The organism is Hoyosella altamirensis (assembly GCF_014191505.1).
Lineage (GTDB): Bacteria > Actinomycetota > Actinomycetes > Mycobacteriales > Mycobacteriaceae > Hoyosella > Hoyosella altamirensis.
Map to the genome: position 1 here is coordinate 1368098 of NZ_JACHWS010000001.1, position 114520 is coordinate 1482617.

Here is a 114520-nt window from a genome sequence, read left to right on the forward strand (position 1 = left end):
ACTTGTACCGAGCCGCCTGCACCATCGGAAAGTGGTTACGCGGGCCGCGAACACGAACGGTGGCTCCCTCATGCAGTTTGTCGTGGACGAACTGTGAACCGCCGCGGCTGGCCGGATCGAGCAGCACGCCGACTTTCCACTCGGCGCTGTTGGAGGTATCCCCACAGAGCGAATACTGGCGTATGAGCGTCGGTGTCATCATCAGGTCGATGTGTGCGCCAGGTGTCCATTCAGGCAAGTCAGCGCCCGCAGGGTCCGCGAGAGTAAGTACCACAACTCCCTCCGCAACGAGCTCACGTTTTCGTACCTGAAGGTCAAGTTCAACTTCCCGATAGGTGCCCCTGTTCCGCTGGGGCGATTCGGCGAGGAGTTCCGGGGCGGTCATGATGTCCGCCGCACTGGGATCGAGTTGTACTGGTTGAGGAACAAGGCCCGGACACGGGTCGGTTCGCCGTCGAGCTCGAGATTGGGGAAGCGCTGCAATGTCTGCTCGATCCACAGCCGCAGTTCCAGGCGAGCGAGGTTAGCGCCGAGGCAGAAGTGGCGTCCACGCCCGCCGAAAGCCTGATGCTTGTCGGCGAGGCCGGGACGCGTGATGTCGAACTTATCTGGATTCTCGAACGCGGTTTCGTCGCGGTTCGACGCCAGATACCAGAGCAAGACGCGGTCGCCTTCCTTGATCGTTTTGCCGTGCATTTCGATGTCGCGGGTCGCTGCGCGGGCCATGAAGGCGAAAGCTGGATAGCAGCGAAGCCCCTCTTCGACTGCCGCCTCGATCAGTTCGGGCTGTTCACGGAGTTGAGCGAGCATTTCCGGGTTCCGCAGCAGTTCAAGCATCGTTGCACTGTAAGTAGCCCGGGTGGAGTCGTTACCGGCTGACATCAGCAGAATGAAGAACGTTGCAAGCTCGAGTTCGTTGAGCTTTTCGCCATCGACTTCAGCGTCCATAAGCGCTGACAGCAAGTCGTTCTGAGGGTGTTCGCGGCGCTGTGCGATGAGTCCATTGACGTATTCGATGATCTCGGTGACCACGCCCGCGGTGTCGGACCATTGATCGCGGATCGCGGGGTCCTCGAACGCGGTGAACACATTGGTCCAATGCACCAGCGTCGCATCGTCTTCGGGCGGAGTACCGAGGAAAGAGCCGATGACGCGGGCCGGGATTGGTCGCGCCACATCAGCCACGAGGTCGAATCTCTCCTGGTCAGCTACGCTGTCGAGAACCCGTCCGATGATCTGGCGGATGTGATCTTCGTGTTCGGCCACTCGCTGCGGCGTAAACGCTTTGATGACAAGTGCTTTCAGACGGTCGTGGCGCGGGGGATCCATCGAGATCATCTGCAGTCGCTGAATATCGAGTGGGACGCCAATATCGTCGAAATGGAATATTCCGCGTTTTTCCGACGAGAACGTCTTATGGTCGCGGCTTACCGCCCGCACGTCATCGTACCGAGTGATCGACCAGAAGCCACCTTCGCCGGGTGCTGAGCGCTGCGCGCTGAAATGAACCGGGTCTTCGCGCTGGAGTCGCTTGAACAACTCATAGGGAGGCCCGCCATCCCACACGGTGGAGTCTGCGAGGTCGATGCTGTGGAGGTCATTCGGCGCTGTTGAGGTCATAGTCTCTCGCTTTGTCGGTTGGGTGCAAATCACGCTACGGAGCGAGAATCGATGTGCCGATGGCACGGCGATACCAACTTTCGTGCAGCCTTTGTAGGCTCGATACAAGCTGGAATTCCCGAATGACTCCCGGCACAAGCTCCGCTTAATTACGCTCCGCACATGACGCGCGACGACCGGGAAGACGGTGACTACCGTGCCGTCGTCGCTGACTCCGCGGCGGCAATCATCACGCGGCTCGATGACCAGTTGGGTGCGATAACCCGCTCCACGCAGGACACTCTGATGCGGGAAATCTCGGAGTTGCGGGATGATGCTCAGCTACAACAGCTGCTGCATGACACCGTTGCAGCGAATATCGATACCGTTTTCGCGGCAATCCGCAATGACATTTCCCTCGACCACATTGAGCCGCCAACAACCGCGCTTGAATATGCACGCAGACTTGCGCAACGTGACGTGTCTGCTGACGCACTGATCAGGGCCTACCGCATCGGTCATCAAACGGTGCTGAACGTGGTGATGGAGGAGATCCGCGGCTGTGATTTCGACTCCCAGCTAATTCTTGACGTCATCGAACGAATCACCGCGCTCACGTTCAGATACATCGATTGGATCTCGCAGCAAGTGATTCGGGTGTATCAGGATGAGCGTGATCGCTGGCAGGCGAGCCGCAACAGCCTGCGCTCGTCGCGCGTGCGTGAACTGCTCGCGGGTGGTGACACTGATACCGATGCTGATCTTGATGTTCTGACATCGGCAATCAGCTATCCCTTGAGAAGGGTTCACCTGGCAATCATTGTGTGGTGTCACGATCAGCAGGGAGGGGGCGAACTCACGGCCATCGAAAGGTTCGTGCACAAACTTCACGAAAGTGGGGTGGCCGGACCTGAGTCTCCGCTCTTTGTCGCTGCCGACCGGCTCACGGGGTGGGTGTGGGTCCCGGTGAGTGCGGCAGCAAGAGCAACTGTGCAGCAAGCGGTCCGCGATGCGGTTGATGCGACGCCGCAAGCCCCTTTCGTTGCAATTGGGCAGCCGCTCCACGGACTGGACGGTTTCCGTCGTTCGCATCAGCAGGCGCAGTTGGCCCGCACGGTCGCGCACGCAACGGGACAGCAGGAAAAGCGGGTGACCGATGCCAGCGAATGTGGCGTGCTGTTGTCGGGCCTGCTTGTCGAGAACGCTGATGCGACGCGCTCTTGGGTGGGTGAAGTTCTCGGTCCCCTTGCGTCACCTACGGAAAGCGACGAGAGATTGCGGGAGACGCTGCGTGCTTTCCTGCGGGCCGACTCGGGTTACAAGAGCGCGGCGGAGGAGCTGCACATGCACCCCAACACCGTCAGATATCGGGTTCGGCGCGCGTTGGAGCGCCGTGGCCGCGAGATCAGCGGCGATCGGCTCGATGTCGAGGTTGCCCTGCTGCTGTGCCATTGGCTCAGAGACAGGGTTGTGGATTGAACATGCGCCTAACGGGAAATTGATCCCGCGCTCACCCGCGCCCGGTACTCGCGCGGCCCAAGTCCTTTCCACCGCCGGAATGCCTGCGAGAAACTGGATACTTCCGTGTAGCCGAGCCGGTGTGCGACGTCGGCGACAGGCATGCGCCCGGTGATCAGGAGTTCCTCGGCAAGTCCTTCTCGAATCTCATTCGTCAACGCGCGCAACGAGGTTCCTTCTGCCGCGAGTAGTCGGCGCACTGTTCGACTGCTCATGTGCAGTTCGCGGGCAGCTTCTTCGAGTGTGAGCGGCTGGGTTGGGTCCGCAAGCAACAGGTCCCGTACCTGACCGGACAAGCCTGCGCGCGCTTCGCGCTGGTTGAGCAAGTCACGGCATTGAGACTGTGCGAGTGCTCTCGCGTATTCGTTCGCTTGCGTCAGTGGCTCGTCGAGGTAGAGGGGATCGATCACGAGTGTGTTCTCGTCCGCGCCGAACACGGGTGCAGTGCCGAGCATTTCGGTGTAGCGCTCGATACCATCGGCGGGTGGTGGGAAGGTGTAGGTGACCCGCCGGAGCGGGACGGATTGTCCGACCAGTTCCTGCTGGAGGTTCTTTATCGCAGCGCTGTCGCGCTCGGTGACGAATCTGCGCACCGCGACTGGAACCTCATCTGGGTCGAGAACTAGCCATACTTCGTCGTCATGCAGACGCGCGGTGATTCGGCAGAACGCAAATGTCAGTCCGACGAAACGTAAGCCGACGTCGATCGCGTTGCGCAGCGTTGGGCTGCTGATCAGTGCGAAACCCCAGATTCCATAGGTTGTCAGGTGGTACTGGTGGCCTACCTCGATTCCCAGACCGGGCTCGTAGTCGAGGGCCTCAACGGTGTTTGCAATGAGCCGCAGTTCCTGCTGGGCGGTCACCTCAGTGGCGGGGTTTCTCAGGGCACTCATCGTGAGTCGTGTGCCTTTAAGGCACGTCGCGAGTGCGACGCCGCGGGCCTGCGCGAACTCGATGAGCAACGCCGCGCTCGCCGGCGACCGCGGTATCGCTTGCCGGATCACTGCAGGTACCTCCCGATCGCGTGGCCCCTTCGGAGTGGCCATATCTAGTAACTCTTGGGCCAATTATCACCTGTTTTCTGCGATCTGACCTTCATATTCTTGATTTCAGTCCCAATACCGACGAGTTAAATGCGAGGACATGACAATGGGAGCAGCCCGCCTTACACACGCACCTTCAGTTGCCATTATCGGCACCGGCTTCGGTGGCCTGGGGATGGCGATCCAGCTCAAGAAGGCTGGCTTCGACAACCTCACACTGTTCGAAAAAACCGATGATGTCGGCGGAGTGTGGCGCGACAACGACTACCCAGGGGCCGCGTGCGATGTGCCCTCGCACCTCTACTCGTTCTCCTTCGAGCCGAAAGCCGACTGGTCACGCCGGTTCGCTCCGCAAGCCGAAATCCACGAATATCTCCGCGACTGCGCCCGAAAGTACGGCCTGCTGCCGCACATCAAATTCAACACGGAAGTACGCGGCGCAAAGTTTGATGAGCATGAAGGGGCATGGGCGGTGGAGCTCGCTGACGGACGCACGCACCGTGCAGATGTCGTTATTACGGCAACTGGTCAGCTCAGCCGCCCCGCTTACCCCCGGATCCCGGGCCTCGACACGTTCAAGGGCGAGATCTTTCACTCCGCCACGTGGAACCACGACTATCAACTGGAAGGCAAGAAGGTCGGCGTGATTGGCACGGGCGCTTCGTCCATCCAGTTCGTGCCAAGAATCGCTGCCAGCGGCGCCCAGGTCGAGCTGTTTCAGCGCGATGCCGCACACGTGATCCCGAAGCCCGATTATGCCTACTCTAGGGCTGCGGTGGAGTTGTTCCGCCGCGTCCCAGGTCTGGTTCGGCTTTCGCGGTGGGCCACGTACGCCACGCTGGAGCCACGGGCGCTCGCGTTCACGAAGTTCCCCAAGGCGATGAACGTCATCGAGTGGCGTTTTAAGCGGCACCTGAAGCAGACCATCAAAGACCCGGTACTCCGTGACAAGCTCACCCCGAAGGACCCGATCGGCTGCAAGCGCATCCTGATCTCCAACGAGTACTACCAGGCGCTCGCCCAGCCGAACGTTGACGTTGTGAACTCGGGAATTACCGAAATCACACCTGATGGGCTGGTCACCGCTGATGGAGTTCTGCACGAGGTGGACGCGATCGTTCTGGGGACAGGCTTCCAGGCCACCGATTTTCTCTCGCCGATGGAATTCACCGGGATTGAGGGGAAGACCCTGAACGAGGAGTGGCGAGAGGGAGCCGAGGCGTATCTCGGCATCACGGTTGCTGGGTTCCCGAACCTGTTCATGCTGTACGGGCCGAATACAAATCTGTCGCACAGCTCCATCGTCTTCATGCTGGAGTCCCAGATCCGCTACATCCTGCAGGGCATTACACGCCTGGCTAAGGGTGACATCAAGTGGCTCGACGTACTGCCTCACGTCCAGGGCGTATTCAACGCTCAGGTGCAGAAAAAGATTGGCGCCACAGTCTGGGCAGGGGAGTGCTCGAGCTGGTATAAGACTGCATCCGGCAAAGTGACCAACAACTGGCCAGGCTTCACGTTCGCTTACCGCCGTTCAACGCGCACGTTTGACGAGAACGACTACCACGCCGCACCTGCTCAGGCCCCGGCGTTTTCAGGAACGGTTCAGTCATGACGCTGGCGCGGCAGATGATGAGGCTCGTAGTGCGGGGCGTCGTCCGGCCCACACTCTCTCCCTCGATACCGGTAGGGGTGCAGCGCGCAGTACTCGATATTGCAGGGCGGGTCGCGAAAATGCCGCAGGGCACTCAGGTCAACCGCATCTCGCTGTACGGGTGCCCAGCAGAAAGAGTGAAGACTCCAGCTGCAGATGCGCACCGGGCTGTGCTTTACCTGCACGGTGGTGGCTACACGGTTGGGTCGCCCAGAACGCACCGGGCGTTGGCCGCGCACCTGTCCGCCGCAGCCAGGATGCCGGTCTATCTGGCTGATTACCGGCTCGCTCCAGAGCACCCGTACCCTGCGGCGCTCGAGGACGCGATCAATGCGTATAAAGCGCTTTTGCAGCGCGGCATTGTGCCCGGACGAATTGCGATCGCGGGTGATTCCGCAGGGGCTGGGCTCGCACTCGCGCTGTGCACCACATTGCGCGATGGGGGAATCCCTGCACCGGCGGGGATTGCATTGATGTCGCCCTGGGTTGACCTGACCCTGACCGGCGTGCGCGACGATAATCGTGACCCGATGCTCCGCACGGCCTGGCTGCGTTCCTGCGCTGCTCGCTATGGAGGGGTCACAGAAAGCCTGACGAATCCGGCGCTATCACCCATGTACGCGGACTTGTCCGGGCTGCCGCCGATGCTTGTGCACGCCGGAAGCGACGAGATTCTCGGTCCCGACATCGACAGATTCGTCGAGCATGTGCGGAACGCGGGCGGCGCGATCCGCCAGCGCATATTTCCCGGGCTATGGCATGTGGCGCACCTGCACGCGGGCCTGGTGGCCGAATGTACCGATGCCACAGAAGAAGTCGGCCATTTCATCGGTTCTGCAACTACCCGCAGCACAAGTGACGTGTACCACTTTTAGTTACACACATAGCGCCAGTTGTGTACTTATTTCACACTCGACGCTATTCTGTATACAGAGCTAGCGCCTAAGCAGGAGATTCCATGCAGAACAGTCCGCACAATCTGAGGAGGCCGCGAGCAATCCACCCGTCTACTACTCTTGAGCGCATGGCCGAGGCCGAATGGTCGCCAAACCGCTACCAGAGAACTGCGCTGACACTCATGCGCCGCGCTGTTCTCGACGCCCTCAGTGAACAGCTGAAGGTCAAGAAATGGTCTGCGGTCACGATGGCGGACATCGCCTCAGCAGCCGGAGTTAGCCGCAAGACGCTCTATAACGAGTTTCAGTCGCGCAGCGGCCTCGCCCGCGCCTACGCTTCCCGACTTACGAGCGACATCGCGGACGCGATCGTGCGGGAAATCTATGCCAATCCCGGCGCGGCATATCACGCCGTTCATGCCGCTTACCTCGACTTCTTCCGCCGCATAGAAGCGGACCCCCTCGTCGAATCACTGCGGGCTACCGATTCACCCATTGACCTGCTGCGCATGATCACCGTGGAAAGCCAATTCCTTGTCGACCACGCGTCCCCCGTCATCGCAGAAGCGTTCCAGCGCAGCTGGGTGAACGCGAGCCCGCATGACGCCCGTGTCCTTGGCGAAGCGATAACCCGCACTGCCCTGAGTTTCGTTGCCCTCGCGCCTCGAGACCGCGACGAAGCGGTCTCGGGTGTGGCCCGCATTTACGCGCCCTACATCGAGGCAATCTCGGCAGCCTGACGGCCGGAACTCCACAAGTCACACCACCACGTCCACGTTCACCGTGCGTACGGCGAACGCCGAATCGTCATACCCTGAGGAAGATTTGCCATGCAAACACAAACCCCCGCAGCAGCCACCACACCCTCCAATCCGCAGACCAAGGCACGCGCTTCGAATGCGCCTCGCGATCCACTCAGCCGTTTCATCACCAGACGGGTATCCAAAGCCCAAACCTCGGACGGGCCGAATCCAGCCTTCATGCGCATATTTCAGCGCCCAGTTTGGGACTTTCTGTGCGACAGATACTTTCGTCTCGAAATTAGCGGATGGGATCGTTTGCCGAAAGAACCGTCCCTACTTGTGGGCGTTCACTCTGGAGGCTCGCTCACTATGGATGCGTGGACGCTCGTCCACGCATGGCACCGTCGTTTCGAGGGAAAACGAATCCTGCACGGCACCGCTCACGACGTGCTCATGGCCGCACCGGTACTCGGCGACTACTTCAAAGCTGTGGGTGTCATCCCCGCATCGCGACATGGGGTTTCAGCCGCACTCCAGGAAGGACGCGATGTGGTGGTCTGGCCGGGCGGTGAGCAGGACGCGATGCGCAGCTGGAGTAAACGCGACAAGGCCGTACTCGCCGGGCGGAAAGGGTTTGTAAGGCAGGCGATCCGGTCTGGAGTCCCAATCGTTCCCGTTGCGACCACAGGTGGCCACGACACGGTATTCGTCCTCTCCGAGGGACGTTCACTCGCGCGGTGGAGCGGGCTGAACAAGCGCCTGCGGGGAGCGACAATGCCAATAATCTCAGGCTTTCCATTTCCGCTGGCAGTCGAGATTCTCCCGATGCACATCCCGCTGCCTGCCAAAATCCGCACCGAGATCCTAGAACCAATCATGGTGGACAGCGATCCCGACCGGGTCAATGACGCAGCGTACGTCGACGCGATCTACGAGCAGGTCGAATCTGCCATCCAGGCGGGGATGGACCGTCTCGCGCAACGTCGGCGCTTCCCGATCTTCGGCTGAACGAATCGCCACCAACATCCCGAAAGCGAAACGATGAGCATCGAGCTTCCAGATTTGACGATGAATGATGAAATCCGCGCTCGCCAACCGTTCTCGGCCCTTGCCGCGGCTAGAGCCCCGCAGCTAGCGATGCGGATCAGCGCAGCACCCGATGCTGAACGGGTTATCACGACCGCGCCCCACGATGGTTCCATCGTGGGAGACCTGCCAGTATCGACCCGCGAAGACGTCGATGAGGCGTTTGCTGTGGCGCGACAGGCGCAGCGCGCTTGGGCGGCGACTCCGGTCCGGAAGCGGGCACGCGTTATTGCGCGCTTTCATGACCTTGTCTTGCAGCGGAAAAACGAGATTCTTGACCTGATTCAGGTGGAGAACGGAAAGACCCGCAGAGATGCTTTTCTCGAGGTCGCGGACATCGCTCTGACCGCCCGCTACTACGCACGCACAGCGCCGTCGCTGTTGAAGACCAGGCGCCGTCGCGGCGCATTTCCAGTGATCACCCATACGACTGAACTACGTCACCCTAAAGGCGTCGTCACGGTGATCTCACCGTGGAACTACCCGTTCAGCCTCGCGGCCGGGGACACTATCCCCGCACTGCTCGCCGGAAACGCGGTTGTTCAGAAACCAGATACGCAGACCGCGCTCAGTGCGCTGTGGGCCGTTGACCTTATGTATGAGGCGGGATTGCCACAAGGCCTGTGGCAGATAGTCGTTGGGCCCGGCCGAGTACTTGGTGACGCGCTGATGCAGGGATCCGACTACATGATGTTCACCGGTTCCACCAATTCAGGCAAGGGGATCGCTGGTGACGCGGGCGAGAAACTGATCGGTGCGTCGCTCGAGCTGGGCGGCAAGAACGCAATGGTCGTTCTCGACGATGCTGACCTGGACAAGGCCGCAGAGGGAGCGGTGCGTGCCTGTTTCTCGTCAACCGGGCAGCTGTGCATCTCTATCGAGCGTCTCTATGTACATCGGTCGGTGTTCGACGAGTTTGTGAAGCGGTTTCTCCGCCGGGTCGAAGACATGCAGCTCGGTGCGGTGTTTGATTTCAGCTGCGATATGGGGTCGCTGACCTCGCGTTCGCAGCTCGCCGCTGTTGCCGGCCACGTGGACGATGCCGTAGCTAAGGGCGCAACTGTACTCGCAGGTGGGCGGGCGAGACCCGACCTCGGGCCGCTGTTCTACGAGCCGACCGTCCTCGCGGGCGTCACCTCTGAGATGGAGTGTTATCGCGAGGAAACCTTCGGTCCGCTGGTTTCGGTGTACCCATTCGACAGCATTGATGAAGCTGTACGCCGCGCGAACGACACCACCTATGGGCTCAACGCGAGTGTCTGGACGCGCAACGGTAAACGTGGTCGCGCACTCGCTGCGCGGCTATACGCGGGAACAGTCAACGTCAACGAAGCATTCGCCGCGGCGTGGGGCAGCGTTGATGCCCCCATGGGCGGCATGGGGGAATCCGGGCTGGGACGGCGCCACGGCGCGGAAGGCCTGCTCAAGTACACCGAAGCACAAACCATCGCGCACCAGCGGGTCATCGGATTCCGGCCCCCTGCGCGGATGAGCTATCCGCTCTGGGCGGGCGCACTCACCGCAGCGTTTGTGGTGATGAAGAAGGCAGGCATGAAATGACCTTTGACTATGACGTTCTCGTCATCGGCTCTGGATTCGGCGGCTCGGTCGCCGCGTTACGGCTCACCGAGAAAGGCTACCGAGTTGGCGTGCTCGAGGCCGGACGCCGATTCGACCGCAACAATCTCCCGAAAACTTCATGGGATCTGCGGAACTTCCTGTGGGCCCCCAAGCTGCGGTGCTTCGGTATGCAGCGCATCCACATGGTGAAGGACGCGGTAATCCTCGCTGCTTCCGGTGTCGGCGGCGGGTCGCTGGTGTACGCCAACACGCTCTACGAACCGCTCGATCCTTTCTTCCAGGACAAGCAGTGGTCCCATATCACCGACTGGCGCTCGGAACTCGGCCCGTACTACCGGCAGGCCAAGGCCATGCTCGGCGTACAGACCAACCCGGACGTCACTGCGGCTGACGAAGTGATGAAGCAGGTTGCTGAGGAGATGGGAGTGGGGGACACGTACCACTCCACCCCAGTCGGAGTGTGTTTCGGTGGTCCGGCAACGAGGCCCGGCGAATCGGTGGGTGACCCGTACTTTGGTGGCGCGGGTCCAGAGCGCCACGCGTGTATCAGGTGCGGTGAGTGCATGACGGGATGCAAGTACAACGCGAAGAACACACTGGACAAGAACTACCTGCACCTTGCGGAACGCAACGGGGCAGAGGTCCGGCCGCTCACCACGGTCACAACCGTACGGCCATTATCTGAAGGTGGGTACGCTGTCGACACTGTGCGAACCGGGCGCAGCACCCACCGCCGAAAGAACCTCGCTACCTTCACTGCCGGACAGGTCATTTTCGCGGCCGGGACCTACAACACCCAGAAACTCCTCCACCGCCTGCGTGACGAGGGTGCGCTGCCGGAAGTGTCACCGCGCCTCGGTGAACTGACGCGCACCAACTCGGAATCAATTCTTGGCGCCAAAAGCCGTTCTGCCGCTAACGATTACACCCGCGGTGTCGCGATCACCTCGTCATTCCATCCGGACGAGCACACCCACATCGAACCAGTCCGCTACGGCAAGGGCAGCAACTCCATGGGAATGCTGCAGACCGCGCTGACCGATGGTGGCAAGAAGATCCCGCGATGGCTGACCTGGGTGCTGGCCATGATCCTGAGCCCCCGGAACCTCACCTGGTTCTCAGTGCGCCGCTGGTCCGAGAAAACGATCATCCTCCTGGTCATGCAAACCCTCGACAACTCGATCAATATCCGCGGGAAGAAGGGTCTATTCGGAACCTACCGGCTCACTTCCAGTCAGGGGCACGGCGCACCGAACCCCACCTGGATCCCGAAGGGTAATGAAACCGCACGTCGAGTCTCGAAAAAGATCGATGGGGTCCCCGGCGGCACCATCGGTGAGATCGCGAACATCCCGATGACAGCACACTTCATCGGTGGCTGCCCGATCGGTGATAGCCGCGACACAGGCGTGATCGATCCTTGGCACCGCATCTACGGCCACCCAGGGCTCCATGTCACCGACGGGTCAGCGATCACCGCGAACCTCGGTGTCAACCCGTCACTGACCATCACCGCCCAGGCTGAACGTGCGCTCGCGTTCTGGCCCAACAAGGGTCAGGCCGACCACCGTCCACCCGTCGGATCGGGTTACACCAGGCTGCCCGCCATCGCGCCGCAACACCCCGCAGTCCCCGAACACGCACCCGCAGCCCTCCGCCTGCCCATTGCGGATGTAACACACGGCCGCGCCCTGACCGCTACGCCCGGCCTCAACGCTGAAAAGGAAATCTCATGAGCATCACCCAGAACCCTCACCCCACCGCTGTAGCGCGTGAGTTCAGTAGTCCCGCGACGTACACGATCCCGGAAGACGCGTCATGCGCGGATGTCGTTGCACGCCACGCCGCCGAAACCCCGAACTATCCGCTCTTCCAGCGCCACACCCAAGGGAGCTGGACAGAGGTAACCGCATCGGAATTCAAGAATGACGTCTACAGCGCCGCGAAAGGCCTCATCGCCCTTGGAGTGGCTCCGGGTGACCGCGTGGCACTCCTCGCGAACACGCGTTACGAATGGGTCGTCCTCGATTACGCCATCTGGTCGTCCGGGGCAGTGACGGTGCCGATCTACGCGTCGTCTTCACCGGATCAGGTGGCCTGGATTCTAGAAGACTCCGCAGCGGTCGGCCTGATTGTGGAGACGCTGGAGAACAAGAGGAACGTCGACACCGTCGCTGCCGCTGCGCCTGCCCTCAATACGGTCCTGGTGATCGACGGTGGTAGCACTTCAGCAATCAGTGAGCTAGCAACCGCTGGGAAAGATCTCGCTGATTCAGCAGTTGATGACAGGGTGGCGGCGCTCACGGCCGCCGACCCAGCCACCCTGATTTACACATCAGGCACAACGGGACGTCCGAAGGGTGTCCAGTTGGCGCACCGCAATTTGCTGTCCGAGTCAGCGTCAATCCTCGCATCGAGCTTCTCCTCATTGCTGCGGGAAGGCAACAAGACCCTGATGTTCCTGCCGCTCGCGCATGTTTTCGCCCGTGCGATCTCGGTCGCTTGCGTGGAAGCGAAAGTCACCGTGGGCCACACGTCCGATGTCCCGAATCTCGTCGAGCATTTCGGGAGCTTCCAGCCAAACCTCATCCTGTCAGTGCCGCGAGTGTTCGAGAAGGTCTATAACTCTGCCCGGCAGAAAGCCCATGATGCCGGCAAAGGCAAGATCTTCGACAGGGCCGCGGAGACTGCAATCGCCTGGAGCCAGGCACAGGATTCTGGCAATATTCCGCTCCCGCTTAGAGTCCAGCACGCGTTGTTCAACAAGCTCGTCTACAGCAAACTTCAGGGCGCGCTCGGTGGACAGTGCGAACTCGCCATCTCCGGCGGCGCCCCGCTCGGCGCACGCCTCGGCCATTTCTTCCGGGGCATCGGTGTCACGATCTACGAGGGGTATGGGCTCACGGAAACCTCCGCGGCAATCACCGTCAACACGATCGGCAGGCAGAAGATCGGCAGCGTGGGACGACCATTGCCAGGTAACAAAGTACGCATCAACGATGACGGTGAAGTCTTGCTAGCCGGTCCCGTGGTGTTCTCCGGTTATTGGCAGAACGAGAAGGCGACCGCTGAGTCGATCGTGGACGGCTGGTTCCACACCGGTGACCTCGGCAGCCTGGACAGCGACGGTTACTTGTCGATCACCGGCCGGAAGAAGGAACTAATCATCACCGCCGGGGGTAAGAACGTCGCTCCGTCCGGACTCGAGGACGTGCTGCGCGCGCATCCGCTGATCAGTCAGGCGGTAGTCGTCGGTGATCAGAAGCCGTTCATCGGTGTGCTGATCACCATCGATTCCGAGGCGTTCCCAGGCTGGAAGGACCGCAATGGCAAGCCCGCGGGCGCAACCATTGCTGACCTGCGCACCGACGTGGACCTGATCATCGAAGTCGAAGAGGCCGTCGCCGCGGCGAACAAAACCGTATCGAAGGCCGAGGCCATCAAGAAGTACACGATCCTTGATGTCGACTTCACAGAGGCCACGGGCGAACTCACTCCATCGATGAAGCTCAAGCGCAACGTCGTGGCGGACAAGTTCGCTGCCGAGATCGACGCGCTCTACAACCAGTGAAAACCCTCGCGACACTCCAGCGAAAGCCTCACCATGCGGTTCATCAATCCTGTTGACTATTTCTTTCTTGCACTCGAAGGGCGAGAGCGTCCGCTGCACGTGGGCGGGCTGCAGCTCTTCACACCGCCCGAAGGCGCTGGCCCCGACTTCACCCGGGAGCTGTACACAAAACTGCTCAATGCTGACGCCGTATCGACGCGATTTCGCCAGACGATCGGCTCAGTGTCGGCAACACCAAAGGCATTGAGCTGGCGAGATGAGGGGAACATCGACCTCGATTACCACGTGCGGCTGTCCGCCCTGCCGCGTCCGGGACGGATCAGGGATTTACTGGAGGTGACGTCACTCTGGCACAGTGCGCTCCTCGACCGGCACCGTCCGCTGTGGGAAATCCATCTGGTTGAGGGCCTCCATGATGGACGGTTTGCGGTCTACACGAAGATGCACCATGCGCTGGCGGACGGTGTCACCGCCCTGAAGTTGATGCAGTCCTCGCTCAGCGAGGACGCCGGCGCCGCATCCGTGCCACCGCTGTTCGCCCCGCACAAGCGGCAATCTATCAAGGCTGGCGGCGGAGGCGCGTTCGGTGCGATCAAGGCGGTTGCCGGTATAGGCCGGGAAGCTACCGGTCTGGCACGCGCAACCGCGGCAATCGGCTGGCACATCGCACGTGAACGCGATATGCCACTGCCGTTGCGTGCACCGCGCACAATGTTCAACGTTCCTATCGGTGGAGCGCGCCGCTTCGCCGCACAATCGTGGCAGCTCGACCGCATCAAAGCGGTAGCCAGGGAGGTGAACTGCACGCTCAACGACGTTGTGCTCAGTATGTGCGGGGGTGCGCTGCGCGAATACCTCCTCGAACAACACGCACTTCCTGACGCACCGTTAATTGCCTTCGTCCCAATATCACTGCACGGCAACGGGAACGGCGGTGCAGGCAATGCTGTCGCGGCAGTCCTCGCTAACCTGGGCACCGATACTGCTGATCCGCTCGTGCGCATCGAGACTGTCACACGCTCGATGCGTCAGGCGAAGAAGATGATGGCAGGCCTGACACCGGTGCAGGCGATGGCCGTGTCAGCCGCGATGCTCTCGCCGTTTGTTACGTCGAGCATGACGCGTAGCTGCGGTACGGTGCCGCCGACGTTCAACGTCGTCGTCTCAAATGTCCCTGGTCCTAAACGCACCATGTACTGGGACGGAGCAAAGCTTGACGGTGTTTATCCCGCCTCCATCATCATGGACGGCGCCGCGTTGAACATCACCCTGACGAGCAACGCCGACACACTGGACTTCGGGATCATTGGCTGCCGCACCGCAATTCCACATCTGCAGCGCCTGCTCGTGCATCTCGAAACTGCCCTCGCTCGCCTCGAAGAGGCAGTGCTCACCCGTTGACGGTTGGGCGCGCCAACACTGGGGAACCGAAGCCGGAGAGGCGCTCTCGCAGGTCGCGACGGCGATCGCCGAGGACGTCGAAACCTTTCAGGAGATCATGAGTCGTCTGGGCATACGGAGAAACCCCGTCAAAGCTCGGCTGGCCGCGGCCTCTGAACATGTGGGCCGACTCAAGCTGAACCGACGGCTAGTGCGCTATTCGCCGCTGAACCGGTTCGATGAGCTTGAATTCCTTACGATGGGGAAACAAGCGAAGAAGCAGCTCTGGGACACGCTCGCGAACCTCGCTGACCTTAAAACGCGGTTGCCCGACGTTGACTTTCAGCACTTTGCCGACAGGGCGGAACACCAGCGAAGCCTGCTCGAGCCGCACGTATCAAGGCCGGTATCGCGGCGTTCGGAGGCGCCAACCGTGAAGAGTGAGCGCTCAACGACGGCGCCGTCAACACCAGCGTCTGCGGGTTGTTCTCTGCGGCGGCCCTCGCGCGCGCGGCCTGATCAGAAGCTCTATGGCCCTACCCGGCGACACGCAGGTCAAACACCGAGACGTTCATCCTTAGCGCGTCGTACGTGACCATGGGGCGAATGTCCTTGGCCGTAGCGGCGCACTTGGTGTCCCCGACCCTTTTCGCAACGCCGAAAAGAATTGTGGCAAGAGGTCATCAGCACTGACAGCCGGGCGCCAATCCAGTTCCGTGTGCGCGCGGCTGCAATCAAGGAGCGGGAGTTGCATCGCCATGTCGATCCACCCGGGACTCGTGGGCTGCAGCCGGGATTTCCACGTCAAACCCGCTGCGCCCCGAAGGGCCGCAACCGGCGCGGGAGGACCTGTCCCGCCGAAGATTTCGGCCCAGGATTCCCGGTTGATGACAGGACCCGCGGCGAGATTGAACGCACCCCCAGCACGGCGGTTTATCATTCGTGTGACGGCGTGCGCGACGTCGTCGGCATGAATGAACTGCACGTGGAGGTCCTTGGGCAGCGGCGCGAAGCGGAAAAGCACATCTCGCAGCAAGCGTGTTGGCACAAGTGGGCCGAGGAAGTAGCGCGATATCTCGGCAGCTGCATCGTTCTGCAGGATGAGCGTGGGCCGAACGCGTGAGATCGTCGTGTCTCCGGACGCAGTTCGTTCCAGGAGGTGCTCACAGAATGCCTTGTCCGCACTGTAGTAGGAGCCAGGAATCCCGTCGTGCGGCCATGCCTCAGTCGCAAACGCGCCCGGCGCGGCAGGTGAGTAGGTGCCGATAGAGGACATGTACACCAAGTGCGGCACACCCTCGTCGATCGCGGCCCTCACTACCCGGCGCGTTCCCTCCCGGTTGACGGCCTTAATTTTCCCCTGGTCGTGGGATGGCTGAATCAGCCAGGCGAGGTGGACAACCGCGTCAGCGTTACGGAAGGCCTTGCGCAAGGTCTCGTCGGATGCGTCCGTTCCGATATCCATGGTGATCCACTGTGCGGCGTTGTAGGGGGCGGCTTGCGGCGGCGGACGCCGTCGCGCGATGCCAGTAATTCGGTGGGGCCCGCCCGTGTCCCCTGACAGCACGCGCAGCAGCGCGGTGCCGACGTTTCCAGAAGCTCCAGTGATCACGATGTCCACGGCGCGTGTCCTCTCCGTTCGCCAAGCCCGCCCGCCATCTAAGGGTTTCCACGGGTGGATGCCCACGAAGGCGCCGATTAATCACGTCGACGTGTCGTCGTCTGTCACCACCGTCCCGTCGTCGTAGGTGATTGTTAGTGACGTGCGGTATGCGCCTGGAGGGTGCGCCTTCTTGGGTCGGCGAAACGGTTCATCGCCGACGTACCACGCGTCAGTGGCTACGTAGTGATAGCCGTCCTGGATACCGGTTCCTGGCAGTCGCTCCCATTCGAAGTAGACGCTTCTGCCTGCGTCCAGACCACGATGTTGCACGGTCGACGGGGTAGAAATGTGAATCCAGCATCCTCCGGGGGTATCCGCGGAGTCGATGACACCCCAGCCAGCTTCCACATTCCAAGTGCGAACGATTCCAACCGACGGCATACGCTCATTTCACCACCAATTGAGTCTTGCTGGCACCTGTGTGTCTGCCAGCCTGAAGGACCCGCTGTGTCGTGATTCAATGTGCTCATGATGGACACGACAGGCGGTTCTCGAATTGTGAGCGCGCACCGTCAGATTGCGGCTTCACCCGATCAGATCTTCGCGCTCATAGCTGATCCGTCACAGCAGCCCCGATGGGACGGCAACGACAATCTTGCCGAGGCGCAGCCCGGCCAGCGCGTGCGATGCTCAGGTCAGGTGTTCTCAATGACCCTGACCAACGGCAACGTACGGGAGAACCACGTCGTTGAGTTTATCGAAGGGAGGCGCATCGCGTGGCTGCCGTCAGAAGTTGGTCACGCGCCACCCGGACATCTGTGGCGGTGGGAGCTTGAGCCAGTCGGTGACACCGCTACCACCGTCACGCACACCTATGACTGGTCCCGGCTTACCGACGAGAAGCGCCTAATACGTGCGCGCGGCACGACACCTGAAATGCTGCAGGCATCAATAGCGAGGCTCGCCGCGATCGCTGAAGCACAGTAGGGCGTCAGTTTGTGTCCGCGCTGTAGATATCGCGCAGGAAGGTGACGAGCGCGTCGTTAACCTCATTCGGCCGTTCCTGCTGGATCCAGTGCCCCGCGTCTTCGAGAATGATGGAAGCCCGCAGATCGGTGAGGATGGCGGGGAGTCTGTCGGTCCGTGTGAACTGAATGACCGGGTCACGCGCGCCGGCGATGAAAAGCGACGGCTGGTCGATTGCTTTGCCGTCCAGATGCGCGCTGAGTTCCCAGTCCCGGTCCAAGTTACGGTAGTAGTTCAGCCCGCCCGTGAATCCGGTCTTGCTGAAAGTGTCGATGTAGTAGTTGAGTTCAGCGTCGCTCAGCCAGGGGGGAGTCGGCATGTCCGCGCCGGACTGACTCACCATCCGTCGCGCACTGATCACGTCGTCCTGGAGGAGTGTCCGCCGGACATCTGCAGCAAGGACCGCGTCTGCCACGCCTGGCTCCTGAAACCAGCACATATAGAAATCGTCGGTCAGCCGGGACCGCAGGATCCGCAAAGGCGGCGCCGGCGGACGCGGAGTCGCCGGTACGCTCAGGCCCGCAACAGCACGTACCCGCTCTGGGTATTCCAGTGCAAGGCGCCAGACGACAGATGCGCCCCAGTCGTGCCCCACGAAGATCGCATCGTCCGCGTCAACATCGTCGAGTAGGCCGATGAGATCGCCGCAGACGGCCATTATTCCGTAGTCCTCGATTCTGTCTGGACGAAAACTGCCGCCATAGCCACGCATGTCCGGCGTGAGCGTGCGGAATCCCGCTTCAGCGAGCGCGAAGACCTGGTGCCGCCATGCGAATCCCAGCTCGGGGAACCCGTGGCAAAAGACAACAAGCGGCCCCTCACCGTGCTCAGTCACTTGGAGTTCGACACCGTTTACAGCGACCTGACGACTGCCTAGGTTCTGCCAGTCCTCAAAGAGATTCTGCCTATTCACTATCCACTCACCTCGCGTGCTTCCGGGTCTGGTCGTGGGCTGAAGCCTGGAGCGTCCACGGCATCGGACTTGCGTCCGGCGACCATGAGACCACCAACTACGACGAGGGCGCAGAGGGCCATCGCAGCCCACCATGGCAGGCCCAAGCCAACTGGCACAAGCCCGAAAACAATCACGACAGCGCCGACGAAGAGAGCGTAGGGGAGTTGGGTTCGGACGTGGTCAATGACGTCGCATTGCGATGCCAGCGACGAAATGACGGTGGTATCTGAGATGGGTGAGCAGTGATCTCCAAGTACTGCGCCAGCCAGGATTGTCGAAACCGACGCGAACAGAATTGGATGTCCCGCCGCGTCCGCCAGACCACGCGCATCGAGTACCGCCCACGCGACAGGAACAGCGAGCGGGGTCAGAATGCCCATCGTCCCCCAACTGGTGCCAGTCGAAAACGCGACTGCGCCCGCCACGACAAAAAGCACTGCGGGCAGAAGGAACAAAGGCAGGGCAGTCCCGAGAGCGCCAGCGAGGAACTCGGCGGTTCCGAGGATCCCGGTCAGCGCCGCCAGAGCCCAGGCGAGGACGAGGATGATCACGACGTACAGCACCGATTTAACGCCGGCAAACCATGCCGCAACCACATCGGCGATCGTCAAGATCCCCTGGCTCATGCTCAATGCTGCAGCGACGAGGATCGCGAGCAGCGCACCCCATAGCAGCGAACTGAATGGGTCACCGTCCCCGACGATCTCAATGATCGAGGCACCCTCGCCAGTAGCGAAGAGGCCCGCCACGGTGGTGCCAACTAGCACCAGAATCGGCAACAGTGCATTCACGAGTCGACGCGGTGCCTCCTCGTGCGGGGTCAACTCGTCTTCGACGCCGCCGAGTCCGATATCCGCGCCCTCGCGTGACACTGCACCAGTGGTTCGTGCCCGCCGCTCAGCCTGGAGCATCGGGCCAAAATCGCGGCCGCTCAACGCGATCGCGAACACCAGAGCGAGGGCCAGGATGGGGTAAAAAGCATATTTCAGCGATTCAACGAACACCGCAAAGCCGTTCGCGGTCAGGTCCGTCCCAGCGATAGCATCGTCGATCAAGACGACCTGAAATCCGATCCAGGTTGACAGCAGAGCCAGTGTCGCGATCGGCGCGGCCGTAGAGTCGACAATGTAGGCGAGCTTCTCCCGGGACACACGCAGTCGATCCATGACCGGACGCATCGTGTTGCCGACAACCAAGGTATTCGCGTAGTCATCGAAAAAAATTGCGACGCCCAAACCGCCCGTAGCCACCTGACCGCGCCGGGGCGTCGATGCACACCGCGTCACGATGCGCACGATTCCGTCCGTGCCACCATTCTTTCTCAGAATGCCGACGAGGCCCCCGATCATGAGCGTGAAGGCAATGATCATGACGTGGTCGGGCTCAGCGATCGCATCCACGACGTAGACGCCAGCGGAATCCAGGAGTGACGTCACTAAACCCCACGCCGAAAGTCCTTCCGCTAGCCACGCGCCGAGCCAGACTCCCGCAAAGAGTGCAGGGAGGATCTGCCTTGTGAGTAGAGCGAGGCTGATGGCGACGACCGGCGGAAGCAACGACCACCACCTGCCGGTGGCCGCAGTAGACGAACCGTCAACCGCGCTCCCCATATCCATTGTCTGGTATAGGAGCACTCCCAGGATCGCTACGACAATTGCAGTCGCCAGTACCAGCGTGCGGCGCCGGGTTCGTGACGAACCGGACTTCTGCGTGCCGAACGGAGGCGTGCTGCTCGCGGGATACTTGGTCTCGGACATGCAGTGTTCCTTTGGGTTCGCCTGCTGCGCGGCTGCGCCCAGCCCGCACGGGACGTCCATACTTCGAGGCAGCGGAAGCTGCCCGCAGGATCAGCATGACAGTACGGGCGAAGCCCTGGGAACGATTTGGAACCTGCCCGGTTCAATATTGCAGCCGTCAGGAAACGCATCTACGCGGTTACGCGTTGTCGCTTGACGAAATCGGCGTGTATACATTCAGCAGCACGGCAGCAGGTTAGATCATGACTTCTGGCACGTTACGTGAGCGAACCCGCGACCTACACTTCCTCACATGCTCAGTGCGAAACGTCCAATACTGGCTGTGCGGATCTCTATCGTGCTAACTGGTGCTCTCCTAATCTGGCTTGGAGTCATTTCCGTAACCCAGAGACTTTTCGGCGAAGAGATGTCCTTCCATGCCCACGCCACCAACGCTGTGGGCGTATTCGTCTTGGCCGTTCCTCTTGTCGTCGCTGCGCGACGCTATCTGGACCGGCGGACCTGGTCTGGGCTCGGAGTCACCAGCTTGAGGCAAGGCTGGCTATCTTTTTGGGGAGGGGTGGTGACGTGGCTGCTTCCTGCATCCATCGGTCTCGCGGTATGTGTGGCCTCCGGGTGGGTAGAAATCAGCTTGCACTCACCGGCCATGCAACTCCTCGGGGCGGTACTTTTGCTCACTGTTCTTGTCCTCGTCTACGAGGCGTTTCCTGAAGAAGCGATTTTTCGCGGCTACGTATACCGCAATCTGAGCGCGGTAACAGCTCCGTGGATCGCTATCATCGGTCAGGCGATTCTGTTCGCGATCTGGGGAACGACGCTGTGGGTCGTTCTCAACGGTTGGGGCGTGCTGGCGGAACGCTTGATTCTCTTCTTCGCCATGGCAGTTGTCATTGGATGTATCCGTGCCATCTCCGAAAATATTTGGGCTTGCGTTGGTTTCCACGTCGCGTTCCAGGTTTTCATGCAGCTGATGCTTGGTGACTTCTACGTGCAGCTGGAGATCTCCAATCAGCAGGCTCTAATTCTCGCTACCGCTGGTGTTGCTTTCACCTTCGCGACCACAGTTGCGGGCTTTATCTGGCGGGGCCCAACGAATTGGAAGCACGCAGAACCTGACCCGCCACAGCTCGAGAATGCCGCCGGGATGCAATCGGAAAGGTGATCTTCGGTACTGACCCGGTGCGCTTCAGCGGTTGTGTCCGATCAGCAGAACCTCTTCCCGGGGCTCGGTGCTTACCTTCTGGGTCATACGATTGCCTCGATCCGCGCGGGCACATGCTTATGCCACGGTGTTCCGGCGATTGGGTCACGCCACTTCAGATCCGTGAGTTCGTTGGGAGCGACTCCGACGCGCTCAGTTGCACCGTTCGGTGTGGGCAGGTCAAGGCCCAAACCATTGGGAAGTGACGCGTGGCCTGGTTGCATCCGGTCATTCAATTCGACTGTTGCGGTTGCAGTTCCGCGCGAAGTGACGATCCGGGCGTCCGCGCCGTCAGCTAATCCGATGGTGGCAGCGTCGCCGGGATGCAGGCGAAGTGCTCCCTTTGTATCTCTGCGGCGCCATGACGCATCCCGGAATATCGTGTTTGCGGTGAACGCGCGACGTTCACCAACTGAAAGGACGATCGGGAATTCATCCGTAGTGTGCCGCGCGGGTGTGCTGCGCAAATCTTCCAGCAGGTCCACGAGCTCCGGGATAACCAGCGGGAATCGTTTGTCTTTGTGTGGGATGTAGTTCCACGCGTCCTCATGGTCGTCGAGGGTGAAGGTGACCCCTGATCGGCTGGCGAGAATGGCGTCGAAGAGCGCGTTGGCGTTGCGATGACCTGCACGTCGCATGGAATCGCCGTGCATCTTTTCGATGCGGAGCGCCAGCGCCCACAGCACGGCCGCTGAACGTGCATTTTCGGGAAGCGTCGGTCCGAGCGTCTGGTACAGCAGGTAGGGCGCTATCCCCATCACCTTCTTGTCAGCGGCTATGAGGCCCGCGAACGCGACTTTGTAGGCCGTCCGGCCAAGACGTGCGGCTGCACGCAGAATGGTGACGTAAGTGGACGGCACCCCGCCGATCTCGCGGATCAGCCGAGAGTAGATTTCTGGCTCGGCGAGCGTGCCCGGCAGTGGATCGAGAAGCGGCGCGCGAAGGTGAAAGGTGTTGCGGGGGAACTCAAGGGTGAAGAAGGTCGCTTCCCACTTCTCGAACTGGCTAGCCGCGGGCAGAACGTAGTCGGCGTTGCGCCCAGTTTCGGTGAGCGCGATGTCGATGACGACAGACAGTTCGAGTGCACGCATGGCTTCTCGGAACCGCTGCGAATCGGCAAGGGAGTGGGCGGGGTTCGAGGATTCGATGATCATCGCGCGGAAGCGATCAGGGTGTTCAGTGAGGATCTCCTCGGCGATAACGTTGCAGGGCACCATCCCCCCGAGGATGCGGGCACCCGTCACTGGCGTTGCATACTCGGTCAGGCTGTAGCTGGCTAGCGGTGCCATCCACGAGTGTGGCTGCATGGCACCAGGTTTCCCGAAGTTTCCGGTGAGCAGCCAGATCAGCTTGTTCAGGTACGAGATGAGCGTGCTGTTGGGGCCTTGTTGCACGCCAAGGTCTTCATAGGTCGATACACTCGCCGCGGTTGCGATCCGCCGCGCTACCGCTCGGACGGTGTCCTCGTCGATACCGGAGATCTGGGCGTATTCGTGTATATCGACATCACGGAGAACGTTGAGGATGGTATCTGCCCCGACGGTGTGGTCAGCGATGAACCTCTGATCGACGAGGTTTTCCTGGACCAGTACTCCCAGTATCGCGGTGAGGCACCACGCGTCAGTTCCTGGGCGAACCTGCAAATGATAATCGGCCATGTCTGCAGTTTCTGTCCGCACAGGATCGAGCACGATCATCGTGCGAAGCGGGTCCTTCGCGATCTGCTGGAGGACGGTCCGCGCGCGGGGCACTCCGTGCGATTGCCAGGGATTCTTGCCGATGAACAGTGAGACTTCAGCGTGCTCGAACTCGCCTGTGGTGTGCCCGCCCGTGAAGTGCGCGTCGACAAATCCTTCGCCAGTTTTTTCCTGGGCGAGTGCGGTCGACCGATATCGCGCCCCGAGCAGACGCATGAGTGCGCCGCTATATGCGCCGCCGAGATGGTTGCCCTGGCCGCCGCCGCCATAATAGAAAATCGATTTCCCGCCGTGTTCCTCCCGGATAGCGGATAGTTTTTCCGCGATCTCACGGATCGCGCCCTCCCATGTGATTTCGGTGAACGTACCGTCTGCTTCACGGCGCAGGGGCGCAGTCAGGCGCGCACCGCCATTTTGGTAGTGGTCGAGTCGCAGCGCTTTGTTGCAGGTGTAACCTTCCGACGCGACATGATCTTTGTCGCCGCGAATCTTCGCGAACTTCCGGCCGTCGAGAGCGACGGTGATGCCGCAGTTGTTCTCACACAGGATGCACGCGGTCTTGTGCCACTTCTCGCTGGCTGTCATGACTTCTCCGTACTGACGACACCGGAAGGATTTACTATGACAGAATACATATTGGCGGACGTGTGACCACTCCTTAGCAACGAACCCGCGTTGTGGGCTATCAAAACCAGATCGCCATCGGCCGACCGTCGCTGCTCAGTTCCGGTTGCTCAGGCAACGCCGTGGCAGCTCCCACGGCGATCCGATGAGCTGACCATGCGGCAGCCGCAGCGTCCAGCACGTCGTCAACGGGAACAGTGCCCGCAGCACCCAGGTCATCAGGTACGGCGATTCCACAGGCCGCGAGGAGTGCCCGCCGCGCCATGACGCCATTCCACGTCTTCTTGGAGTAGGGCAGCGGTGAACCGTTCATCCCCGCGAAGCTCAGCTCGGGGTGGACCTCGCGCAACGGCTGTTCTATCGTGCCGGAGAGGGCATTTGCCTCGAGCACTTTAATGCGCAGCGCGTAAGCCTGTTTGGTGAGTCCCTGACCGGTCAGTTGCCGCGTCCGCTTGTTCGCGGCAATCCAGTTATCCTCCTCCCAGACGGAAATGGGCGGTGCTAGGAAGATACTGTTGCGGCGCACACCCAGAGCCCGGCGAGCTGCCAAATCAGCTGCTCGCCAGCCCTTTTCAGGAAAACCCAGCGGAATATCAACGCCGATCACGGCACACCCCGGGTCACACAGCGCGGCGAGTGTCGGCGCTGATTCCACGCGGACTAGAGCGCCGTCATCCAGTTCAACGCCAATCCAGCCTCTCGCATACCCGTCGATACCCCGGACCCTCGTCACCGAAAAATACTGTCATGTTGAGGTCTCACTTCTACGCGACTTCGCACACCACACTGTCCCCGTAGTAGTCAAAAGTCGCCTCACCTTGGTGCTCCCAGAACGAGACACCGTCCCTGCCGTACCGGGCGCCACTACCGGACATCTCGATAAATAAAATCACCTCATTGCCCTCCCACGTGAAGACGCCAGCTTGAGGATCACCGTCGTTGTAATACCGGGCAGTGAGTTCCTCGCCGTCCGGACAGTTGTATCGGGCCTCCGTAGGGGCTGCCGTCGCCGGATCAGCAATATGCAGTTCGACCAGTCTGGTCAAGTAAGCCTGCTGCACGCATCCTTTGGGGTCCGCTTCCTGCGTGCATTCCTCACGCTGACTGTGCCAATCGATTTGCGAGGCTTCGAGGGCTTCCTTGTCCGCTCCGGGAGTGTTGAGCACCTGCTCATACTCCGAGTTGAGGCGTGAATCGAGATCTGCCATGTCCGTGTCAGTGCACACGAGCGACTCGATTTCCGAACTCGGGGCAGAGCAGTCGAACGTGGGTGCTGCTGCCGCGGATGTTTCCGCCGCGGCGGGAGGGGACGTGGGAGCGGTGTCATCGGGATCAGAAGCCGGTGGCGTTGTAGCACATCCAGTAGCCAAAAGGCCGACCATGAGGACTATGAGACGCTTCATCAGCGGATTTTACCGCCGCCACGTCCCAGAGTGGCCGATATGCACTAAAGACGAAGACGCCCCGAAAGCTCAGTGAGCTTGCGGGGCGTCTGACGAAACGCGGTGATCAGTTCAGGTCGAACCGATCGAGGTTCATCACCTTGTCCCATGCGTTGACGAAGTCGTTGACGAACTTCTCCTTGGCATCGTCGCAAGCGTAGACCTCTGCGAGGGCACGCAGTTCGGAGTTCGAGCCGAAGACGAGGTCAACTGCAGTCGCCGTCCATTTGACGTCACCCGTCGCGCGGTCACGGCCTTCGTACACATTCTCTGTTGACTCGGATGCTTTCCACGTGGTCCCCATGTCGAGCAGGTTGACGAAGAAGTCGTTGTTCAGCGAGTCGGTCTGGTCCGTGAAGACACCGTGCTTCGTCTTCCCGAAGTTCGCTCCCAGAGAGCGCATTCCGCCTACCAGCGCGGTCATCTCCGGCGGGGTCAGGTTCAGGAAGTACGCGCGGTCAACCAGCAGCTTCTCCGGCTGCAGCTTCTCGCCCTGGCGGAGGTAGTTCCGGAAACCATCAGCGCGCGGTTCGAGAACGTCGAATGAGTCGGTGTCGGTCTGCTCCTGCGACGCGTCCGTGCGGCCAGGTGCGAATGGGACGGTGACTTCAACGCCTGCATTCTTCGCGGCCTGCTCCACGGCGGCGCAGCCACCGAGCACGATCAGGTCAGCGAGTGACACCTTCTTGCCACCGGTTTGCGCCGAGTTGAACTCCTGCTGAATGCCTTCGAGGGTCTGCAGCACCGAAGCGAGTTCAGCTGGCTCGTTCACCTCCCAGTCCTTCTGCGGGGCCAGGCGGATCCGGGCGCCGTTGGCACCACCGCGGTTGTCGGTGCCGCGGAAGCTCGCCGCGGAAGCCCATGCTGTCGAGGTGAGTTGGGAGATCGACAGACCAGAGTCAAGGAGCTTGCCCTTGAGCGACGCGATGTCCTGGTCGTCGATGAGGTCGTGGTCAGCAGCAGGGACGGGGTCTTGCCACAACTGCGGCTCTGCCACCCAGGGGCCGAGGTAGCGGGTCACCGGGCCCATGTCGCGGTGGAGCAGCTTGTACCACGCCTTCGCGAACGCGAGAGCGAACTCGTCAGGGTTCTCCAGGAAGTGCCGCGAGATCTTCTCGTAAGTGGGGTCGAAACGAAGCGACAGATCTGTGGTCAGCATCGTCGGAAGGTGCTTCTTCGACGAATCCTGCGCATCGGGAATGATCGGCTCAGCGTCCTTGGCAACCCACTGGTTCGCTCCGGCCGGGCTCTTCGACAGTTCCCACTCGTAACCGAAGAGGATCTCGAAGAACCGGTTGCTCCACTGGGTGGGCTTGTCGGTCCAGGTTACTTCGAGTCCGCTGGTGATGGAGTCGTTGCCCTTGCCAGTGCCGTACGTGCTCTTCCAGCCCAGGCCCTGCTCCTCGAGGGGTGCGCCTTCAGGCTCAGGGCCGACATGTTCGTCAGCATCCGCGGCGCCGTGGGTCTTACCGAACGTGTGGCCACCAGCGATGAGAGCGACTGTTTCCTCGTCGTTCATCGCCATGCGGGCGAACGTCTCGCGGATGTCACGGGCCGCTGCGAGCGGGTCGGGATTGCCGTTGGGGCCCTCTGGGTTGACGTAGATGAGACCCATCTGTACTGCGCCCAGCGGGTTCGCGAGCTCCCGGTCACCGCTGTAGCGCTCGTCGCCGAGCCACGTCTCTTCGGGGCCCCAGAAGATCTCCTCTGGCTCCCAGACATCCTCGCGTCCGAAGCCGAAGCCGAAGGTCTTGAAGCCCATCGACTCGAGGGCGACGTTCCCTGCGAAGACGAGGAGGTCAGCCCATGAGACGGACTTTCCGTACTTCTTCTTCACAGGCCAGAGCAGGCGCCGGGCTTTGTCGAGGTTCGCGTTATCGGGCCAGCTGTTCAGCGGTGCGAAGCGCTGGTTGCCGTCGCCCCCGCCCCCGCGGCCGTCGAAGATGCGGTAGGTGCCGGCCTGGTGCCAGCTCATCCGGATCATGAGACCGCCGTAGTGACCGAAATCCGCAGGCCACCAGTCCTGAGAGTCCGTGAGAACTTCCGCGACATCGCGCTTTAGTGCCTCGACGTCGACCTTCTTGAACTCCTCGGTGTAATTAAAGCCGCCGCCCATGGGATCGGACTTGGGGGAGTTGTGGCGCAGGACCGAGAGGTCCAGCATATTCGGCCACCAGTCCTTGTTCGTCCGGGGACGGTCAGTTACGGGAGTTGGCGCATCGATCGCCGGGTTCTCGCTCTCGCTGCCGTGGCCCGTGACGCCGTGCGCAACGGGACAACCACCCGAGCGCCTTTCCTCGTTCATATCTCCTACTACGGCGTCGTGATTCTCGGCCATTGGATTCCTTCCGGTGATGGGGGGCTGGTACGGGATTAATCAGGAACTTCGGGCTGTGGAGCAGGCAGGGCAAACGCCCCAGTAAATGACCTCCGCCTCGTGGATTGAGAAACCCTTGGCGTCGGACGCCGCAAGGCAGGGTGCCTCACCAACCGCGCAGTCGACATCAGCAATCGCACCGCACAAAGTGCACACGACGTGATGGTGGTTGTCTCCGACTCTCGTCTCGTAGCGAGCGACCGAGCCGGACGGTTGGATACGACGCAGCAAGCCCGTGTCAGTCAATGCTTTCAGCACGTCGTACACGGTTTGATGCGACACCAGACCGAGAGCCTCCCGCACAAGACTGATGATCGAATCGGTGTCGGAGTGTGGATGGTTGTGGACCGACTCCAGCACCGCTAGCCGCGGTCGTGTGACACGCAGCGCCGCCATGCGGAGCATGCGCTCGAAGTCCGGAGTCGTAAGCACAGCCCTAAGTGTGACCCATTTTCTGGAATCATTCAAGTATTTGATCTCATTGAAATGATTTTTTCCGCACAGGCGCCATGAGTCGTCAGTCGCGAGCCCAGCGGGACTGGAGTGACACTTGCGCTACGACTCGGGACGCGCGCCTTCTGAGGCGTGTCGCGCGCGCAAGACCTCAGCCGCGTGCGAGCACCATCGCAAAGTGTCTTCCTCAAATGCTCTGCCTCGCAGACCCGTGAGGTACGGACCAACGCGAGGACTCTCTTCGAGATAGGTTTGTTCATCTAGGTCACCGCGCAGTTGCCGCAAAAGCTTTTCGAAGAGTGCAATCTTTCCGCGCGCCTGCTCGGCGCGTTCCTCGAGTTGCTCGACCAGATCAATCATTGAGCCGGCCTCGGCCGCACGAACTTTGACCAACAGATCATCCCGGATGAACGAGGGCTTTGAACCAGCTGAAATGAACTCAGCGAGCTTGCCGCGCCCGGCCTCTGACAGTGTGAACACACGCTTGTTGGGCCGCCCTTGCTGGATGACTTCGCGCCCGGTGATGAGGCCTTCCCCTTCGAGTTTCGCGAGTTCTCCGTAGAGCTGCTGCGGCAGCGCGTGCCAGTAGTTCGATACTGCAACGTCGAAGGTCTTCGCGAGCTGGTATCCCGACATCTCCCCATCGAGCAGGGCAGCGAGGACAGCGTGCCGTAACGCCACAGGCGAAATCCTTCCCTAGTCACTTCTTGACATAGTAAACAATAAGACTATGTTCAGTGTGTGTCTCACACCACTCAAGGAGTCAATTGATGCACCCTTTCCGAGCCGCCGTTGAAGCGCGAGACTTCACTACTGTGCCTGACCTCTTCGCTGAAGACGTCGTCTTTCACAGCCCAATCGCGCACAAGCCGTATCAGGGCCGCGACATGGTGGCGCTCATTCTGGGAGCAGTCATCGAGGTCTTCGAGGACTTCGAATACGAGACAGAGATAACCGACGGCGAAAATCACGCCCTGATCTTCCGCGCCCGTGTCGGAGACCTGAAGTTGCAGGGCTGCGACTTTTTGCACACCAACAGTGACGGACTGATAGACACCTTCACCGTGATGCTGCGGCCCCTCAAAGCAACCACCGCTTTCGCCGAGAAGATGGGCGTCATGTTCAAAGCCGCTATGCAAGCGCAGGGGAGCTGACGTGGTTTCCTTCGAACTCAGTGAAGAACAGCAGGATCTGCAGCAGTGGGTGCGGCAGTTTGCTACCGACTACATCCGTCCGGCTGCCGACGAATGGGATGCACGTGAGGAGATGCCCTGGCCGGTGATTCGGGAGGCCGCCAAAGTTGGCCTGTATAGCTTCGAAACGCAAGCGCAAGTGTGGGGCGACCCCACAGGGCTCTCCATGCCGCTGGTTGCCGAAGAGGTGTTCTGGGGTGACGCAGGCATCGCCATGGCGATGTTCGGCACAAACCTCGCCATGGGTGCAATATTCGCGTCAGGGACTCCGGAACAGTTTCTCGAGTGGGGTCCGCAATGCTTCGGCGATATCGCTGACCCGAAAGTCGCCGCCTTCTGTGTATCCGAACCTGATGCCGGTTCCGATGTCTCCTCACTACGGACGCGGGCGCGCTACGACGAAGCGAGAGACGAATGGGTTCTCAACGGGCAGAAAGCATGGATCACCAACGGCGGTGAAGCGGGCATCCATGTGGTCGTCGCCTCTGTAGAACCCGATTTGAAGTCACGCGGGCAGGCGACGTTCATCGTGCCCCCAGGCACACCAGGACTCGTCGCCAACCGCAAGATACTGAAGCTCGGACTTAGAGCGTCCCACACGGCTGACGTCTTCCTCGACGACGTTCGCGTACCCGGCCGCTGCCTGCTAGGCGGCAAGGAAAAACTCGACGAACGCCTCGCAAAGGCGCGCGAAGGCCGAAAGACCGCAACGCAGAACGCGATGCGGACCTTCGAACTCACCCGGCCAGTTGTCGGTGCTCAGGCACTCGGAATTGCCAGGGCGGCATACGAATATGCACTCGACTATGCGAAAGAACGAGTGGCCTTCGGCCGTGCGATTATCGAAAACCAGGCCATTGCTTTCGATCTGGCTAATATGCGCACCGAAATCGATGCTGCCCGGCTGCTTGTCTGGCGTGCCGCATGGATGGGACGCAACAACAAAGCATTCGACGCTGGAGAAGGCTCGATGTCCAAGCTCAAGGCAAGCGAGGTAGCCGTGATGGCTACCGAACGCGCTGTGCAAATACTCGGCGGTGCCGGGTACTCGCGGGACCACCCAGTCGAGCGCATGTATCGCGATGCCAAGATTTACACGATCTTCGAAGGCACGTCGGAGATCCAGCGCTTGGTGATCTCGCGCGCGATCTCCGGCGTATCGATCCGCTGAGTCACGTCGCGCTCATCATGATCGGCTGCCAGAGCAGCACAAAACCATTGATCAGAATGATCGCGAAAATGTTGACCCAGAACCCCGCCCGAACCATGTCGCCGATCGTGATGTAATCCGATGCGAACACCGCAGCGTTCGGCGGCGTGGAGATGGGCAGCATGAAGGCACAACTCGCTGACAAGGCCACCACCGCCATGATCGAGTACGGATCCACCCCGATACCGAGCGCAAGGCCGATACTGATCGGTATCAGCATGTTCGCTACCGCAGTGTTCGACATAATTTCGGTCATAAAGAGCACGATGATGCTCAGCGAGACGATGATGAGCACGAACGGTAGTGACGCAAGTCCGCCCAGCAGTTCACCGAACCAGCCAGTAAGGCCGGAGTCCTCGAAAGCCGCCGCAAGCGACAGGCCACCACCGAAGAGCAGCAGCAACCCCCAGGGGAGCTGCTTCATGTCCTCCCAAACCAGGAGCCCACCGCTCGCCTGCCGTGCGGGGAGCAAGAACATGGCGACAGCACCGATCATCGATATCGACGTATCAGAAAGCTGCAGCGCCGCAGGCAGGAAACCGCTGCTGATCCACAGCAAACCCACAATCGAGAAGATCGCTAGTACAGCCCTTTCTTCGTACGACATCCGCCCGAGCTGCCTGAGCTGCTCGCGCGCGAAGTCTGTCGACACAGTCGCCGTCGAAGGCACCTTCCGGCACACGACCCGAGTCAGGTAAAAATACAGCGCCACCAGCATCAGACACGCCAGCGGCGCAGCGAAGAAGAACCACTCAGCGAAGGAGATTGTGCGGCCGAGGCTCTGCTCAGCGACAGCCGCGAAAACCGCGTTGGGCACTGAACCGATCAGCGTTGCCAGACCACCAATAGATGCCGCGTAGGCCACCGAAAGCAAAAGCCCTTTGGCGTAGCGCCGTAAAGTCTGCTCGTCGTAGACCTCTTTCTCGCGCAGCTCCGCAATCAGCGCGAGAGCGATCGGCAGCATCATCAGCGCTGTTGCTGCGTTCGAGATCCACATCGACAGGGCAGCGGTGGCCAATATGACGCCCAGCATTATTCGCTGGCCGCCACTGCCGACCATCGTGATGATCACCATCGCGATGCGCTTGTGCAGGTCCCACTTCTGAATTGCGAGCGCGATGGTGAAGCCGCCCATGTACATGAAGACGAGGGGATGGGCATAGGCGGCTGTGGCAGTCGCCTGATCAGTCCCGCCCAGGAGGGGCAGCAGGAAGATCGGCATCAGCGACGTCGCCGGAATCGGCAGTGCCTCCGTGATCCACCAGGCAGCCACCCACAGGGTGACTGCCAGCACGGCACGAGGTGCGTCGTCGAGTCCAGTCAGGGCAGGGATGAAGTAGGCGACAGCGAACAGCGCGGGGCCCAGCGCGAGCCCGACCCGTCCCCGATTGATCCTCGGCGACGGGGGCTTTCTGGTGGGCCTATCGGCCATCGTGGCTAGGCTCATGTGAGCTCCTCAAGCATGGGGCTGTGGTCAGTGATAGCTCCCACTTTGAGGCAGCTCCTATGAGGCACACCACACTCTTGTCCGATGCCTTACATTCCCTTAAGACGATCGCTTACCCGCCGGGATCTTCGGGGGTGGCCGGGTTAGGTAACGTAGTCAGGGCAGTATCCACGTCATCTTGGGCGGGAAGAGAAACTTCGTGCGAGTCGCGGTCGTTGAGGACGACGATGGCGTCGGCGATGCGCTTGTCGACGCTCTTACGGCGCGCTCGCACAATGCCACGCGGATGCAGCGCGGCGAGGATTTACTCCTCCATCACAAGGGATTTGACGCTGTCCTTCTCGATCTCGGACTCCCGGACGCCGATGGTCTTGTCATACTGCGGAATCTGCGAACTGTCAGTGACGTGCCGGTCATTATCCTGACCGCGCGGGACGACGAGCGTTCTGTGGTGCGCGGCCTGCGCGTCGGTGCCGACGACTACCTGGTTAAGCCACCCAGACTCAACGAACTCGTAGCCCGGCTCGAAGTGGTCACGAGACGACGCAGATCCGAGCCCGACCATGCTCCAGACTTTGTTGCGGCCGGAGACGTCCAGGTCGACCTGACCGCACGTGTGGTGACAGTCGCGGGAGAGGACGTCGGCCTGACGTCGAAGGAGTTTGACCTCCTAGCCGCGCTCGCGAGTCGTCCCGGTGAAGCCGTCAGTCGGCAGCAACTTATGGATGAGATCTGGGGCGACGCGTATGTGGCGATTTCGCGAACGCTCGACGTCCACATGAACGGGTTGCGATCCAAACTCAATAGGCCCGGATTGATCGCCACGATCCGGGGTTACGGTTACCGGTGGGGACACTAAGTTGCGGACCCGTGTGCTCGCAGTGCTGCTCATGTTCGCGGCGACAGCAGTCCTCTCCTTCGCGATTCCCTTGGCGTTCACTGCCTCAGACGCGCGAACGCACGAACTGATGCTGAGCAGGACCGCGGTCCTGGACTATTTCGCCACCCTGGCGCACCCGGGGTTTTTCACGGGCGACGCGGATTACCTGAGGGGCGAGATAGACGACTACTACCACCTCTTCGGTGAGGCTGTGCTGATCGCCGACGCGGCGGGAGTACCGCGCTACGCGTCAGGACTCGACCTGGCCGATCCGAAGGTGAGCGCCGCTATCGACGCCGCCCGCCGCAACGAGCAACTACCAGTCCCCACCAGGCTTACTCCCTGGAGTGCTGAGGAGATGCTGCTCGCCCGCCCGATAGGTACTGGCGTTCACTCGGAGGGCGTCGTTGTCCTCTCGGTTTCGGCAACGCGAGCGCAGAGCGATATCGCCCGAACGTGGGGGCTCATTGCCGCCACTTCAACGGTCGCGCTGGCGCTGGTCGTCGCCCTCGCGCACGTCCTGACACGATGGGTGCTGCGTCCGCTAGATGCGCTGTCATCGGGAGTAGCTTCTCTTACTCGCACTCTCCCGAAAACAGATGAACCCGCCCCGCTCACCGACCACTACACCGGGCCGCCAGAGATTCGTGACCTCGCCCGCTCATTCGACGCAATGACGCACTCGGTGCTGAACTCAGCATCCGCCCAGCGACAGTTGATCACCGACACTGCGCATAAACTGCGAAACCCGCTCGCCGCGCTGCAGATCCGGCTGGACATGCTTACCTCTGACGTCCCAGAAACATCGCTGCCCTCGCTCGATCGGGCCGCTGCAGAAGCGCAGCGCCTGCGCTCCCTGCTCGACGGCATGCTGAAACTCGCGGCTGCGGGAGTGCCAGAACGGTTTGAACTTGCCGTCGCGGGGTCCGGCAAAGCTGCCAGTTGTGATGCTGTGCTTGTCGCTGCCGAGAGAGCGGACTCCTGGGGGGCGGCTTTCGCGGCTTCAAAAATGCTCCTGACAACTGAGTTCAGTGAACCGCATTGTGAGGTAGCGATCAACGAAACGTCGCTCGAGGAAATTCTAGATGCGGCCCTGAGCAACGCGCACAGTTACGCCGGAGCGGGTGCGAAGGTGACGATATCGGTGCGAAATGTGGGGGAGACTAGTGAAATCACGGTTACCGATAACGGGCCAGGCGTACCTTCGGACGAGATCGGCCGACTCACTGAGCGCTTCTACCGGTCCACAACTCAGGGTCAGGCCGGTACCGGACTCGGCTTGTCGATCGCGCACGCGCTGGCGGACGCACATCTCGCTACACTGCGGGTCGAGCCCGCGAAACCGCACGGATTGAGTGTGGTTCTCGAAGTGGCGGCAGCACGGCGATTCCCGCGGCAGGGCGGGTGACCAATGCTTACAAGACGTATGTTCCTCCTCCTCGTTGGGGCCGCGGCAGCAGGCTGTGCGCAGAGTGGAGGACCCCAGCAACTGCGCCTCGCGTCCGGGGAATCCGCGGGGACATACTTCCAGTTCGCACGGTTACTCGCGGATGCCTCTCGAGATTCACGGATTCGAATGGTGCCGATTGAGACTGACGGTTCGCGTACGAACATTCGTCTCCTCCTCGACGACGCAGCAGAACTAGCGCTCAGCCATGCTGATGCGGTTCCCCAACGCACCGACTTGGCTGGGAGTGGGCTGGCTGCGATTGGCCGTGTCTACGAGAACTACGTCCAGCTGGTCGTCCGCGCCGACTCCGAATACTCGGCACTCACCGAGTTGCGTGGCCGGCGGATCGTGCTCGGCGCGCCGGGTTCCGGAGTCGCGGCAGTCACTGCGCCCCGGCTGTTGAGTGCGGCCGAGATGACGGAAGAGGTGGACGCCCGCTACATGAACCTGACCGACGCCATCGGCTCGCTGGAACGTGGCGACATCGACGCGCTGATCTGGGGCAGCGGTTACCCCACACCTGCCCTTGCTCGCCGTGGGTTCCGTTTCCTTTCGCTCGGCCCTAACATCGAGGCGCTGCAGAATGCCTATCCCGGGCTATACGACCATGTGCAACTTCCAGGGACCACCATTGACACGGTCGGTGTCGCGAATCTCTTACTCACTCGTCGCCACTTGCCATCCGAAGCGGCGTCGGAGGTCGTTCACATCCTGGTGAACAAGGCCCGTGATCTGATTCCGGCGCACGCATTAGGCACTCAATTCCTCGACATGCGGTCGCTGATCGGGACGCGGCCAGTTCCGCTGCATCCCGGTGCGGCAGAAGCGTACCGGCGCTTGCACGGTTGACACGGTAATCAGCGCCAGTACCCGGTGAAGGTTACGGCGTCCTTCGGGAGCCCCCGCTCGTTCACGAGATGGCGGCGGATCGACGAGACGAGCTTCTGGCCGCCCGCGATGAAGGCATAGCAAGGATCGTTCGGCAGGCTGACATGGGCGAGCGTATCGAGAATGCTCAGATCGTCGGTTTCCCTGGCGAGCCAGGTCAGGTGCAGGTCGTGCATCGCGGGCGGATTTCGCGCATCGTCGCTGTGCTCGGTCTCAACGAGTGCGATGGTTTTCAGGTTGTTTCGCTTGGCCATCGTGCCCCCGTTACGTAGGTTAGGTGAGGGCAACCTAACTCAAACTAGGGGCTAGCTGAGTTCGTGCGCGGCGATCGCTGTGCTCAGAACTGAGCCGTTGAGATCTAGATACAGTTCGCGTTCTGTGATGGAGAGCGTAAGAGCGTTGCGGCGTTCGATCGCGGCGACCGCCGCATCGATGAAATGGCTATCGAAACTGTAGATGGGAATCTCCTCGACCTTATGAATCCCTTTCCCTACGAGTTGCATGCGCACCTTTTCCGGGTCCCGGTGCGTGTACACGGCAGCACGGCCGGCCAGTTTTCTGCCGCGATGCACGCGGTCCGCGTCGGGGGCTCCGACCTCGATCCAGGCGGTGATGCGTCCAGTGAGATCTCGAATCAGAACAGCTGGTTCGTCGGTCGACGAGACTCCGCCCTCACTGAACGCGATGCCTTCCTGATACTCGAGAAGGTAGGCCAGTAAGCGCGTCAGCATGAACTCGGAGGTCTCCGACGGATGACGTGCGACGCGAAGATCCAGATGTTCGTAGACACCGCGGTCGACGTCGGCGAGGTCGACCGCGAAGCTGAACATCGTTGCACCGAGGGCCATGACGCTCAGCCTACGGGCCCATCCCGTACGTGCGCTGTGCGACATCGTGAAACAGCTTCTGTGGGTGCGCATCGCCGCCGAGTACTTCCAGCAGGACTCGTGCACTCGCGGCGATCGTGTGGACAGGTTTATCGATGGGGTAGTTGGAAGCCCACATCGTCCGGTCTGCGCTAAAGCTGTCGTGCAGGTGACGAATGAGCGGGGCCGATCGATCGACGATCTTCGGTAGCTGTGCGACATCGATCGGGCGGCGCAAGTCTCCGCCAAGCAGCGGCATTCCCAGCCCGGAATGCTTCGCCACAACATTCGGAAACTGCGCCAGCGTAGCGATGTCGTCCCGCCACTTCGCGAGCAGCGAGGACCGGTCTCGGCCTGTCGTACCGGTGTGCTTTCCGCGTGGGCCGAACAGCCCTACCGGGGTGGCATAGTGGTCGAGAACGAGAGTGGTTTCCGGATACTCCCGAGCGAGCACTGCGGCGTCGGGAAGCTGATGCGAATAGAGCCACATTTCGAAACTCAGACGCCGATCCGCGAGCGCTGCAAACCCGCGCAGGAATGACGGATCGCTGAGGACTCCTGGATGAGAGCAAAAGTCGCGGACCGCCGGGTCGGGATGGTTGCTTGCCGAGAATCGGACGCCGCGTACTAGTCGGCTCGCTGCGGTTTGCGCGTCGAGGACGTCTCCGGCATCTTCCCACCGCGGGTCGGCGTGCACAACGATCGCCCCAAGCTGTGGAGACCCGTCCTGACCGAAAGGAAGCGCTGCCACCCAACGGGTTTCGTCAACTCCACCCAAATGGCCGGAAGCTTGCCACGCGGCTTCGATATGCACCACAGACGTCACCGGCAACTGCCCGGCATCCCGCAGGTAATCACTGGGCAGGTAGGGCTTCATGGCGTGGTGGGGATGCCCGATGAACTCGCGGTCAGACCGCGGTGCAGTCCAGCGAAGTGCGCGCGGTATCTGCGGGAGCGGACGAAACAACCGTGCCTTACGGGTGGTGTGCCGAGGCGTTGTGTAGGGGTCCCACTGGTGAATGTGCGGGTCGATCATGGCTATGGGCCACGGCGAATTCACAAACAACTCCCTCTTAGACGGTGTCTGTCGTGTCGGTTCATCGTGTCATTCACCTTCGATACGCGCGATGACATGCACCGCGGTTGCTTTCATGACGGCAGTAACACGAGAGCCGGGCGCGAGCCCAAGGTCTTCACACGCTGGGCGGGTGATGTAGGCCGCCAACGGCACACCGGCGTCGAGTTCTACCCGCTGCAGCGGCCCCTCAGAGACAACTGAGCGCACCAGCGCGGGGATGTGGTTACGTGGGCTTGCACGGTGCGGCTCGGTCGCCTCTAGGGCCACGTCCTCCGCCCGGATACAGGCAAGGACCCGGGTACCGACGACAAGATCACCAGGATCTAGCGCAGTGAGTGTGCCCGACGACAGACGGATGTGCACCACCCCGTCGCCATTACCTTCAACGGTGCCAGGCAAGACATTTTCGACGCCGACAGCCTCAGCGACATGTGGCGTGGCGGGTTGTGAGAAGACGCTTTCGACTGGCCCCTGCTGGTGGACGTGGCCGTTAACCAGAACGACGATCCTGTCGCCGAGGGCTAACGCTTCGGTGCGGTCGTGCGTGACCAGCAGAGTGGGTGTACCCGTAGCCACCAGAATTGAGCGAAGTTCAGTGCGCAGCCGGGCGCGCGTGGGTCCGTCAAGCGCCGAAAGTGGTTCATCCAGCAGCAGCAGCCGAGGATCTACGGCGAGCGCGCGGGCAAGTGCGACGCGCTGAGCCTCCCCGCCGGACAACTCCGAGGTCGCGCGCCCTGAGAGATGCGTCGCGCCCGCTGTGGCCAGCGCACTGTTGGTGCGGGTTCTGCGCTCACCGCGAGGGACCCCGACAAGTCCATATGCGACATTGGCGTCCACACTCAGGTGGGGGAAGAGTGCATGGTCCTGGAAGAGATAACCCACACGCCGGTGCCGGGGCCGTACTTGGTGGCGGCCGTCGTTCCATACTTCCGGGCCAAAGGCGATCCGGCTTGGGGGTGCAGGTTTCTCTAGTCCTGCAACACACCTCAGCAGTGTCGTTTTCCCTGCGCCCGATGCGCCGAAGAGGACGGTGACGGGCGCGGCGGAATCCATCGGCAGTTCCAGGTCCACGTCGAGCAAACGGTGGCGAACACGGATAGTCAGGGCCGGGGCCATGCGGGCCTGCCTCTCCGGTTGATCGTGTACGTCGCGACAAGTACGACAAGTGAGAACAACAGCAGCACAAAGCTCGTTCGTGCCGCGGTTGCATGATCAAAGGCTTGCACACTGTCGTAAATCGAAATGGCGACCGTCCGTGTCTGGCCGGGAATGTTGCCTCCGACCATAAGTACCACCCCGAACTCGCCGATGGTGTGTGCGAACGTCAGTACTACCGCGGTAACCAGCCCTGCACGCGAGAGCGGCAGCACTACTTTCACGATGGTCGCCGGCCACGTCCGTCCCAGCACTGTTGACGCCTCGAGCAACCGCCGGTCAACTCCTGCGAAAGACGCCATCAGCGGCTGCACAGCAAACGGCAGACTGTGCAGGACCGAGGCGATAAGCAAACCGTTGAAGGTGAAGACCAGTGGTGAACCCGTCAACTCGATCCACCACCGCCCGATCGGAGAGCGGTTACCGAGGGCGACGAGAAGGTAGAACCCCAAGACCGTCGGCGGTAGGACCAGAGGCAGCGCGACAACTGCCTCCACGACCACTGTCCATCGCCTGCGTGAATACGCTAACCAGGCCGCCAGCGGAATGCCCATGAGCAGCAAGACAACCGTGGTGGCAGCGGCGAGGCGCAGGCTGAGTACCACCGCGTCCCAATCCACGCCCGTCAGCCTTCGCCATCGGGTGGGGAGAACCCGTATCTCGACAGGATCTCCTGCCCGGCCGGGGAGGTCAGAAAATCCGCGAAAATGTGCGCGCTTTCGGACGCACGGCTCAGTACCACGCCGCCCTGATTCAGCCGCGGAAAGTCATCGAGGGGTACTTCACTGAACGTGCCCAGCTCGCTCAAGCCCGGCGATAGTGCCAGAGCGAGCGCGATGATTCCCGCGTCCGCATTGCCGGTCTGCGCGAACTCGGCAGCCTGCGCGATGTTTTCGCCCAATACCAGTTTGCCCTTTAACTCTTCCAGCACGCCCGCGGTTCGCATCGCAGCCTCGGCGGCCTGCCCGTAGGGTGCGTGCTGCGGATTAGCGATCGCGACGGTCTTCACGTCGTCCCTGACCAGCCCCGAGACGCCCGCTGTGGGGTCTGCAGGCGACCCATCAGCCGCCCACACCACGAGGCGCCCTGTCGCATAGCCGAAGACATCAGCTGGGTCCGCGAACCCGCTGTCAGCGAGAGCTTCCGCAAGCGTGATATCCGCTGACAAGTACACATCGAACGGTGCGCCGTTGCGTATCTGCTGGACGAAGTTGCCGGACGAGCCGTAGGAAACGGAGATCTGCCAGCCGTCGTGTTCGGCTTCGAAAGCGTTGATGATCTCGTCGAGGGCGAACTTCAGATCGGCCGCGGCCGCTACAGCGACAGTCTGGGATTCGTCATTGGGATCGCCAGGCGCGCCACACCCGGTTATCGCGACCATCACCAGAAAGAAAGCTAGGGCGAATCGCCGCAACATCAACCCGGGCTTTCTGTTTCGATGATGGCGTTTGTGGCCTTCACGACAACCGTCGCCGCCACGCCGGGTTGCAAGCCCATTTCTTCGGCGGCGTCGCGGGACATCAGCGACGTCAGGCGGAATCGGCCGGCCGTCACCTCTACTTGAGCCATGAGCCCGTCCTTCTGCACCTCAGTCACGATCCCTCTGATGCGGTTGCGCGCGGATACCCGCCCACCGCCACTGCCGCTGCTGGCGCGTTCACGCGCAAACGCCGCGATCTCGGCGCCATCGATCACCTGACGGCCCGCTTCATCAGCGTCGGCCACAAGGAGTTTCTGCGAAACCCACCGGCGCACGGTATCGTCGCTGACCCCAAGGAGGTCAGCAGCTTGACTCAGACGGAATTGCGGCACACAAGGCAGCATACATACCGCAACAGCGGAATTATAGGCTGCAGGAACCCGAATATCAGGAATGGTCTGATAGCAAACTGGCGCACCCTGTTGTCTGATTTGGATCGAGCCCTTGCGCTGCTGCGGCGGCCCGTGCACGCCCCAGATTCCACTCGAGAACATCATCGGACAGGTTCGGCGGAGCACTGACAATGCACGCGGCAAGCTCAGGAGGGAGCCCTGCAACGATCGCGGGGGTGGCGTCCGGGCCCAGTCTGCGCAAATAGTGGGTGTCGATCTTTCCAGTCTCGTTGTAACGGTCAATGTTCCGCTGAGCCACAAAGGCTTCGGGGTTGATCAGGCCGATCGCCAAGACGAAAAGTGCAGCCGAAAGCAGCGCGCCGCGGGGAATCCAGCGCCCGTGGCGCACGATTCCGGCCGCGAGCACGAACATGAGCAGTAGACCCATCCAGAATTCGAAGGCGATAACGAGTACGCGCAACACGGTGAAGCCGTACGCCTCCTGGTACACATACATTCGCAACAGTGCTGAACCGACAACAGCAAGTGCAAGTACACAGAGGAGCCCCAGCGAAACATTCAGCAGAAGGCGGTCATTCGCCGTTACTCGCGGAGCTTTCCTGGCCGCAAGCGCTACGGTGACGAGCGTCAGGAATGTCACCGCGACAAGCTGGCCGAACCCCTGGTGCACGTACTCGGCGTACGTGAGTCCGGTAGTCCGCTGAACATAGTCGTGGCCACCCCACATCGCGGACGCTTGTGCCGCGAGGAAAACACCGAAGATGGCGATCACCAGACCCAGCGGGACGAGCCATTCGAACCGGCGGTGCACTGGTTTGCCTGACACCATCGCCGCGTTGTTCACCGGCGGAGGATTGATCGCGACATATGTTGCGGCGAGTACAGTGCCGCCGACGAAGAATCCAACGAATGATCGGTAGACAAAGCCGTCCGCGTTCACATCCGGGATGATCCGGTCGGCCCACGAACCAAAAATCGCATCTCCGGAAGCGAAGAGCCCGCCGAAGATCACCAGGGCCGCAACCGAAATCACTACGGTGCGGAGCACCGGCCAGATGATCGAATGACGCGACAATGCAGATATCGAACGGCCGAGCAACGGGAGCCCCCGAAGAGCCGCAACCGGCCAGGAGGCCGCCGCAAGCACTGTCGCAGCAACAGCGCGTGCTCCCGTGAGCGCAGACATAGTCAGAACCACCACGATGAGCACTGCGAGCACGGACAACCAGTCGGCATCGCGCAGCACCAGCAATGACCCCAAACCAGCACTAACCAGTGCGAGTGCCATCGTCCAGGGCGCGCGTTTGCGCACGGACGCGGCAAACACCACGCCGCCACAGACAAAAAGTACAAGCAGCGCTCCCAGGCCGATGTTGTTGCGTTCCGGCAGGATCAGGGCAGCGAGCACGCCGACACCCACACACCCCAGGACGAGGTCGGGACGCGCTTTCTGGTTGCGTTCTGGCCAGGCATTTCCAAACAATTGGGCGACTGGCGAGGCTGCAGGAGGCGTCGGGGCTGAACTTCGGGCTGGCGGTGGTTCGGCCACAGCCGCTGAACTTGCGTGGGGCACGGAATTCTCTTTCGTGGGTTCTGGGACAGAGGCAGGGGAGGGCACGGTCGGAAGGACGGCTCGCAGGTGTGCACCCGAATCGGCGGGCAGCACCGAAATCGATCCGCCGTGGAGTTCGCACACCCAGCTAGCGATCGCCAGACCAAGTCCGGTGCCGCCGCCGGAGTCGTTCCATGAGCCGAACCGTGTGAAGACACTTTCAGCGCGGTCAGCGGGTATGCCGGGCCCCTCGTCGAATACTTCGAGCGCCCACCGCTGGGTGTCGATGGCGCCGCCACGCACGGTCACGGTGCCTCCGACCGGTGAGTGACGTACTGCGTTGTCGAGCAGGTTCGCGATCACCTGCGCCAGGCGGCCAGCATCGGCGCAGATCTCCACTTCGGCAGGGTCTACGGACACGTCAAACCGAATGTGTCGCTGGTCCGCACCTGCGGCGTTCGCTTCGCGGACTCCCTGATCGATGAGCTCAGCGAGATCAATGCGGGAGATAGTCAACGGCGTGACTCCACCCTCAACTCGACTCAAATCGAGCAGATCGGACACGAGCGCGCTAAGGCGCTCAGCTTGGGCGAGAGCTGTCCGCAGGCTTTCCGAGTCCGGCGAGATGACCCCGTCAACCAGGTTCTCCAGCAACGCTTGCTGGGCGGTCAACGGGGTGCGCAGTTCATGCGAAACTGTCGCCACAAGCTGACGCCGCTGCTGGTCAGCAGCCGAAAGGTCCGCTGCCATTGTATTGAAAGCCCGGGCAAGTTCGCCGACTTCGTCCCGTGACGTCGTCGTCACTCGGCTGGAGTAGTCACCCGTCGCCATCACGGATGCTGCGGCCGTCATCTCGCGCAACGGTGAGGTCATACCGCGGGCCAGCCATTGCGTCACCGCAAGCGCGACAGCCACTGTGACCGGCATTGTCAGCCAAGCTGGGACACCGGCCCGGCTGCCTGCCTCAGAAACGAGCGCTGCGGCAACAATGCTCAATGCGACGAGAATTCCTAGCTTGACCTTGATCGAGCGGAATCCGTCGAGCGGCCGGTCCGGGTTCACTGCGCCACCGCCAGCGCATAGCCGACCCCGTGCACAGTCCGGACGCGGTGGGCCCCGATCTTTGCGCGCAACGCTTTGACGTGGCTAGCCAGCGTCCGAGTGCCCGACGAGTCTGGCCATCCCCACACCTCGCGCATCAAATCGTCATGTGAGTGAACCTTGCCCGGTTGCTCCGCGAGCAAGGCAAGGAGGTCGAACTCGATCGGTGTGAGGTGCACGCTTGCACCCTCGATCGTCACTTCGCGGGTGCTGCGGTCGAGGGTGAGGGCATCGAAAGAAATTCGGCTCGCGCCGCTTGCGGCAAGTTCGCGCGCTCTTTCCACGCGGCGCAGCAGCGCGTGGACCCGCGCCACGAGTTCGCGCATCCGGAAGGGCTTCGTCACGTAGTCATCGGCCCCCACGCCGAGGCCAACCAGAAGATCGGTCTCCGCATCACGGGCAGTCAGCATCAGTACCGGAACCGGCCGCGTCGCCTGAATCCGCCGGCAGACCTCGGGCCCATCGAAACCCGGAAGCATGACGTCTAATACGACGACGTCAGGCTCATGAGCATCGTGGGCCAGCACCGCTGCAGGGCCGTCGAACGCTTGAATGACCCGGAAACCTTCCGCCGTGAGGCGATCCGATAGGGCCTGACTGATCGTGGGGTCATCCTCAACGAGGAGGATGGTCGAAATCGTCATACCGAGAGCGTATGCGCGCGCGCCTGCAGGTTATGGGCACGCCGTGTGGAGATTCTGTGAAGCAATCCGCCACTTGGAGTCCCGGGCTCCGCACGTTTCAGGAGACGGCGAGCATCAATGCCAGCACAGCGCCGCTCGCTGCTAGCGTCCAACCGAGGGTTCCCGCGAGGAACGCCCACGCGGCTGTGGTGATTCGCGCCGCCGAACGTCTCGCCGCGTACAGCCCGGCTGCCGCGATGATTAGCGGGGCCACCAGCATCAGGTACCACGGAACCCACACGTCAAGCAGGTACAACCCACGGAAGAGGCCTGCCCACACGAATGCGCCCGCAACGAACCCGGCAATGGCCTGGCTCGCGTGGCCCGTGGCTGTGAGAGCTTTCGATCTGCCAGGTGCTTGCGCTCTGGACGGGTCTTGTGGCGTACTCACGGTCCCAACTGTATGTGCTGTGCGTTGAGCCGCGCGGCCTGCCGTGTGAGGTAGTCGCGTTCGGCGACGCTGGAGGCCAGCCGAGCAGCTCCGGCATAGAGCCGGGCCGCGGTCAGGGGATCACCGTCGCGCTCGTGCAGATACGCCGCGACAGCGTTGTAGCGGGGAAGGGCGGGGTCGAGTTCCGCAAGGGCGGCCAGCCCTGCCCGTGGTCCGTCCGCCTCGCCGACCGCCACAGCCCGGTTGAGGCGGGCCACTGGGCTGTCGGTGAGACGCACCAGTTCGTCATACCACTCAACAATCTGCACCCAGTCAGTCTCCTCAGCCGTCTGGGCGTCAGCGTGGAGTGCAGCGATGGCGGCCTGCGCCTGGAACTCGCCAAGCCTGTCGCGGTTCAGCGCCGCCTGGAGCACGTCGACGCCCTCCGCGATCATCCGTGTGTCCCATAGGCTGCGGTCCTGCTCGGCAAGAGGCACGAGGCTGCCGTCCGAGCGTGTTCGTGCCGGGCGCCGTGCATGGTGCAGCAGCATGAGTGCGAGCAGTCCGGCCACCTCCTCGTGGTTCGTCATGGCCGCCACTTGCCGGGTGAGCCGGATTGCCTCGGCAGCGAGGTCGACGTCTCCGGAGTACCCCTCGTTGAACACCAGGTAGAGCACGCGCAGCACGGTAGCGACGTCGCCGGGCTGGTTGAACCGGACGCCCGCGACGGTCCGTTTCGCCCGGCTGATGCGCTGGGCCATCGTCGCCTCTGGCACGAGGTAGGCCTGCGCGATCTGACGCGTAGTCAGGCCGCCGACCGCACGAAGTGTCAGTGCGACCGCCGAAGCAGGAGTGAGGGATGGGTGTGCGCACAGAAAGTACAGCTGAAGCGTGTCGTCTGCCGCTGCGCCCGGGGCCGGGCTGGGCTGAACCTCAACGAGCACCTCGCGCCGCCGCCTAGAGGTACTGGCGCGCGCGGCGTCGACAAACTTACGCCAGGCAACTGCGACCAGCCAACCCTTGGGGTCGCGGGGCGGATTGTCCGGCCATACCCGCACGGCCTCTACCAGGGCGTCCTGCATGGCGTCCTCGGCGGCCGCGAAGTCAGCTCCGCGGTGGACGAGGACGCCGATCACGGCGGGAGTGAGGGCCCGCAGCAGGGTTTCGTCCACCGACCGTCACTCCCTAATGGTCGGCGGCGCGGCCAAGAACGGGCGCACCTCGAGCCATTCGTGGATCGGTTTCCCACCAGCACCCGGGGCCGCCGATAGTTCACCGGCCAGCTCTAGCGCTCGGTCGTAGGTGTCGACATCAATCACCATCCAGCCAGCGATCAGGTCCTTGGTTTCCGCGAACGGGCCGTCAGTGACCGGTGGCCGTCCCTCACCGTCGTAGCGGACGAACGTGCCTTCCGGGGACAAAGCCTGTCCGTCGACGAACTCGCCCGTACCCTCGAGCCGATCGGCGAAGTCCTGCATGTACTGGATGTGGGCCGAAACTTCCTCCGGCGTCCACTGTTCCATCGGCACATCGTTGACCGGCGTAGGGGCGCCTCGGTAATGCTTCAGCAGAAGGTACTTGGCCATCATGTTCTCCTTAGTGCGGTACGGCCCATTGTGGTCGCGTTCACCCCAGGGACGAAGCTGTGTGGGGGTTCTCGACATCCCATCGCAACATTTTTCTGGCGAAACTTGGACTAGCCACGTTGATGCGGTCGTCCGAAGGATGTCCGGCGACAAAGCTAGGCAACGCGCGCGAGGACATGGGACGATTCAGGAGTGACGAGCACACCTGCCTCGGCGCAGTACTTGCGAGACCTCGCGTTGCTGCGTCGCGTTCGCGACCGGATCGACCGGGAATACGCGCAGCCCCTTGACGTGGAAGCGCTTGCCCGCGATGTCCACATGTCGGCGGGCCACCTCAGTCGGCAGTTCCGGGCCGCGTATAGCGAATCGCCGTATTCCTATCTGATGACCCGGCGTATTGAGCGCGCGATGGCGCTTCTTCGCCACGGTGACCTCAGCGTCACAGAGGTTTGCTTCGCGGTGGGGTGTCAGTCGCTGGGCACCTTCAGTACGCGTTTCACCGAACTGGTCGGCGTGCCGCCCAGCGTCTACCGGCGGGACTCAAAGAACGAGACTGCAGGCATCCCGTCATGTGTCGCGAAACAAGTCAGCAGACCGATCAGGAATCAAGAAGCGAGGGTGTGGCCGGCGAACTTAAAGTGACTGCCATGGACATCACAATCAACGCAAGTTTTCTTCCCCACACCGATCCTGACGCATCGCTGGCGTTCTACTGTGGCGCCCTCGGCTTCGAGGTCCGTAAAGACGTCGGGTACAACGGAATGCGCTGGATCACCGTCGGCCCCCCGCAGCGACCCGACATGAACATCGTCTTGACTCCACCCGCCGCCGACCCCGGCATTACCGAGGAGGAACGCCGCACCATCTCCGAGATGATGGCAAAAGGCACATTCGGTGCGATCATGCTGGCGACCACAGACGTCAACGGCACCTTCGAGAAAGTTCAGGCAAGCGGCGCGGAAGTAATGCAGGAGCCCACAGACCAGCCGTGGGGCACCCGCGACTGCGCGTTCCGCGACCCCGCAGGTAACACCGTCCGCATCCAGGAAGTTCACTGATTGAGCAGGTGGCGCAGCGGAGACCGCGCAGGCCGCATCGCGTTCCAGAGGGAGGCACTATGAGCATCACCACTGAAATGTCTGAACCGCCCGCGCGGCACGCTGCCGACAGCCACGACCTGATCCGCGTGCACGGTGCGCGGGAAAACAATCTCAAAGACATCAGTGTCGAGATCCCGAAGCGGCGGCTGACGGTGTTCACCGGTGTGTCAGGTTCGGGCAAGAGTTCACTGGTTTTCAGTACGATCGCCGCCGAATCTCAGCGCATGATCAACGAAACGTACAGCGCGTTTGTGCAGGGGTTTATGCCGACGCTGGCGCGCCCCGAGGTCGACGTGCTCGACGGGCTGACCACTGCGATCATCGTTGACCAAGAGCGAATGGGCGCAAACCCCCGCTCGACAGTCGGCACCGTCACTGACGCCAACGCGATGCTGCGCATCCTCTTCAGCAGACGCGGACAGCCTCACATCGGCTCTCCGCAAGCGTTCTCCTTCAACGTCGCGTCGATCAGCGGGGCTGGCGCAGTGACGCTCGAAAAAGGCGGCGAGACGGTAAAAGAGCGTCGCACATTCAGCGTCACCGGCGGCATGTGTGCCCGCTGCGAAGGCCGGGGAAAAGTCACCGACTTCGACCTGTCTGCCCTGTACGACGAGAGTCTCTCGCTCAACGAGGGTGCGCTGACAATCCCCAACTACAGCATGGATGGGTGGTACGGCCGCATCTTCCGCGGCTGCGGGTTCTTCGACCCGGACAAGCCGATCCGCAACTTCACTAAGAGGGAGCGCTCAGCCCTCCTGTACAAAGAACCCACCAAGATCAAAGTCGACGGCGTGAACGTCACGTACGAGGGCCTGATTCCGCGAATCCAGAAGTCGTTCCTTTCCAAAGACCGGGAAGCGATGCAGCCCCACATCCGGGCCTTCGTCGACAGGGCTGTCACCTTCACCACCTGCCCAGAGTGCGAGGGCACGAGGCTGAGCGAGCTGGCCCGATCCTCGAAGATCAACGGGCTCAACATCGCTGATGCGTGCGCGATGCAGATCAACGACCTCGCTGTGTGGGTCCGTAGCCTGAACGAACCCTCCGTGGCGCCGCTCGTGACGGCGCTGGGGGACACCCTCGAATCGTTCGTCGAAATCGGGCTCGGTTACCTCTCCCTCGAGAGACCGTCGGGCACACTTTCGGGAGGCGAGGCGCAGCGTGTCAAGATGATCCGGCACCTAGGATCCTCGCTGACTGACGTCACCTATGTATTCGACGAGCCGACGATCGGACTGCACCCGCACGACATCCAGCGGATGAACGACCTGCTGCTGAGGTTGCGCGACAAGGGCAACACCGTCCTCGTCGTGGAGCACAAGCCCGAAGCCATCGCTATCGCTGACCATGTCGTCGACCTCGGCCCGCACGCCGGTACTGCTGGCGGTGAGGTGGTGTTCGAGGGCACTGTGGACGGACTGCGGGCCAGCGACACTCTTACCGGCCGCCACCTCGACGATCGGGCAACTCTCAAGGACACCGTGCGTTCGGCTTCCGGCACGCTCGAGATTCGCGGCGCGTCCACCCACAACCTCCAAGACGTCGACGTCGACATTCCGCTCGGGGTGCTGTGCGTGGTCACGGGGGTGGCGGGTTCCGGGAAGAGCTCCCTGATCCATGGGTCCGTCTCAGGCCGCGATGGGGTGGTGACAGTTGACCAGACAGCGATCAAGGGATCACGCCGCAGCAACCCCGCAACCTACACAGGACTGCTCGATCCGATCCGTAAAGCGTTCGCGAAAGCCAACGGTGTTAGGCCTGCCCTTTTCAGTGCAAACTCGGAAGGTGCGTGCCCCACCTGCAACGGCGCTGGAGTGATTTATACGGAGCTGGGCGTCATGGCGACCGTCGAATCACCGTGTGAAGAGTGCGAGGGGAAGCGGTTTCAGGCGTCGGTCCTGGAGTACACACTGGGCGGGCGGAACATCGCTGAAGTGCTCGCGATGCCGGTGACTGAAGCTGAGGATTTCTTTGGTGATGGCGAGGCACGCACCCCCGCGGCGCACAAGATTCTCGAACGGATGGGACAGGTAGGGCTCGGCTATCTCAGCCTCGGGCAGCCACTTACCACGCTGTCCGGCGGCGAGCGGCAGCGCCTCAAGCTCGCCACGCACATGGGGGAGAAGGGTGGTGTCTATATCCTCGACGAGCCGACTACCGGTCTGCACCTCGCTGACGTTGAGCAGCTTCTCGGCCTGCTTGACCGGCTCGTCGACTCAGGAAAATCTGTAATCGTCATCGAGCACCATCAGGCCGTGATGGCGCACGCGGACTGGATCATCGACCTAGGGCCGGGAGCGGGGCATGATGGCGGCCGGATCGTCTTCGAGGGAACGCCTCAGGAACTCGTTGATGCTCGATCAACACTCACGGGGGAGCACCTCGCCGCGTACGTCGGTGCGTAACCCTGCCCTTCCCCCAATCCATCTGCGGAGGTCAACACAATCACCCGAAAACACCGGTTTTAGACGACATTCGTAGATGGATTTTCGGGTTTGGGAGTCACAACCTGATCATGGGCATCGGAGAGAGTGGGTGCGCGAGGAATCGCCCGCCAATCATTTTGACGAGTTTCGGGTGAAATCCGGCATCCGGGAAGGCGTGCAACAAATCCCTGTATTTTCGCCTCGGAATCCCGAATGCAATGAGACCGAGGGTGACATCGATAAGATCTGCCCTGCGCACGATCTCCACAGGGCTGATCGCGCGGCCTGCGGGGCGCAACTTGTGGTGGTGCTCGATCATCTGCGCGACCGCGGCTCGATGGTGGCCCTGGCCATGCTCGTCGAGCCACTGGTGAGCTAGCGCAACGCTCGGGCCGAGGTAGTCCATGGTGCCAGCTGACCAGATTCCGAGGTCATGGAACGCAAGCGCAGTCAGATACTCTTCCCGCCCGCTCGGCGGGATTTCGCTGTCGGGGCTTCGCTCCCACAACAAATCACACAACCCGAGCACGCGAAGGACATGATGTGAATACGCGGTGCGGTCAGCGCCCAGCGCCGACGACCAGGGTTCAAGCCGCCGCTCGATTTCACGCTGCGCTTTAAAGTCCATCTGACTCTAGAAATTTCGCGGATACGGGCATGCAACCCAAGCTATCAGGCAGCACCCTCACCGGAAACTCTGCAGTTTGTGGTGCTGATTCGCTCTACCCAATCTAGGTGTGCTGCGGGGACGTATGCACCTGGCTGGCCCACAATTTCGTAATACGGGATGCCTGATGGGTAGACCTTGCGAGGCCCAGCCACAACTATGAGCCCACCGTTGCGCGAGGCTCGATAGTTCCCGAACGGGACACCCGCCGGGTCTACCCGGGGGGCCGGCCGAGAATTACTGCGACACATGATAAGTCTGCCTATGATCTCGCAACGCGGATGCGAAGGCGGTGAATGCCAGCACCGCTGCTGACACCACGATCAGGCCGCCAGCTTCTGGAAGGTAGCGCAACACGCCGCTGAGGACGCCTTCAGCAGACAGAATCACCCCGGCGGCAAAAACTACGACGCCCGTGGCACCAGTGACGAGCGCGCGCATCCACTCGGCCTTCGACCCGAAGTCACTCATCAGTCCATAGGCCACGAGACACCCAGCTATCGACAGCCCGACAACTGCAATGAGCACGCCGAACTGCACGAGGCCGCCCGTCAGCACCGCATTCTCCGCAGATCTATCCACAACGAAGACGCTACGGCTAGAAGGAGCCGCGCACATCCTCCTCGCGGATGATATGTCGACCGTGCCCATCAGCCTTAAGTATGAGACGAACGGTGGGGCGGTCCCGGGTTTACTCTCGTGCACGCCAGGCGCGCTCAAACGGAAGGCGCCACTCAAGGGGAGCGATCAAGTCCTCGATATTGCGGGGACCCCACGAACCGGCCTCGTAAGGGTGTACCGGCGGGGGGTTGTCGAGCAGCGGTGCGGACACTTCCCACAGCCGCTCGATGCCGCGGGAGGTGGTGTAGAGGGTGCGATCGCCATGCATCGCGTCCAGTATGAGCCGCTCGTACGCCTCGAGCACCTCATCCGCGTCTGCTGTTCCTTCCAGACCGAACTGCATGCTTTGTTTGTCCAGCAGCATGCCAGGGCCGGGGCGTTTGCCGTAGAACGAGATGGACATTCGTGAATCGTCGGCCAGGTCGAAGGTCAAGTGATCAGGCCCTTGCGTGCCCACGCCGCAGCCTGCGGGGAACATGCTGCGGGGCGGATTCCGGAAGGCGATAGAGATTATCCGCTGACCCTCAGCCAAGCACTTGCCGGTCCGAAGATAGAAGGGCACTCCCGCCCACCGCCAGTTGTCGATCTCGCACTTCAGGGCAACGAAGGTCTCGGTATCCGATGTCGCTGAAACGCCGGGTTCCTCACGGTAGCCGCGGTACTGGCCTCGTACTACATTGCTCGGATTCAGCGGCAGCATCGACCGGAAGACCTTGTTCTTTTCCTCGCTGATCGGTTCCGGTGCGAGCGCCGTCGGCGGTTCCATCGCAACGAACGCCAAGACCTGGAAAAGGTGCGTCACCACCATGTCGCGGAACGCGCCGGTCGGCTCGTAGAACGCAGCGCGGCCTTCCAGAGAGAGCTGCTCCGGAACGTCGATCTGAATGTGATCGATGAATGTCCGGTTCCATATTGGCTCGATGAACCCGTTCGCGAATCGGAAGGCAAGGATGTTCATCGCCGGTTCTTTGCCCAGGAAGTGGTCGATACGGAAGATCTGCGACTCAGCGAAGGCGGTGTGGATGGCTGCGTTCAAGGCCTTCGCGCTCTGGAGATCAGTGCCGAAAGGCTTCTCCATGATCACCCTGGATCCTTCGACCAGGCCGGCTGCTTCCAGCGTCTGGATAACCGGAATCGCGGCCGCGGGCGGCACACTCAGGTAGTGCAGCAGTCGAGTCGGGCCCTCGAGCGCCGCTTGAGCTGCTTTCACCGCCGCGGACAGCGCCTCAGCTCCCTTTTCCTGCGGCACGTAATGCAGTTGCCTCGCGAACTGTTCGAGCTGGTCGTCGTCCGCTGGCCGACTCGAGAACTCGCGACACGCCCTGACCGCTAGTTCGCGAAACTGAGCGTCGTCCATGTCTTCCAAAGAAGTGCCGACAATGCGCATGTCAGGTGCGAGCCGCGATATCGCCAAGTGGAACATCCCGGGAAGCAGTTTCCGGCGTGCTAGATCACCAGTAGCACCGAAAAGCACCACAACGTGCGGTTCGGGGCTGACTCTTTCATCGTCAGGTGTCACGCTGCCATCGTTGCACTTTGCAGCTCGTCGCACGCCCGGAAATGACGCAGTCTGTAGTTGCAGCGGCGCGGGCTTGAAGGTGCTTGAATACAACCATGTTTGCGCCGGATATCGTCGCCGCACTACAGGCCAGCCAGTGAGACGCAGAACTGACGATCATCCGGAAGCGACTCGGCCCGGATGACGAGGCATTCGGTGTTCGTATGCGCATCCTCTTCGACATCGCGAAAGCGCACACCGAACTGCCGCTCGCCGAGGTGCAACGGCTGCTTCAGCACCCTGCATATGAGCCTCGCATGGTCGCTTTCTGCATCCTCGACTTCAAGGCCCGGGCTCGGATCACACCTGAACAGCGGAAAACTTTGTACGACTGCTACCTCGACAACCATGACCGGATTACGACATGGGACATGGTCGATCGTGCTGCGCCCCGGGTAGTTGGCGGGTACCTCGCAGGTAAGGACGTCGAGCCGCTTTATGTACTCGCGCGGGCTGAGGACCCGCTTCGTCGCCGCACCGCGATAACTGCACCGCTGTTCTTCGTCCACGCGGGATCCGATAGCGACGTTGCTGCTGGTTTTGCGATCGCTGAACTGCTAGCCGCGGACCCACATCCTTTCGCGCATAAGGCAGTCGGAATCTTCCTCAAGCATGCGGGGGAGCGGGACCGTGGTGCACTGCACCAGTTTCTCCACCGTCACGCAGCATCGATGCCGCGGGCGGCGGTGCGGCTCGCTATCGAGAAGCTCGGGAAAGATGAGCGTCGTGAGTATCTGGCCTAGCAATCGCAGCGGGAGACCGACTTGCTTTCACGGTCTTACGGGGTGACGTAGGCCTTTTCAAGCTCATCGAGAGACTCTCCGCAGGCGAGCGCGAGCCGCTGCAAGCGCGGCAGAGTGTCTCGGCATCCGACGAAGCCGAAGTTGAGGGTTTCGCCGTAGCTCTCGCACGTGATGTTCAGCGGTCCGCCATGCATCAGGAACGACACGGGATACACCGAGGTGAGCCGATTGCCTCGAAAGTAGAGTGGCTGCGTCGGACCCGGCACGTTGGAAATGACCACGTTGAAGCTGGGCGGGATCACCCTGCCAAGTCCCATTTTGGCGAGACCAGTCTGAATCATCAGGGGCGAACCAACGTAGGTTGTGTAAGCAATGATCGCGGCGCGGGTCATGTTCTCCATTTGTCGTTTCGCCGCGCTGGTCGACGAGACAACGGCCCGCAGTCGGTCCTCGGCATTGTCAGCATCGGTGCCTAGTGAGGCGAGCATCCCGCCGACCATGTTCCCGCCGCCGTCATCGTCCTTTGGGCGGATATTGACAGGCACGAACGCGACCAGGGACTTTGCCGGGAGCGCATCGATGCTCTGCAGGTAAGAGCGCAGCCCGCCACCGCAAACTGCCAGGACAACGTCATTCAGCGTGCAGTTGGCTGCGTCGGCGATCGCCCGCAGACGCGCAAAATCGTACTGCTGGGTGGCGAAGCGCCGGTTGCGGCCGATCCGGCCATTGAGGATGCTGCGAGGTGCCTGCAGCACAGTGATAATCGGATCGTGCTTGCGGAATCGGGAACGCGCCAGTCTGCCGAGGCCCTTGCCGATATCGCGGGCAGACATCCAGTGGCCCGCGACGGCGCTGACAAAGGAGCCCTGGTCGGCTGGCGCGCTCTCGTCTGAAGAATCGCTGACAGGCTTGTTGCGCCGGGGCTCGGGCGGGATCTGAAAGAAGAACGGTTCATCGGGTCCGTCGGGAGTATTGGAGAACGAACGCATCAGCATCTTCACGGCGGTATAGCCGTCAACCAGCGAATGGTGCACCTTGGTGTAGATGATCAAGTTGCCCGACTCGTGGCCCTCGATGATGTAGCACTCCCACGGTGGGCGACGGAAATCGAGCGGACGGCTGTGCAACCGCGAGACCAGCACACCAAGTTCACGTTCGCCGCCCGGAGTGGGCAGCGCTGCCCGGCGCAGGTGATACATCGCGTCGAATTCGGTGTCCTCCACCCACCGGTGCGCGGGGTTTTTCAGGAACCGGGGGGTCGCAAGTTTGCGGTTCCAGGGCGGCTGCGCGGAACTCATTTCCTGGAGCTCGTCGCGGATCTGCCTGCTCATCTCCCCAGCGGTGCCCTTGGTGACCTCGATCTCGATCAGCCCACCGACGTGCATCATCGAATCGGGCGTTTCCATGTACAAGAACATCGCGTCGAGCGGGGACAGCCACTTCGCCATGCCGCTAAGCTACCCCCTACGGCGAGAACTATTCGGCTTTTCTGGGCACCAGCCGCGTGCCGTCAATAGTCCGCCGGATCTGCGTTACCTCCTGAAGACGACGCAGTTTGTCCGGGTTCCGGATCGCGTAGATATGAGTGATTCGACCGTTCTCAACGCTGATACTGATTGTGGTGTCGAGCTGCCCATTGTGTTCCACACGCAGGCCAAGGGCGCCGTTCAGCCATATCGATGCGAACTTGGCGCCAGGTGCGAGGGACGCGAACCTGGTGAGCATCGTCGCAACACGCGTCGCGCCGGTGACCGGGCGTCGCACGGCAGGAGCCAGTCCACCTCCGTCGGCCACGAATACGACGTCTGGGGCAAGCACATCGAGGAGCGCTTGCAGGTCGGCGCTGCGGCTCGCAGCCCAGAACTTTTCCACCACTGCCTGTTGTTCGGCGCTAGTAACTTCCATCCGTGGCCGACGGGCGGCGACATGCGCACGCGCACGGTGCGCGATCTGCCGTGTGGATGCCTGGGTTTTGCCGAGAGCCGCCGCGATCTCTTCGTACGGCACATCAAAAACTTCGCGCAGCACGAAGACGGCGCGTTCTGCTGGTGCGAGTGTTTCCAGCACAGTGAGCATGGCGATGGAAACGCTTTCGGCCAGCTCGACATCCTCAGCGACATCGGGGCTGGTCAGCAACGGCTCGGGTAGCCACTCTCCAACGTAGGTTTCACGCTTCCGACTGAGGCTGCGCAGCCGGTCGAGTGCCTGCCGGGTGACCGTCTGCACCAGGTAAGCCCGCGGGTCACGCACAGCCGATTGTTCGGCCCGGGCCCACCGCAACCAGGTCTCTTGCACCACGTCTTCGGCGTCGACGGCAGAGCCGAGCATCTCGTATGCGACCGTGAAGAGCAGGCTGCGGTGGGCGACGAAAGCGTCGTCGCTCATCTCGCTGACGTTACCTTTCCTGATGGCTGCGCGAGCGGTTTGAGGCCGCACGAAGCCGCCAGCCCTTCCGCTTCAATGCCAAGTGCGACATTGTTCCGGGAGTAGAAATTAGCCAGCGCGACAAATGCGGTGAGTTCGAGCAGTGCCGGTGTCCCGAGCGCCTGCAGCAGCCGCGCCGACAACTCGTCGGTGACAGTCGGTGGGGTCTGGCTCATTGCCTCGGCGTATTCCAGCACGTCTCTCTCCAGCGGGGTGAACACCTCGGACTCTCGCCAGCGGGGCACTTCGCGGGCCTTCACTTCGTCAAGCGACTGATTGTGCGCCATAAAGTACCCGAGGTCTAGACAGAAGCTGCAGCCGACCACGGACGCGACTGCCATGTGCGCGAACGACTTCAGGCTTTCATCGCACTCGTTCCATTTCCTCGATTTCTGGCCGAGCCCGAAGCTGAACTTGAGCACCTGCTTGTGGTTCCATGCCACTTCGAGTGACTCGGGTACTTTGCCGAACATCCGCTTGCTGAACTTCTTTACTACGGCCCCGTAAAGGCCCGTGATCTCTGCCTTGGGGACCCGAGTTGTGCTGGCCATGTCTCCTCCTAATTGCGATGCCTTTACATAGAGACGTCGGCGGAGTCGGGTTTGTGACACGGTTCAGAGTGAAATCTTCGGACGTGCACCAGCAGCGAAACGGCCCAGCGAGCGGACTACTCTGGCGTGCGTGAGCCGACTGCCCGCCGTGTTGCTACTCCTCATACTCGGGATTTTCAGTCTTCCCGTATCAGCGTTCTTTCTCGACGGTCCGGGAACTGAGAACTGGATAGTTCCGGTCCACTTCGTGGTGATGGGGGCGGCGGGCGCGCTTGTGGCCTTCTGGTTGCCGCTGGCGCAAGATGGCGCTTCACCTGGGAAGCGAATCCTGGTGGGCGCCTCGACCGGAATCGGGCTGGCCATTGTCGGTCTCGCCGTGTTCTGGTTCCTTCTCAACGGGATTGGCGGCGCCTAACCCCGCCCGCCCGTTATTTGCCGGCCAGCACCAGCGCTTGCGCCGCCTCGTCGCCTTGCGCGACATCGCGGGCTGAGCAGCACAGCAGATCGACCCCGGCGTCCACGGCGGTGACCGCGCGGTTACCAGTGCTTCCGTACTGCGCGAGCGCCCCGGCCTCTACCGCATCGGTCACGATCAGGCCCCGGAACCCAAGTCGTCCGCGTAACCGCCCGCGAAGGATTTCAGAAGACATTCCCGACGGGCGCGCGGGGTCGAGTGAGGGGTATACCGCCCACGATGGCATCACCATCTGAACCCCCGCCTCTATCGCCGCTCGGAACGGGAACTCGTCAATATCGCTGAGGACGTGCTCCGGCAGATCAATAGTGACTGGCCCCAAATCCGTGTTCTCATCGGCAGAGGCTGCGCCCAGACCCGGGTAATGCTTCGCGCACGCACTGACACCCATCGATTGTGTCGCTCGAATGAAAGCTGAACCCGCCTGAGCGACCGTTTCCTTGTTCATGCTGAAGCTGCGCTCGTATTGGTCGAGGAAGTCTCCCTCGGAACGGTAGACGCCCATCACGGGGGCGAGGTTCGCGTTCATTCCCGCCGCAAGCAGCGCCATGGCTGCCTCCGTGCCTTGCGTTCCTCCGGCAGCACCAGGGTTTGGCTGGGCGCCAACCTGTTTGGCCGACATCGCTGGTCCACCCGGGAGACGCTTGACCATTCCGCCTTCCTGGTCGACGAAGAGCCGCAATACGTAGCCCGACCCCAGCGCAGCGAGCGTCAGTTGTCGCGCCACATCAGCGATCTGCCCGCCTGACGTGATGTTTTCACCGAAGAAGATGACGCCCCCGATGCCGCGCCGGATCCGGTCGAACAATTCCGGCGGGGGAGTCAGGCCGGGGTACGAATAGATGACCCGCCGCGCGCCGGTCAGCGGCGCTCCGATCGAACCGAGGGGGGAGGCTGGGGCGATCGCCCCGCCTGCTGAGAGCGCACCTATCGCGCCGGAGACCGCCGCTACCCTGAGGAATGCCCGCCGATCCATAGCGCACCCACTTCGTGGCTGAACATGTGATATGTGTCACTTCAGGCTAGGCGGGCCCATCGCCGCTCTGTCACAGAACTGTATCTGTCGTGACGTATTCGTTACCTCTGGCGGTGGTTGGCGCCGGGGATGCACACTTCCTGCAAATACTGTGGATCTCCTCGGGAAACACGGTAGCTGTCAACCTGTCTGAGACAGGTGGGGTGGTTTGATGTTGATTCCGGTGGCTTCGGGGAGCCGGGGTGCTTGTGGGGGTTGCCGGAATCGTTTGGGGTGGGCGGCGTAGTACTGGTCGAGGTGTTGTTGCCGCTGGTGCTGCACGTGGTGGGCGGTGCTGTGGTAGACGCTGGCGGGGGTGTGCCAGTTCAGGCCGCTGTGGCGGTGCTGGTGGGCGTAGGTGTGCAGGTACTGCCCGGTCCATTCGCGGGCGTGTTCGATGCTGTCGAAATGGTCCGGGCAGTTCAGGTCGTATTTCAGGGTTTTGAACATTGATTCGGAGAACGGGTTATCGTCGCTGACCCGGGGCCGTGAGTACGACATGGTGGCGCGGTGGGGGATATTTTCGAGCAGGCTGGTCAGCTCGCTGGCGCGCATGGCGGCGCCGTTATCGGAGTGCACGATCGCGGGCGCGCCGTGCGCGGTGAGCGCGGCGGTGAACATGTTTTTCGCGTCCGCGGCGTTCTCGCTGTAGCCGATGTACCAGCCCACCGGGTAGCGGGAGTACACGTCCACGATCAGTCCGAGCCGGTAGCGGTCCTGATTACGCGGCCCGCGCAGTTCGGTGGTGTCCCAGGTCCACAGCTCATTCGGCGCGGCCGCTGGCACGACGGGTTTTACCCGTTTGCTGCTGGCGCCTCGGCGGATCCGGCGTCGGTCCCCGGTGAGCTTCTCGCTGCGGGCAACGCGGTAGAACGTGCTCAGCGAACAGCCGATGTTCTTCGCATCGAAGGCCCGCCAGTACGCCTGCAGCACCGACAAATCCATGTACTCCTCGCAGCCGAGCAGGTCAATGATCGTGTCACGCTCGGTGTGACTCAGCGCCGCGGGCTGCTCCCGCCGGGCTTGCGGTGTTGGATCGGTGACCGGCCGATAATGCTGATAGCCACGGGTGATGCGGTAAAACGACGACCGCGCAACACCAATGAGCGTGCATGCGGCGAGCACGCTCATCCCGGCCGCGATAAGAGCGAGGAGCACGCCGGTCAGGACAGGTTCTTGCGCTGCAGCCACCGTGCGTACTCGTCCGCGCTCATCAGCGCTGGCGGGATCTGTTCGTGCTGCTCGCTGGAGCTCTCGTTGATCCCATGCAAGAGCTCGTAGGCTTTTCCCAGGATTTCCTGAACGGCTTCAGCCTGGGCGACCTTCTTCTTCAGGGCCTCATTCTCGCTGCGTAACCGCGCTAACTCGGCCCGATCACGATTACTCACACGGTTCCTTGACTTCTCTGAGGCAGCCACCATCGCGGTGGTGTATTGCCCCCGATCATATGCCTGCAGCCAGGGGCGAACAGTTGCCTCATCCAGGCTGAACTCGCGCAGCAGCCGGGCCTTCGCACCACGCTCGGTGCAGTCCTGCCAGCGCCGCACAAAATTTACCCGGAAGGCCAGCGGAAACATCCGCTTTCCAGTCGGGGACCGGCCGATCTCAACATCACTCGTCACGGGGATCCAATCCCCGCCCTACCCGTCAGACGGTGTCTCACCACCATCCTGACAAATACGGAACAAACCGAGTAAATGCGTAGTTTCCCGAGGAGATTGCGGTTCAGTGACCTCTTCTGATCCATTCTTCGAGGTAGGGGGCCTCGGTGCCGATGGTGGTGCTGTCGCCGTGCCCCGTATAGACGCGGGTGTCTTCAGGCAGAGCGAAGAGCTTGTCGCGGATGGAGCCGATGATGGTCGGGAAGTCAGAGAAGGACCGACCCGTCGCGCCGGGGCCGCCGGAGAAGAGGGTGTCACCCGAGAAGAGGGCTTTCGCTTCCGGGAGATGCAGCGATATCGAACCTGGGGAGTGTCCGGGTGTGTGAATGATTTCGATGTCGGTTCCCGCGATGGCGATCCGTTGCCCGTCGTGCAGCGCCCAGTACTTTTCGCCTGGATGGCTCATCTGCCAGAGCTGGTCATCACCGGGGTGCAGCAGCACGGGTGCGTGCAAGTCCTCCCCGAGCTGCGGGGCCACGGTGACGTGGTCATTGTGGCCGTGGGTACAGATCACCGCGGTGACGTTGCGATTGCCAGCACCGGCGATGATCGGTTTCGCGTCATGCGCGGCGTCGATAATGATGACGTCGTCATCGTCACCGATGAGCCAGATGTTGTTGTCGACATCCCAGGAACCACCGTCGAGTTCGAAAACACCTGCGGTCAGGACGTGTTCGATGCGCAGCTGCCCGCTCACAGGACCACCACCGAACGCAGCACATTGCCACCGTGCATGGTGTGGAACGCTGCCTCGACCTCGTCGATCTTGATGCGTTCGGTGACAAATTTCTCAAGCGGCAGCCGGCCCTGCTGATAGAGCTCGACGAGTGTAGGAAAGTCCCTCTCCGGCAAGCAATCTCCGTACCAGGACGACTTGAGCGAACCACCGTGGGAGAAGAAGTCCAGCAGCGGCATCTCGAGTTTCATGTCCGGAGTCGGCACACCGACCAGCACGACAGTGCCAGCCAGATCACGAGCGTAGAACGCTTGCTTCCAAGTTTCCGGGCGGCCGACCGCGTCGATCACAACGTCAGCACCGAACCCGTCGGTGAGTTCCTGCACCGCCTCGACCGCATCCGACTTAGCTGCGTTCACGGTATGTGTGGCGCCGAGTTCCTTGGCCCATTCGAGCTTCTTTTCGTCTCGGTCCACCGCAATGATCTTCCGTGCCCCGACAAGCGCGGCACCCATGATCGCTGCGTCACCGACACCGCCGCAACCAATTACGGCGACTGTATCGTCGCGCCCGACACCACCGGTGTTCACTGCGGCACCTAGCCCAGCCATCACACCGCACCCCAGCAAGCCGACGACGGCTGGGTCGGCTGTGGGGTCCACCTTCGTGCACTGTCCAGCATGAACCAGGGTCTTCTCGGCGAATGCACCGATTCCGAGGGCGGGGCTGAGCTCGGTGCCGTCGGTCAACGTCATCTTCTGCGTTGCGTTGAAGGTGCTGAAACACAGGTGTGGACGACCGCGTTTACACGCGCGGCACTGCCCGCACACGGCCCGCCAGTTGAGCACAACGAAATCGCCGACTGCTACCGAATCCACACCGGCGCCGATACTTTCAACGATGCCTGCGGCTTCGTGACCCAAAAGGAAGGGAAACTCGTCGTTGATACCGCCCTCTCGGTAGGTCAGGTCGGTGTGGCATACCCCGCATGCCGCGACCGCGACGACGACCTCACCGGGCCCGGGGTCTGGGATTACGATGTCGGTGACCTCAACGGGGGCGCCCTTCGACCGGGCGATCACACCCCGAACCTGCTGTGACATAAACGTTGTGCTCCTCACCAAACGAGCTTGTTGAGCTGAGTTGAATGCACATGTGCGCATCTGTGGATTGACGCTACCGCTCATACCCAACGGCGGGATCTAGCCGTACGATCAGTAATTACTAGACTGTCAGCCAACACCTCGGGACGGGACATCGTGACAGCACCACCAATCTCTGACGCTGAGCGACTCCGTTCGATCCGGCAGGTAATCGCGGGGCCGCTGTTCGAGATCGCCCACCGCTTATCAGACTTCCTCCAGCCACGCTGGCCGCACACCGCGCTTGTGATCTTCACTCGCGAGTGCACCGGGCGGCCGCGCAAAGTGGCTGGTGAAGCCCAGATTGTCTCAGCTGTCACCATCGATGAGCTCGAAGTCATTAAGGACGACGCCAGACCAGCAGCAGGCTACTCCGGCACCAAGTATTTCGGCGGTCAGGCACGCTGGATTTGGGCGGCCCGCGATACCACGGACACTCTGCTCGTTCTCGTGCCGCAGACGCCGGGCACGCCCGCGCCGCATGATGAAGAATTGTCGGCGGTCTTCGGGCTGGTAGCGACCTCGATCAGCCAGCAAGTCGTTCAGGCGAGCCCTGACTACCTCGCGGAGTCACGCGCCGCGTCAGTCGAGCGGGCACGCACCATCGCCGAACTCACTGCAGCCCACGAAGCAAGCCTCGCTTCGATTCTCTCAGCGTTGCGCTCAAGGAGCCTTGACGATGCGCAAGCCCGGATCACAGCACGTGAAGCCGCAACCGCGGCACTTCTCGCGTTGCGTTCCACCCAGACGCATGACCGAGCGCTCTCCGAGGAAACACCTACTGCGGCGTTCAAGCGGCTGCGCCGCGAAATCGCCACTCTATTGCGTGACCAGACGATCAACATTGACTACATCGCCCCGCCCGCCGGTGGGCGTCCGATCCCGGGAGAGATCGCGTATGCCGCTCGCGCTATGACCGCCACCTGCACGCTCGCGTTCACTGCACAGGCGGACCTATCCAGGATCCGCATCGGATGGCAGTGCGACGGAACAAACCTGATTGTGGACATCCGCGACCAGGGCCCCGGCGGCCTCGATAGCGATACCCTGCGCCACCAGCTTGATGCGCGAGCTCGCGCACTAGGGGCAACCCTCACCATCGAGGTATTGGACGGGTGGGGCAGCAGGGTTATCATCACCTACCCGCTGGAGCCGCCCGCCACCAGGGCCAACGAAGAACTGCTCGCCGACCTCAACGCGCGCGAACGAGAAGTGCTTGCCCACCTGTCCAGCGGCAAACGCAACAAAGCGATAGCGGATGAGCTCGGTGTCAGCGAAAGTACCGTCAAATTCCACGTCGGTAAGATCCTTCGCAAACTGGGAGTAGCCACCCGCGGCGAAGCCGTGGCCATTGGGCTGCAGCCGGAACAGGGCAGGGCAGTACCGGAAGTGAGTACTACCCGCTAGCCCGCCGTCGGCTCAGAAGGGACACTGCGAGGGGCGAGAGCACTCCGATAAGCACTGCGACCACCAGGATGATCGTGTGGCTGACGGCGGTTGCCTCAGCAAGCCCGGCGGGCGGGAAAAATCCGACGATGACGCCTGCCGTCGAGAAACAGATACCCACTCCGCAGATCAATCTGACTCCCCAGGCACCGCCTGGGATGGTGAACGGGCGTGTTCGCTGAGGCTGCGTTTTGCGCAGTTTCAGTGCGGAGGCGAACATCATCGCGTACATGATCAGATACAACTGCACAAGCAGGGCGCTCAGTAGCCAGAACATGCTGGCAACGCTTGGCTGGAAGATGAATAGCAAGCTGAGCAAGGAGCCAATCACGGCCTGGCCGATCAGTACGGGCTTCGCGGCGTTGCGGGCCGTATGCTGCGCGAACCGTTTTGGAAGGTGCCCATCACGCGCTGCGGTAGCCATTGCCGATGGGGTGGCGGCCATCCAGCCAGCAATCTCGCCGATCGCATCTACATAGATCGCGAGCGCCATCAGCGGGACCAGCCAGCCGATATGCCAGATGTGGTCGACCCCAACGTTCATGGCCTGCACTATTCCGGCGGTGATGTTGATCTGCTCGCTCGGCACTAGTACCGCGATCGCGAGAGTTGCAGGAACCATCAAAACCGCGATCATCAGCACGGACACCAGCGTCGCCAAGGGATACACGCGAGCCGGGTCGCGCATTTCCCCGATTCTCGTGGCCATCACCTCAATGCCCGCGAATATGAGGATCGCGGAAAGTCCGAAAGTGATGTTCGCTGGTTTAGTGAGGTCCGGGATCAGCTCAGCAGACGATCCGGTGATGTTCGACGGGCGATCCTGCATCAGGTAGGCCGCGGCGAAAGCGACCAATACCAGGGCGGGCACAATAGTCCCGACGATCGCGCCGAAAGTGCCCAGCAGTCCCGAACTGCGCAAGCCTCGCAGGCTGAGGACGGTCACGAGCCAGATGGTGCCTACGACGAGTCCCGCAACGTACGGCTTGTTCTCAGCCCCGGCTTCCCAGCGAAGGGACAACGCGAACATTGCAGCCGCACCGGTCAGCACTACCGTCCAGAAGACTACGTTCTGGAACCATTGGAGCCACGTCGCAACAAACCCGGCACGCGGACCGAAGGCCTCGCTGACCCATACATATACGCCACCATCGCGCTGACAACTCGTTCCGAGTTCCGCGGCAACCAGCGCGGCCGGGATCAGGAATAGCACGATGGCCACACCAAGGTAGAACACCGCGCCCAGGCCGTAGGTAGCGAGCGCCGACATCCCGTTGAGGCTGGTGATGATGCCGAACATCAACATCACGACCAGGAAAAGTCCGAGCGGACGTTGCCCCGGAGGTCTGCCGCGGGCGGAGCCTCGTGAGGCGGCGCCGTGGAAGGACCTCACCGGAGAAGCCTAACCCTGTTGCGGGGAAAAGCTACTTGGTTCCGTAGATGCGGTCGCCGGCGTCTCCGAGGCCAGGCCGGATGTATCCGTGTTCGTCGAGTTCGCGGTCGACGGCAGCGGTGTAGATCGGTACGTCTGGGTGCGCCCGGTGCAGGGCTTTGATGCCTTCCGGGCAGGTCAGAAGGCATGCGAACTTTATGGATTTGGGCTCGAACTCCTTGAGCCTTTCTACAGCAGCGATAGCGGTGTTGCCCGTAGCGAGCATCGGGTCAACAACCACGATGTCCCGCTCGCCCAGGTCATCCGGCATTTTGAAGTAGTACTCGACAGCGACAAGTGTTTTCGGCTGGCGGTAGAGTCCGATATGGCCAACGCGGGCGACCGGCACAACTTTGAGCATCCCGTCGAGAATGCCAGTGCCTGCCCGAAGGATCGACACAAACACGACCTTCTTGCCGTCGATGCTTACACCCGTTGCCTGCTCGAGCGGGGTGTCGATTTCAACTTCGTGGACCGGGAAATCTCGGAGCACCTCGTAGGCCATTAAGGTAGAAATCTCATCAAGCAATTGCCGGAAGTTCTTCGTGGACGTTTCTTTCCGGCGCATCAAAGTCAGCTTGTGCTGGATCAGCGGATGGTCGAGTACATGTAGTTCACCCATGAGGGTCCCTTCTAGAAGACCGAACCATCACTGACGATTGAGAGCGGCGGCAGTCCACCGCGCAGCCGCTGCGCCAGGGCGCGCCCGGCCGCCCACGTTCCGCCTTCAAGCACGCACGCCAGCGGCATTTGTGCTGGGTTGACGTCCAGACGGGCACGGACCATCGGGGCGAGTTCGTCGAGCAGTGCGATAGTCAGCGCTCGCCACTCGACCACCAGTTCGTCGCCAACGGTCCATTCGCGTGCTGCGTACTCCGGATCACGCAGCCGAAGTAAACCGGTGTCGAGCAGGAGGCCACCGTTACGGTACTCCGGAAGCCCCGTCAGTGCGGCGACCCCCGACACGGGTAGACCTGCGAGTTCGAACGGCTCGAGGAGGGAGTACGTCATCCACTGCGACAGCTTGTGCAGCGGCATCCAGCCGTCGGTGAGGCCGGGCCCGGCGACGGCGGCATGGCGCCAGCAATCGCCCAGGGGTTCCCCACTGATCGCGTTTCCGGAGGGCCAAATACCAGAGAGTGCAGTGAGCAGGATGGTCAGAATGTCGTGAGCCGACGGTTCCGTCAGGTCGTCGAAAAGCGCGGAAGGGCGTCCAGCCGAAGTCGCCGCGGAAACCGCAGCACCGAGGCGATGCAGCAGTTCAACCCGGCCATCGAGTCCCACAATCGGGTTGGCACTACTTACCTGGAACGCCTCAGCCAGCTGCGGGGCAGTCAGTCGCCGTAAACCGTCCGCGTCGGCCTGCAGCGGGCTGGCGGGATCGCTGGAAAAAAGACCGCTGACAAACGCATGCCAGCTCGCCACTCCCAGCCCCTCCGACCGTGTAAAAACCTGTCCGCTCGCGTGCTCCGCGAACGCCCAGTCCGGTCCCGCGCCTGCGTCGAGCAGAACGCTGACGATTGCAAGGTCAATCATTGCCGCTGCGCGGACCTTCGGACTCGCGTCAGCAAGACCATTTTTCAGATCGCTGAGCCGGTCCACGCCGCCGGCCTCAAAATGGCGCCAGCGGCTGTGGTACGGGATCGTCAAGCTGGGGTAGCGCTCGCGAGTGATCGCGGCGACTTCGGCGGACGCTAGATCCAGCGCATCGTCATCGACGGTGAACCAGGTAGAGCGCCCGTCGCGCGCGCGGTGCAGCAACTGGTTCGCTCGATCGCGGATAGCAGCCGTTGATCGAAGCGCAGCGGCCGCACCAACGGGATTGTCCGTCGTTTCGTCCAGTCCGCGTCCTCGGACCTGCTTCAGCTGTTCCGCCCCCAGGACGGGGCCCGGCGTGAAGTAGCCGGCAGCCATTTTGGCGTCCATTTCAACACGCGCATCAGGTGGAATCAGACCGTCCGGAATATTGACGCGCTCACCTACCTCGATTCCCGAAGCAGTGATTGCGTCGTATTTCATGTTGCTCATCGACACCAGGCGGTGGATCTTCCGGATTCCCAGCCAGTGCAGGACGTCAGGCATCAGCTCCTGGAACCTCATGTCTTGCACGCCGGCGACGCACTCGGTGCGCGCAAAGTATTGGTCCGCGGTGTCGCCACCTGCCTGTCGTTTTCGCGCGTTGTAGACGAGGAACTTCGTAACTTCTCCGAGCGCTCGCCCTTCCTTGCGGGAGTACGCGACCACACCTGCACCGCCTTGCTGGGTGCCTCTGATGCACTCTTCGATCGCATGAGTCAGGTAAGGGCGGCAAGTGCAGATGTCCGAGCCGAAGACGTCGGAGCCGTTGCATTCGTCGTGCACGCGTGCTGTCAGCTCCACCGCAGGGTCAGCGAGGTCAGCTGCCTTTCCGAAGATGTACACCGTCTGACCGCCTATGGGCGGCAGGAACACCTCCAAGTCGGGACGGGTGACGAGCTCCGGGAACATCCCGCCGGTTTCTTCGAACAGCACACGGCGCAGTTCCGTCTCGGTGCAGCCGAAGCGAGCCGCGATACCCGGCAGAAACCAGACAGGCTCGACCGCCACCTTCGTGACTACTGCCGCGCCATTTGTCAGCAGAATCCGTCCGTCCGGCACGAGACGGCCTCGCGCGATCGCGTCAGCGATTTCCGGAACCGACACATGCGCCTTCGTCACCGCGATCGTGGGCCGGATGTCCATGCCGGAGGCCAGATCGTTCGCGAACGCTTCAGCGATCATCGCGCCCCACGGATCCATGCTCACGATCGCGCCGGGCTCCCACCACTGCGGATATGGACCTATCGACTCGGTCGGCGCTGTGTTCGTTAGATCAGCACGATGTTCTCTCGACAACGCGCCCGCCGCGACCGCGAGCGCACGGTACACGCTGTACGAACCGCTGTGAGTTCCAATGACGTTGCGCTGCGCACGAGTGCTAGTTGTGCCGATGATCGGGCCACGGTCGCTCGGCGCTGCCGCGCCCCAGGTGATCAGTGGGGCTTTTGCGCTGCCGCTGTGCGATGTCAGCCGGATATGGCCGGCCGGATCCACGCCGGCCGGAGGCAGAACGTTACTCGCGTCAGCGGACATGTTCGCTCCCTGTATCCGCGCCTGGCCTTGGTTAGCCCTGATGAGCGGAAACTTCAAGAATACTGTCTCGACTGGCGATGTGCTGGAGGAGCCGAGCGGATTCATCCTAAGGTTGATCTAGATCGCGTGGACTTGCTTGCCTGACGCAGAGGGGAAATGGCACATGATGATCGACCGCAGCGCCATCATCGATGCACCGATCGAACACGTCTGGTCCCGCGTCGTGAGTCCAGACGGTATCAATCATGAAATGCGGCCGTGGATGACGATGAGTCTGCCACGCGGGTCAGAATCGCTCACGATCGACAATGTGGTTCTCGGCGAACCGCTAGGCCGGGCATGGCTGAAACTGTTCGGTGTGCTGCCTTTCGACTACGACCACCTCACGATCGCCGACCTGGAGGCTGGCCGCCGCTTCCACGAGAAGTCCACGATGCTCAGCATGAAACGCTGGGAGCACGAACGAACTCTTTCCTTTGTGCCCGGTGGCCGAACGAAAGTCCATGATCGGATCACGTTCGAACCCCGGATTGTGCTGCGGCCAGCTACGCGTTTGCTGGGGCGAATTCTGCGGGCGTTTTTCGGCCACCGGCATCGACGGCTTCAGCAATACTTCGGCCAATTTGTCCTCCAGAGCACGTGGCGGTCACGCCAGATTGAAGCGCATAAGAACGCGCGGGAAACCGCTGAGAACTGATTCCGTATCAGCGACATACCTGAACCCTGCGGCCTCAAAATTCGCTCGGAGTCCGGGGTACGCCATCGTCAGGTCTACCTTTCTTCCGCGGTTGTCGAGCGGGTACGCTTCGATCGCCGGAGCGCCGTGGTCGCGCGCAAAACTGGTCGCGCCGGCAATTAACGCGTGTGAAATGCCACGGCCGCGGTGCCCGGGGCGGACCCGGATGCACCACAGGGACCACACAGCAAGGTCGTCCACATGCGGAATTTTCCGGTTGCGAGCGAACGCTGTATCAGCACGCGGGGCGACGGCGGCCCACCCCACTGGAGTGTTCCCGTCGTATGCGAGGACGCCCGGTGGCGGATCACCGTGTACGAGCCCTGCGACGTATTCGCCGCGTGCCGGACCGCGCAACTCGTTGTTGAGCTTCGAGGGAATCCGGTAGCTCAGGCACCAGCACACATTCGCGTCGGGGCGTTTTGGACCGATGAGCGCGCGCACGTGGTCAAAGTCAACGGCCGGGCGAACGTCAAAAGCCATCGCGGTCAGGAATTCTCGGGTACGAACTGGTTGGCACCGAAGACCGCACCGGCGGAATCCTGAAGCACCGACATCCGGACCCAGGGCGCGTCAGTCGGTGGCATCACGACCTTGCCGCCGAGTTCGACAGCTTTGGCGGCGGTGGCGTCGGTGTCTGCAACGCCGAAGGTGATGCCCCAGTGGGGCTGGATGTCTTCTCCGCCGGAGGAGAGGGGATTCAGGCTCGCCACAACGTTTTCGAACCCTGCAGGAGCGCCCATCTCCGCCATCGAAGCGGTAGTGCCAGGTGTAAGACGATCAAGATGCTCGCCATATCCGGGCAGAGTCCACATCTGTCCACCGGGACCGAGGTCGAGAATCTCCCAGCCGAAGACCGCTTTGTAAAACTGCTTGGCTCCTTCGGGATCCGCGCTGTACAAGTCGTTGAAGTTCACGCTGCCAGGCTCGTTCACCACGGCGGAACCGCGATGACCACGTGGCTCCCAGATCATGAAATGCGCTCCCTCGCGATCCGAACAGACCGCCATTCGCCCCTGGTCCAGCACATCCCAGGTACCCATCAGGACCGTTCCGCCCGCCTCCTTGACTCGGGTCGCGGTCTCGTCGGCGTTCTCCACCCAAATGTAGGTGTTCCACACCGCTTGCCGCGGCATTCCCTCCTCGAACCCTGTGACGGCGGCGACGTCACCACCAGGGAGCCGGCCGATCAGGTATTTCGTCGTCGCGTCGGGCGGCATCATGTCCTCGCACTGCCACCCAAACAGGCCGGCGTAGAACGTCGCGGCAGCATCTGGATCAGGCTGATTGGTATCGGCCCAGCAGGGCACTCCCGGAATGTAGCGATCAGGCGCACTCATTGTGATTCCTCTCCGATCAATGGATTGCTATCCACAATCATGAATCTGATTTAGGACAGTTGACGTCCTCAATCAGAAAATCGGCGTCGCGGTTCATTCTCACGTGCTGATGATTGAGACAGGGCTCGTGCCGCCAAGTATCGTCAAACCGACGCGCTCACTGGGGATTACGAAGAAGGGACTATCATGCGTCTCGTCCGAAATACCAGAACTGCCCGAAATTGTATTGCCATTGGCGCCGCGACCTTTGCGTGCATCGCAATGACGGCCACAGCCGCGGCTGCCGAACCGGTCACCATCAGCGAGACGCCGGTGGCTGTCTTCCAGCTGCCCGCGCACAGTTTTGTGGTTTCAGGCCTCGTCGTGCCCGGGATCCACGCCGCCGCAGTGACCGTGGCAAGCCCGGAACCAGGTCGCGTCACGTTCGCCGCACCGGCAAGACCCGAAGTGTGCGCAACGACGTTCGGCGGCGCGCTGGTGCGCATCGACTATCTCAATGTCACGACAGGCGCAGCAGGCAGTGCGATGGTGCGGCCGTGCGAAAACTTCCTCGAACCGACCCCGACGACCGCGACTGTGAATACCGGTCCCGGCCCGGTCGTGTTCAGTGTGAGCCTCACCGGCTCGGCGTACAGCCCCACAGCAGGCCAGCCATCACTGCCTGGTGTCGGGACATTTACCGCACCGTAGCTGCTCGGACAACTGCCTCGTCGTGGCGTTTGGCCGTGCAGAACCACGCGAGGTGACACCATAGAATCCGTGCCACCAACTCGGGGCAATCGGCGGACTTTGGCGGCCACGGTCGGAGCGGCTGGGATATCGCAGTTGCCGACCGCCGCCATCGTTGTCGCGCTCGCCTCGATTCACCACGAATTCGGCACGTCGCTCGAAGCGCTGCAGTGGACAGTTACTGCTTTCCTGATTCCCTACACAGCCCTGATGATCGTGGCCGGCCGCGTCGCCGACGTCTTCGGGCGCAGACTGATTCTGCTCGCGGGCACCGGTGCATTCGTGGGCGGTTCGGCGCTCGCCGCACTGTCTGTCGGAGCGCCAATGCTGATCGGGAGCATTGCCGTCGCTGGCGCTGGTGCAGCGGCCATGATCCCCTCGTCGATGTCAGTAATCACCGATGTTTTTTTCGACGCGCAGCGCGCTGTAGCGATCGGCCTGTGGGGTGGGGCGACGGAGCTAGTTTCGGGAGTCGGGATACTCATTGGCGGTCTCCTTACCGAGTTGGTTGGCTGGAGGGCAATCTTCCTCGTCTGCATCCTCATTGGTGTTGCCATTCTCGCCACTGTTGTTCTTGCGACTCCCGAGTCTCGAGACCCACATGCGTCGCGCCACATCGACTACCTGGGTGCGGCAGTCTCGGTGTTCTTGCTGTCGGCGCTGAGCCTGGCTCTCATTCAAGGTCCAAGCTGGGGGTTTGGTGCCCCATCGACGATTGCGCTGTTCGCACTGGCAGCAGCTGCGGCAGTGGTATTCGTCGTGGTCGAACTCCGCGTGCCGTTCCCCATCATCGATTTCAGCTTATTGCGGCGGCGAAACTTCGCCGGGTCGCTCGTGGTGATTTTTGCGCTCGATTTCTCGCTGGGTGCTCTGTTGTTCTTCTTGCCGCTGTTCTTCCAGCAAATGGTCGGTTACTCGGCAATCTTCACTGGGATCGTGCTGCTGCCGCTGACCGGGCTGATGGTGCTCGGTTCACCACTAGGCGGAAAGATCGCTGCGAAAGTGGGGCCGCGCCCGCCAATTGTGGTGGGGCTTGGGTTGATGTCGATTGGTATCTTCCTGATGACCCGCATGACGACCGAAACGACGGTGGCGCAGCTGTGGCTGCCAACTGCGATCATCGGGTTCGGCACAGGCCTGGCGCTGACGCCGATGAACCTTGCGGCCATGAATGCTGTCAACCCTGAACGTGCCGGAGCCGCATCAGGCTTACTCGTCACGCTGAGTGGCCTTGGGGCGACGATGGGAGTCGCGCTCACGGGAGCGTTGTTCAATGAGTTGCAGGCGAATCGCGTCGTGACTCTTCTGGCGGGGATGGACACGACAGTGACGGAAGCGCAAGCACGGAACCTCACCGGGCTGCTCGCGGATACGTCACGTGCTCGAGCCGAACTTGACCAAACCGTTGGGGTGGGTGAGTCGGAGGCAGTCGAGGTTGTCCGGGAGGCTTTCGTCTCGGCGCTGAACAGCAGCCTATTCATCTCTGTGGCGCTAGTGGGCGTCAGCGTGCTGCTTACGGTGCTGGTAATGCGCAAGGAACCAGCGGCGCCCGAAGATCTGGGGCCGCCGATTGGCGCACCACCGTTTCGCCCCGCTCAGTGAATCCATCTTCGCAAGTCAACAGAACCGACCATTTTCGAGGGGTTTACACGACACCCGTAGACGGATCTGAGGTGGTGGCGGTAAGGGTTCGGACCATGGTTTCTAGGTATTCGGCGGATAGGTCCACTTCGTCCGGTGTCGCGTGGGCGAGTTGGGCAACACCGAGATAGCTCGCGTAGGCGAGTTGGGCGCGCCGCGCCGCCTCGCCCGGCGGGAAACCCAGTTCGGTGAACTGTTCAGCGAGGTAGTCGAGCCGCCGCCGCGTGACTCGTCCCAGGACTGGGCCGACGAGTGGGTGGCGCGCCGTTGCTTGCAGTGCCAGCTCAGCGCGCGCGGCATCGCTTGTGTGGCCTTCGACAGCCCCCACAATCAAGGCGTGAAGCCTGGGGAGTCCGCCCGGTTCTGCCTCGATTTCCGTGATCGCATCGTCAGTGCCGACACGTTCCCATAGCTCTAGCGCGGCAGTGACCAGCTCCTCCCGGCTTGAGAAGTGCCAGTAAAAGCTCCCTTTCGTCGCACCGAGGCGCGTTGCGATCGGTTCGATCGCAATGGCGGCAAGCCCACCTTCCGCTAACGCCTCGAGCGCTGCCGTTGTCCAGTCAGAGGCGGTTAAACGCTGTCGCGACGGCATGTCCATACGGTACCGTATGGACATAGGAACCATACGGCACCGTATGGAAGAGAGGGAACATGCGAATTCACAACGTCCACCAGAGGGTTGTTCCCGGCAGCCCGAACGACATCGCGCCACTGCTGGCGACGCTCGGCCAGCCGAACGACGTGCTCTACCCGCCGTTATGGGAACCTATGCAGTTCGACGGCCCTATCGCAGTCGGCGCGAGTGGCACCCACGGCACGATCAGCGCCTATGCGCCTGGGCACCTGATGGAGATCACGTTTCCGAACGGCATGGGGATCACCGGAACACACACGTTCACAGTGGCCTCGTCCGGGGCGCGTCACTCATTGGTACGGCACGAGGTCGACGCAGATGCGACCGCGAAGGCCTGGCTCATATGGCATACGCTGATCCGGCCGTCCCACGATGCCGTGCTTGAAAGTCTGCTGGACCGCCTGCAAACTGCCCTGAGTGAGCCGCCTGCGCGACCCTTCGCCCCGTCCGTTTACGCGCGCTTGCTGCGATGGTTCGAGCGCCCGCGCGGCATCGTGCGGAGGACGTCAGACGAGGTCGAGATTATCTAGGAGGCGTTCAGCGACGTCCGTGTCGCCCCGTAAAGTGATATCGCAGGAACGCCATGGGACCCGGCCCGTACCCCAGACGGGAAACTCCAGGACCTGGCCGATAATGTGCGCAACAGCCCCCGTAGTGGTGCCCGTGCGTACGTGTAGTCCTCCGTCGCGCAGCGGCTCGATCTGCCACGTCCCACCGCCGGGGCCGTGCAGCGTTAACGAGACGGTGGCGTCTAGCCAGGCGAGCTGTTTGCGGTGTGATTGCTCGAGCAGCTTTGTCAGCCAGGCCATCATCGCGGTCATGCGCTGTTTGTCAGTTGGTGGGGCGGGCCGTTCGAGCGAGGGAGCGATGTCGTGGCGGAGATGTGTATGCCAATCGAACACGTACATCGCGGGGAACAGTTTGATCGGATAGCGACCTAGTTCGCCTACTGGCAGCGGCAGTCGGCCCACCGCGGGGGCGGTTAGCAGGTTGAGCGCGATTATGCCACGCCTGGTCCAGGAGGTGAAATCGTCGAGCACCTGTTCGGGGGACCGCGATCGCGACTTGTCGACGCTGCGGTCGTTAAGCCGCTCGATCTGTTTCGTTGCCATGGCGGGAATTGCAGCGGGCGTGATGAGCGTCCGCAGACTTGCCGCCATATGCGTAACCACATCTTTGACAGTCCAGCCTTGCGCCATGCTGGCGGCAGCCCAATCGTCTGTGGTGAGGCCACTGCAGAATTCAAGAATGGCTTGGCGTTCAGCTCGAAGGGCGGCCAGGGATCCCGATGTCATAAGTCGAAGGCTTTCTCGAGTTCGAGCAGGGCTTCCCCCGTACTCATCGCGAGGCGCTGCAGGTGAGGCAGACTTCCGCTGTCGCCGGTGAACCCGACGCCAAGCCGGCCTGAGCTTGAAAAGAGCGCGATAAATAGCCCGAGACCGTGGTACAGCATGCCGAGCGGGTACATCCCCTCTAGCGGCGCACCCGCCAGATACTGCTGTTCGAGGGGTCCGGGCACGTTTGAAATTGACACGTTGTACGGCGGCGCGCCGCGACCGCCCGAGCCGATAAGGTTCTGCAGGATGAAAGGCCCCATGAACAAGGCCGGATACAGCTCCGACGCACGTTTTGGCATGTCAGCAAGCTGGGCTTTACCCTCGCTACTGGACCGCGCGATCGCGCGCAGCCTTTCGGCTGGGTCGGCGATCTGAGTGCCCAGGTTGACGACAATCATGCTGAATGCGTTGCTCGTGTGTTCGTCGTTGGCGTCGCGGACGTTGACCGGTGCACCGGCGGTCAGCGTTCTCAAAGGCAAGTTATCGAACTCGCTGAGATATTGGCGCAGACCCCCAGCACAGATAGCGAGGAATACGTCATTGACCGTGACCCCGGCGGCCTTGGCGACTGCCCGTATCCTGCTCACGTCATAGCTTTGGGTAGCAACGCGGCGCTGACTGCCAATGCGGCCGTTCACCACCGAATTAGGTGCGATAAACGGCACCGCGAGATCGTAATCGCCGCGGCGCCTACCTTGAACGATCATGCTGCCAGCTGACCTGCCCAGCCCCGCCGCTGTCTTCGCGGTACCAGCTATCACATCGCGGACAGCGCGGACCCGGTTCGCGAACGGGACCGGCTCCCCGGCAGTGGTTGTCCTCGGAGTCGGTCCGATAGTCCACAGTGCGCGGACCGGCGCCGAATCGGGGAACGGAGTGATCATCTTTGAAATCTTCTTCACTCCGCCGACAGCGTCGATCAGCGCGTGATGCACTTTGAAGTAGATCGCGAAGCGGCGGCGTTCTAAGCCTTCGATGAGGTAGAACTCCCACAATGGTCTCGTGGTGTCGAGTGGACACGAGTGCTGTCGGGAAATGAAATCGCCAAGTTCGCGCTCGCCACCGGGTTGTGGCAACACGGTATAGCGGAAGTGGTAGTCGATGTCGATTCGGTCGTCGGGTACGACGTCCCACTTCGGTGCGAGATTCTTGAGCGCGGGGCGGTGGATTTTGTAGTTGAACGGCGCACCGAATGCTGTTTGGGATCGGAGTTGTGCGGCGAGTTCGCCGACCCAGCCGTCCTCAGCGTCGTCCGGTAGAAAGAACGTTGCTAGGCAGGCCACGTGTTGCGGAGTGTTCTCGCTCTCGGCGGTGAGGAAAAGTCGGTCTGCGATCGCTACTTTGGGCATCTCTCCAGGCTTTCTTTGCGCGTCCGGTTCAGACCTGACGGTCGTGGTTTCGCCAGTACGGCTCCCGCAGTTCGCGTTTGAGGATCTTGCCACTCGGGTTCCGGGGGATGGCGTCGATGAACTCGACCCTGCGGGGTGTCTTGTAGGCGGCGAGCGATTCTCTCGCGAATGACTGGACCTGTTCGGCTGTCAGCGTTTGCCCTTCCGCTACGCAGATGACGGCCATGACCGACTCTCCCCAGTGCTCATCCGGAATGCCGAACACGGCAACGTCGGCGACTGCTGGGTGACCGGTCAGGACACGCTCCACCTCGGGTGAGTAGACGTTTTCACCTCCGGTGATGATCATGTCCTTGATCCGGTCTTCGATGTAGACGTAGCCGTCCTCGTCAACGCGGCCGATGTCGCCGGTCCGTAGCCAGCCGTCAGCGGTGATTGTCGCGGCGGTATCTTCCGGACGGTTCAGGTAACCAACCATCTGTTGTGGTGTGCGGAACCAGAACTCGCCGTGCGCCCCGGGGGCGACATCCTGCTCGGTTACGGGGTCGACCACGCGAACCTCAGCACCGGGAACGGGCTTTCCCGTGGACCGCAGCCGTTCGGGGTGGACTTCGTCGCGATGGGCGTCCGGATCAAGCAGCGTGATAACTCCGGCAAACTCGGTCTGTCCGTAGACGTGGACGAACTTGGTGTCCGGCCATTCGGCCAGGGCACGCTGCACGGTCGGGAGTGGCATTGGGGCAGCACCGTAGCCGATGAAACGCAACTTCGAGAACCCTGCAATTGCCTGCGGCCCCGCAGCGAGGACCGCCGAGATAACCGGGGGCACAAGGAATGCGCGGGTGGCGCCGGCGGCGATCGCACCGAACAGGGACGCCGCATCCGGCTCGCGGGTGATGATCGACGGTACGCCAGCGTGAATACCGAGCAGCGCATACGACGTGCCGCCGACGTGGAAAAGTGGCATCGCAACGAGATTCACGTCGCTGTCGCGATCGAAGTGGAAGAGCGTGGCGACGTTCTCGGTGTGGGTCACGAGGTTGCGCTGGCTCAGCATTACCCCTTTCGGGCGCCCGGTTGTGCCGGAGCTGTACATGATGACGCAGACGTCGTCGGGCGACACATCGGGCTGCGCCGCGACCGGTTGCGCGTCTCGGAGGAGGATCTCGTACGTGTCGTTATCTCCTCCGATTTCGATGACGTGCGCCAGGTTGCCGATCCGCGTCTCGCTTGCCGCTACATTCGGCTGAAATTCAGCGCCACAGAAGATCCTTGTGATGCCGGAATCCCGAATTGCGTAGTCGAGCTCGTCGCCAGCAATCCGCCAGTTCAGAACCACTGCGGTTGCGCCCAATCGGGCCGCGGCAAGGATGGTCTCGAGACATGCGGGATGGTTCTTGTCCAGAAACCCCACCCTATCGCCACGAGTGACGCCGCCCGCGCGCATCGCGCCAGCAAGTTTCCCGATGCGGTCGTCCCATTGCGCCCAGGTCCAGGAAGAGTCGCCGTAGCGAATGGCCACTGCGTCAGGCGTTTCGGCCGCCCATTTACTGGCGAGGTCGCTCAGATTCGCGGTTGCTGTTGTGTTCATGGTTTCACCTTTCAGCTTTGTCCGGCGCGGTCGTTATAGGCGGCGCGCGCAGCGGGGTTGTGAGGTTGCAGAATTGCCGTCTCAGAGCCGAGCAGGCGGAGGAATGCCTCCTGAACTGGTTTGGGCATCAGTCCGGAGCCACGTGTGATCATGCCGAAAAGCGCCGGGATATACACGCGTCGATGTGATTCGGTGCTCGCCATCGCTTTGACGACTGAGGAGGCGACCTCCTCGACTGTCGCAACCCGCACCCCGGGTGGATTGGTGAGCCCGGCCGCGAGTTCGGTGCTGACAGTGCCAGGCAAGATCGCTGAGAACTTGACGCCAGTGTGGCGGTGCTCAAGGCGGGCGGAATCGGTGAACAGTACGGTGGCCGCCTTGCTAGCGTTGTAAACAGCGAGTCCAGGAATCGCGGTCTCACCCATTGTCGAGCACATGTTGACGATGTGGCCGCGGCCGCGCGGCACCATGAGCTCCAGCGCATGTTTCGTACCGAAGATCACACCAAGCGTGTTTATCTCGATGACACGGCGGATGAGGTCATCCGCTTGCTCGAGCAGCGGACCAGTCGGCATGATGCCGGCGTTGTTGACCAGCGCATCCAGCGGGCCGAGTGCGGATTCGGTGGCATGCAGAAACTTCGCGAACGCGTCGGGATTTGTCACATCCAGCTTCGCCGAATAATCGGCGTCCAGGGTGTTCGCGGCCTCGTTTAGCGCGCCTTCATCGATGTCGCTGATTGCGATCATTGCGCCTGCGTGCTTCGCGGCGCGGGCGATCGCGTATCCGATGCCGCGTGCGCCACCAGTGATCGCGATAACCCTGTCTCCAAGTAGTGGTTCTCGCGGTTCCTTGTGCCCCAAAAATGCTGTCATTTGATGCGCATTCCCTTCATGAACTTGTAGATCCACGTGAGCAAAGTGGCATTCTTCGCGGCGGATATGCCTGGCGGTGGATCGAACCCAATGACGTGCTGACTGGCGACAGTCTGAAGTTCGCAGTATTCGAGCAGGCCTTGCTCGCCGTGACGGCGACCGAGCCCGGAAGCTTTCATACCGCCCATTGGGGCGTCGTTGGAGGCATAGGCGGAGCCGTAGCCCTCATTGATATTCACTGTGCCGACTTGAAGGCGTTCACCGACACGACGCGCCCGCCCGACGTTCTTGCTCCAGACACTTGCGTTAAGGCCGAACTCGGAGTCGTTCGCCTTGGTGATCGCGTCAGCGTCATCAGTGAACGAGTAGACAGATACGACCGGTCCGAACGTCTCCTCGCGGTATACCGCCATCTCCGAGGTGACTCCCGTCAGAACAGTCGGTTCGTAGAAGTACGGCCCGATGTCGGGGCGGACCCGCCCGCCTATCTCAGTCTTCGCGCCTGCGGCGACTGCGTCGCTCACGTGCGCTACCGCCTTGTCGAGCTGACGCTGCGAGCTCAAGGTGCCGATGTCGTATCCGAAATTGAGTCCGCTGCCGAGCTTCAGTTTCGCGGTGTGCGCGACGAGCTTGTCGAGGAACGTGTCATAGACACTTTCGTGGACATACACGCGTTCGATGGACAGACACAGCTGCCCAGCCGTCGAGAAGCAGGCTCGCGCAGCTCCTTTCGCCGCACTGTTGAGGTTGGCGTCCTCGAGTACGATCATCGGGTTCTTCCCGCCGAGTTCGAGCGTCGAGCTTATTAACCGCTGCGCCGCGGACGCCGCGACACGGCGCCCGGCCTGCGTCGAGCCTGTGAAGCAAACATGGTCGGCGCCGTCGATCAGCGACTGGCCGATCACATCCGGTTCCCCAACCACGATCTGCCATAGCCCCTCCGGCAATCCTGCCTCGACCATTAGTTCACGGGCGCGAAGCGCCGTCATAGCGGTCTGCGTATCCGGCTTATGAACGACGGCATTGCCAGCCAGCAACGCCGGAATCGCGTCACACACGCCCAGGGAAAGGGGGTAGTTGAACGGCGAGATCACGGCGGCGACACCTTTCGGGCGGCGCCGTTCCGTGGCCCGGGTGGCCATCGGTAGAGCACCTTTTCGCTTTCGTGGTGCGAGGCAGCCTGGCGCGGTACGGCCGTAATAGAGCGCAAGCCCCGCGACGTCCAGAGTTTCCTCGAACGCGCTGCTCCGAGACTTGCCGTTTTCGGCCTGCACGAGGTCGATCAGCTCGTCATTGCGCAGCACTTTGTCGTGGTACTTGATGAAGACCTCGGCGCGGACTTTCGGGGGAGTCGCGCCCCACGCTTCCTGGGCACCGCGGGCACGTGAGAAGGCAGCCGCGACATCGGCTGCGGTCGACGTACGCAGTGTGACAAGCGGTTCGCCCGTAAACGGCGCATTCAGTGTCACCGTCGGCCCGGTTCCGTTCAATGCAGCCGCCAGCCGCAAAGTAAGTTCGTCGGGGAGCATCTTCGTTGTGGTGGTCACGAGCAGGAACTCTAGGTCTGGCTTCCATCCGCGACCATGGCCGTTCCGGAAGGCGTAATGTCATTTCCGGACATGTTGAATGAAGCCACCGGCCCGTCATGGGACCACACGCGAAGCGCCGTCGCCGCGCGAATTCTTGTCGAAATCGGCGAGTCACGCGGCCTGACGGGTGCTGCCGCTTTGGCCGGCACCGGCTTGCAGGTGTCCGACCTTCACGATCCCGGTGCCGAGATCGAGGCCGGGCAGGAGCTGGCAATCGCTCGCAACTTGCTGCGTCGCTTGGGTGATCGTCCGGGACTCGGTGTCGAAGCGGGCAGCCGATACACGCTTGGCAGTTTCGGGATTTGGGGGTTCACGATGATCACGAGCCCCACTGTGCGCGACTTAGCCCGGCTCGGCACCCGCTACTCAGCGCTGTCGTTCGCTTTCATCCGACCCGTCTACGTGGAGGACGACACCGGCGCGCGGATTATCTTCGACGACACCGAGATCCCCGACGATGTTCGTGACTTCTTTGCCGAACGTGAACTCGCCAAGATGCTCACCCTCGCCCCGGTCATCGTGGGGACCCGTCCAGGGTTCCGAATTGAGACCCGATTCGACGGACCGCGCGCGAACTCACTCCGACTGCTCGCCCCGCGAGCCGATATCCGCGTCGCGAAACCTGAGCATGCTATCGGTTTCACCCGGCACCTTCTCGACGATGCGATGCCGCAAGCCGATCCAGTCACCGCACGCGTGATGCAAGCTCAATGCGCGGAAATCTTGCAGAAGCGCCGTAAGCGCCGAGGCGTCGCCGCCCACGTCCGAGCACGCATTCTCGCCCGCTTAGACGACCCGCCAGGAATGGTGGAGATCGCCCGTCACATGCAGATCGATGAGCGGACCCTGCGCCGCAAGCTTGCAGATGATGGGACTTCATACCGCGAGCTCGCCGACGAAGTGCATTCTACGATGGCCCGCGAACTCCTTATCGGTTGCCAGCTGACAATCGAAGAAGTCGCCACCCGTCTCGGATACAACGACGCCGCCGCGTTTTCCCGCGCGTTCAAACGGTGGACGGGACAACGACCCGGAAGTCTTCGCGACGCCGACCGGTTGAGCGCTCTACCCTCTTCACCATATAGGGGAATAGGGGTCTTGCGGCAAGACCCCCTTTGATGTCGCAGAATAGCCCGGTCCAGGCCAGACCTGGGGAGATGGGGGCTTCGCATGATTGATGTGATCATTGTCGGCGGGGGACCAACGGGTTTGATGCTCGCTAGTGAGCTGCGCTTAAACGGCGTGCAAGTGGTGGTGCTGGAGAAAGAAAGCGAAGCGCCGAAGTGGGTCCGCTCGCTCGGCCTGCATGTGCGCAGCATTGAGGTGATGGACCAGCGCGGTCTCCTTGAGCGGTTCCTCGCACAGGGGAAGCAATACCCCGTAGGTGGCTTCTTCGCAGGAATCGATAAGCCCGCGCCGAGGGGACTGGACACTGCGCACCCCTACGTCCTTGGTATTCCTCAGACCATCACGGATCGCCTTCTGGCCGAGCGCGCCGCAGAACTGGGTGCCGATCTCCGGCGCGGCTGTGAAGTAGTCGGGCTCAGGCAGGACGGCGAAGGCGTGACCGTCGAACTGCCTGACGGGACGCATTTGCGCTCGCGCTATGTTGTCGGCTGCGATGGAGGCCGGAGCACGGTGCGCAAGCTTCTTGGCGTGGGGTTTCCCGGCGAGCCGTCCAGGTGCGACATTCTCTTGGGTGAGATGGAAGCCGATGCGGCACTGAAGACGGTGATGACCGTGGTAGCTGAAGTTCGCGAGACGGAGAAGCGGTTTGGCCTCGGACCTCTCGGTGATGGCGTGTATCGGGTTGTGGTGCCCGCCGCAAGGGTGTCCGAGGATCGCTCGGTCGCGCCGGTCCTCGATGAGTTCAAACAGCAGTTGCGGGCGTTCGCTGGAACCGACTTCGGTGTACATTCGCCGCGCTGGCTGTCCCGGTTCGGCGACGCTACCCGGCTAGCCGAGCGCTACCGGTCCGGCCGGGTGTCGCTTGCCGGGGACGCGGCACACATCCACCCGCCGATGGGTGGACAGGGCCTCAATCTCGGCATTCAGGATGCGTTCAACCTTGGCTGGAAACTGGCTGCCGAAGTGAATGGCTGGGGGCCGCCGGGGCTGCTGGATACCTATGAAACGGAACGCCGCCCTGTGGCGACTGACGTGCTCGAGAACCCTCGCGCGCAGGGGGTGCTGCTGTCGACGGATCCCGGTCCGCAGTCGGTGCGCAGGCTGGTCTCGGAGTTGATGGACTTCGAGGACGTGAATCGGTTTCTGATTGAGAAGATCACTGCGATATCGGTTCGGTACAGCGTCGGCGAAGGACATGAACTGCTCGGCCGGCGGCTGCGCGACGTGAGACTGCAGCGTGGGCGACTGTACGAGCAGATGCACGGTGGCCGCGGCGTTCTCGTGGATCAGACGGGCCTGTCGGTTGCGGGCTGGGCGGACCGGATCAACCACATCGTCGACCACAGCGACGAACTGGATGTGCCCGCTATCCTGCTGCGCCCTGACGGCCACGTCGTCTGGGTGGGGGATGAGCAGCAGGATCTAGACCACCAACTCGTCCGGTGGTTCGGGAGGATTTCTGTATCAGATCCGATACACTGAATGAGTGCGCGACATCAGCAACTTTCATGAACTACCGGCAAGGCTTCAGAAGGTGATTGAGTCCGCGGTAAAGCTTCAGCAGGTGGTTCCCGACGCGGTTCTCGTCGGAGGAACCGCAGCAGCTCTCTATGCCAGCCATCGCGAGTCCTTCGACCACGACCATGTTTTGACTGACCTGGCTCAACGCTACGAGCAGATCCTTGAGGCCGTCGAAGCGACCGACGGGTGGGCGACAAGTGTCCGAGCGAGTCGCCCGCCGATGACCCTCATGGGAACACTGGGTGGAATTGAAGCAGGTTTGCGCCAACTCCGGCGGACCCATGCATTAGAGGTCGCCGAAGTCGAGATACCGCGCGCAGGGCGGCTCCAGATACCGACTCTGCACGAGATGGTGCGCGTCAAGGCGTACCTTGTCGTCCAGCGTAACCAGGTGCGCGACTACTTAGACGTCGTTGCACTGGCTGACCGGATTGGCATCGACGAATCGGCCGCGGTCCTAGCGTCGATCGACGAATACTACGACGACCGGTCGCGCGGGGTGGATTCGGTTGTGACCGCACTAGTACAGCGTCTTGCCGAGCCAAATCCACGAGATTCAGCGGTCACGAAACAACTGGCTGCATACAAGGGGCTCGACGCAAATTGGCACCAATGGGGGACCGTACGCGCAGCGTGCTTGGAGTTGGCCCACGCGATTGTTGAGGCGAGATCATGAGCTTTGCCTTCCGGAACGTAGAAGGGTCTCCGGATCAACCAGTCGACCAGTGGCCTTATGAAGCGATTGTGGCGACGATTGAGCGCGGAACCCTGCAAGACTGGATACCGGTCATCAATGCAATCCGAACGTCACCATGGGGAGTGGTAGCACGGCAGGTTGAGGAATACCTCGGATATGAAAGCCCATACGGCGTAGGGGCTCTCCTGCGGTCGACCATTGCACGTGCCCGCGCGTCGGCAGAGGCGTCAGAGCGTGCAGAGGTTGCTCGCAGAGTCCGCGCGTGCGTTGAACGCTCTGGACTGAGTCGCGAGGAGTTTGCGCGTGCCCTCGGGACGTCGCGTTCACGATTGTCCACGTATTGCAGCGGTGCTGTGATGCCGTCTGCGGCGCTGCTCGTCCGGATGGAGCGACTCGCTAGTTAAGCTGGTCTACTTACTCAGCGCGCCGACAAACCGATACGCCTCGTACGCCAGGTCCCGCCACAGCGCGAGCGTAGATGCGGAGTCCCCTTCTGCGGGGAGGACAATCCATTCCCGCATCGTCCGCTTTCCCATCACCACAGCTTCAGCGGTTCCCTCGTCAACGAGCTCGGCCGCCCGGGCCTTTGGCAGCTTCACGATCAGCTCGCCGTTGCTGCCCAGGAACGCGAAGACCTTGCCTTCGACCCGCAGCCCTGGGCTACGGAACATTGTTCCCAGTGTGACATCGTGGTCATCCTGGAAATCATGCGCGATCTCGTCGAGTAGATGGCGGTTGAGTACCTCACGCCCGTCAGTCATGACGCCTTCCCTTCGGCAGTATCCGATTGAACGCTTTGATCGAGCCGTCAATCACCAGGCCTTCAGCTTTAGCGACCCGCACGCTGAGCTGTCCGGTGAAGACCGCCACGAGAACCTCCGGGGGCGCTGCAACGGTGGCATCGGGCTGGAGATCGGTGGAGCACGGACGGACTTCGACTTCGCCATTTCCAGCGATGACGTCGCAGCCATCGTGCAAGTCACCGAACCGAACACTGGTAGCCGGTGCATTAGGTGAGTTGTCCCGGCACAAGTAGCGCAGTGGCAGTGAGAACCAGTGCATCCGGAACTCGTCGTCGGCCGGGGGAATAGCCATCAACGGGGCTCCCCATCGGGTCAGCTCGCGTACAACCCCTCCAAGGTCACGTCCACGGCCGGTCAAACTGATCAGGGATGTCGCCACAGGCGGTGGCTCGTGATGCCGAACTATCAAGTCGGCCGCTTCCATGTCCCGGAGGCGGTCTGCCAGGAGATTGCTGGCAATTCCAGGCAATCCTCGGCGCAAGTCTGAAAAGCGGCAACGCCCTTGCGTCAGCAGCTCCCGAACGATCAGGAGAGTCCAACGGTCGCCAACTATGTCCAGAGCGCGTGCCATCGAGCAGTACTGGTTGTACGAGCGCATAGATCGATACTAGCAAGATGGTTGATCTAATTGTCTGGTCTGTTTAGAATTTCAACCAGAACACCACTGAATGGAGTCGCCATGACAGTCGTCAGCAGTAGCGCGCCATCCGCGCTCAAGACCTATTACGGCATCCTCACGCAGGGGATCAAAGACTATAGCGACGGCGACAAACTTTCGCCCCTGCTCGTGGAGGACTTCGACTTCGAGGGCCCGATTGCCGGACACGAAATAGGGGCTGCCCTTTTCGTGGAGGGAGTCAAAGGCTTCATCGCAAACGTCAGCAAGATCGACCTGATCCAGGAAGTCCACGACGCACACGGCTCCGCCGTCATTTACGACGCGCACATGCCGAAAGGCGTCGTGCGTCTGACAGAGTTCTTCTCGTTCGTCGACGGCAAGATCCAGCGACTACGCCTGCTCTTCGATCCCGCCGACTACCTTGCCAAAGGCGGCGGATAACCGCGCTGCGCGCGACTCCTCCGGCGGGTTTGACCTTGACACGATGACAAGGTCTTAACTGTCCAGGGAAGGAGGCGGTTGCGATGAAGACAACCAACAACGACCTGGACACCCGCCTTATTGACGCACTAGCTGCTACTCGATCCTCGACACGGCTGCGTGCGGCTCTCATTGCCGGCACGAGACCTGACGAAAGGCTCGTTGAACCGCTTATCATGCGGTGCGGCACCGAACCAGATTTCTTCGTGCGCGACATGTTGACATGGGCATTGACCCGGCACCCGGCAGCGATTACTGTGCCGAAACTCCTCGAGAAGCTGCGCTCAGAGGCCGCGCAGGCTCGCAGCCAGGCCTTGCACACACTGTCCAAGATTGGTGACGAGAGTGCGTGGCCCGAGATAGCCGGACAATTGCTGCGCGATGCGGACGACGAGGTCGCGCGCAGCGCATGGCGAGCTGCCGTCGCACTCGTACCTCCAGGGCGCGAAGCTGAGCTGGCCACCCTGCTTTCGACGCAGCTTGGACGGGGAGATGAAGACATACAGCTAAGCTTGAGCCGTGCCCTCATTGCACTCGGCGAAACGGTCCCGTCGCTGTTGGGCGTCGCGATGAAGAGTGCTAACCCTGCGGTGCGTGCCCACGCGATCGCGACCGAGCGGCTGCTGCATGACCCTGACAGCGAGTTCGCTTTCGCGCTGGAATACGCCAATCGGATCGCAAATACTGGTCCGGCGCCGGTGGGGGACTCATAGTGTTGATCGGCGAGGTGTCGCGACGCTCGGGGGTGAGCACCCGCATGCTTCGGCACTACGAATCCCTAGGCCTGGTGACCCCGACGGGGCGCACATCGGGTGGCTACCGTGAGTATTCCTCCGATGACATTCAGCGGATCTTCCACGTCGAAAGCCTGCGGTCACTGGGGCTGTCGTTGCGTGACGTGCAGCGCGTACTGGACGACCCGCAATTCGCACCAGCCGATCTGGTAACTGACTTGATACGCCAGACCCAGCGCAGGATCGACCGTGAGCAAGAACTGCTCGCAAGGCTCCAAAGAGTCGAAGAAACGGAGCCAAGTGATTGGGGTGATGTGCTGGGCATCATCAGAATGCTTCGTGCCCTGGACTCAGAGCATGCAGCGCTCCGGCAGCGAGCCGTGTTGTCTGCATCGCCAGACGCGCCCTTGCCGGCGGAAGTTCTGGCCGATGCGGTGCTCAGTGAAGCCGACCCTAACGTCGCTGGAGCGATGATGTGGGCGCTGGCGCGCGCAGGCGGCGACGGATTGGCGCGGGTAGCAGCAGGTTTGGCTTCTCGCGATGTCGACGTGCGGCGGCGAGCTGTGTTGGCTATCGCGGCGGTACAGAGCCCGGAAGCTACGGGTTTGCTTCTGGGCACGCTCGCTGACTCCGATGACGTGGTCCGCAGGCGCGCGGCGCTTGAACTCGGGGCGCGGGGACAGGTGGACGCGGTGCCCACTCTGATCGACATGGTGGTTGCGGGAACGGGCGACGTCGAGGCCGCTGAGAACCTGGGGAGGCTAGCCGACAGTTCCGGCATCGCCGAGGAGATTGTCCGCACCCTCGTTGACAAGCTTGGTGGCGACGCCGCGGCCGGTACGCGGTTGCGTCTGGCCCAGGCACTCGCTGAGCTTCCCGGCCCTGCCGCCATGCAAGCACTTTCACAGTTGACGCTTGACAAAGATCGCACTGTCGCGCTCACTGCCGAGACGATCCTGCACGGTCGCGAGTCCCCAAGGCGATCCGCGCGCCGTCCCACTGGCCCGAAAAACGAGCGGCCAACAGGGTAGAACTGGAGCGCCGACGAACGGCATGTCCAGTCCCCTGAAATACTGGAGTCGTGACCATACAGCACCAGCCTGCCGAACTCGTTGAACAGCGGAAGAGACACATCCGCCGGTTCGCGAACGTGATGGATTCGAGGTTCCGGATCCCCGGCACCAAACAAACGTTCGGCATCGATCCCATTCTCGGCCTCGTCCCTGGCGGGGGAGACGCCGTCGGCATGGTGATCAGCGCGGGCATCGTCATCCAGGCTGTCCGTTTCGGAGCACGCGGCTCAACACTTGCGCTGATGCTGTTCAACGTCGCAATCGACGCAATATTCGGCGCCATCCCTATCCTTGGGACTGTCTTCGACGTGTGGTTCAAAGCGAACAACCGCAACGTCGCACTGCTCGACCGCCACGTCACCGACCCAGAACTGACCAGAGCTCAGATACGTCGCCGAGTCTTCTGGCTGATCGTGCTCGTAGTCCTGTTCACCCTGCTGCTGCTCATCGTCCTGCTCGTCGGGATCGTGGCGCTTATTGCATGGCTTCTGAACAGGTAGGCCGACTTTGCAACAACCTGGGTCTCATAGGGATTCGGCATGACCCTCACTCCTCGCGTTGTCGACTGGAATCCTGATGGTCGCGACGATCACCGCGCTCTACGGACAAGCGGTGATGGCGAATTGGGAAGCGGCCATCGCGGTCGCTGTTGCCCTGGCTGGACTCTGGATAGCGCGGATGCGCATGACCGCGCGCAGAACTGTCCCTGAACGCCGCGTGGGATACGGGCTCGCCGCGCTCCTCGCGATAGTGGCAGTACCGGGTCTCCTGCCCGTCGCCGCCTATCACTGGGGATACCTCACGTTCCTGGGGGCGGCTTTCGTGGTTCTGGGTTTAAGATCGGGTCAACGACTTACATGGATTTCCGGGGGAGTCACCGCGATCGTTGGTGTTCTGACGGGGTCGGCAGTCGCGCGAGACGTACTGCTCGGTATCCAAGAAACATCGACTGGTGTGGGCCCATCAGTAGCAGCGCAGACTGCGCTAGGTCTTCTCGTACTGCTTCTCGCAGTGCGGGATCGCAAAGCGAAATGATGCTGGCCGGTCGAACGCCCTACTCGCCTTGTGTGCCCACCGGTGTGACACGCAATGCGTAAGAGACGACGTCGTGGTTCACCGGGACGCTTTCGCCACGATGCAACCTCGCGGGTCCCACATGGTTCACGTTGTACCACCCGAAATGCTCGGTGGGCGTTCGGTTTGCACGACGGCAGATCGATGCGCGTTCGGTCACCAGAACCCGGCCTGCGGGCTTCGTGTCGTAGTCGACCATAGATAGCGATCCCACACCAGGAATCCCCTCAGCGTCGTTTCACCCACCGCGTCGATGCCGTCCGGGATCATCGTCGTGAACCCATTGCCGAGGTGCGCGACTCGTTCCGTTCGCCCGTGGATGGTCACCTCTTCCACCTGGGCCGCGACCTCGCACGTTAGTTCACGAGGGACACTTCGCATTTCGGGTGTAGCCCAGTACGTTGAGGGTTCGCACACCTCACCGACCTGTGGCGCGTCGGGAAACGGTTCAAGGTCCTCGATCATCCACAACGCTGGTCTCGGCGGGGTCATGGCATCGTCGTAACATCGAGTTGCATTCCACCGATGATGGGACGCTGCTCATACCCAAGAGCGGCGAGGGACTCGCAGTCGAATGGCGTTTCTATCAGCCGCGCACCCATGTTGGCGAGCGTATGCGTGATTATGTGTGCAAGCTGTCCAGTGACGACACTTTCAGTCCCTTGCACGACCTCGAGAACATCGATGCATGCGGTGGTCTGGTCCAACCACCGTGCGGCTGCATGACCGACGAAAGGCTTTGCGTACTTTTTGTTCGGGTATGCCTGGATCCATGCCGCTAGAGTTCCCGAATTTATTGACGCACGCGGTGTTTCAATGCTGAGTCCAGCATCGGCCAGCCAGACTCCAGACTTTTCGTGCATCGGGACAGGACCGATGCCGAACTCACAATGTTCATGATCGATTCGGCGCGTGGAGACATGGATCGTCTTGCCGATCCTGGTGCGGATTCCCCACACGAGTAATCCTGTCCGGAGATCTTCTTGCCACCTGAACAGTGCTTCGCTTGCGTACCGGCCAGGTGTATCCACAGGCGGGCCACGGAAATCGCCTGGTGATTGCGGCATCGGGACCGACAATGCGAACGTGTTCGGATTCTTAGCCCAGTGGAAATACACGACGATCGAGTGATCCTCGACGTGAATTCGGACCGGGCGGAAAGCGCTGTCCACAACTCCGCGCACGCGTACCTTGTTCCGCAAGTGCCGCAAGGTTTCGCGAGCTGTCTCAGTCAGGGCCTCGAGGCTCTCGCCCGTCATTTCCACCCGCCAGCCACCATCTGGCTCGGTATGCGGATCCCGGATTCCCGCGGTAACGGCATAGGGGCCGAAACGCTCGATGTACGAGAGCAGTTCGTTTGATGACGGGTCTGGATCGAGCTTCCGTGCATGTTCGATCGCGTGCCAAACCCGACTCCACGCGAAGTTGTCTGGCGCTAGCAGCGGGGTGCCGTTCTGCGCGAGGAGTACAACATAAATTCGCTGCTTGTACCACATACGGGCCCGCACTCGATCGCTTACGCGACGGTGCCACAATAGCTCGTAGGCGTAGTCAGACCAATACTTGCCCAGCAGTGCACGGGCCCACGCCTCGCCTTCAGCTTCGGAAACCTCGTCGAGCAGGTTGCTTCTCGCCGATTGACGATTGGGAAACTGGCTCGAGTAGCCCTGTACATGTATTCGTAGGCAGACAGGATCGAGACTGTTACGGAAGGAGCCTAGGTCTCCTGCACTCTGGAAACTGTGGACGATAGCTACCCGCAATGCGGGATCCGTCAAGGACGCTCCATCGATCGGGGACGTGCCATTCGGCCAAGGAGGATCTGTGCGCGGCAAGCCTCGTTCGGCCGCGATATTGGCTAAAACTTTCCGGTAAACGGAGATCTGCTCCGAGAACAGCTCAGCGAGTACGTCAGTCATCGCGGCGCGGTCGAGCTCAGGACGTCGCTCAGCAGGCCGGGACATTCTTTCGGCGAGTTGGCAGCATCCGGTAAACTTAGCGAACAATCATCCACCGCGCGAACGATTTTTGCGACGTCTGATTCCGGATATTCAACGTGTTGGGATTAGCGGGGCAGCGACGTGTGGCGATTAGCGTCGTCCCAGCAATTAGCAGGACCATCAATATTGACCAGGCAATAGCATATATTGTGGGCGCGTGAAGCTCCAACGAGCCGTTTCTGCTGACGCGTTGCAGATCGCGGAAATGCACATTCGGTCGTGGCAGCGCGGCTACGCGGGCCTTCTGCCGCGAGGCTTCCTCGACAGGCTTGACATCGGTGAGTTCGCGGCGGGTTACACCTTCGACTCCGACGGGCCGCTAACTGTCGTGGCGCAGGATCACGATGGCGCGATCCGTGGATTTGTGACCACCGCGATCCGGCCTCCGATGGGTCGCGTCATGGCGCTGTATGTCGACCCAGATCACTGGCGAGAGGGGATCGGCGGTGTGCTGATCAACGCTGCGCTCGATAGGTTTCGTGCCGCGGACATCCATCAGCTCGAGTTGTGGGTGATGATTGGAAACGAACGAGCCCAGGCCTTCTATAGATCACACGGCTGGCAGCCTGACGGGACCCAACAGCGAGAGACAGTTCGGGGTGCGGTGGTCGATGAGTTGCGCTTCCATCTTGAAATAGGACGGGAAGGAATGTAAGTGATGACAGGCACCGATGCGGGTACCGGCAAAACAGTAAGTCTTCAGCACTGTGGCTGAAACTCGCTCACTCGCACAGCTGTACCGGCACTTTGGTGAGACAGAGGCCGCGAGGGAATCGCCACTGTGCGCGCACGTCGCCCTCGCACTCAGCGACTCCAGCGAGGCGCTGCACACCATCGAGGCCTTCCCCGCGCGTAAGCGGCACCCCAGGGTGATTCTTGCGGCGCTGCACGACCTTGCGCTCGCTGGACGAGCACCCGAACTTGCCGCCGCTTACGACAGTGCAGACGGCGACGTGGCTGCTACCGCGGCGATCGACACGCTACTGCGAATGACTGACTCGATCTCCGCCATCGTTGCGCAGCGGCAGCCGCGGACCAACGTGACGGGGCACAATGCCGTTCTGTATCCCGCCGTCGCCGAGGCGGCACATCGGTTGGGCGCCAACATGATTGGGCTAATCGACATGGAGTGTTCCGCGGGACTCAATCTCAATGTCGACCGCGTCGGCATCACGTACAGCAATAGACAATCACTGGGCAACTCGTCGTCACCCGTACAGGTGTCGGCTTCGATCGTGGGAAACCGCCCCTCCCGACGCACGTAATGCCCGAGGTCATCGCCCGTGTTGGTGTCGATCTCGATCCCGTCGATGTGGCTGATTCGGTTCAAACACGCTGGTTGCGCGCTTCCCTGTGGCCGGATCAACGGGAGCAGATCGTAAGGCTTGAAGCAGAGATGGCGTTGGCGGCGACGGACCCTCCGCAGCTTCTTCGTGGTGATGCTGTCGAGGCGCTGCCCAACGCGATTGCGTGTGTGCCGGCAGAAGCGTTGCCTGTCGTCATCACGACGTGGGCCCTGTCGCGATTCTCACTTGAAGACCGTTTGCGATTCCTGCATCGACTCGACGAAGCGGCGACACACCGCCCAGTGGCGTGGGTTTCAGCGGAGGGGGTCGGCGTCGCGCCGTCGATACCGACGCTCGGTGATCGCAGAGCCTCTGGGCACAGCATCATTGGCCTCGCACTGTTCGATCACTCGTCTCTGCACGCTGAGGCCGTTGGCCGCTGCTGGGCCCGGGGCCGCGTAATGGCGTGGCTGGCTTAACCCTTGCGGCCTGGCGAGGCCGAGGGGGAGCGTTGGGCCTGAGCCTCAGGTCTCACGGACGCCGGTCTCACCGAGCCTCGCTGCACGAGACGCCTGCGCCGGTAGGACATGGCCGCGATAGCGAGGGCGATCGACCACACCGGCCACAGCAAATGCGGAAGCAAAACAAGGGGGACTTCAGTCATCTCGGATATCGCGTCGCTTTCGCCGGTAACGATCTGCAGCAGAATAGTCCGAGATGCGGCCATGATCAGCGCCGCGACAACCAGGGCGGGGAAGACAGCCAGATTGATCGGGACGCTGCTTCCTCCGATCCGTGGAATCCAGCGCGGAAAGCGCTCTCCCCACTGCTGAAACAACCCGAGCGTGAGCACCGCGCCGACGATCGAGGCACCAGCAAGGCCGAGGCCAGCCGTGGTTAGTTCGTCAGTAAATTCCTGGTGCCGGAATCCGGGAGCCTCGACAGCCATGAGTATTCGGCTAGCGGCATAAAACAACGGCGCCGCAATGGCGATGAGCGCGTAGTTGCGTGTGCGATTCGTTGCCTGCTGTATCTCACGCTGAGTGTCGCGTGGTGCCTCAACGCGATGACGTTTGGATGAATGCAATCCGATAAGCAACCCAACGCATCCGGCGGCGACGAGTATCTGCAGCATCAGCGAGAATGACACCAGGATCTCAAGCTCGTTGACATTCCCTGTGACTGCTAGAACCACCGCGTACGGCAGGTACCCGAGCACCATCAGAATGCTGTGGTCCAGCAGCAGGCCGGCGATGACAACCGCGGTGATACAGATCGTGCGCACATGCCTGCGCGGCCGGACCGTCAGCGCAGTTGCCGAGACGAGGAACCCCAGCGCAGCGACAAGGAACCAGATCGTCACCAGCACGCCAGGTAGCGGAAGCATCGAATGCCCAAACGTGTCGGCGCCGTTGGCGAAAGGGTTGGGCTTATCGGAGAATTCCGACACAACGGCGGAAACAGCCAGGGCAACACCCGCTACTACTGGCGGGATCAAATGCAGCGGTTTCGGCATACACCGATCATTGGCGGTTCCCGCGAAACGAACATCCCCCACAGGTGTCTTGGTTCTCACCCAGACGAGGGATGTGGCAGTCGCTGGATGTTTACGCCGTTACGCGACAGTCAATGCCTGACAGGCTCAGACTGGGCCAGGAGTCCAAGTCGCGCAGCATTTGCCGGTCGTGTGTAGAGATCACCACCGCTGCCTCCGTCGTGCTGAGCGCCTCCGTCAGTTCGTCGACGAGAGCGATGGACAGGTGATTGGTCGGCTCGTCCAACAGCAACACTTGCGGTCTGCAAGCAAGGACGAGAGCGAGATCGAGGCGGCGCTGCTGGCCCATCGACAGTTCGCCGATTCGCTTGCCGATCTCCTGTGACCGCAGAAGTCCGAGCGACGACAGCGATACTGTCGCGCCAGGAAGAACTATGCCGGCGGAGACCAGCATGTCGGTGTGCGCGCGAAAATGTTCGCCTGCCCTGCGATCCAGTGGGAGCCGCGATTCTTGATGCAGAAGAACCACTCGCACGCCGTCCGCTTTCTCAGTTCGCCCGGTGGTGGGGTGCAGCTCTCCCGCCAATACAGACAACAGGGTGGACTTTCCGGAACCGTTGGGGCCTGTGACCACATGTTTAGACCGTCCGTCGACGTTAAGTGACGTGGGTATGCGCAACCGTCCGTCGACCGACACCTCCTCGGCGGTCAACAGGGAGGCGCCGGGCCGCGTCTGGAGTTCGGGAAATCGGAGTCGCTGCGGGGGTTCGGGGACAGGCAGCAACTGAGCTTCCAGCGCCGCCTGCCGACGATGCACACTCTGGACGAGACCCGCTGCACGAGTCGCGCGTTGGTGCTTTCCAGTACCTTTGCCCGGTCGCCATCCGCTGACAAGTCGATTCTGCGCTGCACTGAGATCGATACGGAGCCTGGCGGTCTCAGTCTGTTGCTGCTCATACTCTTGTTCCCACCGCGCCCGCTCGCCCGCGCGTCCATCGCGGTAGCCGGTGTAGCCCCCTCCGTACACACGGGGACGACCGTCTGGGGTCGGATCCAGGTCCAGGATGTGTTGCGCGACATCGGAAAGCAGAGCCCGATCGTGGCTGACCACGACCACTCCACCCACTCTGGCCCGAAGAGTTACGGTCAGATAGTCGAGCCCCGCGCGGTCGAGATGGTTGGTTGGCTCATCGAGCAACAGGAAGTCGTCATCCGCGCCGAGCAAGCAAGCCAACCGAACCCGGTAGCGCTGTCCAACAGACAGTTCGGTCAGGCGGCGCGAACGATCGGTTTCGGCACCGAGACCGTCTAGTGCGATACCGACACGGCGCTCAGCGTCCCACGCACCCAACGCCTCGACCTGTTCGAGTGCGACCGAATATCGCTCATCAGCCTCCGGCTCTCTCAATGCAAGGCTGAGGGATGCGGCATCGAGTTCCGATAGCGCTGCTAAAGACTCAGCTATCGAATCTGCCACGACCTGCCCGACAGTCCGTTCGTCTGTGGTCAGCATCTCTTGCTGTGCGAGGCCGATAGTGCCGACACGCGAAACGGTGCCGCTGTGCGGCGCCTGGGTTCCGGCGAGGACGTGCAGAAGCGTGGACTTGCCGCGGCCGTTTTCGCCCACCACCGCCCACCGTGAGGTTGGAGTCACGGACAGGTTGACGCCGCTCAGTACAGGTGTGCCGCCGAACGCGACCGCGATATCAGAGAGGACAAGTTGCGCATCCGAACGCGCAGGAGTGATCGTTGAAGGCATTTCTCTCCCAAAGGAATGCGGCTCGATTGCCCGCACATGAGTTGACGGAGACCCACAGGGGTCAGAAGTTCACCGTTACTGCCGACCCGGATTTCTCAACGGGGTCGGAGTAATCAGATGGGTCCGTCACTCAAAGATCAAATGCATGCCGCCACGATAACAGGCCTCCCGAGGTTGAGGCCACCGAGTTTATTCTCACTACTGCACTCGGGGTCGCAGGAGATGACACTGGTCTGCCCACCTCGCAGCGACAACTATCCAGGTTGTCGCTGCGAGGTGGGCAGACTGTCAACGGCCGTCCAGGGCAATGACGGCTTACCCGAGCAGGTTGGTCAGTGTGTAGCTGGCGACCATGTATGGTGCGCCGGTCGTGACGGCGGAGTTGATGCCGAGGTTGGCGGTGTTGTCACCGTCGATGCGGGTGCCCTGAGTGTCGGTTTGCGCGCCGGGGTAGTTGTTGGCGAAGTACACGGCCTCGCTGTTGGTGCCGGAGATTCCGTAGGTGGCGTCGATGGCGAAGCCGTTCTGGTTCCAGGTCGACGCGCTGACTGTTTCGGTTTCGTGCGGACCGATCGTCTGGGTGGGTGCCTGGATCCAGTCACCGTAGGGGTTGTCGGAGCCGTGCAGGTACATCGTGTGGTCCGTGTTGTTCGTGATCGACATTGTGATCGTCGCTGGATAGTCCGGGATGGCGGCGTGGGCGGCTCCGGCCAGGCCGACCGCGGTGCCGGTGAGGGCGAGCGCGGCAAGTCCTGCGCCGATGATGATGCGGCGGCGGTGAGTCTGGGTGCGATCGATGGTGGTCATTTTGGTGATTCCTTCCGGGGCGGGATTTCTGGTTCGTGGTGTCCGGTTCGTTCCGGCGATGAGATAACTATCCCGCGAAGCCGCACTCAAAACAGTCCTCCTACCAGGCCATACGCCGGTGGAACCAGCGTTCCACCGATTGGGGGACACTGACCTCCGCCGCCGGTAAGCGAGGCCCGCGTGCGCCTTGGTACGGTGCGATCCCGATTACGCAGCATTGTGCCGCTGACAGTGCCACGCTAATGAGGTGGCAGAGAAAATCCGGGTGGTTGTTGGCGACGACCACCCACTGTTCCGCGACGGCGTCGTCCGCGCCTTAACTGCCAGCGGGTCAATCGATGTCGTAGGGGAGGCAGATGATGGTGTCGGTGCGCTGGCGCTGATCCGAGAGCATCGTCCGCAAGTTGCTTTGCTCGACTACCGCATGCCGCAGCTCGACGGTACGCAGGTGGCCGCAGCCGTGCATCGCGACGAATTGCCGACTCGGGTGTTGTTGCTTTCAGCGCACAACGAGTCCGCAATTGTGTACCGCGCGTTACAAGAGGGCGCCGCCGGGTTCCTGCCGAAGGAATCGACTCGTGCGGAGATTATTCGCGCTGTGCTGGACGCTGCTCGCGGGAAAGAAGTGCTCCCCGCCGGCCTTACCGCGGGACTCATCAGTGAGATTCGTCGACGGAACCAGCCTGCCGGGCCGGTGCTGAGTCCTAGGGAGAGGGAGGTACTCGCTTTTATGGCGCAGGGAATGAGCATCCCGGCAATGAGTCGGCAGATGTTTCTAGCCCCTTCAACGGTCAAGACGCACGTACAGCGTCTGTACGAAAAGCTCGGCGTCAGCGATCGCGCGGCTGCGGTAGCCGAGGCGATGCGAAACGGCCTACTGGAGTGACATTGTTCAGCCGGTACCAAGACCAGGTAATCGAGCGCTACGTGAAAGAAGCCGTCCAGGTCACGGCAGTGCTGCGGTTGCCCTTGGTTGCGTTGATCGCGCTGCTTGGACCTGTCATCCCGGTGCGCGACCATTGGCTTCCGTTCCTGTTTCAAGGACTTCTCGTCGCGTACGGCGCTGCTGCTGCCGGGTGGCTGTGGTGGGTGTTCAAACGTCCCATCGGCCAGTGGGCGGGCTGGTCCTCGACAGTGTTTGATCTGCTTGCGCTGCTTACTCTATGTGCAGCCTCGGGCGGAGCAACATCGCTGCTCCTTCCAGTTTTCTTTCTGCTGCCAGTCGCGGTCGCGTTTCTGTACCGGCCCGGCCTGACCGCGACATTGGGCGTCGGCGTGGCAGTCGGGTACCTGGCCGTGTGGCTTCTTTTCGTGGTCCGCGATGACGACGTCGACTTGCACATTGAGGTGTACCTGTACTTCGGGTTCCTCCTGTGGCTGGCGGCGGCGACGACAGGGCTCTCGTTTGTGCTTGTCCGTCGTTCCGCGACGGTGGCCGCGTTACTGGAGACGCGCGAGCAGCTCGTTACCCAGTCGATGGGGACGGAGGAGCGTGAACGTCAGCGGCTCGCAGAAGCACTGCATGACGGCCCGCTGCAAAACATCCTCGCGGCCCGCATGGACCTGGAGGAAGCTCTCGAAAAGCACGCTGACCCTTCCGTTGCCGCAGCCGAGTCAACGCTTCGCGAGACAGCCGCGCAGCTGCGATCAACGGTGACCAGCTTGCACCCTCAGGTTCTTGCCCAGCTCGGCCTGACACCCGCGCTGCGTGAACTCGCCGAACAATACGCGCGCCGCGGCGGCTATGAACTTCGCATGCGCCTGACTGATGTCAGCCGCCCCGGCTGTGAGTCCCTGCTGTACAGGGTGGCGCGCGAATCGCTGGCCAATATCAACAAGCATGCACACGCGAGTAACGTCGAGGTCGAGCTCTCCGCGACGGCGGAGGAGATCACACTCACCATCACAGATGATGGGGTGGGCTTCGACCCAACTATTCTTTCTCATAGAGTCGCCGAAGGACACATCGGAATCGCGTCGCAATATCTGCGGGTCGAAAGCTGGGGCGGCAGTTTTGATGTCGTCTCGAGCCCTGGGACGGGCACTCGGGTCGTCGTCCGGATACCGCCTGGCTCTGAAAAAAATCGCTGAATAGGCTCACTCTGGTTTAACTCGGATTGACGCCGATTAACCTCGAGCGCGTAGGAGGTCTACCGCTCATGAGGAAACTGGTCTACGCGATCGGCGCGTCCCTGGATGGCTACATCAACGACCGCGACAGCAGCATCGACTGGACTGTTCCGGATGAGGAACTACACCAGTTCCACAACGACAGATACCGCGAGATCGAGATTTCGCTGCACGGCCGCCGACTGTACGAGCTCATGGCGGAGTACTGGCCGCATGTGCCTGAGAACGCGTCGCAAATCGAGCGCGAGTTCGGCAGGCTCTGGACGGCGAAGCCTAAGGTCGTCTTCTCCCACACGCTCACCGAGGTCCACTGGAACAGCACCCTGGTCAATGAGAACGCGGTCGAGGAAGTCCGCAAGCTCAAGTCCGGAGGCGATGGCGTCATGGAAGTTGGCGGCGCGAGCCTCGCGGCCTCATTGATGCCACACGGGCTGATCGACGAGTACCAGCTATTCGTCTCGCCCGTGGTGCTAGGCGGCGGCACACCGCTCTTCCCACCGCTAGACAATCGCATCCAGCTCCGATTGGCCGAGACGAGGCACTTCAATACCGCATTGATGCTGCGCTACGTCGCTGACTGACGGCCGGTTGGCTCTATCGGGAGTTTTTGTGACGATCACACCCGGAACCCGGGCGTGATCGTCACAAGTCGGCGCGAGGGAACCGTCTGGCAAATCGTGCCGTCATAGATTGCTGTGACGCCGAGACTCGTTAATAAAACTATGGCCCGCAGGACGGCGTGATCACCCTGCAGCAGGCAATCTCAGCCGGTATGAGTCAATCAGCCGTCTCACGCCGTGTCTCTTCAGGAGAATGGCGCCGACTCGAAAGAGGCGTGTATCTGAGATCGGATCACCGGCTCACCGACGCTGCCCGACTTCGGGCTGCGGTGTACTGCGCCGGTCCGGCCGCTGCAGCTTATGGCCCCAGTGCTGCGTGGTGGCTGGGATTGGACGTTGCTCGTCCTAGCCGGCATTGGGTGACCACTCCGCGCTCGACTTCACCCGTCCGCCGGCGGGGTGTGCAGGTACGGCACCGCGACCTGCACACCGCGGACCTCACGATGCACCGCCATCTTCCGCTAACTGCGCTGCCACTGACTGTCATCGAAGCCGCGGTTTTGCTCGACGATGCAGCAGTGGTCGATCGTGCACTACAGCAACGGATAGTGACCCTGGGCGAACTCGACTCGGCGCATGAGCGGAACAAAGGGCGCCGGGGAAGCAAGACCGCTGCGAAGTTACTGAAAACTGCCAGAAGCGGCGGTGCGTCAGAAGGCGAGCGCTTGCTGCACCGTCTGCTCCGCGAAGCGGGGATAACCGGGTGGAAACCGCATGTCCGTGCCTGCGGTTTCGAAATCGATGTCGCGTTCGATACGCAGCGTGTTGCCATTGAAGTAGACGGCTGGGCATGGCACGCGGCGTTCTGTGACATGTACACGCGGAGGGCGGGTGTCAACATCACGAAGCGTAGGTACGCGCGACCCCGCTGCGCTGCAGTTCTGACGAGTTCTCGGGATATGGAAATAGGCGGTTATCTGCAGAGTGTGTGATGCGTCGCACAAATCTCGAGCCGGATAACATATCACCTGCTAAAACACCCGCCGCAGCGGTCGTCGAAGCGCCGGTACAGCAAGCACACGGCATTGCCGACATTACGGGAATGTAGCCTAATACACCTGTCCACCTAGGGAGTTTCTTCATGATTGTTGGTGTCCTGCGGGAGGTTGGTCCCGGCGAGACGCGTGTGGCGGCGACGCCTGCGACTGTGGGGCAGCTGATGAAGCTCGGGTACGACGTGGTTGTCGAGCCTGGTGCGGGTGAGCTGTCAACTTTTTCGGATGTGGCGTACGCGGATGCTGGTGCGTCGATTGGGTCAGTTGCTGAGGCTGACGTGGTGCTGGGAGTGAACGCGCCGTCTGCGGAACAGCTGGGTGCGTTGAAGTCCGGGGTCACGTTGATCAGTACGCTCAACGCGCGGTTTGATGAGTCGCTGGTGCAGGATTTGTCGCAGAGGCCGCTTACGGCGTTGTCGATGGATGCGGTGCCGCGGATCTCACGGGCGCAGTCGCTGGATGTGTTGTCGTCGATGGCGAACATCGCGGGGTATCGCGCGGTCGTCGAGGCGGCACACGAGTTCGGCCGGTTTTTCACGGGTCAGGTCACCGCGGCGGGAAAGGTCCCGCCAGCCCGGGTGCTGATTGTGGGCGCTGGCGTGGCGGGTCTGGCCGCGATCGGTACGGCAGGCTCGATGGGCGCGGTCGTGCGCGCAACGGATCCGCGCCCGGAGGTCGCTGATCAGGTCGCGTCTCTCGGTGGTGAATACCTCGCGATCGAGAACCCGGAGGCCGAGGTCTCCGCCACGGGATATGCCAAAGAGATGGGTGATGATTACAAGGCCCGGGAAGTGCAGCTGTATACAGCGCAGTCCCGCGAGGCGGACATCATCATCACTACAGCGCTGATTCCTGGGCGCCCGGCGCCGCGGATCATCACCGCCGAGATGGTCGCGTCGATGAAGCCGGGTTCGGTGATTGTAGATATGGCCGCGGCGAACGGCGGCAACGTCGAGGGCACCGTCGCAGGTGAGCGGGTGGTCACCGATAACGGGGTGACCATTCTGGGGTACACGGATTTGCCTGGCCGGCTCCCCGCGCAGGCGTCACAGCTGTACGGCCAGAACCTGGTTAACCTTTTGAAGCTGATGACCCCGGGCAAGGACGGGCAGCTCGTCGTCGATTTCGATGATGTGGTGATCCGTTCGATGACGGTGGTTAAAGACGGCGAGTGCACGTGGCCACCACCGCCAGTTCAGGTATCTGCCGCCCCAGCGGCTGCGGCGGCTGAGGTGGCCGCGCCGGTGGCGAAGGAACCGATGTCGCAGGGCAAGCGGATCGGTGTGGTCGCTGCGGCCGCGGCGGTGCTGTTCGCGCTGATTGCGGCGGCTCCGGCAGCACTGCAGGGGCATCTGATTGTGTTCGCGTTGGCGATCGTGGTCGGGTTTTATGTGATCGGGCATGTGCATCATGCGCTGCATACCCCGCTGATGTCGGTGACCAATGCGATTTCGAGCATCATCATTGTGGGTGCGCTGTTGCAGGTCGGGGTGGGTAAACCGGTTGTCACCACGCTCGCGCTCGCAGCGATTCTGCTGGCCAGCATCAACATTTTCGGTGGCTTCGCGGTGACGCGCCGCATGCTCGCCATGTTCTCGAGGAGCTGATTCGCGTGCTCACCCTGTCTACTGCCGCTGCGGCGGCCTATGTGATCGCGGCCCTGCTGTTCATCCTCGCGCTGGCGGGATTGTCCAGGCATGAAACCGCGCGAGCGGGCAACACGTTCGGCGCGCTCGGCATGGCTGTGGCTTTGGCCGCGACGCTCGCGCTGGCCTTTGATGACGGCATCAGTGTCACCACAGTGGTGCTGCTAGTGACCGTCGTGCTGATCGGTGCTGCGATCGGACTGTGGCGTGCCCGGGTGGTGCAGATGACCGGGATGCCGGAACTGATCGCGCTGCTGCACAGTTTCGTCGGTCTGGCTGCGGTGTTCGTCGGCTGGAACCGGTATTTCCAGGTCGAGGCCGATCCCACCGGACCGTACGCTGCCGAACTCGCCGAACTGGATTTGCTTGGCATCCACGCCGCCGAGGTCACCATCAGCGTGTTCATCGGCGCGGTCACCCTCACCGGTTCGATTGTGGCGTTCCTGAAACTGTCCGCGCGGGTCAAGTCGACCCCGCTGGTGCTGCCCGGTAAAAACTTCCTGAACCTGGGTGCGCTCGCCGCGTTCGTGGTGCTGACCGCGTGGTTCGTGATTGACCCGCAACTGTGGATCCTGATCACGATCACCGTGCTCGCGCTGCTGCTCGGCTGGCACCTGGTCGCCTCCATCGGCGGCGGGGACATGCCCGTGGTGGTGTCGATGCTTAACAGCTACTCCGGCTGGGCCGCGGCCGCGCTGGGTTTCTTGCTGCGCAACGATCTGCTCATCATCGTCGGTGCCCTCGTTGGCGCGTCCGGTGCGTACCTCTCGTACATCATGTGCAAGGGCATGAACCGCTCGTTCATCTCCGTCATCGCCGGTGGCTACGGGATCGAGGCTGGTCCTTCGTCGGACACTGATTACGGTGAGCACCGGGAAGTCACCGCGGATCAGGCTGCGGATATCCTCGCGGCTGCCCGCACGGTGATCATCACTCCCGGATACGGCATGGCCGTAGCGCAAGCGCAGTACGCGGTCGCGGAACTGACCCGTAAACTCCGTAACCACGGTGTCGAGGTCCGTTTCGGGATCCACCCCGTCGCGGGACGGCTGCCCGGCCACATGAACGTGCTCCTCGCGGAGGCGAAGGTGCCGTACGACATCGTGCTGGAAATGGACGAAATCAACGAGGACTTCGGTGACACCGACGTCGTGCTCGTCATCGGGGCGAACGACACCGTCAACCCCGCCGCCGCCGAAGACCCCTCGAGCCCGATCGCGGGCATGCCGGTCCTCAACGTGTGGAACGCCCGCAACGTCATCGTGTTCAAACGGTCCATGGCATCCGGCTACGCAGGCGTACAAAACCCGCTCTTCTACCGGGAAAACACCGCCATGCTCTTCGGCGACGCCAAAGACAAAGTCGAAACCATCCACCACGAACTCGAGCAGGCTCACGCCAGTCACTAACGCGGGACGTCAAAACGGGCGTACTTCGGCCCCGGGAGCACACCGTGCTGCCGGGGCCGATCCGTATCTTGTGCACAGTTCAGGGCAATAGCCGACAGCCGCATCAGCCTTATTCCCACGGGGCATCGCGGACCTTGTACGGCGAGTCCACGCAACCGGTTCCGCTGACGATATTCGCGGTTCCGATCTCCCAGGCTGTAGTGATCCCAGAGCCGCCACGATGGATCTCCACGAGCCGGGCTTGATGGTCGCCCTGTAGCACCGATGCCACCTCGCAGAGTCGCACCGACTGCCACGCCTCGCCGTCCAGCACCGGGTACACGACCGCTACCGGCAGGATGAAGTAAGCGCTCACTGCGAGAATGGCCGTATTGGCCAGCCTCACCCGGCGATCAGGCGGCAGAGGTTGCTGACCGTTCCGTACCCGAACCACGTTTCGCAGCAGGTGAAGCTCGTCCGGTAAGCGATACACCAGCGTCGCGATCGCCGTGGCCACCGCCCACCACGGACCAAACAGCGCCAGGGCCCACAGAAACCCGATCACAGGCCGCGCGAGGTCGCTAAAAACATCCGCGAAGCGGTAGCGCTGCTTTTTCGCCACCTTTTGCTGAGTAAGCATGCGGCGGGAAGCGTCCCCGAGAAATTCGAACAACCGCGAATTGCTGATAAGGACGAAAAGTATGAGAAATAGAAGGGGGTAACGCAACACATTGTCGATCAGCAGATTGACCCATCCGGAGGGACCATGCAGCCTGATGACCTCGCCAGTGATAGCTGGGCTTTCGGTGACGTAGAGGATCTTCAGGAAGGGGAAGCTCAGCACTAGTGCGATGATCACGAGCTGCGCGAGCTGAGTGCGCGAAACGTCAGCTTCGCCGACGTAGTCTGGAACAAAATCGGCCTGGCCAGACGGCCCTGAAGCGTCGGAGTAGTTGTCGCTATGCCCGCCGGAACGATCCATTCTCTGAGTTAATCACGAGGCCTGCGGAGACGAGCCGTTCGAGGTGAAGCTCCGCGGTCCGGCGTTCGACCGCGTCAACATAAGGCGCCGAGACATGTGGCCGATACACCAGACGGTGGGTCACGATCGCATCCAGTGTGCGGGGCTCCGCGAGGAAATCCAGCAGACGATCTTCCCGGCTCAGCAGTTTGTCGCGGTAAAACCCCAGGCGTTCGCGGAACTCGCCGCTACCCTCGATCACTCCCTTGTGGTGAAATGTCCCGTACCACCGCGCTTCCATGGCTGCCACACGGTCGATTGAAGCGAGGAAATCGTCGACACTGCTGCCGAGATCACCGTACATCGGGCCGAATGAGGTGAGATCGATGTCAGCGACGTACAGGAACCCGTCGGGCTCGACCAGAACGCCACAGTGGCCTGGAGTGTGGCCTGGCAGGTGAATGACGGTCGCTGTGCAGTCACCGAGGTCGAATACCTGGCCGTCGCCAATTCCGGTGACGCCATCACGAGTAGGAGGAATCCCGTACTCGTTGAGCATCACGTGTTCGACTTGAGCTCGCTCGGCAGCGCCCAGACCGTACTGCACTAGCATCGTGTCGAGGGATGCGACGGACGGCACGTCGAGGTGATGCGCGAAAGTCGGCGCATTGAAGTGCCGTAATCCCGCGAGATGGTCCTCGTGGCCGTGACTGATGAGTACGAGATCCGCGCCGACTGGATCCTTTTGGAGCGCAAGTGACGGGTCGATCACAAGCGTTCGCTCAGATCCACGCACAACAACTGAGTTTCCGTAGGGGACGACTCCGCCGTTCGCGGCCACCAAGACTGAGACGCGGCCGTATGACTGTTCGTTTAACATCGGACGTGTTAAGCGCCTGCCCGGTGCGGTGCGCTGACATCGTCGACAAAGCGGGCTATTTCATCGAGCGCTTGGGATGCGGTCCGCGATACCCTGTGCGCCACCTGGAAAACGTGGATCCTGCGGTGGTACAGGCTTAGCTTTCCGTTCCCGCCGGCCGCGTTCAGGTTTTCGATGTAGTGCTCGGCGTCTCCGGTCAGCAACTCGGCGTCGCTAGCTTGCACAAGCACCGGTGGCATGACCGTCAGGTCGTCGTTCGTCAGTAGTAGCTCCGGATCGGATGGCGCGACGCCACGCCAGTGCGGTTCCATCAGCGCCCGGCCAGCGTCGGTGAAATACGCAGGCGCTTTCGGGTGGTTGCTGGTGAGCCAGCGGCGGCTCATGGCCATCGTGGGGTCCACCACGGGGGATAGGGCGACGACACCCGCGGGGACTGGCAAACCCGCCCGATCGGCTCGCGGCGGCAGACCTAACGCCAGATGCCCACCGGCGGAGTCTCCGCACACAACAATCTGCTGGGCACTGAGTCCGGAATCGATGAGCCATGCGTACGCGCGCAACACGTCGTCGACAGCAGCCGGGTAGGGGTGTTCCGGGGCCCTGCGGTAATCCACCGAGAAGACCGGCCGCTTTGTACGGGCCGACATTTCGCTGGTAAGCCCCCGGTGCGACAGAGGCGATCCGACCACGAATCCGCCGCCATGGATATATAGCAGGACAGCACCATCGCGGGGGCCAGCGCCGGGGCGCTCCACCCACTCACCACGCACCTGACCGTCCTTGAAGCGCACGCGGACTTGCTCGGCCTTAGTGGCCGGGTCGGCACGCAAATCAGGCCGGGTCATATAACGCTCGAGCATGACGCGCATTGCACGGACCTCGGCCATCGTGATCGTGCCGCGCGAACCGAGGCGTCGGGCATACCGCCCAGCGGCGCGCCGGCCGCCGGTCAGCGCAGCGCGGCGCAGTTCATCCAGCCTGGAAGCAGTAGGGCGCATAGTTCGATGGTGCCACATACTCCGGCTACATCGCCCCAGCGCTTCGAGCGCTTGAGTTCGGGTACGGCGCAAAGCACAACAGCGGCTGCCCACCTCTCAGCGACAATTTTCCCCATTTAGCGGTCTGTTTCTGGCCTATGTAAGCGCAAGAGTGAGAGGGAGACCTGGACCGCCGCAGCTAGGCGATCCCGAGTCGCCGCACAGCACCTGGTGAGCGTCCCGTCATTTTGGTGAACGCCCGGCTGAACGACGCCTCGGACTGGTATCCGAGCTTTGCTGCCACAGCGGCCACCGTGGCATTTTCGTGCAGCAGAAGTGACTGTGCGGTTTCCATGCGGCAACGCGTCACATATTGCATTGGCGAATCACCGACGACTTCAGTGAATCGAGCCGCGAAAGCTGAGCGCGACATCGCGGCGTTCCGGGCGAGCGATTCCACAGTCCACGGTGCGCCCGGCGAGCGATGTATCGCAGCGATAACCGGCCCGAGTTGCGGATCGGTCAGTGCGCCAAGCCATCCGGGCCGTGAGTCAGTGTTGGTCGCGAGCCAGGACCTGATTGCTTCAATTACGAGAATATCGGCAAGCCTGGTCGTAACTGCTTCACCACCAGGACGCAGATGCCGCAGCTCCGCAGCCATCAAATCAAGCACATCTCGGACGCGCGCGCCTCGTTCGTGTGACGCGTCGATATGAATTACCGGTGGGAGAACTGCCAGGAGCCGGTTGACGGTCGGCTGGTGGAAACTGACGACACCGCAGATCAGGGTCGTGCGCGCCCCTCCTCCGCCGCAGCGCAGGATCGAATAGTGGTCGCTGACCATCAGTTGGGGAAGCTGGTCAACTCGTCCAGTGAGAGCGACGTTCGGCTGGCTGCGCAGGATATGCCCCCGGCCGTGAGGCACCAATGCGAGGTCACCGGCGCGGAGGTACTCGGTTGTCTGCTCCGTCTCCAGCCAGCAGCCGCCCTCTGTGACCACGTGAAAACTCAAGCAGCCATCGAATGGCGGCATCTCGAGCGCCCATGGTGCGGTTGCTTCCGTGTGCGAGTAGAAAACGCCGCGCATCCGCAGCAGGTACAGCGCCTCAGCGAGAGCATCCTGCGGCGTCCAAGGCTCTACCGATACTGGACGAACGGACATAGTTAACAGAGTACAGGTCATAGATCATCCTGCAGGGGATACATAGCGTGGACGTATCGAATAGTTGTCGGCGCTACAGCCGGCGAAGCACATGGAGGTCGACTGACATGAAAATACTGGTAGCTGGCGCAACAGGCGGTTCGGGACGTGCTGTCGTCACAGAATTGCTGGCACGCGGCCATGCCGTTACGGCGCTCGCCCGGCACGCGAGCGCCCTCACATACCTCAGTGCCAACGGATCGCTTCGCACCATCGACGGCGACGTCACCGATCCGTCGTGTGTGCGGGATGCAGTACAAGGTCAGGATGCAGTTGTCGTGACCCTCGGAATCAGTGAGAACCCCGTGAGGGTGCGCTTGCTCGGACCGAAGAACTCCGCGCCCGACGTACGTTCCCGCGGCACACGCATCCTCATCGAAGCGATGCGCACTAGTGGCGTTTCGCGACTGATTGTGCAGAGCACATATGGGGCTGGTGAGACGGCCGGCAGGTTGCGGTGGGTGGACCGGCTGTTCTATGAACTGCTCATCAAGCCACAGGTCGCCGACCACGAGAAACAGGAATCCATTGTGCGGGCAAGCGCTCTCGACTGGGTGATCGTTCAGCCCGTCCACCTCAACGACCAGCCATCGAGTGGGAATCGCCATGTGTCCACTGCCGGTGAGGTGGCGTCATGGGTGGTACCACGAGCGGACGTCGCCACCGTGATCGCCGACGCTGCCGAAAACCCTGCCTACGTTGGCAGTTCAGTAGCTGTCTCCGCAGAATAAGGAGACGCACCAGCACGCGGGAGGTATCCTTCTCACCGATAGCCGTCGCGCCCGGTAGCGTGAAAATATGGTCCAGGCAAACAGCGGGCGGAAACGGCGCTCCCGTCCAGCAGCAGGGCTTCCAGCGATAACACCCGCGATGATCGTGGATGCCGCGTGCGAACTGACGGCGGAGTGTGGCGTCGAGGACTGGACCCTCCGTCAGCTCTCCGCAGTGCTGAACGCCTACCCGGCGGTGATCTATCACCATGTGGGGGACCGCGAAGCCGTTGTCGCCGAGGTTATTGAGCGTGTTGTAGCGCAAGTCCGCGTGCCCGGTGACGATCTCACGTGGCGTGCCTGGTTTGCGGAGCTTCTTTCGGACATGCGCAGGGTTTTACGGCGGTACCCGGGAGTCGCGCGCAGGCTGGCGGTCCACGGGCCGACTGTTCCCTCGGCGCTGGCCATCATCGATAAGGGCGTTCGCAGGCTGCGCGCGGGCGGCTTCGGCGATCGCAGCGTGTTCGTCTATAACTACCTGCTCACTCAGGTTTCTCTGTTCATTGCCCACCAAGATGATCGTGACGCCGCTGTGGAAGTGCGCATGCGCGGTAGCGAGGTTTTCAGCTCTTACCGGGAGCGTGCGGACCTTCCCGGCTTAGCGGAAATGGGCCGCCTGGTGTATGAGATCGGACAGCAGCCAGACGGCCCATCACGGTACTTCGACGAGTTCTTTGAGTTCACCCTAGACCGGGCGCTGGACGGCGTTGCTTCGCTGCTGCATCAGCCATCCGCATCTAACGATCTTGGGTAATCCGCCAGCCGGACGCGTCCCGCCGTTGTTCCCATAGCCGCTGATAGAGGCCATTGCGGTTCAGTAGATCATCATGAGAGCCGACATCGAGTACCGCGCCACGCTCAAGCACGACGATCTGGTCGGCGGCCATGATTGTCGGCAGCCGGTGCGCGATGACGACGACGGTACGTTCGCGCGCTAGTTCCGCCAATGCCGCGGTGACTGCCGCCTCGTTGTCCGCGTCGAGCGCAGCGGTCGCCTCATCCAGCAGGACAATTGGAGTGTTTTTCAGCAGGGCGCGTGCGATCGATACGCGCTGACGTTCACCACCTGACAGCCGTGATCCGCCCTCTCCCACACGGGTCTCGAGACCGTCCGGCAGTCGATCGACCACCTCATCAAGGCGGGCCTGGGTCACGACGGCGGCAACGTCAGCGTCAGACGCGGTGGGATTTCCCATCCGGATGTTGTCCGCGATTGTGCCATCGAAGAGATACACGTCCTGGAAAACCATGGAGATCTCCCGCATGAGGGTGGCGGCGGGGAGGTCGCGTACGTCTTGACGGCCCACCACGACAGATCCGTCAGAAACGTCCCAGAAGCGCGCTATTAATCGAAGCACCGTCGATTTACCGGAGCCGGATGGTCCGACCAGCGCGGTGAGACTTCCCGGCTTACACGTGAAGGACACATTCCGCAGGACTGTTGTGGCGTCATAGCCGAATGTGACGTTGCGGAACTCGATGCTTCCGTCGTGCGGTTGCTGTGGACTGTGCGGCTCGGGCAGTGGCTCGGCCCTAAGGATTTCGCTGACCTCATCGAGCGCGGCGCGTGCGAGCTGAATGCCGTTGCCGTACGCCGCGACGTGGGTGAGTGGTTCCGTAAATCGCACAGTAAGAAGGAGAGCGCCAACCGTCTCGCCAACACCGATTTCGCCGCCGAGAACGAGGTACACCGACAGGATGACGACCACAGCTAATCCAGCTTCGATCACCAGCATGTAATCCGCTAGGGGACGCTGACCCCGATTAAGACTGCGGCGTGTAGCTGCCCGGTCAGCGTCGAGTTCGCGCTCGAGTGTCGTCCAGCCTTCTTCGGTACGGCCTGCGGCCCGCAGCACAGGCTGTGCCTGTGCGAATTCGACGATGCGTGCGGTGACTGCTGCGTGGGCGGCGCCTTCGGCAGCATGTTCCGGCGCTGTGCGCCGCTGAACCCGTCGGTACAGTATCCACGCCAGCGGTCCGGCCGCTGCCATCGCAAGAGCGAGGCGCCAGTCGACGAAAAGAATGACCACACCAACCGTGACCGGCGTCGTTACCGCGATCACGAGCTGCTGCAGAAACGCCACCGGAACATTCATGGCGTTCTGCAGTGACGTCGACATGACTGAGGAGAGTTCGCCGGCGCGGCGAGCGCTGAACCAGCCGAGGGGAAGCTGCATCACATGCTTGGCGATGCGGCGCATCAGGGCGTCCGTCACGCGTTCGATCCCCACGTAGTAGCCCTTGTGCGAGGTCACCATGAGCGCAATCCCGGAGACCAGTGCCCCTGCAGCAGCGAGCGCGAGCCAAAGCCAGGCGCGTTCGAGTTGACCGTCGACCAGTGCACTGAGGAGCGGAATAAGCGCAGCAAAGACGAGGCCCTGAGCGACGCCGGCAATGGCGTAGCCTGCGATCTGCCCCCGCATGCCCGTGGACTCGCCAAGGATTCGTTCTGTCTGGCTGATCATGCCGGTACACCTTCTTCCTGTGTACGCCACAAGTGCGCATAGAGTCCGCCAGTTCGAAGCAGCTCGACGTGGGTGCCCGTTTCAGTGACGGCACCGTCGTGCAGCACCACGATCTGGTCAGCCTCGCTGATCGTGCGCAGTCGGTGCGCTATCACGAGGACTGTGCGGCCGCGTGCCAGCACGGAAAGCGCTTCCTGGATTTTGGTTTCGTTCTCGGGGTCGGCGTGAGCAGTGGCCTCGTCGAGGATGACGATCGGAGCGTCTTGCAATAATGCTCGCGCTATCGTCAGCCGTTGCTTCTCGCCGCCTGATAGCACGACTTGATCGCCGATCACAGTGTCGTATCCCGCGGGCAGCTCAATGATGCGCTCGTGGATGTTGGCAGCTCGTGCCGCGGCTTCGACCTCAGCAGCGCTAGCCGAGGGGCGGCCTAGCCGGATGTTGTCAGTGATCGTTTCTCGCAGAACGACGACGTCCTGGAAAACCGTCGCTATGCTGGCGAGCAACTCAGCCGGAGCGATGTCGCGAATGTCGGTCCCGCCTATCCGGACTGCACCTGCAGTGACGTCCCAGAACCGCGGAATCAGCGCGGCGACAGTCGACTTCCCAGATCCGGAAGGCCCTACTAGCGCAGTGACCGTCCCTGGTCGCAGCCGCAAGCTGACGTTCCGGAGCACCGTGGCACCCTCGTCGTACGCAAAGGTCACACCGTCGAAGTGAACGTCATATCCACCGAGCGGCTTCGGTTTCGCGGGTACAGGAAGTGAGGGTTCAGAAAGCACACGGTCCACGCTGGTCGCGGCAACCTTTGCTGTCCGGATCGCCCCCAGGAGCTGGCCGAGCAGTAATATCCCGGTCGGCAAACCGACACCCACAGCGAGGAACGGGAGCACGTCAGCGACGTTCATCCACCCCATTGATATGAAAGTCATACCCACGGCGGTGATCCAGACGATGAGCATCGCGGGAGAGAACAGGAAGTTCATCGCGTTGATGCCACGCCCGGTCGCCGACATCCACAGCAGACCGATCTTGGTGAGCCGGTCAGCGGCACTATCGAATCGTTTCATCCCATGGCTGCGTTCACCGTATGTCTTCACAACCTCGATACCGTCAGCGAGTTCGACTGTCGCATCTGCGAGTTCGGAAAGCGCCCGGTCATAATCGTCCATGTACAGTTCGTAAACGCGCTGCATCATGGGCATCACGGCCAGAAAAACGACGATCACATAGCCAACGACCATCAGTGTGAACCGCCAGTCGATGATGGCCATGTAGACCACCGCTGTGAGCGGGGCTATCACCGCGGAGGTGACGTCACCAATAGTGTGCGCGATGATCACGTGCATTCTCTTGACGTCTTGCGACACCGCCTTCGCCACTGTCGCTGAGCCGTTTCTGCGGAACCAGCCAAGTGGCAGCGCTCCGAGGTGTCGCGATAGCCGTGCGCGTGTCGCATAACGGAACTCTGCGTCCGCGTAATGACACATCTGCGTCGCGGTCCCGTACAGAAGGAGCCGGGCTAACGCTGCAGCAACGCCAACAATCGCCCAGATCCATACTGCGCTCGAATTGCCGGTTCCGTGTGTAATGAGCGCACGCCCAATTTCGGCGACTGCGATGAACGGGAACACCGAAGCAACAGCCGATAACGCTGCCAGAACGCCACCAGCGATCAAGGTGCCTCGCACCGGGCGCATTAACCTGCCGAGCGCTCCGGGTGTAATAACGGGTGACTCAGTACGATTTTCAGGATCAGGCATGGTGAGCTCTTCCTAGGTAGGGGTACTTGGCGTGGCCCCGGGTTTCGAGTCCCTTCACGGTCGAACGCGCCAGGCTCAGCGTGTCACCCAGGCCCCAGATCACGGTGTTGCCGTCCTCGAACATCCTGTCCTGCACTGTGTTCCAGTGACGGCGCCGCTCGGCGTCTTCCGTCGCGGCCATCGCTGCTCCCAGCGCTTCGCGGTAGGCAGCGTCGGCGAAGGCCATTGCAGGGTGGTGGGCGTTGAGTCGGCCGTACAGTACCGCCAGCGGGGCGGGCGGCGCGGAGAACGCCACGCCATTGGCCGCTGCAAGGCCATCCGATTCATAGAACTCAGCCAGCCCGACTTCCTGCGGTCGGGCCGACAGCCCGATCTCACGCCACTGTTCGCAGGCGAGTTCGCTGCTGGCGTTAAAGCCGTTCTCCCATTCGGCCGTACGGATCGTCACCGTTGCGTTCTCGGCGCCGGCAGCACGCACGAGCCTGCGCGCTTCGTCAACGTTGCGCGCCAGCGGATCTCGGTCCGAGAAGTAGGGAGCACCCGCACACACCAGGTCGTTGCCGGGTACGCCGTAGCCGAGGAAGACAGTGTCAACGAGGCTTTGCCGGTCGAGGGCGAGCCGCGCCGCTCGGCGCACGCGGGGGTCGTCGAACGGCGGACGCGTGGTGTTAAGCACGAACCCCATGGAGGTTCGGTGGAGGGATCCGGCAGCACCGAGTTCGACATCGCTCGCCGAGATACCGGCTCGCGCAGCCGTATAGGGGATATCACTTGTGTAGTCTGCCTGTCCTGAGATGAGGGAATTCACCTTCGCTTGCGCGTCCGTGACACTCAGAATGCGGATCTCATCGCTCGGTGCCGCGCCACCCCAGTATTCGTCGAACCGCGTGAGTACAGTTTCTCTGCCCGCCGCAAAGTCCGTGATACGAAACGGCCCAGTTCCAATCGCGCTCTCTAGAGTGAACGCGCTGGTGCCGGCCTTCACCATTTTTGCGGGGAACGCAGCGAGCATCGTCGCCGGGTCACCGAGCGGTTGCAGCGTCGGCACCCAAACGCTATGTTCACCGCGTATTTCGATGCCGGTCATATCGAGGTACGCCTGCAGTTCGCTGGGGTAAAGGCGCTCGGGCGAGCTCATAAATTCGAAGCTGTATTTGACATCTGCCGCGGTGAATGGGCTGCCGTCATGCCAGCGCACATCGTCGCGGAGGTTGAGGATGAAGCTGCGGGCGTCGGGGCTGATGGCCGCGTCGCGCGCCAAGGCGGGCAGCACGTCGCCCTCGCCGAGGACGAACAAGTTCTCGTAAACGACGTCGTTGCGGACGAAGTCGGCAGGGGCTGCGGTGGCGTAGGGATCGAGCGTTTCCCCAGCTCCTGCGCCGGTGAAGACCGCACGAAACGTTGCGCGGCTTCCGTCCGCTGCCGCGTTTGTGGCCCTCCCGTTGCCCGTGGACGTTGCCGCTCCGCACGCGCTGAGGAGGGCCGTTGTACTCGCAGCACCTAGCGTCAGCCCGGCAAGCTTCAGGGCGTCACGCCTATTCATGACCATGTGCCATCCTTAGTAGGGTATCCTAATGTCTTGAACATAGTTCAAGCTATACCGCGAGGGGCTCGCGACCTACACTGAACGCCACTCTATTGGAAATAGTTGTCACTTTGAAGTGGGTAGCCACGCCTCTAGGACGGACCCATGATCTATCGCCTGCTGCTGCGGCGTGCCGCACTCAACCTTCTACTGTTGGCACTGTTGAGCGTGGTGGTGTTCGCAGGCGGTCATGCGCTGCCAGGAGACCCAGTTGTAGCGAGACTGGGGCCTACCGCGTCGCCCGATCAGATCGACGCGGCGCGAGCAGCCCTGGGGCTCGACCAGCCCGCCCTTACCCGGTACGGCGAATGGGCATTCGGCCTGATGCAAGGCCAGTGGGGGCACTCGATCACGGGCACTCCGGTCGCCGACATGCTCGCCGAGCGCATGGGCAACTCGCTTCTGCTAGCGGGACTAGCAATGGTGTTTCTTGTACCCGCCTCTCTGGTGCTGGGTGTGCTAGCTGCCCGCTACCGGAACTCCGGCACGGACCGCGGCATCTCGGCTACCGCACTTGTACTGGTATCAATACCCGAATTCCTTACCGCCACAGGGCTTATCGCCGTGTTTGCGATCGCGTGGCCGCTCTTTCCTGCCGTCTCGCTCATTCCCGCGGGCAGCTCGCCGCTGCAGCACCCCGCAGCGCTTGTGCTGCCCGTTGCCACGTTGTTCCTGGTGGGTCTTGCTTACGCGACGCGCGTGATCAGGGCCAACTCGGTAGCGGCGTACCAGTCACGCAGCGTCGAGTACATGCGGCTGACCGGTGCGCGAGAAAAGCGGATCCTCCGTACCGCAGTGCTTCCCGCTGTTCTGCCCACGGCAATTCAGGTCTGGCTCCTCACCGGAGTGGCACTCGTGGGCGGTGCAGTACTCGTTGAGCGTGTTTTCAGCTACCCGGGGATCGGTGACACCCTCGTGCAGGCGACAGTGACAGGGGACCTGCCAGTTGTTCAGGCGCTGACACTGCTCCTCGCCGCAGTGATGCTCGCTGCGCTCACACTCGGCGACATCGCGGTACTCCTCATGACGCCGCGTCTCAGAACGGGACTCGTCACGTGAAAGCTCGATATGCTGCCCTGACGTTGCTCGCAGCTGTAGTACTCCTCGTACTCGCGGGCCCCGCGCTGGCACCGCACGCTCCAGACGTCACCGCAGGGCCCGCCTACAGTCCGCCGGGCGAGTCTGGGCTTCTCGGGACTGACCATCTTGGGCGTGATGTCACCTCACGAATGCTGCACGGTGGATCGTCTGTGATCGCGACTAGCGCGCTAGCCGCACTTGGGGGCACCACCGCTGGCGCCGTGATCGGGCTGACCGCTGCATTGTCGGCCACTGGGCGGCGCTGTCTCGAATCTTTGCTCATGCGGCCCGTTGACGCGGTGGCGGCAGTACCGCCGATAGTCCTGATGCTGCTCGTGCTCACCGCGATGCCGGGCCGGGCGGGCCTGATACTTGCGGCGATCATCGTTACGGCACCGCTGTCGGCACGCGTGATCCGCGCAGCCGCGGTCCAAACCACCGGACGCAGCCACGTTGAGAACGCGATAGCAAGAGGGGAGAAGTGGCACTGGCTGGCAGGCCGCGAAGTCTTGCCACTGATCGCGGGCACGGTGGCGGCCGACCTCGGCATTCGTTTCGTCGCAGCTCTCTACGTCGTCGCAGCGGCGGGCTTCCTCGGAGTTACTGCAGGGCCCGACAACTGGGGCAGGCTCATCGCAGATATGTTGCCTGGGGCTGCCCTTCAGCCATGGGCTGTTATCGCCCCCCTCACTGCGATAGCAGTGATCACCGTAACGGTGAATCTCATCGCGGACCGGTCGCTCCACGGCGCGCGGGGAGTGCTCGCGTGAACCACATAATCGATATGCGCGACCTGAACATCACGTCATCCGAAGGACCGATCCTCAGAGGCGTGACACTCACCGTCAGTCCGGGTGAATGTGTCGCGCTCACAGGGCCCTCGGGTTCCGGAAAGTCGACCATCGCACTCGCTACGCTCGGCCACATCTCTCCGGGTCTGCATGTGAGTGCCGGGAGCCTCCTGGTGCGTGGTGAGAACGTTCTTCCGGCACCACCACGGTGGCTGCGCGGGGAGACCATTGGATACGTACCGCAAGACCCAGGTCCGGCGCTCAATCCGTACGCGCGTGTGAGCGCCACCCTGCTCGGTGCGATGCGCTTCCGTCCTTCGCGTCGCGGTCAAAGAGAGGCTGTCGCACTCCTGCTCGACAAAGTCGGCATGTCGGCGCAGCTCGCCAAACGGTATCCGCATGAGCTATCAGGCGGCCAGCAGCAACGCGTACTCATCGCTGCCGCGCTCGCCGCCGAGCCAGCTGTCCTCGTGCTTGACGAGCCGCTTACCGCGCTTGATCCCGCGTCCCAGCGAGGCATACTTGACCTGCTGCGGAGGGTGCGCGATTCGGGCGTCGCGATGCTTCTCATCAGCCATGATCACACCGCGGTCGATGCGATCGCCGACCGTCGGTATCACGTCTCCGCGGGCCGGGTCATCGTCGGCGCAGGGCCACAGCCCCGTTCAGTGCTGACACCAAACCGGAGCATGGTCCGCAGGCCCGAAGCCCTCACCGTCAGCGAAGTATCGGCTGCTCATCGACGTGATGAACCGCTCTTCACGCGGCAGTCCCTCGTGATCAGGCAAGGTGAAAGCATCGCGCTCATCGGCCGCTCAGGCAGTGGAAAGAGCACTTTTGCACGGTGCCTCGCTGGCTTGCACATTCCCGTCGACGGCGTTTTGAGCTTGTCCGATGGCAGTCCGGTCCCGTGGCGCGTTCAAGACCGAAGCAAGCTGCAGAAGGCCGCAGTCCAGCTCGTCTCGCAGAGTCCCGCTGAGGCACTACATCCACAGCAAAGCGTGCGGACAGCGCTCGCACGGCCGTTTTGGACGCTGCACGGTGTTCGGGCCTCAGAGGAACAGCTAGCCCGATTGCTCGAGGCTGTTGCCCTCCCAGATTCGGTGATCCACCGGCTGCCTGGCGAGCTATCCGGGGGACAGCGGCAGCGAGTCGTCCTTGCTCGTGCGCTCGCAGCCCGGCCGCGCGTCTTGGTCTGTGACGAGGTGACCGCCGCGCTCGACGCTGACACGCAAGCAGCGATACTCGCTCTCATTGCTGAACTGCAATCCCGCGAAAACATGGCCGTCGTCCACATCACCCACGACGAGGCTGTCGCTTCCCACGCACACAGAACACTCAGTCTTACTGACGGCGCGTTCGTCGAGCTGCCACGCCTTCGAGCACGCCTCGCCTACGCAGGGAGAAACTCGTCATGACACCCAC

Annotated in this window: 110 protein-coding genes and 4 pseudogenes (2 of these 114 cut by a window edge); 50 read left to right on the plus strand and 64 right to left on the minus strand. The window is 61.9% G+C overall.

The window, feature by feature from the left end:
- A protein-coding gene (locus FHU29_RS06690; RefSeq protein ID WP_064442053.1) for a PDR/VanB family oxidoreductase crosses the window boundary here: on the minus strand, positions 1-385 show its beginning. Its footprint begins 617 nt before the window's first position; only the first 385 of its 1002 coding nucleotides appear in the window; it begins with the start codon at positions 383-385; its stop codon lies beyond the left edge, outside the window.
- Entirely contained in the window at positions 382-1620 is a 1239-nt protein-coding gene (locus FHU29_RS06695) for a cytochrome P450 (RefSeq protein ID WP_064442052.1), read from the minus strand. Before FHU29_RS06695 ends, FHU29_RS06690 begins: the two co-directional genes overlap by 4 nt.
- A gap of 162 nt (positions 1621-1782) precedes the next feature.
- Between FHU29_RS06695 and FHU29_RS06700 the strand changes: the two genes are divergently transcribed.
- Complete coding sequence (locus tag FHU29_RS06700; RefSeq protein WP_064442051.1) at positions 1783-3078, plus strand: PucR family transcriptional regulator; 1296 nt, start codon at positions 1783-1785, stop codon at positions 3076-3078.
- A gap of 8 nt (positions 3079-3086) precedes the next feature.
- On the opposite strand, the gene FHU29_RS06705 is transcribed toward FHU29_RS06700, so the two are convergent.
- A complete protein-coding gene (locus FHU29_RS06705; protein ID WP_221194686.1) occupies positions 3087-4163 on the minus strand; it encodes an AraC family transcriptional regulator in 1077 nt (358 codons plus the stop codon).
- 103 nt (positions 4164-4266) lie between these two features.
- Here FHU29_RS06705 and FHU29_RS06710 point away from each other — a divergent pair, with 103 nt between their 5' ends.
- From FHU29_RS06710 to FHU29_RS06745, 8 genes are all read left to right on the plus strand, one after another.
- A complete protein-coding gene (locus FHU29_RS06710; RefSeq protein WP_064442049.1) occupies positions 4267-5775 on the plus strand; it encodes a flavin-containing monooxygenase in 1509 nt (502 codons plus the stop codon).
- Complete coding sequence (locus tag FHU29_RS06715) at positions 5772-6689, plus strand: alpha/beta hydrolase (RefSeq protein WP_064442048.1); 918 nt, start codon at positions 5772-5774, stop codon at positions 6687-6689. Before FHU29_RS06710 ends, FHU29_RS06715 begins: the two co-directional genes overlap by 4 nt.
- Before the next feature lie 149 nt (positions 6690-6838).
- Positions 6839-7450: a TetR/AcrR family transcriptional regulator gene (locus FHU29_RS06720; RefSeq protein ID WP_064442047.1), complete on the plus strand. Its 612-nt coding sequence runs from the start codon at positions 6839-6841 to the stop codon at positions 7448-7450.
- A gap of 90 nt (positions 7451-7540) precedes the next feature.
- Positions 7541-8461 (plus strand): lysophospholipid acyltransferase family protein, encoded by a 921-nt coding sequence (locus FHU29_RS06725; protein ID WP_221194687.1) that lies wholly within the window; start codon positions 7541-7543, stop codon positions 8459-8461.
- A 33-nt stretch (positions 8462-8494) separates the two neighbouring features.
- Positions 8495-10099: a succinic semialdehyde dehydrogenase gene (locus FHU29_RS06730; RefSeq protein WP_083962491.1), complete on the plus strand. Its 1605-nt coding sequence runs from the start codon at positions 8495-8497 to the stop codon at positions 10097-10099.
- A complete protein-coding gene (locus FHU29_RS06735; RefSeq protein ID WP_064442046.1) occupies positions 10096-11856 on the plus strand; it encodes a GMC oxidoreductase in 1761 nt (586 codons plus the stop codon). The genes FHU29_RS06730 and FHU29_RS06735 overlap by 4 nt, the downstream gene beginning before the upstream one ends.
- Positions 11853-13691: an AMP-dependent synthetase/ligase gene (locus FHU29_RS06740; RefSeq protein WP_064442045.1), complete on the plus strand. Its 1839-nt coding sequence runs from the start codon at positions 11853-11855 to the stop codon at positions 13689-13691. The genes FHU29_RS06735 and FHU29_RS06740 overlap by 4 nt, the downstream gene beginning before the upstream one ends.
- A gap of 33 nt (positions 13692-13724) precedes the next feature.
- Complete coding sequence (locus tag FHU29_RS06745) at positions 13725-15092, plus strand: WS/DGAT/MGAT family O-acyltransferase (RefSeq protein WP_064442044.1); 1368 nt, start codon at positions 13725-13727, stop codon at positions 15090-15092.
- 556 nt (positions 15093-15648) lie between these two features.
- Here the strand turns inward: FHU29_RS06745 and FHU29_RS06750 are convergent.
- Positions 15649-16692 carry an NAD-dependent epimerase/dehydratase family protein gene (locus tag FHU29_RS06750; protein WP_064442042.1) on the minus strand — a complete coding sequence of 348 codons (1044 nt, stop codon included), beginning with the start codon at positions 16690-16692 and terminating at the stop codon, positions 15649-15651.
- Between the two features lie 81 nt (positions 16693-16773).
- The gene (locus FHU29_RS06755) at positions 16774-17115 is read right to left on the minus strand and encodes a cold shock domain-containing protein (RefSeq protein WP_064442041.1); all 342 of its coding nucleotides are present in this window, start codon (positions 17113-17115) and stop codon (positions 16774-16776) included.
- 87 nt (positions 17116-17202) lie between these two features.
- On the opposite strand from FHU29_RS06755, the gene FHU29_RS06760 reads away from it, so the two are divergent.
- Positions 17203-17661: an SRPBCC family protein gene (locus FHU29_RS06760; RefSeq protein ID WP_064442040.1), complete on the plus strand. Its 459-nt coding sequence runs from the start codon at positions 17203-17205 to the stop codon at positions 17659-17661.
- Positions 17662-17665: 4 nt separating this feature from the next.
- Here FHU29_RS06760 and FHU29_RS06765 read toward each other — a convergent pair whose 3' ends face one another.
- Both FHU29_RS06765 and FHU29_RS06770 read right to left on the minus strand, forming a co-directional pair.
- Positions 17666-18613: an alpha/beta fold hydrolase gene (locus FHU29_RS06765; protein WP_064442039.1), complete on the minus strand. Its 948-nt coding sequence runs from the start codon at positions 18611-18613 to the stop codon at positions 17666-17668.
- A complete protein-coding gene (locus FHU29_RS06770; protein WP_064442038.1) occupies positions 18613-20412 on the minus strand; it encodes a Na+/H+ antiporter NhaC family protein in 1800 nt (599 codons plus the stop codon). Before FHU29_RS06770 ends, FHU29_RS06765 begins: the two co-directional genes overlap by 1 nt.
- A 292-nt stretch (positions 20413-20704) precedes the next feature.
- On the opposite strand from FHU29_RS06770, the gene FHU29_RS06775 reads away from it, so the two are divergent.
- Positions 20705-21574 (plus strand): CPBP family intramembrane glutamic endopeptidase, encoded by an 870-nt coding sequence (locus FHU29_RS06775; protein WP_083962490.1) that lies wholly within the window; start codon positions 20705-20707, stop codon positions 21572-21574.
- Positions 21575-21657: 83 nt separating this feature from the next.
- Here FHU29_RS06775 and FHU29_RS06780 read toward each other — a convergent pair whose 3' ends face one another.
- The 6 genes from FHU29_RS06780 to FHU29_RS06805 form a co-directional block, all read right to left on the minus strand.
- On the minus strand, positions 21658-23895 hold the full coding sequence (locus FHU29_RS06780) for a molybdopterin-dependent oxidoreductase (protein ID WP_064442037.1): 2238 nt from the start codon (positions 23893-23895) through the stop codon (positions 21658-21660).
- Positions 23896-23995: 100 nt separating this feature from the next.
- The gene (locus tag FHU29_RS06785; RefSeq protein WP_064442036.1) at positions 23996-24667 is read right to left on the minus strand and encodes a DUF429 domain-containing protein; all 672 of its coding nucleotides are present in this window, start codon (positions 24665-24667) and stop codon (positions 23996-23998) included.
- Positions 24668-24698: 31 nt separating this feature from the next.
- A complete protein-coding gene (locus FHU29_RS06790) occupies positions 24699-25337 on the minus strand; it encodes an MliC family protein (RefSeq protein WP_064442035.1) in 639 nt (212 codons plus the stop codon).
- 106 nt (positions 25338-25443) lie between these two features.
- Positions 25444-27681 (minus strand): catalase/peroxidase HPI, encoded by a 2238-nt coding sequence (katG, locus tag FHU29_RS06795; protein ID WP_198156557.1) that lies wholly within the window; start codon positions 27679-27681, stop codon positions 25444-25446.
- 72 nt (positions 27682-27753) lie between these two features.
- Positions 27754-28185, minus strand: coding sequence for a Fur family transcriptional regulator (locus FHU29_RS06800; RefSeq protein ID WP_183377485.1), 432 nt, complete (start codon positions 28183-28185; stop codon positions 27754-27756).
- Between the two features lie 123 nt (positions 28186-28308).
- Entirely contained in the window at positions 28309-28887 is a 579-nt protein-coding gene (locus FHU29_RS06805) for a PadR family transcriptional regulator (protein ID WP_064442033.1), read from the minus strand.
- Positions 28888-28976: 89 nt separating this feature from the next.
- On the opposite strand from FHU29_RS06805, the gene FHU29_RS06810 reads away from it, so the two are divergent.
- Entirely contained in the window at positions 28977-29360 is a 384-nt protein-coding gene (locus FHU29_RS06810; RefSeq protein WP_064442032.1) for a nuclear transport factor 2 family protein, read from the plus strand.
- 1 nt (position 29361) lies between these two features.
- On the plus strand, positions 29362-30570 hold the full coding sequence (locus FHU29_RS06815; RefSeq protein ID WP_064442031.1) for an acyl-CoA dehydrogenase family protein: 1209 nt from the start codon (positions 29362-29364) through the stop codon (positions 30568-30570).
- A gap of 1 nt (position 30571) precedes the next feature.
- Here the strand turns inward: FHU29_RS06815 and FHU29_RS06820 are convergent, their stop codons facing one another.
- On the minus strand, positions 30572-32056 hold the full coding sequence (locus FHU29_RS06820; protein WP_083962489.1) for an SLC13 family permease: 1485 nt from the start codon (positions 32054-32056) through the stop codon (positions 30572-30574).
- Positions 32057-32255: 199 nt separating this feature from the next.
- Between FHU29_RS06820 and FHU29_RS06825 the strand changes: the two genes are divergently transcribed.
- From FHU29_RS06825 to FHU29_RS06835, 3 genes are read left to right on the plus strand one after another with little or no spacing between them, the layout of a single operon-like run.
- Complete coding sequence (locus FHU29_RS06825) at positions 32256-32915, plus strand: response regulator transcription factor (protein ID WP_064442030.1); 660 nt, start codon at positions 32256-32258, stop codon at positions 32913-32915.
- Between the two features lies 1 nt (position 32916).
- A complete protein-coding gene (locus FHU29_RS06830) occupies positions 32917-34344 on the plus strand; it encodes a sensor histidine kinase (RefSeq protein WP_064442029.1) in 1428 nt (475 codons plus the stop codon).
- 3 nt (positions 34345-34347) lie between these two features.
- Positions 34348-35235, plus strand: a complete 888-nt coding sequence (locus FHU29_RS06835; protein WP_064442028.1) for a TAXI family TRAP transporter solute-binding subunit — start codon at positions 34348-34350, stop codon at positions 35233-35235.
- A gap of 8 nt (positions 35236-35243) precedes the next feature.
- Here FHU29_RS06835 and FHU29_RS06840 read toward each other — a convergent pair whose 3' ends face one another.
- The 13 genes and pseudogenes from FHU29_RS06840 to FHU29_RS06895 all read right to left on the minus strand — a co-directional run bounded on the left by FHU29_RS06840 (position 35244) and on the right by FHU29_RS06895 (position 45498).
- The gene (locus FHU29_RS06840; protein ID WP_064442027.1) at positions 35244-35528 is read right to left on the minus strand and encodes a siderophore-interacting protein; all 285 of its coding nucleotides are present in this window, start codon (positions 35526-35528) and stop codon (positions 35244-35246) included.
- A 51-nt stretch (positions 35529-35579) separates the two neighbouring features.
- A complete protein-coding gene (locus FHU29_RS06845) occupies positions 35580-36122 on the minus strand; it encodes a YaeQ family protein (protein WP_064442026.1) in 543 nt (180 codons plus the stop codon).
- A gap of 10 nt (positions 36123-36132) precedes the next feature.
- On the minus strand, positions 36133-37200 hold the full coding sequence (locus FHU29_RS06850) for an amidohydrolase family protein (protein WP_083962488.1): 1068 nt from the start codon (positions 37198-37200) through the stop codon (positions 36133-36135).
- 45 nt (positions 37201-37245) lie between these two features.
- Entirely contained in the window at positions 37246-38334 is a 1089-nt protein-coding gene (locus FHU29_RS06855) for an ABC transporter ATP-binding protein (RefSeq protein WP_064442024.1), read from the minus strand.
- Positions 38319-38993, minus strand: a complete 675-nt coding sequence (gene modB / locus FHU29_RS06860) for a molybdate ABC transporter permease subunit (RefSeq protein ID WP_064442023.1) — start codon at positions 38991-38993, stop codon at positions 38319-38321. The genes FHU29_RS06855 and modB overlap by 16 nt, the downstream gene beginning before the upstream one ends.
- A 5-nt stretch (positions 38994-38998) precedes the next feature.
- Complete coding sequence (gene modA, locus FHU29_RS06865) at positions 38999-39790, minus strand: molybdate ABC transporter substrate-binding protein (RefSeq protein WP_064442022.1); 792 nt, start codon at positions 39788-39790, stop codon at positions 38999-39001.
- Positions 39790-40197 carry a TOBE domain-containing protein gene (locus FHU29_RS06870; protein WP_083962487.1) on the minus strand — a complete coding sequence of 136 codons (408 nt, stop codon included), beginning with the start codon at positions 40195-40197 and terminating at the stop codon, positions 39790-39792. Before FHU29_RS06870 ends, modA begins: the two co-directional genes overlap by 1 nt.
- 43 nt (positions 40198-40240) lie before the next feature.
- Positions 40241-41494: a DUF4153 domain-containing protein gene (locus FHU29_RS23820; RefSeq protein WP_423785868.1), complete on the minus strand. Its 1254-nt coding sequence runs from the start codon at positions 41492-41494 to the stop codon at positions 40241-40243.
- A gap of 333 nt (positions 41495-41827) precedes the next feature.
- Positions 41828-42820 (minus strand): annotated as a pseudogene (locus tag FHU29_RS23825) (HAMP domain-containing sensor histidine kinase); the annotation flags it as partial.
- Complete coding sequence (locus FHU29_RS06880; RefSeq protein ID WP_064442019.1) at positions 42817-43503, minus strand: response regulator transcription factor; 687 nt, start codon at positions 43501-43503, stop codon at positions 42817-42819. The pseudogene FHU29_RS23825 and the gene FHU29_RS06880, both read right to left, overlap by 4 nt.
- 97 nt (positions 43504-43600) lie before the next feature.
- On the minus strand, positions 43601-43933 hold the full coding sequence (locus FHU29_RS06885; protein WP_064442018.1) for a hypothetical protein: 333 nt from the start codon (positions 43931-43933) through the stop codon (positions 43601-43603).
- Positions 43930-45084: an RNA polymerase sigma factor gene (locus FHU29_RS06890; protein ID WP_064442017.1), complete on the minus strand. Its 1155-nt coding sequence runs from the start codon at positions 45082-45084 to the stop codon at positions 43930-43932. The genes FHU29_RS06885 and FHU29_RS06890 overlap by 4 nt, the downstream gene beginning before the upstream one ends.
- Before the next feature lie 6 nt (positions 45085-45090).
- Complete coding sequence (locus FHU29_RS06895; RefSeq protein WP_064442016.1) at positions 45091-45498, minus strand: YciI family protein; 408 nt, start codon at positions 45496-45498, stop codon at positions 45091-45093.
- 192 nt (positions 45499-45690) lie between these two features.
- On the opposite strand from FHU29_RS06895, the gene FHU29_RS06900 reads away from it, so the two are divergent.
- Genes FHU29_RS06900 through FHU29_RS06910 form a run of 3 tightly spaced genes read left to right on the plus strand, consistent with a single transcriptional unit; the run spans position 45691 to position 49003 of the window.
- A complete protein-coding gene (locus tag FHU29_RS06900) occupies positions 45691-46140 on the plus strand; it encodes a helix-turn-helix transcriptional regulator (RefSeq protein WP_064442015.1) in 450 nt (149 codons plus the stop codon).
- Between the two features lie 5 nt (positions 46141-46145).
- On the plus strand, positions 46146-46556 hold the full coding sequence (locus FHU29_RS06905; RefSeq protein WP_064442074.1) for a VOC family protein: 411 nt from the start codon (positions 46146-46148) through the stop codon (positions 46554-46556).
- Between the two features lie 59 nt (positions 46557-46615).
- Positions 46616-49003 (plus strand): ATP-binding cassette domain-containing protein, encoded by a 2388-nt coding sequence (locus FHU29_RS06910; RefSeq protein WP_064442014.1) that lies wholly within the window; start codon positions 46616-46618, stop codon positions 49001-49003.
- A 97-nt stretch (positions 49004-49100) separates the two neighbouring features.
- Here the strand turns inward: FHU29_RS06910 and FHU29_RS06915 are convergent, their stop codons facing one another.
- The 3 genes from FHU29_RS06915 to zwf all read right to left on the minus strand — a co-directional run bounded on the left by FHU29_RS06915 (position 49101) and on the right by zwf (position 51831).
- The gene (locus FHU29_RS06915; protein WP_064442013.1) at positions 49101-49652 is read right to left on the minus strand and encodes a hypothetical protein; all 552 of its coding nucleotides are present in this window, start codon (positions 49650-49652) and stop codon (positions 49101-49103) included.
- Positions 49653-49928: 276 nt separating this feature from the next.
- Positions 49929-50273 (minus strand): hypothetical protein, encoded by a 345-nt coding sequence (locus FHU29_RS06920; protein WP_157095343.1) that lies wholly within the window; start codon positions 50271-50273, stop codon positions 49929-49931.
- A 109-nt stretch (positions 50274-50382) separates the two neighbouring features.
- Positions 50383-51831: a glucose-6-phosphate dehydrogenase gene (gene zwf / locus FHU29_RS06925; protein WP_064442011.1), complete on the minus strand. Its 1449-nt coding sequence runs from the start codon at positions 51829-51831 to the stop codon at positions 50383-50385.
- A gap of 158 nt (positions 51832-51989) precedes the next feature.
- Here zwf and FHU29_RS06930 point away from each other — a divergent pair, with 158 nt between their 5' ends.
- A complete protein-coding gene (locus tag FHU29_RS06930) occupies positions 51990-52613 on the plus strand; it encodes a DNA alkylation repair protein (protein ID WP_269747866.1) in 624 nt (207 codons plus the stop codon).
- A 35-nt stretch (positions 52614-52648) separates the two neighbouring features.
- On the opposite strand, the gene FHU29_RS06935 is transcribed toward FHU29_RS06930, so the two are convergent.
- From FHU29_RS06935 to FHU29_RS06945, 3 genes are read right to left on the minus strand one after another with little or no spacing between them, the layout of a single operon-like run.
- On the minus strand, positions 52649-54061 hold the full coding sequence (locus FHU29_RS06935; protein WP_064442010.1) for a WS/DGAT/MGAT family O-acyltransferase: 1413 nt from the start codon (positions 54059-54061) through the stop codon (positions 52649-52651).
- A gap of 28 nt (positions 54062-54089) precedes the next feature.
- Positions 54090-54998 (minus strand): RNA polymerase sigma-70 factor, encoded by a 909-nt coding sequence (locus FHU29_RS06940; protein WP_064442009.1) that lies wholly within the window; start codon positions 54996-54998, stop codon positions 54090-54092.
- On the minus strand, positions 54995-55588 hold the full coding sequence (locus tag FHU29_RS06945) for a carboxymuconolactone decarboxylase family protein (protein ID WP_064442008.1): 594 nt from the start codon (positions 55586-55588) through the stop codon (positions 54995-54997). Before FHU29_RS06945 ends, FHU29_RS06940 begins: the two co-directional genes overlap by 4 nt.
- Positions 55589-55718: 130 nt before the next feature.
- On the opposite strand from FHU29_RS06945, the gene FHU29_RS06950 reads away from it, so the two are divergent.
- Entirely contained in the window at positions 55719-56003 is a 285-nt protein-coding gene (locus FHU29_RS06950; RefSeq protein WP_064442007.1) for a hypothetical protein, read from the plus strand.
- Positions 56004-56016: 13 nt separating this feature from the next.
- Here FHU29_RS06950 and FHU29_RS06955 read toward each other — a convergent pair whose 3' ends face one another.
- From FHU29_RS06955 to FHU29_RS06975, 5 genes are all read right to left on the minus strand, one after another.
- The gene (locus tag FHU29_RS06955; protein ID WP_064442006.1) at positions 56017-57039 is read right to left on the minus strand and encodes a glycoside hydrolase family 3 N-terminal domain-containing protein; all 1023 of its coding nucleotides are present in this window, start codon (positions 57037-57039) and stop codon (positions 56017-56019) included.
- A gap of 180 nt (positions 57040-57219) precedes the next feature.
- A complete protein-coding gene (locus FHU29_RS06960; RefSeq protein WP_064442701.1) occupies positions 57220-58269 on the minus strand; it encodes an IS3 family transposase in 1050 nt (349 codons plus the stop codon).
- Positions 58242-58700: a hypothetical protein gene (locus FHU29_RS06965; RefSeq protein WP_232323104.1), complete on the minus strand. Its 459-nt coding sequence runs from the start codon at positions 58698-58700 to the stop codon at positions 58242-58244. Before FHU29_RS06965 ends, FHU29_RS06960 begins: the two co-directional genes overlap by 28 nt.
- Before the next feature lie 103 nt (positions 58701-58803).
- A complete protein-coding gene (locus FHU29_RS06970; RefSeq protein ID WP_064442194.1) occupies positions 58804-59436 on the minus strand; it encodes an MBL fold metallo-hydrolase in 633 nt (210 codons plus the stop codon).
- On the minus strand, positions 59433-60518 hold the full coding sequence (locus tag FHU29_RS06975) for an S-(hydroxymethyl)mycothiol dehydrogenase (RefSeq protein ID WP_064442193.1): 1086 nt from the start codon (positions 60516-60518) through the stop codon (positions 59433-59435). The genes FHU29_RS06970 and FHU29_RS06975 overlap by 4 nt, the downstream gene beginning before the upstream one ends.
- 156 nt (positions 60519-60674) lie before the next feature.
- Between FHU29_RS06975 and FHU29_RS06980 the strand changes: the two genes are divergently transcribed.
- Positions 60675-61964: a helix-turn-helix transcriptional regulator gene (locus FHU29_RS06980; protein WP_064442192.1), complete on the plus strand. Its 1290-nt coding sequence runs from the start codon at positions 60675-60677 to the stop codon at positions 61962-61964.
- Here FHU29_RS06980 and FHU29_RS06985 read toward each other — a convergent pair.
- The 3 genes from FHU29_RS06985 to FHU29_RS23830 are packed head-to-tail and all read right to left on the minus strand — an operon-like array spanning position 61954 to position 66651.
- Entirely contained in the window at positions 61954-63396 is a 1443-nt protein-coding gene (locus FHU29_RS06985) for an amino acid permease (protein ID WP_232323067.1), read from the minus strand. The genes FHU29_RS06980 and FHU29_RS06985 overlap by 11 nt on opposite strands.
- A 31-nt stretch (positions 63397-63427) precedes the next feature.
- Positions 63428-64057, minus strand: coding sequence for a uracil phosphoribosyltransferase (upp, locus tag FHU29_RS06990; protein ID WP_064442190.1), 630 nt, complete (start codon positions 64055-64057; stop codon positions 63428-63430).
- An 11-nt stretch (positions 64058-64068) separates the two neighbouring features.
- Entirely contained in the window at positions 64069-66651 is a 2583-nt protein-coding gene (locus FHU29_RS23830; protein ID WP_423785863.1) for a GTP cyclohydrolase II, read from the minus strand.
- 58 nt (positions 66652-66709) lie between these two features.
- On the opposite strand from FHU29_RS23830, the gene FHU29_RS07000 reads away from it, so the two are divergent.
- On the plus strand, positions 66710-67243 hold the full coding sequence (locus FHU29_RS07000; protein WP_232323066.1) for a hypothetical protein: 534 nt from the start codon (positions 66710-66712) through the stop codon (positions 67241-67243).
- Here FHU29_RS07000 and FHU29_RS07005 read toward each other — a convergent pair.
- A complete protein-coding gene (locus FHU29_RS07005; protein WP_064442189.1) occupies positions 67193-67765 on the minus strand; it encodes a GNAT family N-acetyltransferase in 573 nt (190 codons plus the stop codon). The two genes, FHU29_RS07000 and FHU29_RS07005, sit on opposite strands and share 51 nt — an antisense overlap.
- A gap of 5 nt (positions 67766-67770) precedes the next feature.
- Entirely contained in the window at positions 67771-68622 is an 852-nt protein-coding gene (locus FHU29_RS07010) for a VOC family protein (RefSeq protein ID WP_064442188.1), read from the minus strand.
- A gap of 261 nt (positions 68623-68883) precedes the next feature.
- On the opposite strand from FHU29_RS07010, the gene FHU29_RS07015 reads away from it, so the two are divergent.
- Positions 68884-69312, plus strand: coding sequence for a hypothetical protein (locus tag FHU29_RS07015; protein ID WP_064442187.1), 429 nt, complete (start codon positions 68884-68886; stop codon positions 69310-69312).
- 69 nt (positions 69313-69381) lie between these two features.
- Positions 69382-70953 carry an MFS transporter gene (locus FHU29_RS07020; RefSeq protein WP_064442186.1) on the plus strand — a complete coding sequence of 524 codons (1572 nt, stop codon included), beginning with the start codon at positions 69382-69384 and terminating at the stop codon, positions 70951-70953.
- Positions 70954-70996: 43 nt separating this feature from the next.
- Here the strand turns inward: FHU29_RS07020 and FHU29_RS07025 are convergent, their stop codons facing one another.
- Positions 70997-71584 (minus strand): TetR/AcrR family transcriptional regulator, encoded by a 588-nt coding sequence (locus tag FHU29_RS07025; protein WP_232323065.1) that lies wholly within the window; start codon positions 71582-71584, stop codon positions 70997-70999.
- A 59-nt stretch (positions 71585-71643) separates the two neighbouring features.
- Here FHU29_RS07025 and FHU29_RS07030 point away from each other — a divergent pair, with 59 nt between their 5' ends.
- Positions 71644-72156, plus strand: coding sequence for a hypothetical protein (locus FHU29_RS07030; RefSeq protein ID WP_064442184.1), 513 nt, complete (start codon positions 71644-71646; stop codon positions 72154-72156).
- Here FHU29_RS07030 and FHU29_RS07035 read toward each other — a convergent pair.
- Genes FHU29_RS07035 through FHU29_RS07055 form a run of 5 tightly spaced genes read right to left on the minus strand, consistent with a single transcriptional unit; the run spans position 72133 to position 78325 of the window.
- Positions 72133-72921, minus strand: a complete 789-nt coding sequence (locus FHU29_RS07035) for a maleylpyruvate isomerase family mycothiol-dependent enzyme (RefSeq protein WP_064442183.1) — start codon at positions 72919-72921, stop codon at positions 72133-72135. The two genes, FHU29_RS07030 and FHU29_RS07035, sit on opposite strands and share 24 nt — an antisense overlap.
- Complete coding sequence (locus FHU29_RS07040) at positions 72918-74312, minus strand: wax ester/triacylglycerol synthase family O-acyltransferase (RefSeq protein WP_064442182.1); 1395 nt, start codon at positions 74310-74312, stop codon at positions 72918-72920. Before FHU29_RS07040 ends, FHU29_RS07035 begins: the two co-directional genes overlap by 4 nt.
- 28 nt (positions 74313-74340) lie before the next feature.
- The gene (locus FHU29_RS07045; RefSeq protein WP_064442181.1) at positions 74341-75903 is read right to left on the minus strand and encodes a long-chain-fatty-acid--CoA ligase; all 1563 of its coding nucleotides are present in this window, start codon (positions 75901-75903) and stop codon (positions 74341-74343) included.
- 11 nt (positions 75904-75914) lie between these two features.
- A complete protein-coding gene (locus FHU29_RS07050; protein WP_064442180.1) occupies positions 75915-76778 on the minus strand; it encodes an SDR family oxidoreductase in 864 nt (287 codons plus the stop codon).
- Positions 76775-78325 (minus strand): succinic semialdehyde dehydrogenase, encoded by a 1551-nt coding sequence (locus FHU29_RS07055; RefSeq protein WP_232323064.1) that lies wholly within the window; start codon positions 78323-78325, stop codon positions 76775-76777. Before FHU29_RS07055 ends, FHU29_RS07050 begins: the two co-directional genes overlap by 4 nt.
- A gap of 72 nt (positions 78326-78397) precedes the next feature.
- On the opposite strand from FHU29_RS07055, the gene FHU29_RS07060 reads away from it, so the two are divergent.
- From FHU29_RS07060 to FHU29_RS07075, 4 genes are read left to right on the plus strand one after another with little or no spacing between them, the layout of a single operon-like run.
- Positions 78398-79486 (plus strand): AraC family transcriptional regulator, encoded by a 1089-nt coding sequence (locus FHU29_RS07060; protein ID WP_064442200.1) that lies wholly within the window; start codon positions 78398-78400, stop codon positions 79484-79486.
- A 51-nt stretch (positions 79487-79537) separates the two neighbouring features.
- Positions 79538-80977 (plus strand): rifampin monooxygenase, encoded by a 1440-nt coding sequence (gene rox / locus FHU29_RS07065; RefSeq protein ID WP_064442179.1) that lies wholly within the window; start codon positions 79538-79540, stop codon positions 80975-80977.
- Positions 80978-80981: 4 nt separating this feature from the next.
- A complete protein-coding gene (locus FHU29_RS07070) occupies positions 80982-81692 on the plus strand; it encodes a hypothetical protein (RefSeq protein ID WP_221194689.1) in 711 nt (236 codons plus the stop codon).
- Complete coding sequence (locus tag FHU29_RS07075; protein ID WP_064442178.1) at positions 81689-82117, plus strand: helix-turn-helix domain-containing protein; 429 nt, start codon at positions 81689-81691, stop codon at positions 82115-82117. Before FHU29_RS07070 ends, FHU29_RS07075 begins: the two co-directional genes overlap by 4 nt.
- Positions 82118-82123: 6 nt before the next feature.
- Here FHU29_RS07075 and FHU29_RS07080 read toward each other — a convergent pair whose 3' ends face one another.
- The 3 genes and pseudogenes from FHU29_RS07080 to FHU29_RS23835 form a co-directional block, all read right to left on the minus strand.
- Positions 82124-82474 (minus strand): TfoX/Sxy family protein, encoded by a 351-nt coding sequence (locus FHU29_RS07080; protein ID WP_064442177.1) that lies wholly within the window; start codon positions 82472-82474, stop codon positions 82124-82126.
- Positions 82467-82808, minus strand: a complete 342-nt coding sequence (locus FHU29_RS23085) for an SCP2 sterol-binding domain-containing protein (protein ID WP_232323063.1) — start codon at positions 82806-82808, stop codon at positions 82467-82469. Before FHU29_RS23085 ends, FHU29_RS07080 begins: the two co-directional genes overlap by 8 nt.
- Before the next feature lie 66 nt (positions 82809-82874).
- Positions 82875-83114, minus strand: a pseudogene (locus FHU29_RS23835) (winged helix-turn-helix transcriptional regulator); the annotation flags it as partial.
- An 81-nt stretch (positions 83115-83195) separates the two neighbouring features.
- Between FHU29_RS23835 and FHU29_RS07090 the strand changes: the two are divergent.
- The 5 genes from FHU29_RS07090 to FHU29_RS07110 all read left to right on the plus strand — a co-directional run bounded on the left by FHU29_RS07090 (position 83196) and on the right by FHU29_RS07110 (position 86457).
- On the plus strand, positions 83196-83576 hold the full coding sequence (locus FHU29_RS07090; RefSeq protein ID WP_064442175.1) for a nuclear transport factor 2-like protein: 381 nt from the start codon (positions 83196-83198) through the stop codon (positions 83574-83576).
- Positions 83577-83659: 83 nt separating this feature from the next.
- Positions 83660-84328: a HEAT repeat domain-containing protein gene (locus FHU29_RS07095; protein ID WP_064442174.1), complete on the plus strand. Its 669-nt coding sequence runs from the start codon at positions 83660-83662 to the stop codon at positions 84326-84328.
- The gene (locus tag FHU29_RS07100) at positions 84328-85380 is read left to right on the plus strand and encodes a MerR family transcriptional regulator (RefSeq protein ID WP_064442173.1); all 1053 of its coding nucleotides are present in this window, start codon (positions 84328-84330) and stop codon (positions 85378-85380) included. Before FHU29_RS07095 ends, FHU29_RS07100 begins: the two co-directional genes overlap by 1 nt.
- A gap of 50 nt (positions 85381-85430) precedes the next feature.
- The gene (locus FHU29_RS07105; RefSeq protein WP_064442172.1) at positions 85431-85922 is read left to right on the plus strand and encodes a DUF4112 domain-containing protein; all 492 of its coding nucleotides are present in this window, start codon (positions 85431-85433) and stop codon (positions 85920-85922) included.
- A 58-nt stretch (positions 85923-85980) separates the two neighbouring features.
- Positions 85981-86457 (plus strand): hypothetical protein, encoded by a 477-nt coding sequence (locus tag FHU29_RS07110; protein ID WP_157095357.1) that lies wholly within the window; start codon positions 85981-85983, stop codon positions 86455-86457.
- A gap of 195 nt (positions 86458-86652) precedes the next feature.
- Here the strand turns inward: FHU29_RS07110 and FHU29_RS23090 are convergent, their stop codons facing one another.
- Both FHU29_RS23090 and FHU29_RS07120 read right to left on the minus strand, forming a co-directional pair.
- Entirely contained in the window at positions 86653-86988 is a 336-nt protein-coding gene (locus FHU29_RS23090; RefSeq protein ID WP_232323062.1) for a hypothetical protein, read from the minus strand.
- The gene (locus FHU29_RS07120) at positions 86985-88415 is read right to left on the minus strand and encodes a hypothetical protein (protein ID WP_232323061.1); all 1431 of its coding nucleotides are present in this window, start codon (positions 88413-88415) and stop codon (positions 86985-86987) included. Before FHU29_RS07120 ends, FHU29_RS23090 begins: the two co-directional genes overlap by 4 nt.
- Before the next feature lie 238 nt (positions 88416-88653).
- On the opposite strand from FHU29_RS07120, the gene FHU29_RS07125 reads away from it, so the two are divergent.
- On the plus strand, positions 88654-89151 hold the full coding sequence (locus FHU29_RS07125; RefSeq protein WP_064442169.1) for a GNAT family N-acetyltransferase: 498 nt from the start codon (positions 88654-88656) through the stop codon (positions 89149-89151).
- 52 nt (positions 89152-89203) lie between these two features.
- Positions 89204-90261: pseudogene (locus FHU29_RS07130) on the plus strand (DUF2332 domain-containing protein).
- Here the strand turns inward: FHU29_RS07130 and FHU29_RS07135 are convergent.
- From FHU29_RS07135 to FHU29_RS07145, 3 genes are all read right to left on the minus strand, one after another.
- Complete coding sequence (locus tag FHU29_RS07135) at positions 90258-91298, minus strand: hypothetical protein (RefSeq protein WP_064442168.1); 1041 nt, start codon at positions 91296-91298, stop codon at positions 90258-90260. The pseudogene FHU29_RS07130 and the gene FHU29_RS07135 overlap by 4 nt on opposite strands.
- 91 nt (positions 91299-91389) lie before the next feature.
- Complete coding sequence (locus tag FHU29_RS07140; RefSeq protein ID WP_064442167.1) at positions 91390-93036, minus strand: ABC-F family ATP-binding cassette domain-containing protein; 1647 nt, start codon at positions 93034-93036, stop codon at positions 91390-91392.
- A gap of 315 nt (positions 93037-93351) precedes the next feature.
- Positions 93352-93843 carry a hypothetical protein gene (locus FHU29_RS07145; RefSeq protein WP_064442166.1) on the minus strand — a complete coding sequence of 164 codons (492 nt, stop codon included), beginning with the start codon at positions 93841-93843 and terminating at the stop codon, positions 93352-93354.
- Positions 93844-94102: 259 nt separating this feature from the next.
- On the opposite strand from FHU29_RS07145, the gene FHU29_RS07150 reads away from it, so the two are divergent.
- The 7 genes and pseudogenes from FHU29_RS07150 (at position 94103) to pntB (ending at position 100643) form a co-directional block, all read left to right on the plus strand.
- A complete protein-coding gene (locus FHU29_RS07150; protein WP_064442198.1) occupies positions 94103-94729 on the plus strand; it encodes a response regulator transcription factor in 627 nt (208 codons plus the stop codon).
- Positions 94730-94731: 2 nt separating this feature from the next.
- Positions 94732-95934: a sensor histidine kinase gene (locus tag FHU29_RS07155; protein ID WP_064442165.1), complete on the plus strand. Its 1203-nt coding sequence runs from the start codon at positions 94732-94734 to the stop codon at positions 95932-95934.
- 68 nt (positions 95935-96002) lie between these two features.
- On the plus strand, positions 96003-96554 hold the full coding sequence (locus tag FHU29_RS07160; RefSeq protein ID WP_064442164.1) for a dihydrofolate reductase family protein: 552 nt from the start codon (positions 96003-96005) through the stop codon (positions 96552-96554).
- A 158-nt stretch (positions 96555-96712) separates the two neighbouring features.
- Positions 96713-96805, plus strand: a pseudogene (locus tag FHU29_RS23095) (type IV toxin-antitoxin system AbiEi family antitoxin domain-containing protein); the annotation flags it as partial.
- A 147-nt stretch (positions 96806-96952) separates the two neighbouring features.
- The gene (locus tag FHU29_RS23100; protein ID WP_232323069.1) at positions 96953-97525 is read left to right on the plus strand and encodes a hypothetical protein; all 573 of its coding nucleotides are present in this window, start codon (positions 96953-96955) and stop codon (positions 97523-97525) included.
- A 149-nt stretch (positions 97526-97674) separates the two neighbouring features.
- The gene (locus FHU29_RS07170) at positions 97675-99195 is read left to right on the plus strand and encodes a Re/Si-specific NAD(P)(+) transhydrogenase subunit alpha (RefSeq protein ID WP_064442162.1); all 1521 of its coding nucleotides are present in this window, start codon (positions 97675-97677) and stop codon (positions 99193-99195) included.
- Positions 99196-99200: 5 nt separating this feature from the next.
- On the plus strand, positions 99201-100643 hold the full coding sequence (pntB, locus tag FHU29_RS07175) for a Re/Si-specific NAD(P)(+) transhydrogenase subunit beta (RefSeq protein ID WP_064442161.1): 1443 nt from the start codon (positions 99201-99203) through the stop codon (positions 100641-100643).
- A gap of 109 nt (positions 100644-100752) precedes the next feature.
- Here the strand turns inward: pntB and FHU29_RS07180 are convergent, their stop codons facing one another.
- The 4 genes from FHU29_RS07180 to FHU29_RS07195 form a co-directional block, all read right to left on the minus strand.
- Complete coding sequence (locus FHU29_RS07180) at positions 100753-101604, minus strand: hypothetical protein (RefSeq protein WP_064442160.1); 852 nt, start codon at positions 101602-101604, stop codon at positions 100753-100755.
- Complete coding sequence (locus FHU29_RS07185) at positions 101582-102463, minus strand: MBL fold metallo-hydrolase (protein WP_064442159.1); 882 nt, start codon at positions 102461-102463, stop codon at positions 101582-101584. The genes FHU29_RS07180 and FHU29_RS07185 overlap by 23 nt, the downstream gene beginning before the upstream one ends.
- 8 nt (positions 102464-102471) lie before the next feature.
- Positions 102472-103461, minus strand: a complete 990-nt coding sequence (locus tag FHU29_RS07190) for an alpha/beta hydrolase (RefSeq protein ID WP_064442158.1) — start codon at positions 103459-103461, stop codon at positions 102472-102474.
- Positions 103462-103639: 178 nt separating this feature from the next.
- On the minus strand, positions 103640-104602 hold the full coding sequence (locus FHU29_RS07195) for an AraC family transcriptional regulator (RefSeq protein ID WP_064442157.1): 963 nt from the start codon (positions 104600-104602) through the stop codon (positions 103640-103642).
- Positions 104603-104709: 107 nt separating this feature from the next.
- Between FHU29_RS07195 and FHU29_RS07200 the strand changes: the two genes are divergently transcribed.
- Positions 104710-105372, plus strand: coding sequence for an NAD(P)-dependent oxidoreductase (locus FHU29_RS07200; protein WP_064442156.1), 663 nt, complete (start codon positions 104710-104712; stop codon positions 105370-105372).
- A 67-nt stretch (positions 105373-105439) separates the two neighbouring features.
- The gene (locus FHU29_RS07205) at positions 105440-106165 is read left to right on the plus strand and encodes a TetR/AcrR family transcriptional regulator (RefSeq protein ID WP_064442155.1); all 726 of its coding nucleotides are present in this window, start codon (positions 105440-105442) and stop codon (positions 106163-106165) included.
- Here the strand turns inward: FHU29_RS07205 and FHU29_RS07210 are convergent.
- The 3 genes from FHU29_RS07210 to FHU29_RS07220 are packed head-to-tail and all read right to left on the minus strand — an operon-like array spanning position 106149 to position 111188.
- Complete coding sequence (locus tag FHU29_RS07210) at positions 106149-107876, minus strand: ABC transporter ATP-binding protein (RefSeq protein ID WP_064442154.1); 1728 nt, start codon at positions 107874-107876, stop codon at positions 106149-106151. The two genes, FHU29_RS07205 and FHU29_RS07210, sit on opposite strands and share 17 nt — an antisense overlap.
- On the minus strand, positions 107873-109639 hold the full coding sequence (locus FHU29_RS07215; protein WP_232323060.1) for an ABC transporter ATP-binding protein: 1767 nt from the start codon (positions 109637-109639) through the stop codon (positions 107873-107875). Before FHU29_RS07215 ends, FHU29_RS07210 begins: the two co-directional genes overlap by 4 nt.
- Positions 109632-111188, minus strand: a complete 1557-nt coding sequence (locus tag FHU29_RS07220; protein WP_064442153.1) for an ABC transporter substrate-binding protein — start codon at positions 111186-111188, stop codon at positions 109632-109634. Before FHU29_RS07220 ends, FHU29_RS07215 begins: the two co-directional genes overlap by 8 nt.
- A gap of 141 nt (positions 111189-111329) precedes the next feature.
- On the opposite strand from FHU29_RS07220, the gene FHU29_RS07225 reads away from it, so the two are divergent.
- The 4 genes in view from FHU29_RS07225 to FHU29_RS07240 are tightly spaced (each overlapping or abutting the next) and all read left to right on the plus strand, a layout consistent with a single transcriptional unit that may run on beyond the window.
- Positions 111330-112283, plus strand: coding sequence for an ABC transporter permease (locus FHU29_RS07225; RefSeq protein ID WP_064442152.1), 954 nt, complete (start codon positions 111330-111332; stop codon positions 112281-112283).
- Positions 112280-113074 carry an ABC transporter permease gene (locus tag FHU29_RS07230; RefSeq protein WP_198156563.1) on the plus strand — a complete coding sequence of 265 codons (795 nt, stop codon included), beginning with the start codon at positions 112280-112282 and terminating at the stop codon, positions 113072-113074. Before FHU29_RS07225 ends, FHU29_RS07230 begins: the two co-directional genes overlap by 4 nt.
- On the plus strand, positions 113071-114513 hold the full coding sequence (locus FHU29_RS07235; protein WP_064442151.1) for an ABC transporter ATP-binding protein: 1443 nt from the start codon (positions 113071-113073) through the stop codon (positions 114511-114513). The genes FHU29_RS07230 and FHU29_RS07235 overlap by 4 nt, the downstream gene beginning before the upstream one ends.
- Positions 114510-114520 carry the 5' portion of an MFS transporter gene (locus tag FHU29_RS07240; protein ID WP_064442150.1) on the plus strand. The gene runs 1213 nt beyond the window's last position, so the window shows 11 of its 1224 coding nt (coding positions 1-11); it begins with the start codon at positions 114510-114512; its stop codon lies off the right edge, out of view. The genes FHU29_RS07235 and FHU29_RS07240 overlap by 4 nt, the downstream gene beginning before the upstream one ends.

What these genes read in the sequence shown, in the direction of transcription:
- FHU29_RS07090 (WP_064442175.1), top strand. Translation starts at nt 83,196, where the DNA reads ATGACAGTCGTCAGCAGTAGCGCGCCATCCGCGCTCAAGACCTATTAC.
- FHU29_RS06895 (WP_064442016.1), bottom strand. Translation starts at nt 45,498, where the DNA reads ATGGCCAAGTACCTTCTGCTGAAGCATTACCGAGGCGCCCCTACGCCG.
- FHU29_RS06755 (WP_064442041.1), bottom strand. Translation starts at nt 17,115, where the DNA reads ATGCCGTCGGTTGGAATCGTTCGCACTTGGAATGTGGAAGCTGGCTGG.
- FHU29_RS06695 (WP_064442052.1), bottom strand. Translation starts at nt 1,620, where the DNA reads ATGACCTCAACAGCGCCGAATGACCTCCACAGCATCGACCTCGCAGAC.
- FHU29_RS06880 (WP_064442019.1), bottom strand. Translation starts at nt 43,503, where the DNA reads ATGACGATTTCGACCATCCTCCTCGTTGAGGATGACCCCACGATCAGT.
- FHU29_RS07145 (WP_064442166.1), bottom strand. Translation starts at nt 93,843, where the DNA reads ATGACCACCATCGATCGCACCCAGACTCACCGCCGCCGCATCATCATC.
- FHU29_RS06840 (WP_064442027.1), bottom strand. Translation starts at nt 35,528, where the DNA reads ATGGCCAAGCGAAACAACCTGAAAACCATCGCACTCGTTGAGACCGAG.
- FHU29_RS07185 (WP_064442159.1), bottom strand. Translation starts at nt 102,463, where the DNA reads ATGTTAAACGAACAGTCATACGGCCGCGTCTCAGTCTTGGTGGCCGCG.
- FHU29_RS06770 (WP_064442038.1), bottom strand. Translation starts at nt 20,412, where the DNA reads ATGTCCGAGACCAAGTATCCCGCGAGCAGCACGCCTCCGTTCGGCACG.
- FHU29_RS07030 (WP_064442184.1), top strand. Translation starts at nt 71,644, where the DNA reads ATGCGAATTCACAACGTCCACCAGAGGGTTGTTCCCGGCAGCCCGAAC.
- FHU29_RS07195 (WP_064442157.1), bottom strand. Translation starts at nt 104,602, where the DNA reads ATGTCCGTTCGTCCAGTATCGGTAGAGCCTTGGACGCCGCAGGATGCT.
- FHU29_RS23085 (WP_232323063.1), bottom strand. Translation starts at nt 82,808, where the DNA reads ATGGCTATTCCCCCGGCCGACGACGAGTTCCGGATGCACTGGTTCTCA.
- FHU29_RS07205 (WP_064442155.1), top strand. Translation starts at nt 105,440, where the DNA reads ATGGTCCAGGCAAACAGCGGGCGGAAACGGCGCTCCCGTCCAGCAGCA.
- FHU29_RS07010 (WP_064442188.1), bottom strand. Translation starts at nt 68,622, where the DNA reads ATGAGTGCGCCTGATCGCTACATTCCGGGAGTGCCCTGCTGGGCCGAT.
- FHU29_RS07160 (WP_064442164.1), top strand. Translation starts at nt 96,003, where the DNA reads ATGAGGAAACTGGTCTACGCGATCGGCGCGTCCCTGGATGGCTACATC.
- modA (WP_064442022.1), bottom strand. Translation starts at nt 39,790, where the DNA reads ATGTTGCGGCGATTCGCCCTAGCTTTCTTTCTGGTGATGGTCGCGATA.
- FHU29_RS06725 (WP_221194687.1), top strand. Translation starts at nt 7,541, where the DNA reads ATGCAAACACAAACCCCCGCAGCAGCCACCACACCCTCCAATCCGCAG.
- FHU29_RS06720 (WP_064442047.1), top strand. Translation starts at nt 6,839, where the DNA reads ATGGCCGAGGCCGAATGGTCGCCAAACCGCTACCAGAGAACTGCGCTG.
- rox (WP_064442179.1), top strand. Translation starts at nt 79,538, where the DNA reads ATGATTGATGTGATCATTGTCGGCGGGGGACCAACGGGTTTGATGCTC.
- FHU29_RS06790 (WP_064442035.1), bottom strand. Translation starts at nt 25,337, where the DNA reads ATGAAGCGTCTCATAGTCCTCATGGTCGGCCTTTTGGCTACTGGATGT.
- FHU29_RS06975 (WP_064442193.1), bottom strand. Translation starts at nt 60,518, where the DNA reads ATGTCACAGCAGGTTCGGGGTGTGATCGCCCGGTCGAAGGGCGCCCCC.
- FHU29_RS07135 (WP_064442168.1), bottom strand. Translation starts at nt 91,298, where the DNA reads ATGCCGAAACCGCTGCATTTGATCCCGCCAGTAGTAGCGGGTGTTGCC.
- FHU29_RS23830 (WP_423785863.1), bottom strand. Translation starts at nt 66,651, where the DNA reads ATGAATCCGCTCGGCTCCTCCAGCACATCGCCAGTCGAGACAGTATTC.
- FHU29_RS06760 (WP_064442040.1), top strand. Translation starts at nt 17,203, where the DNA reads ATGATGGACACGACAGGCGGTTCTCGAATTGTGAGCGCGCACCGTCAG.
- FHU29_RS06780 (WP_064442037.1), bottom strand. Translation starts at nt 23,895, where the DNA reads ATGACAGCCAGCGAGAAGTGGCACAAGACCGCGTGCATCCTGTGTGAG.
- FHU29_RS06705 (WP_221194686.1), bottom strand. Translation starts at nt 4,163, where the DNA reads ATGGCCACTCCGAAGGGGCCACGCGATCGGGAGGTACCTGCAGTGATC.
- FHU29_RS07095 (WP_064442174.1), top strand. Translation starts at nt 83,660, where the DNA reads ATGAAGACAACCAACAACGACCTGGACACCCGCCTTATTGACGCACTA.
- FHU29_RS06910 (WP_064442014.1), top strand. Translation starts at nt 46,616, where the DNA reads ATGAGCATCACCACTGAAATGTCTGAACCGCCCGCGCGGCACGCTGCC.
- FHU29_RS06940 (WP_064442009.1), bottom strand. Translation starts at nt 54,998, where the DNA reads ATGAGCGACGACGCTTTCGTCGCCCACCGCAGCCTGCTCTTCACGGTC.
- FHU29_RS07220 (WP_064442153.1), bottom strand. Translation starts at nt 111,188, where the DNA reads ATGGTCATGAATAGGCGTGACGCCCTGAAGCTTGCCGGGCTGACGCTA.
- FHU29_RS07120 (WP_232323061.1), bottom strand. Translation starts at nt 88,415, where the DNA reads ATGACTGACGTACTCGCTGAGCTGTTCTCGGAGCAGATCTCCGTTTAC.
- FHU29_RS06915 (WP_064442013.1), bottom strand. Translation starts at nt 49,652, where the DNA reads ATGGACTTTAAAGCGCAGCGTGAAATCGAGCGGCGGCTTGAACCCTGG.
- FHU29_RS07225 (WP_064442152.1), top strand. Translation starts at nt 111,330, where the DNA reads ATGATCTATCGCCTGCTGCTGCGGCGTGCCGCACTCAACCTTCTACTG.
- FHU29_RS06810 (WP_064442032.1), top strand. Translation starts at nt 28,977, where the DNA reads ATGCACCCTTTCCGAGCCGCCGTTGAAGCGCGAGACTTCACTACTGTG.
- FHU29_RS06775 (WP_083962490.1), top strand. Translation starts at nt 20,705, where the DNA reads ATGCTCAGTGCGAAACGTCCAATACTGGCTGTGCGGATCTCTATCGTG.
- FHU29_RS23820 (WP_423785868.1), bottom strand. Translation starts at nt 41,494, where the DNA reads ATGGCACTCGCACTGGTTAGTGCTGGTTTGGGGTCATTGCTGGTGCTG.
- FHU29_RS06710 (WP_064442049.1), top strand. Translation starts at nt 4,267, where the DNA reads ATGGGAGCAGCCCGCCTTACACACGCACCTTCAGTTGCCATTATCGGC.
- FHU29_RS06955 (WP_064442006.1), bottom strand. Translation starts at nt 57,039, where the DNA reads ATGGATCGGCGGGCATTCCTCAGGGTAGCGGCGGTCTCCGGCGCGATA.
- FHU29_RS07210 (WP_064442154.1), bottom strand. Translation starts at nt 107,876, where the DNA reads ATGATCAGCCAGACAGAACGAATCCTTGGCGAGTCCACGGGCATGCGG.
- FHU29_RS07035 (WP_064442183.1), bottom strand. Translation starts at nt 72,921, where the DNA reads ATGACATCGGGATCCCTGGCCGCCCTTCGAGCTGAACGCCAAGCCATT.
- FHU29_RS07170 (WP_064442162.1), top strand. Translation starts at nt 97,675, where the DNA reads ATGATTGTTGGTGTCCTGCGGGAGGTTGGTCCCGGCGAGACGCGTGTG.
- FHU29_RS07215 (WP_232323060.1), bottom strand. Translation starts at nt 109,639, where the DNA reads ATGCCTGATCCTGAAAATCGTACTGAGTCACCCGTTATTACACCCGGA.
- FHU29_RS06935 (WP_064442010.1), bottom strand. Translation starts at nt 54,061, where the DNA reads ATGGCGAAGTGGCTGTCCCCGCTCGACGCGATGTTCTTGTACATGGAA.
- FHU29_RS06870 (WP_083962487.1), bottom strand. Translation starts at nt 40,197, where the DNA reads ATGCTGCCTTGTGTGCCGCAATTCCGTCTGAGTCAAGCTGCTGACCTC.
- FHU29_RS07140 (WP_064442167.1), bottom strand. Translation starts at nt 93,036, where the DNA reads ATGCCTTCAACGATCACTCCTGCGCGTTCGGATGCGCAACTTGTCCTC.
- katG (WP_198156557.1), bottom strand. Translation starts at nt 27,681, where the DNA reads ATGAACGAGGAAAGGCGCTCGGGTGGTTGTCCCGTTGCGCACGGCGTC.
- FHU29_RS06820 (WP_083962489.1), bottom strand. Translation starts at nt 32,056, where the DNA reads ATGAGCCTAGCCACGATGGCCGATAGGCCCACCAGAAAGCCCCCGTCG.
- FHU29_RS06745 (WP_064442044.1), top strand. Translation starts at nt 13,725, where the DNA reads ATGCGGTTCATCAATCCTGTTGACTATTTCTTTCTTGCACTCGAAGGG.
- FHU29_RS07000 (WP_232323066.1), top strand. Translation starts at nt 66,710, where the DNA reads ATGATGATCGACCGCAGCGCCATCATCGATGCACCGATCGAACACGTC.
- FHU29_RS07190 (WP_064442158.1), bottom strand. Translation starts at nt 103,461, where the DNA reads ATGCGCCCTACTGCTTCCAGGCTGGATGAACTGCGCCGCGCTGCGCTG.
- FHU29_RS07200 (WP_064442156.1), top strand. Translation starts at nt 104,710, where the DNA reads ATGAAAATACTGGTAGCTGGCGCAACAGGCGGTTCGGGACGTGCTGTC.
- FHU29_RS07025 (WP_232323065.1), bottom strand. Translation starts at nt 71,584, where the DNA reads ATGCCGTCGCGACAGCGTTTAACCGCCTCTGACTGGACAACGGCAGCG.
- FHU29_RS06905 (WP_064442074.1), top strand. Translation starts at nt 46,146, where the DNA reads ATGGACATCACAATCAACGCAAGTTTTCTTCCCCACACCGATCCTGAC.
- FHU29_RS06715 (WP_064442048.1), top strand. Translation starts at nt 5,772, where the DNA reads ATGACGCTGGCGCGGCAGATGATGAGGCTCGTAGTGCGGGGCGTCGTC.
- FHU29_RS07075 (WP_064442178.1), top strand. Translation starts at nt 81,689, where the DNA reads ATGAGCTTTGCCTTCCGGAACGTAGAAGGGTCTCCGGATCAACCAGTC.
- FHU29_RS06855 (WP_064442024.1), bottom strand. Translation starts at nt 38,334, where the DNA reads ATGGCCCCGGCCCTGACTATCCGTGTTCGCCACCGTTTGCTCGACGTG.
- FHU29_RS07050 (WP_064442180.1), bottom strand. Translation starts at nt 76,778, where the DNA reads ATGACAGCATTTTTGGGGCACAAGGAACCGCGAGAACCACTACTTGGA.
- FHU29_RS23090 (WP_232323062.1), bottom strand. Translation starts at nt 86,988, where the DNA reads ATGACCCCGCCGAGACCAGCGTTGTGGATGATCGAGGACCTTGAACCG.
- FHU29_RS07180 (WP_064442160.1), bottom strand. Translation starts at nt 101,604, where the DNA reads ATGGATCGTTCCGGCGGGCATAGCGACAACTACTCCGACGCTTCAGGG.
- FHU29_RS06735 (WP_064442046.1), top strand. Translation starts at nt 10,096, where the DNA reads ATGACCTTTGACTATGACGTTCTCGTCATCGGCTCTGGATTCGGCGGC.
- FHU29_RS06945 (WP_064442008.1), bottom strand. Translation starts at nt 55,588, where the DNA reads ATGGCCAGCACAACTCGGGTCCCCAAGGCAGAGATCACGGGCCTTTAC.
- FHU29_RS06740 (WP_064442045.1), top strand. Translation starts at nt 11,853, where the DNA reads ATGAGCATCACCCAGAACCCTCACCCCACCGCTGTAGCGCGTGAGTTC.
- FHU29_RS06700 (WP_064442051.1), top strand. Translation starts at nt 1,783, where the DNA reads ATGACGCGCGACGACCGGGAAGACGGTGACTACCGTGCCGTCGTCGCT.
- FHU29_RS06845 (WP_064442026.1), bottom strand. Translation starts at nt 36,122, where the DNA reads ATGGCCCTCGGTGCAACGATGTTCAGCTTCGCGGTCGACCTCGCCGAC.
- FHU29_RS07060 (WP_064442200.1), top strand. Translation starts at nt 78,398, where the DNA reads ATGTTGAATGAAGCCACCGGCCCGTCATGGGACCACACGCGAAGCGCC.
- FHU29_RS07045 (WP_064442181.1), bottom strand. Translation starts at nt 75,903, where the DNA reads ATGAACACAACAGCAACCGCGAATCTGAGCGACCTCGCCAGTAAATGG.
- FHU29_RS07040 (WP_064442182.1), bottom strand. Translation starts at nt 74,312, where the DNA reads ATGCCCAAAGTAGCGATCGCAGACCGACTTTTCCTCACCGCCGAGAGC.
- upp (WP_064442190.1), bottom strand. Translation starts at nt 64,057, where the DNA reads ATGGGTGAACTACATGTACTCGACCATCCGCTGATCCAGCACAAGCTG.
- FHU29_RS07015 (WP_064442187.1), top strand. Translation starts at nt 68,884, where the DNA reads ATGACGGCCACAGCCGCGGCTGCCGAACCGGTCACCATCAGCGAGACG.
- FHU29_RS06835 (WP_064442028.1), top strand. Translation starts at nt 34,348, where the DNA reads ATGCTTACAAGACGTATGTTCCTCCTCCTCGTTGGGGCCGCGGCAGCA.
- FHU29_RS07080 (WP_064442177.1), bottom strand. Translation starts at nt 82,474, where the DNA reads ATGACTGACGGGCGTGAGGTACTCAACCGCCATCTACTCGACGAGATC.
- FHU29_RS06730 (WP_083962491.1), top strand. Translation starts at nt 8,495, where the DNA reads ATGAGCATCGAGCTTCCAGATTTGACGATGAATGATGAAATCCGCGCT.
- FHU29_RS07005 (WP_064442189.1), bottom strand. Translation starts at nt 67,765, where the DNA reads ATGGCTTTTGACGTTCGCCCGGCCGTTGACTTTGACCACGTGCGCGCG.